Genomic DNA, 111,913 nt, shown 5'->3' with positions numbered 1-111,913 from the left:
GGTACAACGCGGGCGAGAAGCTGCCGTCCCAGAACGATCTGGCGACGCAGTACGGGGTTGCGCGGATGACCATCCAGCAGGCGCTCCGGCTGCTACGCGACGAGGGACTGATCGTCTCTCGGGCTGGCAGTGGTGTGTACGTCCGTGATCGTGCCGACCAGGCAGTTGGCCTGAGGCCCACGATCGAGCACGCATTCGAGCGATCGCGCGTCACCATCGACTTCGCCGGCCTGACCGGCGAAACACTGCTCGGCGCACTCGAGGAACCACTCGACCGCATCAGGCGAGGGCGCCTCACTCCCGAGTCGATTAGCATCCGGCTGCTGCTGCCAGACATGTCGCAGCCCTTGGCCGTTCCCTCTCGAGCCGGGAACAATCCGGGAGAGGATCAGGCGGTCCGCGATCGGGCCCAGCAGATCGCACATCGATCGGCCGGCCAAATCATCGAGTCCATCGAGGAGCTCGGCACCATCGGACTGGTTCCTAAAACCAGCGTCGAGTGCCGCGTCGTCAACCTCCCGATGATGTTCAAGCTGTACCTCCTCAACGATGAGGAGGTCTTCTTCGGCTTCTATCCCGTGGTTGAACGGGAAGTAGCCATCGATGGGAAAAACACGCCCATCTTCGACGCAGTAGGGAAGGACACCGTGCTCTTCCATCACTCCGTGAGCGACGACGACCGAGCCACCGGCTCGCAGTACGTCGACCAAGCACGCATCTGGTTCAACAGTCTCTGGGGCACGATCAGCCGAGCCCACACCCCGTGACCACCGAATCCCCTGCATCTGCCCTTCGCTCAACCCAAGCCGTACTCCTGGACTTCGACGGTCCAGTCTGCTCGGTCTTCGCGGGTTACCCAGCACCACAGATCGCAGAAGAACTACGCGCCCTCATCCGCGACGCTATCGGAGACGTCCCAGCCGCGATCGCCGACGCGAACGGCCCCCATGAGGTCCTAGCTGCATCAGCAAGCCTCGGCAACGAGATCTGGCGACGAGTCGAGGAAGCTCTTCAGGCCGCCGAGATCAAGGCCGCCGAGAGCGCAACGCCCACACCCGGAGTCGAGCCTTTCCTCGACGCCTGTAAGGCTGCCGACCGCCCGGTCGCCATCGTGAGCAACAACTGCGAGGCATCGGTACGCACGTACCTCGAGCATGCGGCGCTCGCCGATTACGTCCGTCATATCGAGGCACGCGACCCGATCCACGTTGACAGGATGAAACCGAGCCCGTACCTCGTCCGTCGTGCAGCAGACGCACTAACCGTCGCTCCCGGCAGATGTGTCCTGATCGGCGACCAGGTCAGCGACGTCACCGCGGCCATCGCTGCCGGCGCTCGAAGTATCGGCTACGCCAACAAGCCAGGCAAAGCGGTCGATCTAGCAGCGGCGGGCGCAGATGCCGTCACTGATGACTTACGCAGCGCTGCGGCACTCGTCGGGCTCCCGAGTTAGTCCCTTGTTGCAACCGGTCAAGCGGCCAGCTCGCGCGCATCCCGAAGCTCGCCTCGTCATCCATGGTTTCAGCCTTGAGTGCGCGGCTGCCAGCAGCCTATAGTCCCAGATTCACGCGACCGATCGATGCGTGCAACATCAGGGGGAACATGTCATTGCGACTTGAATCGCTAGTCGCCGACGCTAAACAGAACGGCTGGGCTGTAGGCAGCGGGTCTCTCGAGAATCTGCGCTGGCAGGTCAGCACAATCAGGGCGACGGAAGTTCCACTTCGAAGAGGGGAACCGCCAATATCACTGCTGAGGCCCGTCGCAGATACCGAGGCTCACCCAAACTCACTCAGCGCCAAATACGGAACGGGGGCGCAGCCATTACACACCGACGGCGCCCACTTGCTAGTACCGCCCGACATAGTCATCCTCGGATGCGAAACTATCAGTCAGATCCCAACCAAACTTTGGCGGAACGCCGATCCTTTCGTCCGATTTCCACCGCAATACCTGCGACATGGCGTCTTTGCTGTGCTTGCAGGCAGGAATAGCTTCTACGCGACAGCCTACTCAAATCGCGCCTTCCGCTTCGATCCAGGATGCATGGTTCCTTGCGACAAAAGAGCCCGCGAAGCCGTTGCGCACTTCGAAGATGCCTTGGGCGACGCCGTAGACCATCTGTGGAATGAGCCTGGCCTGGTGCTTGCGATCGACAATCGCAAGTTACTCCATGCGCGATCGTCCGCCGAGAGTGAACCGGATCGTGAGATACAACGCCTCGCCTTACGTTTGCCGGGAGACACTCGATGACCGCTCCGTATGATCACGAAGCTCTGTGGATTAAGGCGAAACTGTTCCTTAACAGAGCCATGGATGATGAAGATGCACGTGCCTTCGACGAGCGAGCATTGTGGGCATCGTTGGCTCTCGAGCTACTTGCCAAGGCAGCCCTTGCGCGGGTGACGCCTGCCCTCATCGCAGATCCGTCTGAGGACGGCATCAATCTGCTTATAGCGAGCGGTCTAGTAGAAGGTGACCCAAGGTTTCTTTCCGTGCGCGCCAAGACCATATTCTCGAGATGTCAGCGCGCCTTCAAACCATTTAACGCTAAGGAAGCAGAGATATTCACGAGCGCTCGAAATGAATACCTCCACAGCAGCGGTATCGGTTTCGCTACAATTCCCCCTCGTGCTTGGTGGCCAAGATATTGGTCACTGGTTATTGTGCTGATTGCAGCGTTGGAAAAAGAGCTTGAAGAGCTCGTTGGCGCAGATCGCCAGCAGGAAGTGGAAGATCACCTCGCGCAGAACACAAAGAACATTGAACATCGGACTGAAACACTGATTGAACGGGCAAAGCTACGCCTGGCGCAGTTTCGTGGCGGCACGCTTCCTGCAAAGGTCGCGGCGGAATTCAGGCCAGGCTTCGACCGTACAGCCGGTCTGCGTTACCGCGAGCCAGAGACCTGCCCGGCATGTGGCGAAATGGGTACATTGGAAGGTGACGAAGTCTCCAATACGGAGATCGAGTACGAACAGGTCGATGATTATGATTTCGTGCCGACCGTTACCTTGACAATCGAGTCAGAATTCTTCAGTTGCCCCACATGTCAGTTGGTGCTCGACAGCTACGAGCTCATCAATCAGGCGGGCCTGTCCGATTCCTTCTACACCGAGGGCGACGAGCACGACGTTCGCGAGCCGGACTACGGGAACGACTGAATGAGGCGGGCTACTCTGTGAGCCGCCAACAGATCCGCGACACTCGTCCGTTCAACTGATGCGCGACAGACTAGAAGGCTGGCGAGATCCTGGAACGCTGGCAACGCACGCACATGCCGATGAACGAGCATGTCTTTCTGCCCAGAAATTGCCCAACGATGCCAGTGGCCACACGTGACGCGAGAAGGTCGAGTGATAGTTGGGCAATGCTGGATTTCGTGCAGCGAGCCTCAATAGCAGCTGGGACGTGACGCCTCGGCCCCCAACGACCATGCTAACCACGGCCAACGGTATCGACGTATCCGACAGAAACTACAACAGCTTTTCCTCGGCGCCCCAGCTGGGGACCTGCGCGATGTTGGGGCTCAGCTGGCGGCACCCCGCGGCGTGCCGCGCTCCCCGCTCCCGGGCTAGGCCGGGATACTGGATTTCGAAATTAAGGAGGCCACATGAGCGGCTTGGAGCCTGCCCTTGCTGCTGGCGGTGGACGCCTCCTCGGAGGCTTGGCGGCGCCAGCGGCGCGGGCACTCGCCCGTAAGGTGACCTTTCGGCGGTCGGTGTGCCGGCGGGTCCGCAAGAGAGCCGACATCTCGTGCCGGTGGCGGAGCTACCGGAAGTGGCTCAAGACCATCACCGCCGAGGAGCTCGCCACGCCGGTCGAGGACATCCACGGGCCGTTGGCGAAGAGGCTCGACGACATCCTGACGGGTGCGTCGAAGGACTGGTCGTCCGCTCATGACCACCTGTCCCGTGCTTTGCGGCTGGTCGAGCTGACGTACCCCGCCATCGCGGCAGCGCTCGGCGATGGTGACCGAGCGGCGCTGAGTGAGAGTTGGGCGCAGCAGCGCAGCATCAGCGTGCGGGAACGCCTCCTGCAGCTCGTGGGTCCCGGCGCGGCGTTGAGCTCTGCTGACCTCGCGATGGTTCTCCAGCAGCGGTCTGAGGCGCGCCGAGCGGTTCGCCTGCAGGCGTTCGAGGTCGACGAGGCTGCCTTGGCGTCGTACTTCGACCAGATCGAGATCCCGGATATCCCGGCCGGCGGAGTCGTGGTGCTCCTCGGCGACTTCGGATCTGGAAAGTCCGAGACCGCAGAGGTCTGGCACCGGGCCGAGATCAAGAATCTGATCGCAGACGCGGATGCGCCGTTCCCAGTGTGGTTGAGCGCCCGAGACCTGCTTGGTCAGACACTCGAAGGCGCCGTCGACCGCCAGCTCGGGCACGCCTGGCGCCACGGACGTGGCGCCTCCGTCGCGGTTGACGGCCTGGACGAGACCGACCCCGCCACTGCACAGACTCTGCTGGAAGCCTCCCGCATCCTGGCCAGATCCCACAGCGATGTACGGGTCTTGCTAACGGCTCGTCCTGGCATCTTGTCCCCGACTCGGACAGAGGAGGCAACGGCGGCGCTACTGACCGAGGATGACGCACTCAAGCTCGTCGAGTTGGCCAGCGGCGAGTCGCGTGGCAGCTGGCGCTGGACGGCGGACATGCGAGCCACAGTGACGAGGCCATTCTTCGCTCTCGCGGCGGGAGCCATGCTCGGCCGGGACGAGGCTCCTCGCGGAGAAGCAGATCTAATTCGAGGCTTGGTCGAGGACGCGCTTGCGAAGGGCACCGAGCGGTCGGCGGTGACGGCTGGCGAGACTCGATCGGTGCTTGAGCACCTCGCCGTCGCACTCACCAGGACGGGCAGGGACGGCCTGCCGTTCAGCGACCGCCAGATCGCCCGTTCCAGCCGACTGGTTGCCGACAGCGTCGATGGCTCAGTCCGGTTCTCCCTGCCGATCTTTCAACACTGGTTCGCGGCCCAGGCGATTCTTGCCGGGGACGTCGCGGCAGCCGAGGTTGTGTCCGACGCTCTCAGCTTCAACCGGTGGCGGTGGGCGGCTGCCATAGCCGCGCTGAGCGCCCCAGCCGCTGAGTCGGTGGATGATCTGTTGGGTACGTGGGTGGCCGGGAACGCGGGAGCTGCAGCCTGGGTCATCAAGGAGGCGTTCAGCGGACACCGGGACTGGCGCACGGCAGACGATGAGGACCTCAACGCCAAGACGAGCGGGGCCCGGCTCCTTCGAGCCCTGCGTGCGTGGGCCAGTGCTCTTGGCCCGTTCGCTGACGGCGTCCTCCCTTATCCGGTAGTCCAGGGCGCGGTCGGGTTGGGTGTCACAGTGCGCGGCCACTGGATCGACGTAGCGTTCTCGACGTCTCGTCCGGCGGCCGATTACGTGACTGAGGTTCCGCCGGGGCTACACCCGCTGCTCCCGGCTGGAGCGCCGGGCTGGCGCCCGTGGTTCAGCGGTGGAGCCCCGGAAGGCGACGCCTGGCCGTGGACCATGGTGCGGACCATGATCGCGAAGGCCACCCTTAAGAAGCTATCCGGCGACCCGTTCCTGGGCGCCCCAGACGGGGTCTGGGTCCAGGAACGTCGATTCGACCTTGCTCGGCGCCTCCTCAACCGCGGGTCACTGTTCCACGGAGACCTTCCCGCCGACGAGGTTAGGAAGCATGCGGCGGACAAGTTCGACACCATTGGACGGAACCGACAGGCCGGCATCTCGCTCAGAGGCTCCGCAACCTATTCCGGTGCAGAGCTTGAGGATCTCGTCTCGTGGATCGACGCGACAGGGGCCGTCCAGGTCGTGTCGCATCTCCCGGAGGAGGACGTGCCGCAACCGGGGAGCAGCTGGGTCTGGGACTTCTACTCGCCGCAGCGGCTCATGGAGTTCGAGGTCGAGGTGTACGGGCGGGCGTGTCAGGCGTATGACGAGGCGATGGCTCACTCGTTCGCCCGGCTTGGGTGGTCAATACCGAGTTCAGCGTTTGCACCGTTCGGGGTCATCCTGGAAGTGGACTTCACGCCCGGTCGGCTGGGCAACATACCCGGTTTGACCGCGATGCGGGTGCCAATGGAGTTGATGCCGTCGACTGCTCCCCCTGGGCCTGAGGCGACTTGGTCAGTGTCCAGGCGGGCGGTGATCACGCAGACGGAGCGGGAGAGCTCGGCGGACTGGGATCGCCACTCCGCGACTCTCGAAACCATTCGTTCTTGGCTCGCCGAGCAAAACCGCGAACCAATCAGCGGTCTCGGATGGACAGGATCAGGCACAGACGACATGTCCAAGGTGCGGCCAGCGTCCACCATCGCAGCAGGTTGGCTATGGAACGACCTGAAGGGCATCGGGCTCGGCGACGGTACGTTCCCGCAGCTTCGGTAGGTGTCCTGCATATGCGTCGCCCATGAGCAAGCCCCGGAGCCGACGCTGAACCGGACATAGCCCACGATTTGGTACGAAGGTCGCCGCTCGACGAGAAGCCCGCGATCGTGCAGGCCTTCCACGCGATCCACCGGAAATGTCATTCTCCGACGCCGATCCGCACCAGAGTCCGGTTGCGCGCATTTGAGCGCTCAACCGGAATCCGCGCGGCGCGATCTGTGCTTCCGCACTGTCGCAGATCACGTGGCGGATGACTGTCGCGCATGTGTCGACGGAGGACATGAGGCGGGCTACTCACCGCCTGACAAGTTTCTCTACGTCTTCAAGACGGGCCCCTCCAGGGCCCGAAAGCGCGCCGCCACCGGAGGGCGGGACGCCTGCCCGCCGCTCCGCTTCGCTGCGTTCTGGGCGCGTCCCTTGGCTTGGCGCGCATGTGCCAACAGGGTGCCGGGTCGAAGACAGCAGACCTCGCCGTCAACGCTCGACACCCTGTCGGTGTGCTACTCGCCGGAAAGGCCGGCCACTCAGCCTTCGCCCGCTGGTTCCTGCCCGGCCCGACTGGTCTGTGGGTTCCCGCATCGCCCCGCTAGCAATCATGGAAGGGACGGTCCGGCACGGCACGCGTCAAGGGCGCCTGCGGCGTCCCTCCGGGATCTCCGACCCTTGACCCGCACCGCACCGAACTTAAGGTCGGCAGCTATCGGGGCGATGCGGGAGGACTGCCCGCGGGCTTGACACGTAACCTTCAACTGGTTCACTCGCCACTGTCTAGATCCTTGAAGTATGGCTGCTTTCCAATGTCCAGCGCAGGGTGGAACGTCGGATGCACCATGAATCCAGTGACTTGCCGCAGATTGCTCGGATTATCTGGGAAAGTCGGATCATCGTAGTTGAATATTGGCGGCTCGTCGGAATCTCGACCGGACAAGACCGCACCAAGAAATCCGATATTATGCAACAAGCGGACCAAGGGCTGATACATCTCGACCCAATCGGTGTCGACGGTGGACGACCATATCGATGTCGTAAGTTCGGTCATCCAGACGACGCCGTTGAAGTCAGGATCAGCCATCAATAGAGCGCAATTATCCAACCGCTCTGTAAGACCATCGATGTCCAAAATATATGGACAGCCCCTGAACTGGCTGAAAACACGGTCGATTCCTGGGTACGTCGGCTTCCACTCATCGCGGAGTGCGAGGAGCCGATTTGTCGAGTAGTCACCTTCAGCGAGGCCAATGGCCCGCCACGTCACCTTGCCTTGACTATTAGCGTTAGCAAGACACCGATTCATGAACGCTATGGCGTCACGCGGCCTCATCAAGGTCCTGTCAATGACGTACCGGAACGGGTCGCCCATGGTGTCATTGACCCTCGGAAGGATGTCGCGGACCGTAGATAACTCAGTCAGATTCTGTCGCGCGGCAGCGGCGGCGACTCGCACATCGAGCATTTCACGCAGCTCGTCACTCGACCATCTCACGACCTGGGTTAAATCGCGATACTTCTCTTCCTGTCCGCCCGAACGACCAAAGTCCAACGCATCAAAGATGTTGGTACGCAATGCTACCAGTACCTTAAGGTTGTCAACACCCTTGTTGAGGTCGTAGGTAGCCCGGAAAAGGCAGCGGATCAAGTCGTTCGTGATCTGCTCATCGGCCCAGTCTTTATCCAGATCGTCAATCAGGATGTAGGTGAAATTCTGCTCCGAATCCAGTATGTCATCGTTCAGAATGTCAATCATCTTGTTGAGCCGAGGCAACTGCGTGGCATTCACAATACGTTGGAACAGGCGCGCAATCTCCGTTCTATCCGTACGAGACGCCGTTCCAGTATCCGCAAGACCGGCGGTGAGGTTAGCGGCGCCTAACCCAAGCTTTACGCCTAGCTCATCCTTTACCTGAGTCTCGAACTTATTGGTGACTTCCTTGATGCGTACATCGGCCTCGTTCCAAAAGGTTCCCTCGAACTCCTCGAGGTACTGCAGCGCATCCAGTTTGCTCTTATCGCGGCGCAGCTTGTCTCGAATATTTCCAAGAAACCTTGCCTTGGCATCCGCAGAGTCGACCTTGTACCGATTCTTGATGACTTCCACGACCAGTACATGCTTCCAGAGAGCAATGAACAGCGGATCCAGGCTAACGCCAAGCGAGGTTAGCCTCTGCATGACGTCAAGCCCTGCTACGTACGTGAGCGAGAGGTCCTCCGGATTGATGGTGATTACGTGCTCAGAGTGCTGTTCAGTCAAACGCTGGAAACAGGCTGACTTCCCGCTGCCGGTACGACCCACAATGAAACACTTGACGTGCTCACGCGATTCCAGATCTTCGTACAACCAATTTTCATAGAAGGCTTCTCGCAGTAAGCCATCGAATTCCGCCTGCTCCTCCCCCAACGACAGCTTTCGTCTAAGCATTTGTTTGTTGCGTCCCCCCACAGTGCCCCCCTCAGGCAAGTGACCTATGTTTCGTTGTCGGTGTCCGCGCATCCCAGACAGCGGAGCGGCACTCGTTGTCGCGGGCGTAGCGTAGCGTAGCCACTGGACAACCACCAGGTGACACGTGACTGTCAATCGAGCCGCTGCGATGGATGCCAGCGGGCCCGCAAGACGTTCCGCACCACAATCCTGCTCGATCGGCCTTGGGACGGGACAGGATCGGCGGGCCTTGTGACTGAGACTGCTTGGTTGCAGTTCGGCCGTGTTCGGCCTGGTTCGGACGCGTCCCGTTGGCGGCCGGCCAAGGCGGCGTGAACCCTCGCGGATTGCTCCAGACAGCGACAGGTCGAACTTGAACCCCGCGGCCCGCCATGCACGAGCAGTTGATCGGTTGCGCGACACTGACCGGAGTGGGAGCCCCTGTATCGTCGCGGACCAGAGGTGGAAGGTATGTCCCAGCAGAGCCTCAGAGATGCCCTGTTCGCCTGGGCCAATAGCAACGCACAGTTGACTGGCCGGATCAAGGAACTCGCCCTGGCCGAGTCCGACGACGTGGATTCGGCAGGGTCGGCCCGTCGAGCCGCTCTCGCCGCCACCGCCGACGCAATCCGTGTGGTTCGAACCGCCCGCTCTGAAGTCGCCCGAGCCTACCGAGATATGCACGTGGAAGTGCCACACGAGTTCGACACGGATCCAGCCAGGTGACCCGAGTGCCACGATTGATCCGGGACGACTTACGGGGCGTGATTCAACTGGCAGTAACAGGAGCCGAGCAGCAGCGACGAGCGACCAGCACGCGGCGGATGCCCTTGAAATAAGGGGCTTTCGAGCGACAGGGAGCAACGTCGAGTAGATCAGCCCGATTATCAGCGGGTTCGGGGTTCGAGTCCCTGGCGGCGCACAGTAGCCCAGGTCACGCAAGTGCCTTGGGCTTTGTCATGCCAGGCACGGGCCCTTACGTGCCTCTTTGCCAGAACTTCCCCTCGCAGCGAGCTCTCACCGTCTTCATCAGATCGGTTTGCACGCTTGGCCTGATCATTACTGTGCGTCACATCACGTCGGTTCGCAACGCTGCGGACTTCTCGCACTCTCCGCCGCGCCCAGCGTTGAGCAGGGCCAACCATCACCCCGGTTGGCGGCATGACATGTCGAGACCACCGATGTCGATCGGAAGCTGTCAGCCCCGGTGGAGACTGGTCGATCAACCAGCGCTCGAGGCTGGCGACGAGATGACTCTCGATCTGAGGGTCGGCCGGCAGGGACCTCAGAGTTATCCGGATTCGCCAGAATCTGGCCGCGATTTGCGTGCGGCGCTGGCTGGACGGGTCTCGGCTCCTCGAGACGGAACGCCTTCGCCGGCAGGCCACACCTGATCCGGGGACGCAGTCGACCGCCATAGTCGGCTCGGGGCGCGGGTGTGTGGGCGTCCACGAGCCAACGTTGGTTAGGTTGTCATTCGGTGTGCCGGGAAGCCTGGTCGGCTGTGGGTGGGCCTGACCCGTTTTGACGGACATCCGAGATCAGGAGCTGGTGCTCCGGAAGGATGTTCATCATGGAGTCCATGGGCAAGAAGAAGCCGCGGCCTCGTCGTTCGTTCACGTCCGAGTTCAAGGCCGAGATCGTCGAGCTGTGTCAGCGCGGCGACCGGTCGGTTGGTCAGGTCGCGAAAGACTTCGATCTGACCGAGACCGCGGTACGGGAGTGGCTGAGGCAGGCCGAACGTGACGCCGGCACCCGTACTGATGGGTTGACCACGAGTGAGAAGGACGAGTTGGCGCAGCTGCGGCGAGAGAACCGCCGGCTGCGGGAGGATGTCGAGATCCTGAAGCGTGCGACGGCTTTCTTCGTGAAGGAGACCCGGTGAACTGCTACCCGTTCATCGAGGCGGAGAAGCAGGGCGACCACAACGTGAAGCGGGCGTGTGAGTTGCTGCAGGTCTCTCGTTCCGCCTACTACGCCGACCGCGCCGGCGGCCCCTCGGTGCGCGAGCAGCGCGACGCCGTCCTGACCGGCAAGATCATCGAGATCCACGACGAGTCCACCCAGACCTACGGCTCGCCGCGGGTCCACCGCGAGCTCCGAGCTCAAGGCGAGCGGTGCTCCCGCAAGCGCGTGGTCCGGCTGATGCAGGCCGCCGACCGGCACGGGCGCATCCCGCGACGCTGGAAGAAGACCACGATCCCGGACCCGGACGCCGCCACCCGTCCGGACCTGATCGGCCGCGACTTCGGCATCGACCCCGACCACCCCGGCCAACTGGACCGCCGCTGGTGTGGCGACATCACCTACATCCACACCTGGCAGGGCTGGCTCTACCTGGCCACCGTGATCGACCTCGCCTCCCGCCGGGTGGTCGGCTGGGCGACCGCCGATCACCTGCGCACCGACCTGGTCGCCGAGGCGCTCACCGATGCCGTCAACCGGCGCCGCCCAGCACCCGGTGTGGTGTTCCACTCCGACCGGGGCTGTCAGGTCAGTACACCTCGGCCCAGTTCGCCAACCTGGCAAGAGATCTCGGCGTCACGCTGTCAGTCGGCCGCAAGGGCCAGTGCTGGGACAACGCCGTCGCCGAATCCTTCTTCGCCACCGTGAAAACCGAGCTCATCCACCGCCGCGCCTGGCCGACCCGCAAGGCCGCCACCAGCGCGCTGTTCGACTACATCGAGGGCTGGTACAACACCCGCCGACGCCACTCCACCCTCGGCTACCTCAGCCCCACACAGTACGAATCCACCATCACGGCCACCGCCGAACAGGTAGCCTGACCACCTCACATCGACCCTGTCCGTCGAAACGGGTCAAACCCAGGGTGACATTTGCCGACCTAGGGAGCATCCGATGGTGTTTCAGATTGTGCTCGCCGTAGTGGGCTTGGTTGACCTTCGCAGCGGATCATCTTGTGCTTGGCTCGTCGCGGTTGGCGGAACGGATTCGGATCAGTCCGGTCGTTGTCGGTGTTGTTGTCATCGGCTTGGGCACATCCGCACCTGAGTTCTTGGTCTCCGGAGTAGCCGCAGCACGTGGGGACACCGGACTGGCGGTGGGCAACATCGCCGGGTCCAACATCTTGAACCTGACTCTCGTCCTCGGCATCGCCGCATTGGCTGGGTCGGTGGTGGTGACCTCGCACGTGATCCGCCGCGAAGTGCCGCTGACCGTAGGAGCCGTGGTTCTGTTCTCGTTCCTGGCTTGGGCGGGCCTGAGTCCCATCACCGGCGCGCTGCTGGCCGTCGCCGGTGTATGCGCACTGTTCGTTCTCCTGCGATGGGCCGGCCAAGAGCGCAACAACGAGGAGGTCGCCGATGAGGCGGCCGAGTTCACGCAAGGGAGGGCGACTGTAGATGTGCCGGTTGCACCGTCGACACTGCCGGCGTGGTTCGAGCCGGTGCGCGCGGTCCTGGGTCTGGCTGGGGCGCAGTTGCTGGTCGCCAACGCATCGGCGATCGCAGCTCATCTCGGCGAACCTCAGGTCATCATCGGGTTCACCTTGGTCGCGCTTGGTACGTCGCTGCCGGAGCTGGTCACCACGGTCCAGGCTCAGCGGCGCGGCGAGTCCGACCTCGTTGTTGGAAACCTCTTCGGCAGCAATCTGTTCAACAGTCTCATCGGAGGCGCGGTCGTGGGGTTCGCGTCCGGCTCGGCCACGCCCGGAAAGGCGGCGGTTGCGCTGAGCGTCACGATGATCCTCACCGCCGGGCTGGCCTGGGTCCTGCTTCGCCGGGGTCTGACCTTGACCCGCGTCGAAGCCCTAGTCCTCATGGCCGCCTACGCACTGACCATGCCGCTGCTGCTGTCGACGTGAGACCCGGCCGGATTCCGAAGTCCGGAACCGGTCCACGTGTGCTGGTCTTCCCGAGTGGCCTCTGCTCGGCCACCAGCAGGTGCGGTTGTGAGCTCTGGACAAGCCTCGGTCACGCGAGCGTGGCCCTCTTGTCGACGGCAGCTGAAAACTGATCGGTGGGCGGCAGCAAATCAGGCACCTGATGCTCACCGGTGCCGCTGCGCGCCGGCGATGCGGAAAATACCAAGTCTGACGTGGGTCTGATGTCGCATCGCCGGACCCGACATCAGGATCGCGCAGCTGGGCGTGAATGCCTGGTCAGCTTGGAGGTGTGGGTGGGTGAAGGTCGATCGAGATGTCCGGTGGGGTGGTGATCGAGTTGTGTACCGTGCAGTGTCGTGCGACGGCCAGGAGCGCGTCGCGCCGTACGGGGCGGTAGGTCGTCGGCCAGCCGGATGGTGATGTCGATTCGGTCGACCCTGGCGGGCTTGTTCGCGAGCTGGAACGAGGCGTCGACGACCAGGCCGGTGGTGTCGAAGTGGTGCCGGTGCAGGTAGCGGCGGGCGTAGAAGGCGACGCACGAGGTCAGCGATGCGACGAAGAGCTCAGTCGGTGTCGGCGCGGTGTCCTCGCCGCCGGCGTCGATCGGTTGATCGACCGACAGGACGTGGTTGCGGATTCTGATGCCGAACCTGTCACCCGATCGGTGGTCAACCCGGATCATCGCCGTGGAGTCCTTGACCTCCCCCGCGGTTACCGTGACGGCTTGGCGCCGAAGCCAGCGTAGGTGCTCTTCATCGCCCAGCAGATCGAGACGGTGCCACAAGACAGTCGTGGGGACGGCTTGGGAGGCGTGCGCGAGACTCGCTATCCGCTGATGTTGCCGGTCAACGCGAAGTACCAGGTCGATGTCGGTGGGGTCGTGGCCGATGAAGCTGGTTCCGAACTCGCCGTTCAACCGGTCCGCCACTGTACGCGGTACTGTCCACCCGAGCACCGGCAGGTCAACGCAGCGCGCAGCTGCGAGCGCGGCCGCAGTGGCCGCGGCGTGATCGGGATGTCCGCTCACGCCGGAAGGATCGAAGACGAGCAGGCCATCGGCACCTGCCGCCTTGATCTGGGCGAGTACATCGCCCGTCAGCGTCGTCCGGCCGACGTCGGCCAGTGCGCCATCGGGATGGTCGAGCAGGACGGCCGAGTCGACGCCGAGCTCCTTGGCCGCGTTCTTCAGTTCGGCGGCGCGCAGTATGGCGAGGTCTCCGGCCGGCCCGAGCGTGGAAGCCTCGCCGTGGGTCAGACACAACACGGAGACCTGACTGCCGGCTCGTCCGAAGCTGTCGAGGATCGCACCCAGCCCGAACGACTCGTCGTCGGGATGGGCGACCACGGCGAGAACCGAGGACCAACCAGGCAATGTGCGGGTCGGGTGGTTGGCAGGTGCGGCACCAGTCATCGTGTACCTCCGTCAGGGCAGCTGCACGTAGCCGTGCCGCATCTTCCACAGGAAGTACTTCTCGAAGCCGAGCTTCATCAGGTGCGCCTGCGGGCCAGGGATCAGCACACCGTGCTTGCGCGGCGGCAGCATCTTGTCGGCGAGGATGATCACGCCGTTGTTGCCGGCGTCCATCACGCAGATCGCCTTGATGTCACCGAACGCCTTGGTGTTGGTCGGCTTCTCGCCTCGGATCTGCGCGGCGATGTTGGCGGCGGCGGTGTGTGCCATCACCTCGGTCGGGAAGCCGGTCTTGGGGATCCCGACGGGTGTCGGGGTCTGCCAGGGAGCGTCGACTGCGGCGGCCACACCGACTGCGTAGACGTCGTCGTACTTCTCGCTCTGGTAGGTGTCCCGCACGACGACGTAGCCCTTCTCGTCGGCCAGCCCGTTCGACTCGTTGAGGAATTGCTGCCCGAGGAAGGGTGGGATGACCATTCCGAAGGTGAAGGGCAGGTTCTCGCCGTCGGCCAGCACCAGAGCACCCTGGTCGATGTGGTCGATGCCGACCGAGATGCGCGTGTCGATGCCCTCTTTCTTGAGGAACATGCCGAGGAGTTGCTCGCCGTGTGGCAGGCCGCCGATGCCGAAGTGTCCGAGGAAGGGTTCTGCCGTGACGTAGGTGAGTTTGACCTGCTTGTGCAACCCTGCCTTCCGCAGCTGGTGTGCGGTGTTGAACAGGAACTCGTAGGCGGCGCCGAAGCAACCCGCACCCTGGGTGGCCGCGACGACGACGTCACCCGGGTGATCCAGGAACCGGCGCCAGGCGACCCCCGTCCGCTGGGCCTCGGGGAGCGTGGTGATGGTGTTGGCGTTCTCCTTGAACCCGGGAACGACGTCGTCCTTGTTGCGGTAGCCGGTGGCGATGACCAGGTAGTCGTAGCCGAGCTCCCGGCCGGCGTCGGCCGTGACCTTCCTCGCGACCGGGTCGACTTTCGTGGCCGCCGCGTGGATGAACTCGATGCCGTGGGCCTCCAGGGTCGGTGCGACCGGGAAGGTGATGTCGGCGCTGTCCCGCTTACCGAACGGTAGCCAGATCAGGCTGGGATTGAACAGGAACTGGTCGCTGGCCGACACCACCGTCACGTCGACATCGCCGTCCAGCTCGTGCCGGACGGCCAACGCGGCGGTCAGCCCTCCGAAGTTGGCGCCCAGTACCAGGACCTTCTTGCGCATCTCCAGCCTCCTCGATCGAACTCTCTTGAGGCAGGTATACCCGGGGAGGTATCGGGGCCATCAGGGTCCTGTGGCCCTTCATCGCGGGCCAGAGGTCATGCCCAGCGGTCGGCTGGGGCGCGGCCGTCCGATGACCGTCGGCGGTGCGCTGGTCTGGCGGCGACGAGCCCTGAGTCTGGGCCTTGACCACCTCACGCCAGGGAGAGGAAGAGCTTCTCCATCTTCTTCGTGTCGATACTGTCCGGTCCGTCACCCTCCACGATGCATCGGCGCAGGCCGCTGGCCACGATCGCGAATCCGGCGCGGTCGAGTGCGCGGGAGACGGCGGCGAGCTGGGTGACCACGTCCTCACAGTCGCGGCCTGCCTCGAGCATCCGCAGCACACCGGCGAGCTGGCCTTGGGCGCGCTTGATCCGGTTGACGACGGGAGTCATCTCGGTCGGGTCGAGTGCTGTCATCTGTGCTCCTCGGTGAGGGCCGCAAGCGCGGCGGTGAGGCGGTCCTTGGCGTCTCGGGCGACGCTGTGCAGCTGCGGGGCGTCGGACAGCCCCATCATCGCGTCAGGGTCGAGAGCTTCGACGACGGTGGTCTCCTCGTCCACGGATCGGACCACGACGTTGCAGGGCAGCAGCGCGGCGATCGACGGCTCCACTTGCAGCGCCTGGTAAGCCAGCGGCGGCCGGCAGGCGCCGAGGATTACCTGCGGGGGTACGTCGACGTCGAGCTTGGCCGCGAGTGTGGCCTTGAGGTCGATCTCGGTGAGGATGCCGAATCCCTGGTCGGCGAGGGCCGCACGGACCGCTTCGACGGTCTCGTCGTACGGCCGCTCGACGGTCGTCGCGAGCGTATAGCCGGGCATCAGGCGCTCCTCGCGCCCTGCTCGTCCGCCGCATCCGCCCGCGCCTTCTCGATGTCCAGGTCACGCACCGCCGCGATGACCTGCTCGAGCGCCTGGGCCGGCAGCGCGCCAGGCTGGGAGAAGACCAGCGAGCCCTTCTTGAAGGCCATCAGGGTGGGGATCGACGTGATCCGGGCGGTCGCGGCCAGCGCCTGCTCCGCCTCGGTGTCGACCTTGCCGAACACGATGTCGTCGTGCGCGGCGGCGGCCTTCTCGTAGATGGGCGCGAACATGCGGCACGGGCCGCACCAGGATGCCCAGAAGTCCACCAGGACGATCTCGTTGTCGAGGATCGTCTGCTCGAAGTCGGCTCTGCTGAGGTTCACAGTGGTCACGGGCACTCCTTCTGCGACGGTGAGAACCGTCTCACTTGACGATACCCCGGAGGGTGTTATCCACCCTAACGCACATACCCCCACCCGTATTCCCGGCAGCGATGTGACGGCGGCCGGTTTCAGTGGGAAAGCGGCCGACACCAAATGGTCGGTCGCGATCGACCCCGTCCTTGACTACCGCATCCACGGCGACGCTACGCACGGACCGCTCTGGCCAGCTACACGGTTCAGTGCCACACCGACGGCAGTCAGACCGATGTTTGCGAATACCCCAGGGGGTGTTATCGTCAGGTTCATTAAATACCCCATGGGGTATCAACCTGATCGGTTGGACAACGAGCGAAAGGACCTGCCCGATGCGGGTGACCATCCCCGAGATCGATGTCGACCAGCTCGCCGGAGCCGTCAGAGCCGGCGCCGCGATAATTGACGTCCGCGAGCCGAGCGAGTACGTCGTCGGCCACGTCCCGGGAGCTGTTCTCATCCCGATGGGCGAGCTGCCCAGCCGCCTGGCCGAACTCGATCGGTACGCCGCGGTGTATGTCGTGAGCGCGTCGGGCAACCGCAGCCGCACCATGACCGACTTCCTCCGCCGGGCCGGCTTCGAGGCTTACTCGGTGACCGGCGGCACGGGCGGCTGGATCCGTTCGCGTCGCGCCGTCGTCACCGGCAACGAACCCCGCACCTGAACCTAAACCCTGACACAACCCTTGGAACAGACATGACTGAAGCCATCGACCGGACACATCCGGCCAACTCTGCCGGCATCACGGTGATCTCCCTCGAGACACCGACACTGGGCGACCGCAGCTATCTGGTGCACGACGGCGAACAGGCCTTCGTGGTGGACCCCCAGCGTGACATCGACCGGGTGATCGCGTTGCTCGAACGGCACCGCCTGCGGCTGACCCACGTGTTCGAGTCCCACATCCACAACGACTACGTCACCGGGGGGCTGGCATTGGCTCGGCGAACCGGTGCGGCGTACCTGGTCAACGCCAGGGACAAGGTGTCCTTCGAGCGCACGCCGATCCGGGACGGTGAGGTCGTCGAGATCGGTGCACGGATGCGAGTCACCGCGATCGCCACACCGGGACACACCTTCACCCACCTGTCGTACACACTCACCGACGCGGCCAGCAACGCGCAACTGGCCGTCTTCTCCGGCGGATCCTTGCTGTACGGCGCCACAGGTCGCCCCGACCTGCTCGGTCCGGACCACACCGACGACCTGGTCCGTGCACAGCACGCCTCGGCCCACAAGCTCGCCGCACTGTTGCCCGACACAGCCGAGGTGTTCCCGACCCATGGCTTCGGATCGTTCTGCTCCGCGACCCAGTCCGAGGCATCGTCGTCGACGATCGGACAGGAGAGGCAGACCAATCCGGTACTCATCCAAGACGAGGAGACCTACGTCCGCGAGCTCCTCGCCGGCCTCAGCGCCTACCCCGCCTACTACGCACACATGGCACCGGCCAACACCGCCGGCCCGGCCGAGCCAGACCTCTCGACGCCGACCAAGGCAGACCCCGCCCAGCTGCGGCGACGGATCGATGCCGGGGAATGGGTCGTGGACCTGCGCACCCGCACCCTGTTCGCAGCCGGGCACGTGCCCGGCTCGCTGAACTTCGGGCTCGACGGCGCCTTCGCCACCTACCTGGGCTGGCTGATCGAGTGGGGCACCCCCCTCATCCTGCTCGGCGAGTCGGCCGAGGACGTGGCCGAGGCCCAGCGTGAGCTGGTCCGGATCGGCATCGACCGGCCAGCAGCGCACGCCACCGGCAAGCCCGAGGACTGGGTTGCCGGCACCGGACGCCGCGTCGCGGCGTTCCCGATCGCGACCTTCGCTGACCTTGCTCAGGTCCGCCACCATCGAGACCTCACCGTGCTGGACGTGCGCCGGAACGACGAATTCGCGGACTCCCGGATCGAAGGGGCGCTCAACATCCCGATCCACGAGCTGCCCGGGCGGCTGTCCGAGATCCCCGGCGGCGAGGTCTGGGTGCACTGCACCGCCGGCTACCGCGCATCGGTCGCCGCCTCGCTGCTCGACGCCTTCGGGCACTCCCTGGTCGCGATCGACGACTCCTTCGACAACGCCAAGCCCGCAGGTCTGCCACTGGCGGGCACGGAAGCGTGACACTGGCGATCGCAGCTGCAGCGGGCGCGCTCATCGGGCTCAGCCTGGGCGCGCTCGGCGGCGGCGGGTCCGTCCTCGCCGTCCCGGTCCTCGTCTACGTCCTCGGGCAGTCCCCGGCACAGGCGACAACGGGGTCGCTCGTCATCGTCGGCCTCACCGCCATGGTCGCAGCCGTCACCGCCTACCGCTCCGGCACCGCCCTACTCGCAAGGGGCCTGACGTTCGGCGTGGCTGCCATCGGCGGCGCCGCAGCCGGCGCGAAAGCCTCCAGCCTGGTCCCAGAGCCCGTACTTCTGGCCGCCTTCGCCGCGTTGCTCCTCGTGATCGCCGCAGTGCTGGTCGTCCGCCAGATCCGCACTCGTCATGGCCTGCCAGCAGAACGCCGGCCAGCCCATGTCGACAACCCGATCATCACCTTCTCGCCCAGGTTCGCCTGCCAATGCCCACAAGCACTCAAGGTGCTCGTCACTGCCACCGCCGTCGGCGTGCTCACAGGCTTCCTCGGAGTCGGCGGCGGCTTCCTGGTGGTGCCTGCTCTGATGCTCGCGCTCAAGCTGCCGATGGAGTATGCCGCCGGAACCTCGCTAGTCGTCATCACCATCACCTCAGCGTCGGCGCTGGCGGTCCGAGCCGGCACCGGCACCCAACCGGACTGGAGCCTGGTTGCGGTGCTCACCGCAGTGGCAGTCCTGGGCGGCTGGACCGGCGCCCGACTGACGGCGCGCCTCGACACCACCAAACTCCAGACAGCGTTCACGGTGCTGCTCGTGCTAGTCGCCGGCTACACCGCCTGGCAGGCCGTGCCCGCACTCATCTGACCCCCATCCCTGTCCAGCACACCCGACGATCCGAAGGAGAACCACCATGTGCAGAACAGTCACCTGCAAAACGTGCGGCAAGACGACCTGGGCCGGGTGCGGCCAACACGTCAAGCAGGTCATGGCAGGCGTCCCCACCTCCCGTCGATGCTCCGGCCACGCCGACGAGCCGGCCGGCCGAACCGGCTGGTTCGACAAGCTGATCGGCCGCGCCTGAGCCGGCGGGCTGCGGTGTGTCCACCGTCGCCAGCCTGCGCCGGCACACCCGCCGGGATCACGTGTCCGACCTGCTCGACGGGTATGGCGCCTGGCTCCCGCTCACCGGAGGCCGGCGCCCAGCGCTGACGTCATGCCCAACTCCTCAATCCCAACTCTTCATGCGCGGCAGTCATTTCCACCACCGAACCGTCATCGAGACAGACCGAAAAGCTGACTCCCGCCGTCCTGCGCGAGCTACTGCGCGGCGAGGGCGCCCCGCGGCTGCTGGACGTGCGGACCCCGGGCGAGTTCCATACCGCGCACATCCCGGGTTCGTACAACGTCCCGCTCGACACCCTGCGCGAGCACCGCACGGAGTTGCGGCAGCACCTCGACGAACAGGTCGTGCTGATCTGCCGCTCCGGCAACCGGGCCGGCCAGGCCCAGCAGGCCCTCGCCCAAGCGGGCCTGCCGAACCTACGCGTACTCGCCGGCGGCATGCTCGCCTGGGAAGCCGCGCAATGCCCGGTGATGCACGGCAAGCCCCGCTGGGACCTCGAACGGCAAGTGCGCCTGGCGGCCGGGACCACCGTGCTGGTCAGCGGACTGGCCGGTCTTGTGGTTCCCGGCGCGCACCTGGTCGGCACCGCCCTCGGTGCCGGGCTCGCCTTCGCCGCGGTCACCAACACCTGCGCATTGGGCATGCTGCTGTCCAAACTCCCCTACAACACAGGCCCGAAAGCGGACATCAAAGCCGTGATCGACACCTTGGCCGCTGACCGGGCCTGAACCCGTGTGATCGCTTGGCTGCCAGGCGGCCAAGCGATCACACAGCTGCGCGGAGCGCCCTCATTGATAGCAATCATCAGGCCGAGAGACCCGCCGGATGCGCCCTCGTCGTCGGCGGTGTCCTCGGCCCGATCACCTGCCCGGAGGTCGTCATCGACTCCGCGGGGCACGAGCTGGCACGATCGAGGCAACTTCTCGAGGGAGGAACCACCGTGGCTGACAACGAGAACTCCACGGCCCATGCAAGCATGGGTCACGATGCCCGGCCGTGAGGAGACGCCAGCCAGTCCGTCGACGTCTGACAGCACGAGCTCTCGCGCCGCCTTGCGTTTCGGGTCCTCGATCGCGTTTGGCACGGCCGGCGTTACGGTCGTCGCCTTCGCCTTGGCGTTGACGGCTCTTCCGAACGACGTCCCCTATCCGTTCGCGAGCGACGTCATCGCCGAGCAATGGCCGGGAGACTACCTGTGGATGTACCCGGCCATGCTGGTGATGCTCCTCTTCGTCGCGTTGCTCGCGTCGGTTCACGAGTACGCCGCTCCGAGGCGGAAGATCTTCAGCTTGCTCGGGGTGTGCCTCGCGACTATCGCTGCCGCGGTGCTTCTGATCGACTACTTCATCCAAGTCACGGTGATGCAACCGAGTCTCGAGAAGGGCCAGCTCGACGGCTGGGCGATCCTCACGCAATACAACCCGAACGGCGTCTTCATCGCTCTCGAGGAGCTCGGATACTTTCTGATGAGCCTCGCCCTCGCTTGTGTCGCTCCGGTCTTCATGCAGGGGAGCAAGATCGAGCGCACGATCCGCTGGCTCTTCGTTGGGAGCTTCGCGGCCGTGCTCGCCGCGCTCGTCGCCGTCTCGGCAGCGCGCGGAATCGATCGCGGAGATCTCTTCGAGATCATCGTGGTCTCCATCGTCTGGCTGACGCTGATCGTCGCCGGGCCCCTCGTCGCGGTCGTGCTCCGGCGTGCGGCTGCCTGCTCCCAAGGCGCGTGACGCGCGGGCTGGCACCGATGACAGGCCACGCCCGCGTGCGCTACGTAGCTTCAGAACCGGGGACTTGGCGACGAAGATGGGGTGCAGGCTCGCGCGAGCGCGGCAAGCTGTCACTCCCAGGCGCTTCGAGGACAGCCACTGTCGAAATCGAACCGACAACCTTCTCACTACGAGAAGGACCGACACCGTGTGATTCAGCCTCTACCAGCAGTTTTACGTACGGCCATTCCCGCATCACACCCGGATTTCCTCCTCGGTACTGATGATTTCGCACCACGACCGGCACCACGCCTCGCCGGCTGACTGCTCGTCGGCTCGTCGTCAAAGGGCCCGCAGGTGACGCCCGCGTACCCACCCGGCTTCGGCGCCTCGGAAAGGATGACCATCGACTCAGCCTGAGCGCCCTCATGACTGAGCTGCCGCCACTCAAGGGTCTGGTGAGCACTTCCTTGCGCTGTTCTGAGGCCGCACGCCCTGCGATTGCATCATGACTTCAACTGACAGTCTGGCCGCCTTTGGCTCAATGAAAACCCTCGGTGTGGGCCGCGTACCGCTTGAGGTACTCGACACCGTTCTGCCTGCTGGCCTCGGTGACTCGCAAGAAGAGGTCCAGCAGGCCGTCGGGGCCGTTGTCGACCGCATTGACGCTGCATGTGACAACGGTGGTCCACCTGTGCATTTCTTGGCGGTTGGTCGGTCAGCTGGTGGCACGGGCGGCGTCGACGATCACGCCGGTCACCGCGTCCGGGTCGGAGATCATCGACAGGTGCGGCGCGTCGACCTCGGTGATGTGCGCGCCGGCGCGATGTGCCATGACTTCCTGCTCCGCCGGTGGCAGCACCTTGTCCGCCGTACCGATGAGGTCCCAGGACGGGATGGTCTTCCACGCCGGAACACCGGCGAGGGTCTCACCGAGCGTGCTGGAGGTCAGTGGCCGCTGGGTGGCGGCCAGGACGGCGGCCTGCTTGGCCGGGATGCCACCGGCGAACAGGCCCGCGAACTGATCTGGCTTGATGTACACATCGGCGTTGATGACGTTTCCGCTGGCGTCGTGGATCGGCACCGCGTTGATCGAGCTGTTCGGGTCCAGGTCCGAGCCGGGCTGTGCGGCGGCGAGCGCGCCTACGCTGTCGCCTTGGTCGGGGATGAAGGCGTCGACGTAGACGAGGGCCTTGACGTTGGGGTTGCCGGTGGCAGCGCTGGTGGTCACCATGCCGCCGTAGGAGTGCCCGACGAGCACGACTGGGCCAGGGATGGTGGCCAGCAGGTCATGCAGGTACTGCGCGTCGGAGGCGAGGCCGCGCAGCGGGTTTGCCTCGACATCGACGGTGTATCCGGCGCTCTGCAGCTTTGATGTGACGGCAGACCAGCTCGAGCCGTCAGCCCACGCGCCGTGCACGAGCACGATCGTCGGTTTGAGCGGCTTGTCGTTCTGCAGGGTTTGCGCGCTGCTGCTGGTCGCGGTGCCGATGCCCAGCGCGAGCACGCTAGTGGTGAGGACCGCGACGGCCGCGGGGAGTGACTTCTTCGGTGTACGCATGGCTTGTCCTTTGCGGGTGTGGTTATCTGCTCGGCGGGCTCTCCGAGTTGGGGTCAGCGGCGGTGCCGAACTAGCAGAGGAGCTTCAGCAGCGCGGCGTTGACCTGCTCGGCGCGCGTCCAGATGATGGCTTGCCGACCGCCCGCCGAGGACACCGTTCGTGGTGTCGGAATAGACGCTAGGGCGCGACGCAGCCGCCGGCGCCGTTGCGCGCGTTAGCCTGCACAACGTGCAGATAGCCGTGCACGAGTGGTCCACCGCCGCCTTCGCGCCGTACGAGATGACCGACCGGCAGCGGCAAGAGCTCGACCAACTGCCACCCCGCTGAGGTAGCGGCCATCGCTAGACAGCAGCATCGGTAGGTCGACCTAGGGTCGGCCTCGGCGCGGTCTGCGCTCCCGGTGACCGATCTCCGAGAGCGCGTAGCATGATCTATGCGAGCCGGTGCCGACAGCGCATGTCGCGCCTTGCTCGCGGCACGCTCAGCCTGCGCTCGGGGAGCAGGGGGAACTACGAAGGACTAGGCCCGTGATCCAGATCGTCGACTCGAGGACGATTGCGGCCGGCGTGCGGGCCGAGTCCATGCACGCGGTGGCCGCCAGGATCATTCCGGTCGAGCTCGACTTCCCCGTAACGGGCCCTGTGGTGCGAGGCATGCTCGCCGACATTGGTGCGTTGCGGATCTCCTCCATCCGATCCAACGTCACCAAAGTCGAGCGGAGCCCGCGCCTGGCGCGCGATGATCTGGCACCCAGCCTGATGCTTGGTCTGCAGGTCAGCGGGTCGAGCCTCGTCGTTCAAGAGGGCCGCGAAGCTGTTGTGCGCCCGGGCGACCTGGTGGTGTACAGCTCGACATCTCAGTACGCACTGGTCGACTCCGAGGGTTACCGACAGCACCAGTTCCGCATGCCGTTGGAGAAGCTGGCCCTGCCGTGGGATGTCGTGCGGCAGGTAACGGCAACGCGACTGAGTCCTGGACATCCGGTCGCAGACTTGGCCGCGGTCTACTTCCGGCGCCTCGCGGGCCGGCCGAGAGCGTTCGCGGACGCCGGCGCCAACGCGGTAAGCCAGCCCTCTATGGAACTCATCCGGGCAGTGATCAGCACGCACCTTGACGTCACCTCAACGGCGGCCAGGGAATCACTGCGGGCCACGTTGCAGATGCGGATCTTGGAGTACGTGCGTGCGCACCTGGGCGATCCGACCCTCAGCGCCGCTCAAATCGCGGCCGCACACCACATCTCTGTTCGACACCTGTACAACGTCCTCGCCGCCGGCGGCATCTCCCTCGGCGCGTGGATCCGCAGCCGCCGCCTGGAGGCGTGCCGAGACGAGCTCGGTCGTGGCCTGTCTCAGCACGTCACCATCGCCGCCGTGGCCCGACGCTGGGGATTTCGCGATGCATCCAGCTTCGGGCGCCTCTTCCGCGCCGAGTACGGACTCTCACCACGTGAGTGGCGCGAGACGGCGACGAACGCGCAACCTGCCCGAGCGAGCGAGTAAACAGCGACGTCCGTGAGGATCGTCCGCTGAAGCACCATGCAACAGCGGTACACGCGCGGTCCCGATCAACTCGAGCCGGCAGCCTCTGCTCGTTCCGCACGAGCCGCAGCGGGTGCCGGTTGTGGCCGGCCTGCATCTCGGCGTCGGCGACGCCGGCTGGTTGACATGTTCAGTGAAGGAACCCGTCCCACTTCAAATCGTAGGGAGCCGCCAGGTATAACGGCCGGGCAGCTGCTCGACAGGCCGGGCCAGCTCCAGTCCGACCGGCCACCCCGCCAGTGTTGCCCTCGGCAAGCGCTTCGCGCCACCCCACGCAGTCTCGCCCCGCGTGCCGAGTCCTGCCCGCATTCGGGCGACGTTGGGGCCGCCCGTCCGAATCGAACCGGCGACCTTCTCATTACGAGGAAGAACTACAGCGTCGCATCTGCTCTCCACCAGCGCTTCTAGCAACGCGGCCTCCCCCAGCGAGCGCGAGATTCCCCATGCGTATCCGTCGTTTCGTGCCACGAGTCATGCCATGCATCTCGACCACCCGGGCTCGGCTCACGCCTGGTCGGCCGACCAGGTGCACCAGGCGCCGGACTTCTGATCCGTAGGAGCCTGCACGTGCTCACGTGTCACGTCGCCGAACCTAGCCGACCGCCGCGTGCCTGGCTGCTCCGTGCTCGCTGCTCGGGGTCGTTGGGGTCGCGGAAACGTCCCGAGACCGGCATCGTCGAGGTCGAGCGGACCGTGTCCCTGGGCGGGACCATCTCGTTGGGATCCCGCGTGCTGCTGGTCGCGTGGATGCTGGCCGGCCGGCCGGTCGGGGTGTGGATCGAGGACGGTGCACCGCTGCTGTTCTTCTGGGCCGTGCATTGGGACGGCAATGGGCGCCCGGACAGTTCGAGGCCAAAGGCCAAGTATCGGGCCCTCAATGGTCGAACTCGGCGGGTGGCATCTTGGGGGGAAGACCGCTACTGAGGCGAAGAACAATCTCAGGATTGTGCTGGGGACTCGGGCGACGTTGAGCGTGCCTGCGGAGATTGAGCCTCAGACTCGGGTGTCCGTGGTGGCTGAGCTGTTTCTGGCTGAGGTGAAGGAGGTTGGGAAGCAGGATGTCGGCCAAGACCGACTCGGATGGAAGAGCCAGCAGGTCGTGCCAGCTCCAGCGTCGCTGCACACCGGTCTCCGACGTGACCGTCAACTTTGTCCTTGGGGATCAGTGGAGTCACGCTCGCTGACAACACCGGGAAGTCGTCGGTGAGCTGCCGGCCAGGTGGGAGTCTGTGATCATCGGATCCGCTTCTGCCTTCGAACCCGCGGTTGATGACTGCCATCTGAACCTCCTCGCCGGCAGATCTTTCGTTCTGCCCCGGTCTGCTGCTCGGCCAACCTGAGGTCCCCCATCGATCGGGTCGGTCCGCAGAAATCGATCCAGTGCCGTCGAGACGTTGCTCATGCGATCTGCTGCTCCGGCAAGTAGCCGGCGTCGACCAACGCGGTCCGCAGCTTACGGCGGGCGTCGAACATCATCTTGTAGATCGCGTTGTGTGTCGCGCCGAGCTGATCAGCGAGGACATCGGTGGGCATCCCCTTCAGCACCATTGCGATAAAGACCATCCGTTGCTTTGCCGTCAGCTTCTCGTCCACGGCGCGATGCACGGCATCCATCAGATCCCGGCTTTCGGCATGCGACTCCGGCTCGATCCCCACTCGTGCGGGAAGGCGCTGCCAGTCCTCGTCGTCGAACGCAACATCAGCCCGCTGCCAGAAGTGCCGGCGGACCTTGGCGGCCACGTCGAAGATCACGAACTTGTACGCCCAGGTGGTGAACTTGCAATCACCGCGGAACGTCTCGACTTTGCCGCAGATCGCCAGCAGGGCGTCCGCGGCGGCCTGGTGTGCGATGTCGTCCAGCTCCGGGCCGACGAGTCGCAGCCTAGCCGCCCGCCGCCCGGCCTCTGCCCTCGCTGCCCGCTGGAGAAACTCGTACAAGCGTCGGCTCGCAAGCTCACGCCGATCTCCACCGCTGCTCAAGTCGCGAACCCAGGCACGGTTCTCCCGGGCCACCTCTGGAGAGACGACCCGCACCTGCGACAAGGACTCGGAACACTTGCTCTTCATGGATCTCCGCCGATCAACTCAACGCAGTGACCACCGGTCCGACACACCTGTGTCGACCGGTGAAACAGCAATATGGACGCCATCGTCCATTCGGGACTCCATCCAGCCAGCACCCAAGCGGCAACGTGTCAGGCGCGGACTCGTCGCCTCCTTCCGCGAAGATGCGTCATTCATCGCACAGAAGCTGAAGGAGCTAGGCACCGTCACGCTCAAGTCGGCCTGACTGCTAACACAGCATCGCTCCCCCGCGACCTCCAGAGACATCTCGACAGGTGGCCTATATCGTCCTGTTCCATCGTCCGAGCAGGTAAGGTCCGGCATCCGATGTGAGATCGCCTCGAGCTCGCATGCTCCGGTGTCCTGGTCGCGGTGGCATCGCGGTCGGTCGGTTTGGCTCGCCAGGGCGTCACGATCATCAGCCCCGGCAACGGCCGAGCCGACGCCCTCGGCATGAGCCCAGCCGACCCAGGAAGCAGCGCGCAGCGATCGGCACAGATCCTCACAATGCTGATCGACAGCGACACCACGGGCACCACTCGACAACCTCACGCAAAGGTCAGCCGCGGAGATCTCCGGGAACGGAATGATGCTGAGGAACAGCTTCTGCCACTCCAGCCAGCGCTGCCGGACCTGCCGGAACATGTTGCCCTGGATCGCGCCGTCCATGGCGCCGTGCACCTGGTTGCCCTTCTCCTCCTCCATCGGGAAGCACGACCGCATGATTTGCTTCAGCGGATCCTTCTTCCGCACCGTCTCGAACGTGTAGTCGGTGCCGAACCGGGCCGCCGCGGTGACGAAGGTCGGCTCCCACCACAGTTCGGTCATCTTGGCATGCGCATTGGTGAGACTCTGCCTGCTCATGGACTGCCTCCAGGGTCGGGAGCCTGCCGGGGGTGGAACGGCTCCGGAGGTGGGCGTTAGAGCGATGAAAGCGCAGCGACGACGGACTTGCGTCTCAACATGAGATACGGGTCACACCCTTGCGGATTTACCTTGGGTCATGTTCCGTTGACTCCAGGTCCCAGGGTTCATAACAGCAGCGTTGGGGACCGCGCCCCCCTTGCCACAGGGACCATCACCGAGCGGCGTAACGCCGCCTGGACCTTCCAGCCGATGTAGCTGATATCAAGCGGGAAGACAGCTTGTCCTGGAAGGGAGACGCGCTGTCTTCCCTCTACCTGTTACCGTCTCCGGCGCTTAGGCCACGACCGCAAAGAAAAGGTCGCTGTTAGCGGTGGACGCAGGCGACGCCGAGCCGCCTTCTCGGTGTCATTGGTACCTGCCGTCACCCTCGTGTCCTGCTCCACTGCGGTCACAGCTGGCCGACGCCCGCCGGCAGGTCCCGGCCATGGTAGGTGACTAGGTGCGCATTTCCGTCGGCCAGCCGGTAGGACAGGCGGCTCCAGCACGAGTACCGCCCGGATCAGATGTATTCGTCCGGGGTGATCTCGAAGAGCCTGATCTTACGGTAGATCGACGCCCGCGAGATCCCGAGCGACGTGGCCGCCACGTCCTTGCGACCCTCGCCGGCGCGCAGCGACCGCACGATGGCCCCGCGCTCGAGCCATTCCATCGGGGTAAGCCGGCGGCGCAGCCCGCGACCGAAGCGAGCCGGCAAGTCGGAAATGTCGAGCTTGTGGAGATCGGTGGCACGCAGCATCTCCGCTAGCAGGTCGTTGATCTCGGCCACGTTCCCCGGCCAGCGTTCGTGCTGGAGCCTGCTCATCAGCTGCTCGGTGACCGCCACGGAACGCGTTCCGGGCTGCCGGGCGAGCAGCACCGCGACGATCGCCGGGAGATCCTCGATCCGCTCCCGCAGCGGCGGTACTAGCACGGTCGGAACGCCAGTGGTGCCCAGTTCGGGCGTGATCGGGTCGCCCTCAGCGACACAGACGGTCAGCGCCAGCCAGCCGGCGTCGGTGACCGCTCGCACCTCACCGCACAGCCGGTCGAGCGCGTTGGCCGTCAGGCGCTCGCCGTGCTTGACCATGACCGGCGACCCCGCGCGGAGCGCTGCGCCGACGTCGGTGATCAACCGGTCGAGATCGTCCGGGCCAGCATTCCGGACCGCGTCACGAACGACGACCATCTTGCCCGCGGCATGCAGTTGCAGCGCCGCCTCCACCAAGGCGGCCTTGCCGACTCCGGGCTCGCCGATCACCGCGAGCGGATCGCGTTGCGCGCAATGCCGGCTCACTGTCCGGGCCGCATCCAGCACCGCCGGAGTGCTGGCGGCGAATCGGGGGAGCATGCCTGCCACCGGTCGCCTTCGGGCGGGCGGCCGGGGCGTCGTACCGGATGGGAAGGCCAGCGCGCCTACAAGCTCGTTGCCGCGGCGCACAGCGCGGAGCCGAAGCATCGTCTCCCTTCCGTCGGACATGGTCAGCGGTGTCTCCGCGGCGTCCGACCGCCCGAGGGCGTCCCGCACCATGGTCCACGTGTCACCGTGCTCGACCGCGCCGATCACCCGCGCCACCTCCGGCGTCGACATCCAGACGCTGTCGCTGATCGCGAGGACGGCGGATCCGGACCGCCGTGAGGCACCGAGGTACTCGTCCAGCAGCATCCGCTCGCCCTGTCCGCGGAGTGCGACCAGCCGCGCCTCGACCACGGCCACCGCCTGTCGCACCAGCGCCGCGAGGGCCGGGTTGGCGCACGCGGCCCAGGTGGTGATATCCAGCACGCCGACGAATCGGTGGCTGAACGGGTCACGGACCGGGGCGCCGAAACAGGCGAAGTCCTGCAGTGGCTCGGAGAAGTGCTCGTGTCCGCGAACCGCATACGCTCCCCGATCCTCGAGGGCGCTGCCGATGCCGTTGGTCCCGACATGGTGCTCGGCGTAGCTGAACCCTGGCGCAAGCAGGACCGAGTCGAGCCGGCGCTCGAAGTCACCGTCCCCAGAACGGCGGAGCAGCACCCGCCCGCGACTGTCGGCCAGGATCGCCGAGACGGGGCTGCCGGCCACGTCCTGGGCGACCCCGTCGACGACGGAGCTTGCCGCCCTGGCCAGACGTGAGGCGAGGTTGACGTTCTCGACGTACGAGGTGGTGAGCTCGTTGGCGTCGACGCCGTCGTCGCACGAGCGACGCCACGAGGCGAGGATCTCCGCGCTCGGCCCCTCGATCTCCTCGATCCGCCCACCGGTCAGTAGCCGCTCCCTGGCCCGGAGCAGCGTCGCGCCCCAGTCGTCGGTCATCACCGAGAACCTCACCGCCTCTCAAGGTGAGACGCGGAACACACTGCATGGCCACTTTACTCCCATGAAGACGCGATCTCGGCAGCTGCCGGCCGACAGAGAGGGCAACGATGACCGTCGATCTCACTCCCGCGACCTCGCTGTCCACCGTGGCCGGTTACGGGTTGGCGCCGAGCCGCGGGATCCTGAACAGCGCCGCCCACATCATGGCTGCCGGGCCTGCCTCGCACTCGACCGAGGCGCGCGACCAATTCAGCGGTCGCGCAGAGATCGGGGGTGACGTCCGAGGCGAGGAGCTCCGCACTGGGGTCGGCGCGCTCAGGGAGCCGGCCGTCATCAGCGGCGGCCACGGCAGCGAGCATTGTGTCGAGGTCCAGTGCACCGCCGACCACGCAGTCACGACCGTGGCCTCTCGTTGGGCGAACGGAATCTGGTGAACGACCACACCCACGAGCACGGCTACTACCGCCTGGACGGGACCTGCAGTTACTGTGCGGAAACGCACCCGGCCGAGCCCGCCATCCGAATGCAGGTCTTCGACCGCGAGACCGGCTCCTGGATCGTCGAGTCCGTCCTGAGCGAGGCGGCGTGATGCGCCATCCTCTACTCCACCGCGCGAGTCCTCGATCACCTCGCCGCCGAAACCGTCTAAGCCCTGTGAGACCTGCGCGCCAAGCCAACCACGACCACGACGCGCAGGGCAGTGAGTGCCCGCAATCAGCCGCCGCGACGCCGAATACCTGCATTGCGAGCCCCCTTGTTGGGCCGCCCGGCCGTGTTGGCGCTCACTGGAGCTAGCCCCTGCTAGGAGGCAGTAGGTCCACCTCCGGACACGGTCCCGGCTGACGGGCATCCGCCTCCTGGTTTGCGCTACTCAGGGTCGTGGTCGGCGGCTGCCCAGGGGCAGAAGCTGCTCGGCGATCTCGTCAACAAGAGCCGGTAGGTTGTAGGCTGGCCTAGTCGGTGAACTTCTCGTGCGCGGCCATCGCCGCGCCGACGATGCCGGCGTTGTTGAGCAGCTGAGCCGGCTTCACCGGGGTGGAGATCTCGAGCAACGGCACCCACTTGTCGGCGTGCTTGCTGACCCCACCGCCGACCACGAACAGGTCGGGGGTGAACAGGTTCTCCACGTGCCGAAGGTATCGCTGCACTCGCTTGGCCCACTGTTTGTACGACAGGCCCTCGTTGTCCTTCGCCGCCGAGGAGGCCTTCTCTTCCGCGTCGTAGCCGTCCAGCTCGAGGTGACCGAGCTCGGTGTTGGGCACGAGCTGGCCGTCGAGCAGCAGCGCGCTGCCGATACCGGTGCCGAAGGTGAGCAGGATGACCACGCCGTCGACGCCCTTGGCCGCGCCGAACCGGGCCTCGGCGATGCCGGCCGCGTCGGCGTCGTTGAGCACGGTCACGTCGCAGTGGGTGATGTCGGTGAAGAGCTTCTCGACGTCGGTCCCGATCCAGCTCTTGTCGACGTTCGCGGCGGTCTTGGCCACGCCGTTCTTGATCACGGCCGGGAACGTCGCACCCAGCTCACCGGTCCACTCGGCCTCCTTGACGAGCCGGGCCACGACCGCGGCGACGGGCTCCGGGGCGGACGGGTTGGGCGTCAGGTACTTCACCCGCTCCGCGGTCAGGTCGCCCGTCTCCAGATCGACGACGGCGCCCTTGATCCCGCTGCCGCCGATGTCGATCCCGAAAGCGGTCGACGTCCTCATCCTGGTCACCTGATCCTCTCCTCTCGCCGCCTGCAACCTACTGTCTAAACCTCGGTAGCCGGGAGCGGCTCCAGCAGCTCCGGCCCGTTGTTCTTCACGTTGTTCACGACCTTGGACACCGCGTACATGTCGAGGCTGCCGTCGACCGGCGGCGACATCAACGCCCGGAGCTGGTCGATGTCGTGGTTGCGCGGATCGAGCCACCCGCCCCACTGATCGGGGGCGATCACCATCGGCATACGGTCGTGGACGCGGCCGACGCTGTCGGTCGCGGTGGTGGTGAGGATCGTGGACGTCGGGACACCCCGGCCGGGTCGTCGTCGGGAAGCGACTTGTCGTACCAGACCTCGTACAGCCCGGCCAGCGCCAGCGTCGATCCGTCGGTCGGCCTGATTCTCTGCACCAAGTCAAGTTGTAGCCCGGGTCGTCGGGGCGTTGGTTGCCCCATCGCGACCGGCTCAGTTCACGCGGTCTCAGCCGCGGCGCGGGCAGTGGGCTGGCAGGTACGGACGTTGCCAGTCGCTGGAAGGTTGCGATGATCAGTCGACCTTGAAGACGAAGCTCTGGATGATAGGTGCGAGCGCCGTCACGCGTTGAGCGAGCTGGATGCCGCTGCCCGGACGAGCTGCAGGTCGGCGGCGTCGGTCGCAGTGGTGGTGATGGTTGTGTACGTCCGGGGTTGGAGCAGTGAGGCCAGTAGTTCGCAGCCTGCAGGCAGGAGCGCTCGCTGCACCGGAGCGGGATGACGGTTGTGCGGCAGACGTCCAACGTTTAGAAGCGGGTACAGCGGGAGTGGGGATCCAGCGCCTCCAGGTCTCTGGTGTTAAGCAGGCTGGGCTGATCTGTCCGATCGCGGAGCGGGTCAACCAGGTGCTGCAGGGACGACGCGATGGCCGAGTCGTTCGTCGCGACCCCTGAACTCCGACTTCAACTACCGCCGGGTGTGGCCCACAAAGAACAGGGGTCTGCTCGCCAACGCCGAGCTCACGGACCACGTTGCCCACCGGGCGGCCGGTGGTGATCACCAACTACACGGCCTCGTCCGTGTAACGAGTCGTGAACGCCCTCCGCTGCCTTCCCATGATGACCATCCTCTCCGTCTTGGTGTCCACCACCAACCGGGGGCAGGGCCGGCCAAAGGGAACCGCCGGTCGTCTCGGTCGAGGTCCTCGACGAGCCTGAACTGAGGGGCAGGCGTCGGGTCGTGGCAGCGAAGTCCGGCCGCAAGAAAGGACGCTTCACCGAGCGACGGATCATCCACGCGTGGCCATCGCGCCGAGCCCCAGCAGGGCCAGCAGGATCGCCAGCACTGACGAGGGCCGCGACGACTCCGTCGACCCGGCACCGCTCGGCCGGGTGCTCGCGGGGAGCGCGGAGACGGCAGGCATCGTCACACCTCCACCTCACGGTCAGGACGACGCTCCTCGGCCGGCCAGCCGAGACCGGTCGTGGCCGGCGCGTCGGGGGTGCTCGGCGTGGGCGCGACGCCACCGGGGTCCGCCGGGCCCTGGTCCAGCCGGAACGGCGGGTAGGTGTCGGTCATCAGGGCGACGTACGCGGTCACCAGGTAGACCCACCGGTTCAGGCCGACCAGCAGGTCGAACAACGGCGCCGGGTAGCGGCCGGTGAACAGCAACAGCAGTCCGGCAGCCAACGTCAGCGCGCTGATCAGACCGCCGACGGCGAACTGGAAGCCGTCCGCGTCACCGAACTGCCACGTGCCCGCGACCACGCCCAGCACGATCAGGTGCGGCAGCGCCAGCAGCCACGACTTGACCAGCACCAGCCCGCGCGAGAGCCGCTCGGGGTAGGCGATGTCGAGGTCGGCCGGGTAGTCGGTGTGGTCGAGGGTGAACGGCGGGTAGCGGTCGGTGCCGATCGCAGCCGTCGCGTAGAACTGCACCCGCCAGGTCCACCGCAGGATGCCGACGTTGAGGTCGAACAGGCCACGCGGGTAGCGGCCGGTGACCAGGATCGCGAAGAACGCCACCACGGTGAGCACCACGAAGACCAGCCACAGCAGCGCGAGCACGACGAAGTGCGGGATCGCCAGGAACCACTTGACCAGCCAGAGCCCACGGTTCATCTGCGGGTCCTTCGCGCCGACCAGGGTCACCGGGGTGTGTCGGGCCGGACGGCTTCCGGAGGCTGACCAGGCGCGGCCTGGCGGGGGACCCGCGGTCCCGGCGGCAGGGCGCCGTACATGACGAGCAGTGCGCCGCCGAGGATCAGGGCGCCGCCCAGCAGGCCGAGGCTCCATGCCAGAGGTGTGAGCCAGCCGAGGCGTCCGCCCGCGGACAGGTCGACCGCGACCCCCGGGGAGCCGTCGACGTTCATGACCACGGCGGTGTAGGTGCCGGGCTCGAGGTCCCAGGTCAGCGCCTGGGTGCCGGGGCCGCTGCTCTGCGCGGTCCAGAACCCCTGGTCCGTGGGAGCCGCGCTCAGGTCACCGCCGGTGCCACGCCGGGTCAGCGAGTAGTCGAACGGGTCGGTGCGCAGGTCGCTGATCTCGTCGTAGGACGCGCTACCCAGGTAGCCCGCGACGTCGGCGCTCGGTGCGATCCCGATGAAGACGGCCGATGCGTCCGCGGACCGGGCGCTCAGCCGCACGGTGGCGAGGTCACGGTCGGCCCACCAGTCCTCGGGGCCGGCCCCGCCAAGGTTCACGACCTCGCTGGAGAGGGCCACCGTCTCGGTGGTGAGCTGCTCGGTAGGGGTGCTGAAGAACCCGTCGTCGTCGCGCTGGGTGGACATAGCCCAGCCGAGGCCGAGGCATCCGAGCAGCATCGGAAAGCCCACGAGCGCCAGCAAGATGCCGATGACGAGGGGGACCGGGCGGTTCCTGCGTGAAGCGGTGCGGCCTGGTTCAGGTGGTGGGCCGTTGGTGGTCATGGTTGTGGTCTCCCTTCTCGTCGCCAGGCGACGTCATGGCCGCAGCCGCTAAGCCGATCCACCACGAAACGGCGCTGTACGGAACGCACAGAAGAGTTCCGGGCAGCGCCGCCCGTGTGTGACTACTTGACCTCGGAGTGGCGCAGGGACAGCAACCCGACAACGATGGGAATGACGATCCAGATCATCGTGGTCGAGCCGAGCATCGCCCACTCCTTGACAGTGTTCGTGGCGCCATCGAGGAGCGCCACCTGCGTGTAGTGCCAGTCGATCCACGGCTGCAGGTCCTCGAACCGCGAACGCACCTGAGCCAGGAGCGCGAGGATGCCCGGCATGACCAGTGAAGCGACGAAATAGCCCACGATCGCGGCCGCGGAGTTGCGCAGCACGACACCGAGGGCGAAACCGAAGGCCATGCCAACCAGGTTGTAGAGCACCATCTGGAGTGCCATGGACAACGAAATGTCCCACGCGGTGTCGACGCCTGCGAGCGCGGACCCGGCCACGTTGCCGAGGGCGCCGACCGCGAAGGCGACGGAGACGGCGCCGAGGCCCACCAGGAGGGTCGCGATCGCCTTGGCGCCGATCACGCGGCCGCGGCTCGGCACCAGCGTGAACGTGGTGAGCCCACTTCGCTGGCTCCACTCACCTGTGACGGCCAGGACCGCGATGATCGGCAAGATCACCGACATCGGGAACCCGCTCGCCCTCGCGAAGTTCTGGTAGGTGACGTCGCTGTTGACGCCGAGGACGAGGAGCGACCCGGCCGAGATTGGCGACAGGACGCCGATGCTGATGAGCATCCAGAATCCCGAGCGGGTGTTGAACATCTTGCGCAGTTCGACCTTGACGAGTCGGGTGGTGGGGATGGGGCGGGCGGTCCGTCGGGCCGGTGCGGCCTCGATGGTGTCGGGAGGGACGATCGTGGCGGTCATGCCGCAACTCCTTCGCGTTGGGTGTCGGCAGTGAGGGACAGGAACATGTCTTCGAGCCCGGTGCCCTCGGCGGACCGGAGCTCGGTGAGGGTGATGCCGGCGGTCAGGGCCACGGCCCCGACCCGAGCGGGGTCGGCGTCCGTGCGTACCGAGCCGTCCCCGGCGAGCGTGCTGGGGATCCCGGCCTGCTCGAGTGCGTGAGCGAGGTCGCGCGGTGACGTCGACCGGGCGAGCGTCCCGGCCGCGGCGAGGAGCTCTTCCTTGGTGCCGGACGCGACGATCTTTCCGTTGCCGATCACGACCAGGTCGTCGGCGATGACCTCGATCTCGTGCAGCAGATGCGAGGACAGCAGCACGGTGCCGCCCTGGCTGGCGAAGCCCGTCAGCAGGTCGCGCATCCACCGGATCCCGGCAGGGTCGAGCCCGTTGGCGGGCTCGTCGAGGATCAGCACCTTCGGATCTCCGAGGAGTGCGGTGGCGATACCGAGCCGCTGGCGCATGCCGAGGGAGTAGTTGCGCACCCGGCGCTTGGCCTCCGAAGGTGTCAGGCCGACGAGCTCGAGCATCTGGTCGACGCGGCGGCGGGGCAGGCCGATGGTGTCTGCGGCGGTCGTGAGGATCTCGCGTCCGGTGCGGCCAGCGTGCTGAGCCGAGGCGTCCAGGAGGACGCCCACCTCGAGGCCGGGGTTGGGCAGGTCGGCGAACCGGACGCCGTCGATGGTCGCGGTGCCGGACGTCGGGACGGTCAGACCCACCATCACGCGCATCGTGGTGGACTTGCCGGCGCCGTTCGGACCGAGGAAGCCGGTCACGCGACCGGACTGGGCAGTGAAGGAGACGTTGTCGACGGCGGTGAAGCCGGCGTACCGCCGGGTCAGTGACTCAACAGTGATCATGTGACCACCCTCGCCGCGTCGCGGCGTGCGCACATCGGCGTCGAGGCCGGACCCTCCTCGGCCGTCGGGAGGAGCGGCGTCTCGTTCTTTCGGTCGGTCCCCGAGGCCTCGGCGGTCCCTAGGCTGGGCGGGTGATCACCAACGCCCTGCGCTCGCTGTGGGCCGAGCCCCGCGCCACCGACGTTCCCGAACGGGTGTCGCGCGACTGGGTGCTGGTCGGGGTGTTGATGGTGACGGCGCTGCTCGAGGGAGTCCTCCGGGACGACGTCGCCTGGCGGCCGTTCGCGACGATCGTGGCGGTCGGGCTCGCGCCGGTGCTGCTCTGGCGGCGTACCCACCCGTTGGTCTGCGTCGTGGTCGGCTTCGGCACCGGCATGGCGTTGGGACTGGCGAGCCAGCTGGCCGGGATCCCGGGTGTGGCCCTCAACACGATGATCTACATCCTGGTGCTCGTTTACGCGCTGGTCCGCTGGGGTTCAGGGCGTCAGATCGTGATCGGGCTGGCGGTGGTGCTGGTCGCTGCGGTATTCAGCATTGCGACCGACTACACCGGGCCGGCCGAGCTCTTCGGCGGGTCCGGCATCCTGGCGGCGGCGGCCGCGGGCGGAGCGGCGTTCCGCTACCGCGCCGAGAGTTGGCGCCGGGCGTTGGACCAGATCCGCAGCCAGGAGCGGGTCGGCCTCGCGCGCGAGCTGCACGACATGGTCGCCCACCACGTCTCGGCGATCGCGGTGCAGGCGCAGGCGGGCCGGGCGATGGCCGGGCAGCGACCTGAGGCGGCACTCGAGGCGCTGGCGGTCATCGAAGGGGAAGCGTCGCGGACGCTGGCGGAGATGCGGGCGATGGTCCGGGTGCTGCGCGACGGAGCGCCGGCGGAGTACACCCCCCAGCCCGGCGTTGCCGACCTGGTGTCCCTCGCCCGCCGCGACCCGGTCCCGGTCGTCGACGTGGAGGTGCCGGGTGACCTGGACGAACTTCCGCTCCAGGTCGACGCGGCGGTCTACCGGCTGGCGCAAGAGGCGCTGACCAACGCGCTGCGGCACGCCCGCAACGCCTCGCGTGTGGAGATCCGGGTCGTCGAGGGTGGAGGAAGGCTGCGGCTACGCGTGACCGACGACGGACAGATCGACCCGGTGCGGCCGGCGAGCCACGGCTTCGGGCTGCTGGGGATGACCGAGCGCGTGCAGCTGCTCGGCGGCACGCTGCGTGCCGGGCCGGCGCCTGGGGGCGGGTGGGCGGTCGACGCCGAGCTGCCGACGAAGGTACGCCGATGACGGTGCGCGTGCTGGTGGCCGACGACCAGGATCTGGTGCGTACCGGCCTGTCCATGATCCTTGACGCGCAGCCCGGCATCGAGGTCGTCGGCCAGGCCGCCGACGGCCACGCCGCTGTCGAGCTGGCGCGTCGGCTCCGCCCCGACGTGTGCCTGGTCGACATTCGGATGCCCGGGCTCGACGGCATCGAGGTGACCGAGCTCCTCGCAGGGCGGGGCGTCCCGGACCCGATGGCGGTGGTGGTGATCACGACCTTCGACCTGGACGAGTACGTCCACGGCGCGCTCCGGGCCGGCGCCCGAGGCTTTCTACTCAAGGACGCCGGGCCGGAGCTGCTCGTCCAGGCCGTGCATGCCGCCGCCGTCGGCGATGCCCTGATCGCGCCGAACATCACCCGGCGGCTGCTGTCCACCCTGGCCGCCAGGGAACCGTCGAAACGACGTACCCAACCGATCGAGCCGCTCACCGACCGCGAGGAGGAGGTGCTGGCGCTGGTCGCCCGTGGCCGCACGAACGCCGAGATAGCCGCCGATCTCTTCATCGGCTTGACGACCGCCAAGACCCACGTCGCCAGCCTGCTGGCCAAGATCGGCGCCCGGAACAGGGTCGAGATCGCGATGTGGGCCTACGACACCGGCCGGGTGGGGGACTGAAGCCGACGTCCAAGGACTCGGAGAAGCCGTTCCGCCAAGCAAGCAGGATTCGATGAACGCGGTCTCGTCAAGGAGATGCGGCGCCAGCCGCGCATCGCGTGTGCGGTGAGCTGGGTGCCGTTGTCCATCCCGATATTCGCCAGTCAACGCCCGGTTTCCGTGATCAGTTCCTCCAACACCACGCGGGTGTCGTCGGGGATCTGTTGGTCGGCAGCCGACATGAGGCTGGCCGCGTAGTGAGTCTTTCCGCGTATGACTGTCAAGCTCGGGCCGCCGCGCTCGACGCACTTGTCCCATTCGTCCCGCGAGCGGGATCCCCTTGCGTGAGTCCGCGTAGTCGGAGCGAGTGGAGGCCTGCACGTGCCTTTCGGAAGATCCGCGCTTACTCAACTCGAAGAACCTCGACCGCAACGGGAGTAGTCCTCGTCCTGGCCACCATCGCGGCACTCGGCGCAGCTGCGCTCGACCCGACCCTCACCGGAACGGGCTACCTGATCGCAGTCGTCGAACCATCCCAACCGACTCGCCGTCTCAGCGCTCCTCTACCTCGTGGCGGCAGGCACAAGCGTCGGCATCGCCATCGCGCTCTACCCACTACTCAGAAAGCTCAACGCTGGCCTGGCACTGGGAGCAGTTGTGTTCAGAGCCATCGAAGCGGTTCTTTTCACGACCGCCGTCGTGAGTCTGCTGTCTCTCATGCCCCTCGCTCAACACTTTGCGGCGGGCCCAGGCGACAGTCTTGCGCCGATCCAGGCAATTGCGGACTCACTCCTCAGCATCCGCGACCATGCCACTCTGGCAGCGGTCTTTGCCTTCAACGTGGGCGCTCTGAGCTACTACGCGTTGTTCTACCGATCAAGACTCGTTCCCCGGTGGCTCTCGGGCTGGGGCATGGCAGGCGTGGTTCTGCTCATGACTGCCTGCCTGCTGGCGTTGTTCAGCGACAATCCGGTCACCGGCTACACGCTCGTTATCCTGCCCATCGCTCTCCACGAGATGGCCTTGGCTGTCTGGCTCTTGGTCAAAGGCTTCGGTCCGGCATCCCATCCATCAAGTAGCGCTCGGGAAGAGTCCACCGCGAGGGGCCAGCTGTTACCGCCAACTGCACGTCCGAAACCCGCCAGCACCGCTTCCCCTACCTCTGTGATGATGTGGTCATGAATCTGCGCGCCAGCATCTTCGGACCCGCCAGCACCAAAACTCAGGCGGCAGTCGGCGCGGTCGTCGCGTTCGCCCTCGCGCTACTCATCGGGTTCGGCTTGGAGCAAGGCGCCGACTCTGCGGTCTTCACAGCCTTGCTGGTCGGCCTAGCAGTCCTCATGATCGACCTGAAGCGGAGCCGCACGGCCCGCCGCTGAGTGCGGCGCAGGGGTACGACGACGCGCTATCAGACTCGGTACACGCACGTCCATGTCACGCTTCCCGATGGCGTTCACGTCGCGGAGCAGGTGAAGGTCGTGACGGACCCATGGTCCGATTTGAGCGTCATGCTCGACGCGTAATCGGGTCGCGGCAACCTTTGCTAACGCATGCTCAGCCGCGATCCGGTCGCTCGGGCCCATACCGCCGCGTATGACTGTCAAGCGCTGGCCGCCCTGCGCTCGATGCTCTGGTCCATTCCGTCCCGCATGCGGATCCCAAACGCGACACGTGATCGGCATGCCGCTAAGGTCACTGCCTGCCCGTTCAGTTGATGCCGAGCGTGACCCCTACAGATACGACGTGGTCAAGCTGTATCGGCCGGCCGCCGGCGAACCCGATGCCTACCCGCGGCTGGCGGCGGCGCTGACCCGCCCGATCCGGTGGGACGTGATCGGCGAGCAGTACGACCAGATGATCAGTACGCCACCGCGATCCGCTCCGGCATCGCCTCGACCGAGGCGATCCTGCGCCGCTTCACCAAGGCCAACTCCATCCATCCCACCTACCAGGCGATGATCGAGCTCGGCCGCGCCCAGAAGACCCTCTTCGTCGCCCGCTACCCGCGCGACCGGGACCTGCAGCGCGAGATCAACGAAGGCCTCAACGTGGTCGAGTCCTGGAACGGCGGCAACTCGGTCATCTTCTTCGGCAAAGGCAGCGACATCGCCTCCAACCGTCGCGAAGAACAGGAACTGTCGGTGCTGTGCCTGCGGGTGCTGCAGTCAGCACTGGTGTACGTCAACACCCTGATGGTGCAAGACGTCCTGGCCGACGACAAGTGGGCCGAGAAGATGACCGATGTCGATCACCGCTGCCTCACCCCGCTGTTCTGGACCCACGTCGCCCCCTACGGCGAGGTGCGGCTGAACATGACCCGCAGGCTCCCTCTGCGCCAGCAGACGTGAGCCTGAGGTCACTGCCCCTGGCCTTCTCCGTACTGACTGGGCTCCTGCTCCACCGCCTCCTGCCTACCGCGCGGCCCTCGGCTCCATCCCGGCGGAATCACGTATCGCGGCGAAGGCAGGGCCCCGAACATGCTGCACCGGTCTTGTCGCGCACCGAGGGCTGCGGCGTCTCGGCGGCCGGTACGGGCGGTACGCCGAGGACGGTTGGAAAGCGCTGCTCATGCTGGTCGTCCTGGCCGTGAGCTACCTCGCCTCGCGCCGCCTGGTCATCACCGTGCTCATCGGAGCGTTGACCGTCGCGGTCGTGTCGTGGGTGTTGTCCCCGAACCTGGCAGATGCCCGCAACGGAGACGCGACGGTCCTGGCCCATTTGGACCACCAAGCCGGCCTGGGCATGCTCGCCGGCTACCACAGCGTCGCGGTCGCCGAGGTCGACCTGAACGCGGCCCAGCCGGTGCAGCTGGCCGGGATCGGCGCCGACGAGACCACCTCGATGGAGGTCGGGTCGATGATCAAGGCGATGACGGGGCTGGTCATCGCAGACGCCGTACGCCGCGGAGAGATCCGGATGGACGCGGCCGTCTCCACCTATCTTCCCCAGCTAGCGGGCTCGCTCGCCGGCACCGCCACGATGCACGAGCTCGTCACTCACACCTCTGGGTACGCCGAGTTCGGTGCCGCAACCGTGCGCCGCGCTGTCTGGAAAGCGCCGCTGGGCCACAACTTCTTGACCGCCGACGGCGCGCAGCTGACCAAGGAAGCCACGAACCAGACCCTGAGCGGACGCGGCCACTACGCGTACTCCACGCTGGGTTCGGCCATCGCCGGCCAAGCCGTCGCCGCAGCAGCCCACATGAGGTACGCGGACCTGATGCGCACCCGTCTCGGGGGCTCTGGCTCTGTATCTGGACGATCTGTTCCCTTACTGGGCTCAGCTGGGCCGCAAGCCAGGCATCCCAAGCTCGACCGTGCGGCGTGTGAGCTTGTCGGCACCGGCCTGCTTCTCGCGCAGCAGCCGCAGGGTCAGATCGATGCCTTCGATCTCACCGAGCCAGCCTTCGTCGACGGCGCGGCGGCGCCGCACCATGAGATCGTCCTCGAGCTCTTGCAGTCTGGGCAGCATGCGCGGGTCGACGTGCAGCATCGGGCATCGCACGCAGGCGTGCTCGTGCTGGCATGGTGTCCCGTAGGGGCGCGCGCAGGAGCCGAGTTCGACCTTGCGCTTGTCGAAGTGCTCCTCGAAGTCAGTCCATTCCCGGGGCGTCACGTAGATGTACTCGTCGGCTGGCCGCAGCTCGCGGCGCCGGGCCAGGAAATCCTGGTAGTGCTGGACCATGTCCTCCTCGAACACCGCGACGTAGCCCTGAGTGGTCTGCAGGTCGAGGTGCCCGAGCAGCTTCGCGCCGATGTGGATCGGGAGGCCGTTGTTGACCAGCTCGGTGGCAAACAGCCGCCGAAAGTTGTGCGGGGTGAAGGTCACGCCGACGAAGGCTCGATGAGTAGCGGCGAGGTCGGCGCAGGCCCGCTGCAGCATCTCCCGCACGGTCGCCGCTCCCATCACGCCGTCTCCGCTGATGCTGCGCTGGAACAGGAACGGCATCGGCGGCGACCACACCCGCTCGTATGGGTCGTAGCGGCGGACCAGCCGGATTGGTCGGCCACCGGCGGTCAGACGCAAGATGACGGCGGCGAGGACGTGCAGCAGCTCGGCCGACATTGGCACCACCCGCTCGCGGTCGGTCTTCGACGGCGCGATCACCAGCAGCCCGATCAGCTCGCCGCCTGGGCGTTCGAACTGGCGGATGCTCAGCTGGGTGAGTTCCAGCAGTTCCTCGATCCGGACCCCGGTGTGGCGCATTGTCTCCACGCACGCCCACAGCCAGAACGCCGGGTCCTCTTCCAGCGTGAGGCTCGTGATCCGCCCGGTGGCCTCGTCGACTACCCGGACAGTGGGCTGGCCGGCGGCGACCAGTTGCTGGTCGTAGCTGGTACCGGTGCGCCGGTACCGCCGCCCGCGATGGGTGAACGCCTGCCCGAGCGCCGTGCGACCAGCTAGGTCGAGCAGCTCACCGAGTTCGGTACGGCGCTGCTCGAGGTGGTCGACGAGGATCGGCAGCAGCGGTTTGCGGACCCTGATCCGGTCAGTGATCTTCTCGTTGACCCGCCGCTTGCGGGCCCGCTCCCCGCGCACGTCCACAGGTGAGATGGGACAGGGTACGACCCAGTGCGCCCAGCGTTCGGGCTCCTCGATCGCCCAGCTCTGCAGGTCCAGGTAGAAGCTGCGTACCAGGCTGAGCACATCTTCGGGGTGCCGGCGGACCCTGCCGTCGGCGCAGACGTTGAGCCCGGCGCGCCACTGCGCGTAGGTGTCTTGTCCCAGCCGCAGGTCCCGCTGCCCTGGGTTGATCTGCACTACGGCTTTCCAGAAGACCGCGGCCAGGTTGTAGGCCAGGCCGGTCAGCGTCGTGTAGTCGACCTCCGGCTGCCGCCTGCTCAGGTAGTCGACCAGCAGATCCCTGACACCCCGGTTGCGCAGCTCGTGGCGATCGACCAGCTCAGCCGCGCTGAGTGTGGCCCCGTTCAGGCAGGCCTGCAGCGAGTGCGGCGCACCGGGCGGAAAATGCCCCATCCCGTGCAGCACGTCCCACACCAGCCGCCCCCGATGGCGGCCCGGCGTACCGGCCTTCACGACCGCGGACCGGTAGCGGGCGGAGTCGATCGAGAAGTGCAACAACGCCTCCGGGGTCACGTCCCGCAGGGCAATTCGCTGACTGAGCAGCATACAGGCGACGTCATACAAGGCGGCCTTGCGCAGCGAGTAGCTCCGCCCAATCCTGTTGACCTCGGCAACGAAGCGGTCCAGCAGCGGATCGTTCTCCGCAACCTGCAGCGCGTGAGCCAGGTCAACTACCTTGTTGGACCGCAACGCCACCAGCGTCGGCTGGATCACTCGCAGACACACCAGGCTGCGAAAGCCTGATGCGATCCGCATCCGGCGCGTGCTCTTACCACCAGCAGCGCCACCTATGTCCGCGATCGGTCGTCCGCCGCCGTCGAACCCTCCGGACTTCCACCGGTCGGTCCAGGTGTCGCCGTCGTACTGCTCCAGGTGCTCAAGCAGCAGCCGTACTCCAACTCGTCGCATCGACTGCTGATCTGGATCGGTGTCCCACACCGTCCCGGCCATGCCAACCAGGTCGGCTGCACTCGCCCTGGACAGACACCGAACCGTCCCGGCGGTGACCCAGACGTCGACGCCGGAGCGGGCATGATGCCGCCAGGCAGCAACGCCGAGGGCTCCTGGAGCAAGTCGACCAGTGGCGGCCTAGGCACCGAACACCACCGCAGCGTCAGCCGGGTCGTACCCGGTGGCCAGCCGCTGCGCCGGGCGCTGCGCGGAGAAGTGTTGCTGCAGTTTGTCGAACAGGTCCTCCACACGGGTGGCGGTGTAGATGCCGGTGGTGTTGATGTCGGCATGCCGAAGGATCGCCCGCACCTCCGGCAACGTGATCGACGGATCCTGCGCCAAACGCGTCGCCGCGGTATGCCGCAGGTCGTGCAGGGTCCGGTTCGTCCCCAGCGCATCGTTCGCGCGCTGCAGCACCCGCCGCATCGCCCAGTACGTCACCGGCCGAGGATCACCCCGCCGAGTCCTCCACAACGGCTCACCCGGCGCCGGCGGACCAGCCTCGGCCAAGTACGACACGAGGTAGCGCAGCGCCTCCGGCGACACAGGCACCGCCTGCCGCAACCGGCTGCCCTTCGAAACCACAAAGATCACCTGCCGCGCCCAGTCGACCTCCTCCAAACCGATGCCAAGCAGCTCCGACGCACGTGCACCACTCGACACGTAGCAAGCCAGCAGGGCCCTGTCGCGATCGCAGCGCAACACGGCGAACAACTCGTCCCAGCAACGATCCGAGAGCGCCCGCGGCTCCAGCTTCGGAACCTTCTGCCGCAACGGCGCCCGCCGCCCCGTCCTCGGCGGCTCCATCGGGTTGCGGTGCGCCACCACCGCGCGCCGCTCCCGCGCCGCCGGCACCGGACTCACCACCGGTCCCCGTCCGTACTGAGCGTGGAAGCTGTAGAAGCGGCCGATCACGCTGAGGGTGTGGTTGATGGTCCGTGGGGCGTATCCAGCCGACAGGTAGGCCTTGCCCGTGCGGCCGTTGACGGCGCCAGGTCGACTGGACGACGACTCGGCGCGGCCGCGTTGCGGATTGCGCCCAGATCGCATCCACCCCACCAGGACCTGGACCTCATAGGCCGTGGCGCGATCCCACACCACGTCCAACAGCCACAGCACCCGGAACCAACGCAGAAGGTCGAAGCCGTAGCTCCGGCATGTCAAGACGCTCACGTCGCTCAGCGACAAGTCACGCAGAAACACGCTCGCCGGCTCGACCTCGCGACCGTCGCGGTCGAACACCACGTACGGCGGATGATTCAGATCAGTGGCGACGACCTCACCGATCCTGGGCGGATCGACTCGGCCCTCCACCAACAACCGTCCCCAGTCCGGCATCACACCAAGTCCCCTCGCTCACCGACCGCCCCGGCTGGGCGCGCTTGGTGCAGTTAACTGGTATCGCGAAGGGCTGCTTGAGCTTCTTGCCCGACTTGCCGACCTCGTCGGTCTCGGGCCACTCGTAGAAGGCGTCGACCGGGATCAGCGCCCGCCGCGACTTGAACGCCCGCCGGTAGGCCGGCTTCTCGTGGACGGTCTCCGCGCGGGCATTGATCAACTTCGCGCCGAGCTTGATGTCATTCGCCCAGAACGGTAAAAGGCCCCAGCGGAACGCCCGGAGCTCGCGCAACGGATCCGCAGCCTCGCCGGCGTCGTCAGGGATGCGGGCGATCACCACCGGGTTGTCCTTGGCCGGGGTGACGTTGAAGTCCTGGCCCCGCAGTGGTGGCCGGCGGAGCCTTCGCGGTCGTGGTCGCCGCAGGCCTGGCGTGGGTCAACGAACGGACCGACGCGAAGGTCGGCTGGCTCGCGGAGATTCTGCCGCTGGTCTCGATGTTCGTGCCGTCGCTGGCGGCCGCCATCGGCTGGGTCTTCCTGCTCGATCCTGAGATCGGACTGCTCAACAGGTCGCTGGCGGCCAGTCGGGCGAGGAACCCTTCAAGGACGTAGAGCTGAAGCAGCTCCTGGGTGGTCCGCCTTGTCCGCTGCGCCTGATTCTTGAGGTCGAGGTAGGCGTCCCCGGCTGGCGTTCCCCGTGAGATTCGGCTCAAAGAAGTATCTCCAGTGTCTGACGCAACGGCGTGATCGTGCGCGGAAACGCCTTCGCCACCCGCAACAGTTCCGACGGCTGACCTCCCCGGCGCAGCCAACGCTTCAGTGCGTCGTTGGCCAGATCGGCTCCGTCAAGGTGGCGCAGCCGATAGGCATCAACGATGCTCCGCTCGGCCGAAAAGATCCCGATACTACGGCCACCCCCGATATCCAGCCGTTCCCGACCGACAGAGAACGTGGCCGGATCGAAGCTCCGCCATCGAACCGGAGCTATCGTCTCCGGCATCCATGATCCACGTGGGACCGCAATGTCCAACTCGGCCGGAATATCGTCGATCAGATCATGCCTGGCCAGGGCCGAACGCAAGCAGATGGTGGCCTGCGGCGACTTGGCGGCGATCTCGATCAAGCCGTCGTCGCCCAACCAATCACTCTTTCGATACAGGCCACGCGACACGGCCGCGATCCGACCGTCCGCGAGCAGTCTGCGAAGCTGGCGCTCGCTGATCTGTTCCAATGCCTCGGAGTAGCGGAAGGTGTCAGGCAACTCATCCAACAGCTCGTCGATCGTCGGCATCACAGCAACACCTCCCACGCAGGAAAACCTAAACACCAACAACTCTAGTGTAGAGGAATCCCTACCAGCTCGCCGAACGCCCTCTGGCGGAATGCCCCGGCGCCTGCGAAGAGCCCATCGAAGCGCGATGAAGAACGCCGCACCGCCAACCTCGTCCCGGCGCCCAACTGGCCGCGCTCGCCGGCGCGCCACATCCTAGGTCTCAGGCGCGAACGGGTAGCTCGCAAACGCGCGGAGTGGAGCCAAGGTCCTCACGAAGGTGCGCATCGCGTCACGCTCCTTCCCTGCTCGCCCGTTCAGAACCGTCGAGCTCGGCCGCGCGGATGCGGTAGACCTGCATCGCAAGGCCGTAGTACTTGTCGGTCTCGCCGACCCACTCCATGCCCAGCCGCCGCGCGGTGGCGCAGGCGCGAACGTTCTGCGGCCGGGCGACCGCGTACAACTCGTCGATCGTGCCGGTGGCGAAGGCCCAACGCATCAACGCGTGGCTCGCCTCGGTCGCAAACCCGTTGCCCCAGGCCGCCGGTGCGAGCTGCCAGCCGATCTCGACGTCTTCCTCGAACGGCGGCAGCAGGCCGAGCCGCAGGCCGCCGATCACTTGACCGTCCGTCTTGCTGACGATCGCCCAGCGCCCGGCCGGCGGAACGAGGTTCTCGGCGGCCGCGATCCACGCACGGAGCAGCAGGCGCATGGTCGTCTTGTTCGGCACCCGGCCGAGCTCGGGCGCGAGCCACCGCGCCACTTCGGTGGATCCAAAGATCTCCAGGGCGGCCTCCGCGTCGGCTTCCGCCCAGTCCCGAATCGCGAGCCGCTCGCTTTCAGCGATCACTGCCATCTTTACCATCCTGTCGTGAGAGAGATTTCACTCAGTCCGTTGAGTCATACGCGACGTTCCAGACCTGGCCCGTCTGGGCCGTGGCCAGGTGATGCAGCAGGGTTGTCGCCTGCCGGCCGGAGTCGGCGCCGCCGGCGTCCTTCTGACTGATCACGAAGCGCCGGATCAAGGGGTCATCGATCGCCTCCGGATCGATCGCGGCGATCCAGGTCCGCAGTGATTCGCCCATCTTCTGTGCGCGGAGGGCGTTGACCGTGATTCCGGTCCCGACCAGCTCGGTCGCAAGGTACGCGGTGTGTGCCTCCAGCGCGGCGACGCAGGCCGCGTAGATGTTTCCGCCGGGCCACGAGTCCAAGTCGCCGACGACGCCGCAGACATTGGCGATCCGTCCCCAGCCCTGACGGATCATCGCCGGGATCACCGCGCCGGACAGCGTCACGACACTCGCGACATTGATGCTGAGGGCACGCAGTACGGCCGCCGGGTCGAGATTGGCTACCGGGCCCAGCGGTGCCACCGTTGCAGCGTTGTTGATCAGGATGTCGACCTCGCCGAAGACCTGCTCGACGCTCTGGACGAGGCCGGGAATCGACCAGGGATCAGCCAGATCGGCGGTGAACCCGGACGCCTCGCCCCCGGCCGACCGGATGGCGTCCACCGTGGCGTCGGCGCGAGCTCTCGAGGTCGCGACCACCGCGACTGCCGCACCGGCGGCACCCAACTGCTGGGCGATGGCCCGGCCGACCGCGCGGCCTGCGCCTGTCACCAAAGCAACTCTGCCGACGAAGGCCCGTGCCGGGCTCAGGCTTCCATGCATGTTAGTTGGAGTCCGGACAGCACCTGTCTCTTACTTGCCGCGCCGCGATCAGGATCCTCAGAAGCGGTAAGACCAGGCCCTCGATCGGCACACAAGTAGGAACATCCGGGTCATTCCGGCCCGTACGGATCGAGGGAGACGGTCATGAGTGGATACTTCGAAGGTCGCAAGCTCATCGTGGTCGGTGGGAGCAGCGGCATGGGACTGCAGACGGCACGCGACGTTGTCGGGCAAGGCGCCACTGCCGTGATCGTCGGGCGTCAGCAGGCCAAGGTCGACGAGACGGTCGCTGAGCTCGGCAAGAAGGGTGACGCCTGGGGCATCACCGCGGACCTGGCGGATCGCAAACAGGTCGAGGACGTGCAGGCACAGCTCGCCGCGGAGCACGCGGATGCGACGCTGCTGGTCAATGCGGCCGGTTTCTTCATCCCCAAGGGATTCCTCGACTACAGCCAGGAGGACTACGACGCGTACCTGGAGCTGAGCCGGGCCACGTTCTTCCTCACCCAGACGGTGGTACGGGGAATGCAGGCCGCAGGCTCCGGCGGCGCGATCGTCAACATCGGCAGCATGTGGGCCCAGCAGGCGATCGCGGCGACGCCGGCGACCGCCTACTCGATGGCGAAGGCCGGCCTGCACGCGCTGACCCACAACCTGGCCATGGAACTGGCGGCAGACGGCATCCGTGTCAACGCGGTCGCGCCCGCAGTGGTGGCCACTCCGTTGTACGAGGGCTTCGTCCCCGCCGACAAGCTCGAAGAGACCGTGAAGAGCTTCGATAGCTTCCACCCGCTGGGACGGGTCGGAACCGCGCAGGACATCGCCTCGTCGATCGTGTTCCTGCTCTCACCGGAGGCGAGCTGGATCACCGGAGCGATCCTGAACGTCGACGGCGGCGTCATGGCCGGCCGCAACTGACGGCCCGCGGCCGAGCGCGCGCTCGATCACATCCGGCTGGAATGAGTGCGGAGTGTCGATGACGAGTTTTCGGACCGTGTCCGCCGGCGGGCTGGAGGTCTTCTACCGCGAGGCCGGCAAACCGGGAGCACCGAAACTCCTGCTGCTGGGCGGATTCCCTTCCTCGTCCCACCAGTTCCGGAACCTGATGCCGGCGCTGGCCGACAGGTTCCATCTGGTCGCGATCGACTACCCCGGCTCCGGAAACACCGAGCTGCCCGATCCGGCCAACTGGGAGTACACCTTCGACCATCTCGCCGAGATCGTCGACGAGACGTTGCTCGCCATCGACTTCACCGGACCGATGGGCCTGTACATGCAGGATCACGGCGGTCCGGTGGGTAACCGGCTGATCTCGCTGCATCGGGACTGGTTCCAGTGGCAGATCATCCAGAACGCCAACATCTACGAGGAAGGGCTCACCGAGCTCTGGGACGGGCTGCGGAACGGCCTCGGGGTCGGCCGCAGCACCGAACCACCGATCGACGTCCTCCTCGAACCGGAAACGGTGCAGGCCATCTACGTCACCGGCCACCCCGATCCGGCGAAGATCAGCCCGGACAACTGGAACCTCGACCTGCACTTCCTGACCCGGCCGAACGCGCGTACGGCGCAACTGGAGCTGTTCCACGACTACCGGACGAACATCGCCATGTACCCGGCCTGGCAGGCGCGACTGCGCCGGGACCAGCCCAAAACGCTGATCTGCTGGGGCCAACGTGACATCTTCTTCACCCCCGCCGGCGGAGAGGCCTACCTGTGCGAGCTCCCCGACGCGAAACTGGTCCGCCTCGACTCCGGACATTTCGCGTTGGAGGACTGCCTGCAACAGATCGCCGACGAGATCAGCACGTTCTACGACGAGGTCGTCAAGTCCTGATGCTGACGAAGCCGTGGCGGGTCCGGCTGATGATTGAGGACCGGCTGGCAAGAATCGATGTCTGTGGAGTGTTCGACGCCCGGACCGCGACCGCGGTCCGGGCCGAGTTCCACGACCTCGCCGTCCTCGCGGAGGCCGTACTGCTCGATCTCGGAAAGGTGACCGGCCTCGCGGAAGGTTTCGGCCTGCCGGGCCTCGTCGACGAGATCCAGCGGCACTGCTGGATCGCGGGATGCCGGCTGTATCTCAGCGCGACGCACCCAACTGTAACGGCAGCCTTGTCAAGACAAGGCTTCTCGTACTGCGGCGATCGCTGAGCTGCTCAGGCGACCTGTTGCTCCGGTAAGTAGCCGGCCTCGATCAGAGCGGCCCGCAGCTTGCGGCGGGCATCGAACATCATCTTGTAGATCGCGTTGTGCGTCGATCCGAGCTGATCAGCGAGCACATCCGTCGGCATTCCGTTCAGCACCAGCGCGACAAAGACCAGCTTCTGCTTCGCCGTCAGCGTCTCGTTGACAGCGCGATGCACCGCCTCCATCAGATCCCGGCTCTCAGCGTGAGCTTCTGGCCCGATGCCGAGTCGCGTTGGCAGCCGTTCCCAGTCCTCGTCGTCGAACCTGACCCCGGCCCGCTGCCAGAAGTGCCGGTTGATCTTGGCGGCCACGTCGAAGATCACGAACTTGTACGCCCAGGTGGTGAACTTGCAGTCACCGCGGAACGTCCCGACTTTGCCGCAGATCGCCAGCAGGGCGTCCGCGGCGGCCTGGTGCGCGATGTCGTCTAGCTCCGGTCCGGCGAGCCGCAGCCTGGAGGCGCGCCGCCCCACCTCTGACCTTGCCGCGCGCAGGAGAACTTCGTACAGGCGACGGCTCGCGCCTTCGCGCTGATCTCCGTCGCCGCTCAGGTCGCGGACCCAGAGCTCGTTCTCCCCCGCGACCTCTGCAGAGACGACCCGCACCTGCGTCAACGACTCGGAACTCTCTCTCTTCACTGGAATCTCCCGCGATCAACGCACCGTAGTGACCACAGGTCCGGCACGTCCGTGCTGACCGACGAAACGATAACATGGACGATACCGTCCATTCATGACGCCGTCCCATCATCACGATCACTAGACCTAAAAGGCATCGACTGACCGTTTCACCGTCAGAGAACGGGTCCAGACCGTCCTATTCACCGACACCGTCAGCAGCGAGTCGCAGGTCCCGGCCGGCCAGTGGACCGCCGGGCTGCTGCAGGGCGCTGCCGGTCGACAAGCTCCCCAGGTCGACCGCGGCGTAGCAGCCGATGTCGTCGATGAGAGCACCGACCGCCGCTCGGGCGTCCTCGTCGTCGCCGGACAGGAACATCACCCGCCGCCCAGCCACGGTCGCGGGCGGCAAGGCCAGTACCGAGGCCGGCAACGTACAGAAGGCCTTGACCACCCTCTCGCCGGCGGCGGAGGCCTGTACGACCTGGCTCGACGTCAGCCCGCCGAGCTCGTACCGGCCCGGCAGCCGAAAGTGGCTCGCGGGTGCCTTGGCGTCCACAACGATCCGTCCGTGCCACGGTGGCAAGTCCTCGAGCAGGGGGACGACCGCGGGCCACGGGATCGCGAACACGACGAGATCTGCGGCCGCGACAGCGCTGATCTCGAGCGCACTGACCTGGGGCCAAGCTCCTCCACGACAGGTTCGAGCGTCGCCGGGCCGCGGCTGTTGCACAGTACGACGTCCTGGCCCGACGCGACGATATGCGCGGCCAGCGCTCGCCCCACCGCACCGGAGCCCACGATGCCGATCGTCGCTGCCATCGATGACGACCTGTCCCTCGGGGATAGCGGGCCGGACGAACTGCGAGAACCCCGGAAGGTCGACCGGCCGGTCCGACACGAATGTGCATCGAGGTCGCCGGACGGCGATCTCCTCATTGCTAGACGGTGTCGCGGGTCTGCGGCGCCCTTACTCCCCGACGAATCGAGAGCCGGATGGACGACCTCGCAGGGATCCGCGACGAGATCAGGACCCACGCTTCGAACGCGTGGGCGACGCAACGCGGGTACGAGCCGATCTACTCGGCGTCACCGAGGTCAAGGATCGTTGTGATCGGTCAGGCCCCCGGCAAGCAGGCTCAGGAGAGCCAGGTCCCGTGGAACGACCCGAGTGGCGTCAAGCTGCAGCGATGGCTGGGCGTCACCGACGCACAGTTCTACGACCCGGACACAATCGCTCTGCTGCCGATGGACTTCTATTATCCGGGCAAAGGCGCCCACGGCGATCTCCCGCCGCGGGCGGACTTCGCGCCGTTGTGGCACCCGAGGATCCTGAAGTTGATGCCGGCCGTCCGGCTCACCGTTCTGATCGGGAGCTATGCCCAGAAACACTATCTGGGGACCAGCGCGAAGAAGAACCTCACCGAGACCGTCCGCGCCTGCCGGGACTACGTTCCCGACCGGATTCCGCTCGTCCACCCCTCGTCGCTGAACTTCCGCTGGCAGGCCAAGAACCCGTGGTTCGAGGGGGACGTGATTCCCACGCTGCAAGCGCTGGTCGCGAACGCTACTCGTAGCGACCTTCGAACGTGACACCGTCGCTCAGGCCGGTGAACCTGAGTCCGACGATCCGCGTGTCGTCGACCATCCAGCGAAGCGCGTAACAGGCTCGATACGACGGCGGCCAGAACGAGCAGAACCGCCCGTGGTCGTCGAGGTACCACTCCCCTGGACTGTCGCCGCCGCGCTCGGTGTAGGTCGTCTTCCCGTCGGCCGTGAAGACCTGGGTCGCACCGTCGGTGTACACCAACCGGCGGGCAGTCACCGCCTTCGGGATGTCAGCAGCCGCAACCGCCGCACCGTCCTCGGCCCGAATCCCCTGCAATACGTCATCCATCGTGACCAACGCCTTCCTTGCTCGACTTGCCTTCGATTCCTTGGTGGCCACTGAGGCTCGCGTGCTTACTGGTCACGTGGGGGTGAGGAGGTCGAAGGCGGGCGAATCCGATCGGATTCGGGGCAGCTTCTCGAAATTGTGCCGCGGCGGCGGCGAGCTGGTCGCCCACTCCAGCGAGCGGCCCCAGCCCCACGGATCGTCGACACCCACCTTCGGCGTCTTCCGCGTCTTGTAGACGTTGTAGAAGAACGGCGGCATCGACAGGCCCAGGATGAACGCACCGATGCTCGAGATCTCGTTCAGCACGGTGAACCCCTCGCTCGCCTTGTAGTCGGCGTACCGCCGCGGCATGCCCTCCACTCCGAGCCAGTGCTGCACTAGGAACGTCGTGTGGAACCCGGTGAACAGCAACCAGAAGTGCAGCTTGCCCAGCCGCTCGTCCAGCATCCGCCCGGTGAACTTCGGCCACCAGAAATAGAACCCGGCGAACATCGCGAACACCACGGTCCCGAAGACCACGTAATGGATGTGCGCGACCACGAAGTACGAGTCCGACAGCTGATAGTCCAGCGTGGGTGAAGCGAGGATGACGCCGGTCAGACCGCCGAAGAGGAAGGTGGTCAAGAAGCCGACCGCCCAGAGCATCGGGGTCTCGAACGAGATGGCGCCACCCCACATCGTGCCGATCCAGTTGAAGAACTTCACCCCGGTCGGGACCGCGATCAGAAACGACACGAACGAGAAGAACGGCAGACTCACTGCACCGGTGACGAACATGTGATGCGCCCACACGGTCGTGGACAGCGCGCCGATGCCGAGTGTGGCCGCAACAAGTCCCACGTAGCCGAAGACCGGCTTGCGGCTGAACACCGGCAGGATCTCGGTGACGATGCCGAAGAACGGCAACGCGATGATGTACACCTCGGGATGCCCGAAGAACCAGAACAGGTGCTGCCAGAGTATCGGCCCACCGTTCGCCGCATCGTAGATATGAGCTCCGAGGGCCCTGTCTGCCTCGAGCATCAGCAGCGCGCCGGCCAGGATCGGGAACGCGATCAGCACCAGCAACGAGGTCACCAGCACGTTCCAGCAGAAGATCGGCAGCCGGAACATCGTCATGCCCGGAGCGCGCATGGTGATGATCGTGGTGATGAAGTTGACCGCACCGAGGATCGTGCCGAGACCTGACAGCCACAGGCCGAGAATCCACAGGTCTCCACCGACCCCCGGCGAACGCGCAGCGGCAGACAATGGCGAATACCCTGTCCATCCCCAGTCCGCTGCACCGCCTGGGGTCGCGAAGCCGCCAATCGTGATCAGGGCGCCGAACAGGTAGAGCCAGTAGCTGAACATGTTCAGCCGCGGGAACGCGACGTCCGCAGCACCGATCTGGATCGGCATGATCACGTTCGCGAAGCCGACGAACAGCGGCGTCGCGAACAGCAGCAGCATGATCGTGCCGTGCACGGTGAAGAGTTGGTTGTAAACCTCCTCGTTCACGATCTGCAGACCCGGCTTGGCCAGCTCGGCCCGGATGATCAGGGCGAGCACTCCGGCCAGCAGGAAGAAGCTGAACGAGGTGATCAGGTACAGGGCGCCGATCCGCTTGCGATCGGTAGTGGTCAGCCACCCGGCCAGCTTCGTCCCGGGGTACGTCCCGGCCGGCGACGCCTGCACCTCGCTGAGTGCAGTCCGCTCAGATGTCGTCACAGCAGCTCCGCAGATCGTCGCGACAGTTACTGGACGATGCAGTCCTCATCATCGACACGGCAAGCGTCACAAAATAAGACTGCGTGCGACGGCAGTGAGCCATTAAGAGGACGATATAGTCCCTTTGCTCCAGGCTCATGGTTCCCCAGAGGTGAACGCAATGGCTGACCAGCAACTCCCCACACCGGTCGAGTGGCTCGACTCGCGCTTGGGCATCCTGAAATCAGGTGCGAAGAAGGACGGGTCCGGAGGACTTCGCAAGGTCTACCCGGAGCACTGGTCGTACCTGCTCGGCGAGATCGCGCTCTACAGCTTCGTCATCCTGATCCTGACCGGGATCTTCCTGACGCTCTGGTTCAAGCCGTCGATGGGCGAGGTCGAGTACCAGGGCTCGTACAGCCTGCTCAAGGGCCTGCACATGTCCGAGGCGTACGCCTCCACGCTGAACATCACCTTCGACATTCGCGGCGGCCTGCTGATCCGGCAGATCGACCACTGGGCCGCGGTGCTGTTCATCGCGTCGATGATGGTGCACCTGCTCCGCATCTTCTTCACCGGCGCCCTCCGCAAACCACGCGAGCTGAACTGGCTGATCGGCTTCGGAACACTGTTCCTGGGCATCATCGAGGGCTTCATCGGCTACGGTCTGCCCGACGACCTCCTGTCCGGCACCGGTCTGCGGATCACCAACGGCATGATCCAGCCATCACCCGTCATCGGCACGTACCTGAAGTTCTTCATCTTCGGTGGCGAGTTCCCCGGCGACACGTTCGTCCACGCTTCTTCACCGTGCACGTCCTACTGCTGCCTGGTCTGCTGCTTGCACTGATTACCGTGCACCTGTTGCGAGTACACCGAGAAGCACCAACCCATCTCCATCTACGAGGCCTACTCGCTCACGGCCCGCGACCGGCTCATCCCGTACGAGCTGGAGCCGGACACCGACGACAACGGCGTCCGCGCCCCGCGCCGGGCCCTCAACAAGGCCCGCGCCACCCTGTCCCGGTTCTACGACTAACACGCAGAGAGGGCGTGCCCATCGCCTCAGTGATGGGCACGCCCTCAGGGGTTATGGACTCAGGCGGTAGTGCGGTGCGGAAGGACCCAGTTGGGGCGGGCGAAGTGGCACGTGTAGCCCGCTGGGTACGTCAGCAGGTAGTCCTGGTGCTCCGGCTCAGCCTCCCAGAACGGCGCCTCCGGCTCGATCGTGGTCACCGCGTTGCCGGGCCACAGCCCTGACGCATCGACGTCCGCGATCGTCTCGCGGGCAACCTTGTCCTGCTCGGGGGTGAGCGGGAAGATCGCCGACCGGTAGCTCGTACCGATGTCGTTGCCCTGGCGGTTCTTGGTCGACGGGTCGTGGATCTGGAAGAAGAACGCCAAGATGTCACGGTAGGTCGTCTGCCCCGGGTCGAAGACGATCTCGACCGCCTCCGCGTGCCCGGGGTGATTGCGGTACGTCGGGTGGTCGTTCTGCCCACCGGTGTAGCCGACGCGTGTGTCGAGCACGCCGGGCTGCCGGCGGATCAGGTCCTCCACACCCCAGAAGCACCCGCCCGCGAGAACCGCGGTCTCTGTGCCCGGCGGGCGGGTGATCTCGCCGGTGTCGTGAATTCCACTCGTCATGATGCGTGCTCCTCCGTACTGGTGGCCTCGAACAGTGACCGGTACTCGCCGTAGCCCTGTGCCTCGAGCTCTGCGACCGGGACGAAACGCAGCGAGGCGGAGTTCATGCAGTACCGCTGACCGCCTTCGGCGACGGGGCCGTCACCGAAGACATGGCCGAGATGGCTGCCGGCGCCGGTGGACAGCGCCTCCGTACGGACCATCCCGTACGACTTGTCGGTCTCCGTACGGACGGCGTCCGCCGCGAGCGGCCTGGTGAAGCTCGGCCAGCCGGTGCCGCTGTCGTACTTGTCGGTCGACGAGAACAAGGGCTGTCCGGAGACAACATCGACGTAGATCCCGGCCTCGTGGTTGTCCCAGTACTCGTTCCGGAACGCGGTCTCGGTCGCGCCGTCCTGAGTGACGCGGAACTGGTTGGCGGTGAGGCGGCTCAGCGCCTCCGGAGTCTTCCTGTAGTCGTGAGACACGATTTCTCCCTCTCTGACGTCGCTGGCTGCGCCGTCACTATGCACAACACCGTGGGCTGCTGAATTGGTCCCGAGTTCCGCGAAACCCGCCGTGACCGCGATCTCAGTCCGGGGGGAGTTCGGCTTCCCGCACAGCGGCAAGCAGCCCGTCCACATCCCCCGCGCAGGCTTCACAGGCAGCCAGGTGCGCAGCGACCCCTGGGTACTGTTCGGCGGCGTCGACGCCGGCGGCGAGCAACTCGGCGTACAGGTGCATGACAGCCATCGCCTCATCGCACCCGACGTCCCGCGGGTCGGTGGCCAAGAACCGCTCGAGCCTCTCCCGCGACGCGGTCATGACCTCTCACCCTCCGTCTGTCTGTGATCAGCAGCCGGTTCTGATAACGGTTAGTGGTCGTGCGGGTCGGAATCTTACGCCCCGCAGCGAACTCGGCCTGTGTGGTAAGACGTCGAGGGTGGCGTGCCGCCAACGCATATGAACCGAAAGTGCGGTGCAAGTAAGAGCTGGATCCAGGGAGGTTCCGGATGAGGGCAATTGTAGTGGCGGACGAGAGCGCAGGGACGGGTGGGATGACGCTGGCCGAGCGTCCCGACCCGGTGCCGGCGATCAACGACGTGGTCGTCGAGATTCACGCCTCGGGCTACGTTCCGACCGAGGTCACGTGGTCGTCGACGTGGACCGATCGCACCAACAGCGACCGGAAGCAGCCGATCCCCGGGCACGAACTGGCCGGCGTGGTCACCGCGCTCGGCTACGGCACGACCGGACTGTCCGTCGGTCAACGGGTGTTCGGCCTCGCGGACTGGCACCGCGACGGCACCCTCGCGGAGTACGTGGCGATCGAGGCGCGCAACCTCGCGCCGCTCCCGGGCGACGTCGACTTCACGGTCGGCGCGAGCCTGCCGATCTCCGGACTGACCGCGTGGCAGGGGCTGTTCCAGCACGGCCGCCTCGAGGCTGGGCAGACCGTGCTCGCCCACGGCGCGGCCGGCGCCGTCGGGACGATGGTCACGCAGCTCGCCCGTGAGTTCGGTGCGTACGTCATCGGCACCGGTCGCGCCGCCGACCGGGAGAAGGCGCTCGACTACGGCGCCCACGCCTTCGTCGACCTCGACAACGACTCGCTCGAAGACATCGGCGGCGTCGACCTGGTGTTCGACGTGATCGGCGGCGACATCCAGAAGCGGTCCGCGGCCCTGGTCCGCCCCGGCGGAACCCTGGTCACCGTCGTCGGACCACCCGAGGCACGCCCCGCGGACGGCCTGGCGATCGACTTCGTGGTCGAGGCCGACCGCGGGCAGCTCATCGAGATCGTCCAACGCGTCCGCGACGGCCGGCTGCGGACGAACATCGGCACCGTGGTGCCCCTCGACGACGCCGTAGCCACCTTCAACTCCACCGAACGAACCAAGGGCAAGATCATCATCGGAATTCGTTCCTAAGACCCGCAGCACAGCGACGGGCCTCGCGGATCAAGTCAGCCGCGAGGCCCGGTGCGACGGGGAAATGACCCCGATTCGATGTGGCGGAGTCAGGGAGCGATCTCGAGTCTGGTTCGTCGTACGTCAGGGCTAGGCCAGTCCCGGCGTATCGATGCAGTACATGCCGCGGCGTTCGGTGAGCATCAGAAGAATCGTGTCGCAGTCCCTGCATCGAGCCACCGTGCCGGGACCGGACATGTACACCGCCATCTCGGCCACCACACCGGTCTTCCCGCATCCGGTGCACTTGTAGCCCATGGTCGTCATGTCTCGCGCGAAAAGATCGTGCATGACGCCCGCGATCGCATTGCCGTCGAGAGGTTGCATTGTCGTCACCCTCCTGTCCCGCCGAACCGTTCGGTCCGGATCCGTCCCGGGTCATGCCCCAAAGAAACCATGGCCGCGGCCGCGGCCTCGACGAACGCCGTCGGTCCGCAGATGTACGTGAGCGGCTTCTCCCCGGCCGGCCATCCGGTGGTGGCCAGGAGTGCCGGGTCGATCCGTCCGCGGTAGCCACGCCAATCGTCCGGGGCCTCGCGAGTCAACGTGACCGAGACATCAATCAGGTCGTCCGCAGCCAGCTTGAAGAGTTCCTCGCGGTAGATCAACAGTTCGAGCGACCGCGAGGAGCACAGCACGCGAACAGGCACCCGGCTGCCGCTCGCGCGGTGATGCCGGACCATCGACCGGAACGGAGTCATCCCCGATCCGCCACCGATCAGGAACAACGGGGCGCCACCGGGCTCGTTCTCCCAGACGAAGTATCCGCCGACCGGGCCCCGCAGCTCGAGCTCGTCCCCCGGGCGCAACTCGTCCACCAGATAGGGCGACACCTCGCCGCCCTCGAGTCGCTCGACGGTGAGTTCCAGGTACGCGTCCTCAGGCGCCGACGCGATCGAGTAGCTCCGCTCCGTCTGGTACCCGTCAGGTGCCGTCAGCCGCACATCCACGTGCTGACCGGCGCGGTGTCCGGCCCAATCGGGCATGGCCAGCGCGATGGTCTTCACCCGCGAAGTCTCGACGGTGATCGAGACCACCGTTCCGGTCTGCCATGTCAGTCGCCCTGGTAGCGCTGCTCTTTCCACGGGTCTCCATAGTTGTGATAGCCGAACATCTCCCAGAACCCGGGCTGATCCGCGCTGCGCAGCTCCACCCCGCGGATCCACTTCGCGCTCTTCCAGAAGTACAGGTGCGGTACGAGAAGTCGCGCCGGGCCGCCATGCTCCGGATCGAGCGGCCGCCCGTAGTACTCGTCCACGATCCACGCCTTTCCGCCGCGGAGATCCGCCAGCGGGACGTTCGTCGTGTAGCCGCCGTCGCAGAACGCCAGCGCATGTGACGCTTGGCCCGACGCGGCATTGAGCAGGGTGTCGAGCGAGACGCCCGACCAGGTCGTGTCCAACTTGGTCCACTTGGTCACGCAGTGGATGTCGACGGTGACCTTCTCGTGGGGCAGCGCCTGGAACTCCGCCCATGACCAGGAGACCGGCTCGTCCACGGTCCCACGGATCGTGAAGTCCCACTTGTCCAGTGGTGTGTGCGGCGTCGGCCCGGCGGACAGTACCGGGAAGTCCCGGGTCAGGTACTGCCCCGGAGGTACGCGCGAAGACTCAGCCGGTCGTCGGCCGAGGAAACCTCTGGTGACTGCCATCAGGCCTTCTTCCCCAGCTGCACACGCAGCAGCCACTGGTGCTTCTCCAACATCCCGACCACCTTGATCAGTACGTCCTGCGTCACCAGATCCGCCCCACCGACCGAGCCCAGCCGCTCACGGATCCGCTCGGCCACGGCCGCGACCCGCCGACCGAGCTCCCAGACCACCGCGTGATCAGCCGACGACTGCACCTCGACAGGTTCGACACGCGATCCCGCTGCGACTGCCGAGCTCTGCCCATCGGGTACGAATCCCAGCGTCAGCGCTCGCTCAGCGACAACATCCGAGATCTCGCGCCACTCTCCCACCAGCTCGTCGAGGAACAGATGCACACTGTGCGCAGCCGACCCGACCACACTCCAGTGCAACTGCTTGCCGATCAGCGACAGATCAATCAGATCCTGCAGCACGACCTGCAACTCCGCACCGACGGCTGCCCGCTCGTTCGGATTGTCCAGCGGCGGCAACTGCACCGAGTTCGCAACAGATTCCATAGCCATACCCCACCTGTGTCATGGCCGGCACCGAACCTTTCCTCCCGCCCCGGACCAATCGGCACCTCACGTCCCGCGGTGTGCCACCAGCTGGTAGGAGTCAGTGACGAGCTGCTTCACCAGGTTCTCGTCCACGGTCCCCCCGCCTTGCACCGTGATCCAGTGCTTCTTGTTCATGTGATAGCCGGGGGTGATGTCTGCGTACTGCTCACGCAGGGCCACGGCGTTGTCCGGATCGGCCTTCAGGACCACGACGGGCCGACCTGGCAGATCCGTGATGAGCATGAAGACCTTGCCACGCACCTTGTAGAGGTCCCAGTTCGGGTCGAGACGATGCTCCAGATCGGCGCCCGGCAGGTTCACGGCGACGTGGTCTGCGAGCTTCTGCAGCTCTTGCGTTTCCAACGTGATCAACTCCGTTCTCGCTTCGAATGGCAGGCGTTGATCGTTGGTGGCGGCCACGATGCGGATCTTTCGATCGACCCTCGCGGCGGTAAGAACCGGGGCCGGCCGGACACCAACCATTCGCAATCCCCCTACCGGAGGCTGATTCGCTGTGTCACGACTGAAGACCCCCGCGCTGGACGATCTCGCGGCCGGCCCGCGGCAGATCCTTGACAAGGTTGGCGCGCAGCTCGGGTTCGTCCCGAACATGTTCAAGACCATTGCCTCGAACCCGACCGTCCTCGAGGTCGTCACCAGCCTGCAAGCCACGATGAGCCGGGTTCTGGACGCTCGAACCCGGCACAGCATCGCGCTGGCCGCGTCGCGGGTCAACGGCTGCGATTACTGTCTGGCCATCCACTCGTACTCCTCGTCCGAATTCGGCGGCATGTCGAGCGACGACATCGACCTCGCCCGCGCTGGCAGCTCGGTCGATCCCAAGCGCGCCGCAGCGGCTCGCTTCGCTCAACAGGTGGTCGACAGCCGCGGACAGGTCAGCGACGCCGACCTCGCGGCCGTCCGGGACGCCGGCTACTCCGACCCGGAGATCCTGGCGATCGTCACGGTCGCGGTGCAGGCTCTGCTCACGAACTTCATCAACAACGTGAACCAGACCGACATCGACATCCCCGCCGTCAACTCGGTCGGCTGACGCGATGAGCTCCGAGCTGTACGAGAAGTTCATGGCACTGCACACCCGCGACGGTGGCCTCGTCCTGCCGAACGCCTGGGACGGGCTCTCGGCATTGATGCTGGCCGACGCCGGTTTCGAGGCGATCGCGACCTCGTCGGTAGCGCTGGCCGCCACGCTCGGCAGGCCGGACGGACGCCACGAAGTCACCCGCGACGAGCATCTGGAGCATGCGGGACTACTCGGCCGTCTCACCGGGCTGCCCGTCAACGGCGACTTCGAGGACGGGTACGGCGAAACGCCGCAAGACGTCGCGGCGACGGTCGAAGCCGCCGTCGAGTACGGCCTGGCCGGCATCGGTATCGAGGACACCTCGGGCAATCCGGAACAACCGATCCGCGACTTCGACGAAGCCGTCGAACGCGTACGTAGCGCGGTCGACGCGGCCAAAGAGCGGATCGTCGTCACCGGCCGTACCGACAACTTCATCCAGGGCCGCCCAGATCTCGACGACACCATCCGGCGTTTGACAGCCTTCGCCGAAGTCGGCGCGGATGTGCTCTACGCCCCGTACCCACCTGACCTCGACGCGCTGAACGCGATCATCACCGCGGTCGCACCGACACCGGTCAACGTCCTCGTGTCGCCGGCGGACAACGTGCTGACGGTCGCTGAGCTGCAGAAGGCCGGCGTCAAGCGAATCAGCCTGGGTCCGTGGCTCTACGTCCACGCGATGGGGGCCCTTGAAGAAGCCACCAAGGCTCTGGTCGCGGGCGACCTGGCCTCGGCCGCGACCGGCATCAGCTTCGAGCGCGTCGGCGAACTACTTGCCCACAGCGAGAACTAGACCCTTGATTGCAGGAAGAAAGTAGACAGACATGGACCTCGACAAGCTCATGGGCAAGCACCTCACCAGGTACTTCGATCCCAGCAGGACGATCCCCGCGGAAACACTTCAGCAGCTGTTGAAGTTCCTGCGTTCGACGCCCACGTCGACCAACATCCAGCCGAACCACTTCTATGTCCTCGCCACCGACGAAGGCAAGAAGCGGCTGGCGGACAACCTGGGCGAACGCTTCCAGGACAACGGCGAGAAGGTCCTGAATTCCTCGCACACCATCATCGTCACCACCCGGGCGGATCTGCCCGAGAGCCACGTCGAGGCGGTGTTCAGCAGGGAGCGCGCCGACGGCCGGTTCCCGGACCCGGCGAAGCAGGAGCTGTGGGAATCGATGACCCGCGACTTCCTGAACCTGCGCAACTACGGCTACAAGGACGTCAACCACTGGATGGAGAAGCAGACCTACATGGTGGTCGGTCTGACCATGATGGCCGCCGCTGAGCTCGGCGTCGAAGCCACACCGCTCGAGGGGTTCGACCCGACCAGTGTCGACAAGGCGTTCAAGATCCGCGAAACCGGGCACGCCACAACGGTCTTGCTGGCGCTCGGCTATCCCGACCCCAAGAAGCAGTACAGCAATCCGATCTCGCGCTTCGACACGGACGAACTGTTCACCTTCGTCTGAACGCCGGCGGCATCGGTCAGAGGTACGGCTCTATGGAAGACTCTCCCGCGGTGATCGACCAGGTCCACCGGGACAGCAGGCTCCGGTTGGCGTTCTTGTCGGCGTGGTTTCGCTGGCGGCCGCGTTTGCCGCGTCCTCTGCGCCGATCCCGCTGTTCAACCTGTACCGGGCCGAGGAAGGGTTCAGCAACGCCGACATCTCGCTGACCGTTGTCGCGTACGACCTCCCCACCCTCGCGGCACTGCTGGTGATGGGACGGCTGTCGAATCATGTCGGCCGCCGGTCCACCGCGATCGCGAGCCTCGGGCTACTAGCCCTTGGCTGCCTGCTGTTGCTGAACGTGCATGACATCGGCACCCTGCTGGCCGGCCGGGTCCTGATGAGCCTCGGCGCCGGGCTGGCCAGCAGCAATGTCACCGCGTACGTCGTCGACGCTGTGCCCAGCAGGCCGGCCTGGCTGGCCTCCGTCGCGTCCAGCCAGACAGTTACGCTCGGCCTCGCCGTCGGCGCCATCGCCTCCGGCACCCTGGTGCAGTACGGTCCCTCGCCGCGTCACCTCACGTACTTGGTTGCCGTGGGCTCCCTGTTTGTGTCTGCGGTACTGATCGTTGTCAGTCCGGAAACCGTCACCCGGACGCCGGGCGCGTGGCGACCACTGCGACCGAGCGTCCGGGTGCCGTCCCGTGTCAGAGGTCTGCTCCCGGTTGCGGCCGCGGTGTTCCTGTCCACATGGGCGACCGGGGCGTTCTACCAGGCATTCGTGCCGGGGCTGGTCGAGGATCAACTGCACAGCCGCAGCTCGTTTGTCCTCCGCCCTCCGGCACACCGAGGGTCGAGGCGAGTCATCAGCACCAGGGCGTGGCGAGCGCGATGGTCCGGCAGGTACTCGACCAGATCCGCGTTCGTGAGGGCACGGTCACGGCGATCTGTCCCTTCGTGGCCGACTACTTCTCGCGAACCACGGCGTACGCCGATCTGCTCGACTCCCGGCACCCGGGCTACCCCGATCGCGCGACTGCCGAGGCGGCTGAACGGAAGGCCCGTAGATGAATTCTCAACGAAGCGCCGCGCGGTAGGTAAGAGCAGATCGGGGCGCTGACACCGGGACTTGGATCTACCCACTGAGGTTCCATGAGGAGAACCATGAAACGCACTGTCTCCGCTGTCGCTGTCTCCGCACTTGCACTGACGGCCGGACTCGTCAGCACGCCGGCGACCGCCAGCGCCTCGCCTGCATCGGTATCGGCTTCCGTATCGCAAGGCATGGTCTTCGTTCAGAACGATGACCCTACGGGCAACCAGGTCGTGGCGTACCGTCGCTCGGCCGACGGCACCCTGCAGCAAGCCGGGACGTACCCGACGGGTGGTCGTGGCGGAACCCTGAACGGGGCGATCGTCGACCGGCTCGCGTCACAAGGATCGCTCACGTACGACAAGGCACATCGGACCCTGTACGCCGTGAACGCGGGCAGCAACACCGTGACGGTGTTCGGTGTGGCCGGCGACCGGCTGATCCGCCGGCAGGTCATCAACTCGGGCGGAACGTTCCCCGTCAGCGTCACTGTGCATGGCCAGAGGTCTACGTCCTGAACGCACGCGCGGGTGGTGCGGTGCAGGGCTATCTCGGCATCCTCGGCCACCTGGTGCCGCTGCACAGCGAGCATCGCTCGCTTGGCCTGCCGGTCACCACAGGGCCGCAGGAGTTCACGCACACTCCGGGCCAGGTCGTGGTGACACCGGACGGCTCCTCGGTGATCGTGACGACCAAGGCGGCCGGCAACAGTCTGCTCGTGTTCGGTCGGTATGGCCTGGCTCAGCTGACGAAGACACCCACGGTTGTCGACGATGCCGGCAACGTTCCGTTCGCCGCGGTGTTCGACCGCTTCGGCCGACTGGCCGTGGCCGAGGCCGGCTCGAATTCCGTCGCGACGTACGCGGTCGAGCCTGGTCATCGTCTGCGCCTTCTGAACAGGACCGCGACCGGACAGATGGCGACCTGCTGGATCGTCGGTGCCGGAGGCAACTACTACCTGTCCAACGCCGGAAGCAACTCGCTGGCCGGATACCACGCGGAGCGCGACAGCTCGCCCGTCGGCCTGGGCAACAAGGCAACAGGTGAGGGCACCGTCGACGCCGCTGCCACGCCGGACCAGCGCTACATCTACGTACAGACAGGGAAAGTGGGAGCTGTCGACGCGTTCCGGGTCGCGTCCAATGGATCCCTGACCAAGATCACTACAGTCCGTCCGCGCTTCGGCTCGACCTCGATGCAGCAGCACCGTCGTCCCCAACGCAGCCGGCACGGAAGGCATCGCTGCCAGCTGAGCACCTGACGATACAGAAGCCCGAGTGGGCACCCACTCGGGCTTCTGCGGCATCTACACCTCGTTCGTCAGCGTGCGGCTGCGTCTCCAGGGTCGTGGGGAGGATCAACTTGCAACGCTTCGACTGCACCCAGCAAGCTGCACAGGTCAGTCTCCTCCACCTGGACCTCCTCAGGGTCGTCGAGCCACCGGTCGGGTGTCTCGGGCTCGGCGGCGTCGGGCCGACTGTTGGCGATCAGCTCCAAGTCGGCCTCGACCTCGGCTGCCAGTTCATCCAGCACCGGCCCGCGCTTGCCGTCCGGCAACTGTCCATCAGTGTTCATCGACTCGCCCTTTCGGCATGGTTACGCGCGATCCGTCCTCGACGATCGCTCGCTAACCCGTGTCCGTGAGCCGGCACGTCCTTACGGCATCAGCCGCGATGAACCTTGTATTTGTGAACTGCATGGTCCACAAATGGCTACACTGGCGGCATGGCAAGAACACCCAAGCCTCTCGAACCGGCGCGCGAGGAACAACTACTGCTGGTGGCGGCCCGGCATTTCGCCGCCGCGGGGTACGCAGGCACCTCGCTGAACACGGTCATCGCGGAGGCCGACTGGGGAAAGAGCTCTTTCTACCACTACTTCTCCGACAAACGCCGACTGCACGATCACGTCGTCCGCACGCTGGCAGGACGCCTCACCGAGCAACTCCAGGTGCCCGACCTCAGGACGCTGTCAGCTGTCCAGTTCTGGCCTGCCATGACCGAGCTCGCCGAACGCCTCGACCGAGCGTCGAAGCGGCGGCCCGAGACCCGGCTCCTCGGCGAGATGTTCCATCACCCCGCCGACGACGACGACGGGCAACTGCAGGAATTCCGCGCCCAAGTCGAGCACTGGCTGCGCCGAGCACTCGCCCACGGCCGCAAGCACGGCGTCATCCGCAACGACCTCCCCGAAGAACTCCTCGCCCAACTAACGCTCGCCGTACTACGTACCCTCGACCACTGGGCCGTTCACAACCCGCGCACCCGAGGCCGACGCGTACCGCCCCAACGCTCCATCGACCTGATCCGCGACCTCATCGCGCCACGGTAGTCAAGCGCTCTCGCGCCAGAGTGCTAAGGTAACCATTCGTAGACCAGATGGTACACGAATGGGGGCGTTGTGAAGGAGTGCGTGCTCAACGGCGAGCAGGTCCTCGGACGACCTCGGCGCAGCAGACGCGTTCGTACGAGACCGGCCTGTCAGCGCGCGAACCGCAGGCGCTCGCGGACGTCACCCGGCTGATCTTGCGGGACAGCTGGGCCCCGTTGCCGCGCCGCAGTTTCGGCGACACCAGCAGCATCCTGCGCACAACATCCATCGTCTGAAGCAGAAGGAGAACGGACAATGAGGGTTATGGTCGCCGGTTCAACTGGCCATCTGGGGCGGCACATCGTCCGGGTGTTGAAGGATCGCGGGCATTACGTACGGGCGTTGGCGCGCGATCCCGCGCGGTTGGAGCCGGTTCGGGATGCGGTTGACGAGGTGTTCACGGCTGATGCCACCGACGAGAAGGCACTCGCAGGCTGCTGTGACGGCACGGACGCGGTCATCAGTTCTGTAGGACTCGTCGGCAAGGCAGGCAACAAGACCTCCTGGGACGTGGACTACGCGGCCAACCGGAACCTGCTGGAAGAGGCGGTCCGTGCCGGGGTCGGCAAGTTCGTCTACACCTCCGTGGTCCGCGCGCCCGCCCTCGAGAAGCTGCAGCTGGTCCGCGCGAAGCGTGCGTTCGAAGCGGACCTGCGCGGTTCCGGGCTGGCGTACACGATTCTCTTGCCCAATGGCTACTTCTCCGACTTCGACGCGTATCTCGAGATGGCCCGCAATGGTCGCGTCTACCTCTTCGGTGACGGCAGCTTCCGGATCAACCCGATCGATGGTGCCGACGTCGCTGCAGCCGCAGTCGACGCGCTCGCCGCAGACGCGAATGAGGTGGAGCTGGGCGGCCCCGAGGTCCTGACACACGAAGAGATCGGTCAAGAGGCCTTCAGGGCCTTGGGTGCGACGCCGCGCATCAGGCACATCCCGACCTGGGTCATCAAGTCCAGCCTCGCACTGCTGCGGTGGGTGACGCCACTGCGCGTGCACGGGGTCATCGAGTTCCCGCTCACGGTGCTCACCCACGACGTACTCTCCCCGGCCATCGGCCAGCACCGTCTCGCCGACCACTACAAGGAAGTACCGCCTACTCGATGACCACTTGGGCGGTGTCGAACGCTACGTACCCGGTGAAGTCGTGGCCGACCGTTTCGATCGCCGACCGCTTGGGATGCGGGTAGCACCACGCGGTGTCGACGTACTCACGGTGCGGCGTTTCCACGCTGTAGTACCGGGCCGGCCCCTTCCAGGGGCAGACATAGGGAGTCGGGCTGTCCTTCAGGTTGCCGATAGTCAGCGAGTCCGGGGGAAGTAGCGACTCCCTTCGATCGAGATGATGTGTTCGCTGTCCGCCTCGGCGAATAGCACGCCGTCAATCGTCGCTCGCACTGTGATCCTTTCGGTCGGGTCCGTCTCGCTTCACGGGTTCCCGGGACGTATCGGGTTCGGGGGTGACTGCGGTGTCGTCGACGGTTCCCAGCAAGTAGTGCGTGAGCGGCGAATGCTCGTTCGGATGCTCGATCGGCTGCGTCGGAAGCCCTCGGCCTTCCAACTCGTCCCAGGTCGAGTCGGCGATGCGCCACAGCCGGCGCGCGATCCGGCCGGCGAGGCCGGCGTGCGGAGAGTTGGGGTGCGGTCTGGTCGCCGAGCTCCACTGCCGCTTCGCCAGGGACCGGGCCACCTCCACGGCCCCGTCGGCCCCGTGCAGCTGCTCCAGGCTGGACACGACGTCGGTCTCGAACGATTCGTGCTCGGTCAGTAGCCGCTCGGCGTCCCGCCACGTCTCGGCGACGCTCAGATTCAGGAAGCGTGCATCCCCGTACGCCCTACCCTTGAGCACCCGCAGCGCCTGCTCGAACTTCTTGAGATTGTCCACGAGGACCGCGGTGTCGACATCGGAGGCCGCTCTGGAGGCTGGGAGCAGGACGTCGGCGACGGCCGCGGCATGTTGCGCACCGACGGCCGTGAACTCGTCCAGGATGCGGCGTCTCGCGAACCCGTCGACCTCCGGATCCTGAGCACGCGCGGCGAGGTCCCTGAGGCTGGTGTGCTGAGCATGCACCAGTTGCTGCAGAGGGGCCGACCTGGAGCGCGGCCGGATCGCCGGGTGGGACGGATCGAGTACGACCAGGTACGTCGGATGGCCCTGAAGGAACCGCTCGACCGCCGGGCAGTAGTTCGTGATCCGGACCTCTTCGGCGATCAGGTCGTCGAGGACCGCCTGGATCAGGGCCGTACCGAGGCCCCGGCCACGATGATCCGCTGTGACCTCGGTATGCCCAAGGACGCGCTGTCCACCGAGGACACGGAAGTCGAGGGTTCCGGCGGTCGTGCCCTCCAGGCGCAGCTCATAGCGCCGCAACTCCTCGTTCTCGACCACACTCAGCTCACGCTGGGCGTCGTACATCAGGGTTCTCATCGCTGTGCGGTCCTTCCGTGAGCCGTCGTGCCGATACTGGTTGTTCGCTCGACCTCATCGAGCTCCAACGGCTCGTCGTCGACAACATGCACCGCGGCTTCTTCGGCGCTCGCGGCGCCGCCGTCGATCCCGACGTCGGCCGCGATCACCTCTTCCTCGAAGTCGAAGTGCGACCCCTCATCGGGCGCCACGAGACGACCGGCCCGTTCGTGTCCGACCTGTGGGCCGTCGACGAACTCCGGCAGGGTCCCGTACGGGTCGATGTCCGGCTCCTCCTGCGCGAGCCGCTGCTCGAACGTCTCGCCCTGCAACGCCTCCGCCGCGGTCGTACCGAAGCCCTCGCCGGCCGACCACTTCTCCGGGGGTGAATAGCCTTCGTCGAGCAGGTCGGCGACTCCGCGGCCGTCGAGCGTGTCGGAGGATTGGAGCTGGTCCTCGTCGTCCACGCTGTAACTGCCGTAATACTCGCGGCTGACCTCGCTCATACGTCCTCCTGACTGCGGGCCGACCACGTGCCGACTCCTCACGAGACTTGGTGTCGGTTACGGCCCGCGTGCTTACCCGTCCACGGACGTTACCGCGAGGTACACTCCCCCGATGGCGGAGAGCAGCTCTGAAATGCCGCACAGATCGTTGCTCTGCCTCGATAGGCTCTTGGCGTGGCCGAGACAGTGAACGAGCTCGATCGCCGCCTGACCGTGCGCGGCGCGGCCACGCGAGCCCGGATTGTCGCCGCAGCCGACGAGCTGATGTCCCTCAAGGGCGCCGCCGCGACCACCTTGGACGAAGTGACGGCGGCGAGCGGGACCAGCAAGTCACAGTTCTACCGGCATTTCAGCGACAAGTCCGCCCTGGTCCAGGCGGTGATCGCGCTGCGCGGCAGTCGGGTGCTCGAGCGCGAGGAGCAGTACCTCCGACGGGTCGACTCGTTCAGTGGCCTCGAGCGCTGGTGCCGGGCCATCCTCCAGCGCGTCACAGCACGCCGCGGAGCGCTGGGCTGCGAGCTGGGCTCACTCTCGACCGAGCTCTCCGACCAAGACGAAGCCGCCCGCATCGACCTGGACGCCCACCTGACGTCCTGGATCTCACTGCTGACCGCCGCACTCGAGCGGATGAAGGCCAACGGGACCTTGTCCGACGACGCCGATGCCTCGACGCTGGCGACGGGCATCATGGCCGCGCTGCAGGGCGGCTATGTTCTCGCCCAGGCGGCTCACGATCCCGGGCCGATGCGTATCGCCCTCGAACTGGCGATGGACTCCGTCCGGCTGCACACAACGTCACCCGCCAAGTAGCACGTTGCCGTTCAGGCCGGACGCGGCAGGTCGAGGAGATCGCCGTACTCCGGGTTCAGCTCGACGAACTGGCGTACGACCGTGCAGTAATTCGACACCTTCACGGACCTCGTGCGCATGTCGTCGAGAGCGCGGCCGACCAGCACCCACGAGAGGCCTCGTCCGCGGTAAGTCGGCTCGATCACGGTGTGCATGATCGACAGGGCGCGAACCGATCACGTGGTAGATCAGCAGCCCAGCCTGCTCACCTGTGATGACCGCGATCACGATCCTCGTGGCAGCGCCGTACCTCTGGCTGCGTTACTTCATTTTCTCCTGAAAGCACCGACCTCACTCCCACCACCTGACGAGGACCCGACATACGGCGACCTGCCGGTCGGATCGGTGGATGGCATAGTGCCTCCAGCGGTGACGAATTGAAGGGGCTGGGAGACTTGGGGCGCTGGCGGGACAAGGTCCGGTACTGGTTCGACGGCATGATGTCGCGTGGTACGCCGGCATTGATCGGGCTGCTCGGGCTGGCATCAGCCGTGATGGTGGTCGTGATCTCGGCGCTCGTACTGCTCCTCGCCCCGGGTGACGTCGCCGACCACGGTGCGTGGCACGGTGTGTTCTGGATGAGTTTGCTCCGGACACTCGATCCCGGCACGATGGGCGGCGACCAAGGCGGGCTCGTGTTCCTCGGGTTGATGCTGGCGGTCACGCTGGGCGGCATCTTCATTGTCAGTTCGTTCATCGGCGTCCTGACCACAGGCCTGGAGAACAAGATCGCCGTACTCCGCAAGGGCCGGTCGCGCATCGTCGAGCAGGACCACACCGTCGTCCTCGGATGGTCCGAGCAGATCTTCACCGTCGTGGCCGAACTCGTCCAGGCGAACCGGAGCAACCGGCGGTCCTGTGTGGCAATCCTCGCCGCCAAGGACAAGGTCGAGATGGAGGACTCGATCCGTTCGCGCGTTCCCGACCTCGGCCGCACCCGGGTCGTCTGCCGGTCGGGGAACCCATTGCATCCCGCCGACCTCGACCTGGTCAGTCTGTCCTCGGCGCGGTCGGTGATGGTGCTGCCTTCGGACGGACCGGACTCCGACATCCACGTTGTCAAAGTGCTGCTGTCGTTGGGCAGCCGCGCGACCGGAACCACTGAGGGGCCCCATGTCGTCGCCGCCGTCGCCGACTCGACCAACCTGCGCGCCGCCAGGCTCGCCGGTGGCGGCCGGGCGCAACTGATCGGCGCCGACGAACTCGCCGTACGACTCCTGGTCAACGCCCATCGCCAGTCCGGCTTGTCCGCAGTGTGCGCCGATCTGCTGGCCTTCACCGGCAACGAATTCTATCTTCGGCCCGAACCCGGGCTGGCAGGAAAGACCTTCGGCGAGATCGTCCATGCCTACGAACTCGGCATCCCGGTCGGCCTTCGTCGCGTGGACGACGGGACCATCACACTGAATCCCGATCTCGGCCAACGGGTCGGGGTTGCGGACGAGGTGATCGTGCTCGCCGAGGACGACACACTGATCCGGCTCGCTGACGCCTCACCTCGCATCATCCAGGGCGCGATCTCACCCAGGCCACGCCACGACCCGGCGCCGGAACGCACCCTCATGCTGGGCTGGAACAAACGCGCGCCACAAATCATCGAGCTGCTCGACAAATTCGCCTACCCGGGCTCGCAACTCCAGCTCGCCTGCACCGAACGCGTCGACCACCTGATCGATCCGACCGCCAACCTCAGCATTGCCATGACTCGTTGCGACCCGACCAACCGGACCGACCTCGAGGCCCTTCAGCCTCGCACTTGCCAGCACGTGATCGTGCTGGCGTCCGATGGCCTCGGCATCCAGGAGGCCGACGCCCGGACACTCATCACCCTGCTGCACCTGCGCGACCTGGCCGAAGATCTCGACCACCCGTACTCGATCGTCAGCGAGATCAACGACGACGCCAACCGCGAGATCGCCGAGGTCACCCGCGCCGACGACTTCGTGGTCAGCGAGAAGCTCATCAGCCTCCTCCTGACCCAACTGACCGAGAACCGCCACCTGGCCGCGGTGTTCGAGGACCTTTTCAACCCGACCGGCGCCGAGATCTACCTGAAACCCGCCGCCGGTTACCTACTCCCCGGCATGCCCGCCAACTTCGCCACCGTCGCCGAAGCGGCCACCCACCACGGTGAAACCGCGATCGGCTACCGCGTCCACACCGACTTCTACCAACCGCCGTCGTACGGCGTCGTCCTCAACCCACCCAAACAAGCTCCGCTCACCCTGACCGACAAGGACCGCGTCATCGTCCTGGCCGAGGACTGACGAGCAGCAGGTCCAGCAGCGCCGTACCTGCTGGCTGCGGTACTTCGTCTTGTTCTGAACCGGCTTCAGCGGGACTCGAGGACCGATTTGAGGCGGGCGAGGTCTTTCTGGTTGGCGCGGCGCATGGCGGCAGACATCAACGGCGCGGCGACACCGGCGAAACCGGACGGTTCGCCGCGGTTGCGCAGCATCATCCGGGTGGCCTTTCCGCCGGCCGACGACCACTCGTAACTGGTCTCCATCGGGAACGGCCCCTGCGCCGTACGCATCACCAGCCGTTCGAAGGGAACCAACTCGACGACCTCGTACGTGTAGGCAAGTCGTCGGCCGAGGAACTGCGCGACGAAGTCCATCCGCGAGCCGACCGCGACCGGCGGCTCGGTACGCCACTGGACCGATTCGATGTTCGCGTACCACTCGGGCGCGTTCGCCGGGTCCCCGACGTACGCCGCAACCTCGAGCACCGGCCGCTCGATCACAACCTCGGTGACCACGTCGACAGCCATCATCCCTCCTCGCCCCGACTGTAGGCCCACCGGCGAGGCCTCGCCATCAACTGACCGTCCGGCACTGTCCGGCGAAACTGCGACATAGGGCTGTCGCCACCGACCGGGACAGTAGGCTCAACCCGCCGCGTGTGGGGCACCCTGCTCGCCGAAACGGTCGATTTCGCCCGGATCTCGCTCAATCAGGAGCATTGACTGTCCATCTTGTCCGTCCCGCGTTCGTAGTGTGGGTGAGAGCGGGAACTGTGTCTCGCCCCGCCGGAAGGATCCACGATGACCTATTACATGTTGCGGCCAGGACAAGCCGTCCAAGGTCCGCCGCCGTCCGACGGCGAGATGCAGGAGCACATGCAGGCGATCTGGCGGCTGGAAGCCGAGATGAAGTCGGCCGGCACCTGGGTCTTCGGCGGACGGTTGCACGACCCGTCGACCGCGACCGTCGTACGCGCCGAGGCGAACGACGTACTGACCACCGACGGGCCGTTCGCCGAAACCAAGGATCATCTCGGCGGCTTCTACCTGATCCAGACGACCGACCTCGACGGAGCGCTGGAGCTGGCCGGGAAGGTCAGTGCCCTGATCGGGGCCTCGATCGAGGTCCGGCCGTTCGTCGACGAAATGACGTCCTAGCGCCCATGGTGATCGACCGCGAGGCGATCGGCCGGATCTTCCGCACGGAATCCGGCCGGTCCGTCGCTGCCCTGGTCGCGATGTTCGGCGACATCGAACTGGCCGAAGACGCGGTCCAGGACGCGTTCGCGATCGCCGTACGGCGCTGGGCGGCCGACGGCATACCCCCGAACCCGGGCGGCTGGATCACCGTCACGGCAAGAAACCGAGCCATCGACAAGGTACGCCGTGATGCCCGAGGCAACCAATTGCTCCGGGCAACCACCATGGAACCGGCCGCAGCCGTGCCCGACGACCGGCTGCGCCTCATCTTCACCTGTTGCCATCCAGCACTCGCCCCACAGAGCCAGGTCGAACTGACCCTACGGCTGCTGTGCGGCCTGTCGACCGCCGACGTCGCCCGAGCATTCCTCACCACCGAACCGACCATGGCCAAACGCCTCGTGCGAACCAAACACAAGATCAAAGCGGCGAACATCCCCTACCGGATCCCCGCCGACACCGAACTGCCCAACCGGCTCCGCGCGGCCCTCGCCACCGTCTACCTCACCTACACCACCGGATACAGCCGCTCGCCCGACCTGTCCGAGGAAGCCATCGAGCTCGGCCGAATGCTCCGGCTGCTCATGCCCGACGAACCCGAAGTCGCCGGCCTCCTCGCCCTCATGCTCCTCACCCAGGCCCGACGACCAACCCGCACCGACGGCACCGGCGAGCTCGTCCTGCTACGCGACCAGGACCGCCGACAATGGGACCGCGACCTGATCCGGGAAGGACACAACCTCGTCCGCTGGTGCCTACACCGCAACCAGCCCGGCCGCTACCAACTCGAGGCAGCGATCGCCGCAGTCCACGCCGACGCCACCACATTCGCCGACACCGACTGGAACCAAGTCCTCACCCTCTACGACCAACTCATCGCCATCGCCACCACCCCGGTCGTCGCCCTCAACCGCGCAGTCGCAGTCGGCGAGGTCCACGGCCCAGCCCAAGGCCTCCACGAGATCGACCAACTCAACCTCCCCGGCTACTACCCCTTCCACGCGGCCCGGGCGGAATTCCTCCACAGACAAGGCCATACCGACGACGCCGCCCGCGCCTTCGACACCGCCGCATCACTCGCCCCAGAAGGCCCCGAACGCCGCTACCTCCAACACCGCGCCACAACCACCTGAGCGGCGCCGTAGCGATCGGGTCAGCGACCTCCGAACTCGATCCGCACCAGCGGGAGCCTAGTACCCACATCCGCGCGCAACGGGCCGTCGCCGGCGAGGTCCGGCAGGTCCAGCGTCCGCCCCAATGCCTTCGCGGATCGTTGGTGGCGATCGCGATACTGCGCGAGCCGCGTCGGCACCTCAGCTGCCGGAATCGGCTCGGCGGCCGACGACACTCCACGTCGAAAGCCGGTCCACACCCGCACATCCGGATGTGCCAGCACATTGCGGTACCACTGCGCGCCACGGCCGTACCCGGAGACGATCACCAGGCCGCGAGAATCCCACTCCAGCACCTCCAGTACGACGTACCTGCGCAGCCCGCTGGTCCGCCCGACGTGCTCGAGCATCACCAGCCGCCGCCCGAACACGAACCCCAGACCCGCCCGGAACAACGGAATCGGCGACCTCGCGAGCGCTCGAGGAATGCGCCGGGTCACAGCCTCGGCCAGCATCCCGCGCATCGCGGTCACCACCGCCTCGCCGAGCAGAGCCGGCATCGACGAGAAGTGGTAGTGCACGACGCTCGGACTCACCCCCGCACGCTCAGCGAGGATCCGGGTGCTCACCGCGGACCAGCCCCGCTCAGGCACGAGCTCGATCGCCGTACTCAGCAGCCGCTCGCGCACCTGCAGTCCGTGCTCAGCGCCAGGCGGCACCACAGTCTCCGTTCAGGACGCTCGTCCTGTACGAACGCCCTGAGTTTACACCGCCACCCGCATCACAGGCCGTGGTAGGCCAGACCCACGGTCAACGCGGCCACGGCTTCATAGCCGTTGACGAGATCGCGATGACCGCATCTGTCGACGTCAACGGGATCGCTCTCGTACGACGCGGGCGATGTCGAGGCGGCGTACGGCGCGGACGGCCGGCCACTGGGACAAGGTCGCGGCCGCCAGTACGGCGACAACCGCCGCGGGAACGACCCACCAGTCGAAGGTGAGGCGGAAGGTGAACAGGTCGCTGCTGAACGACCCGAGGAACCCTCTGGCTGCCAACAGGCCTGCGGCGACACCGATCGGAAGCCCGAGGGTGGTCGCGGCCAGGTTCTCGGTCGCGATCGTGCCGGCCACCCGCCGCATCGGCACTCCGGCCGCACGCAACGTCGCGAGTTCGTTGGTGCGCTCAACGATGTTGACGGCAAGCGTCACGTACATGATCACCGCCGCGAGGATGGCGCCGAGCACCACCATCGTCCCGACGAACGCCCAGAACAGCCCCAGGAACTGGTCGAGCGAGGCGGTCACCGCGGTGGCATCGGCGTACGCCACGACCCCGGGGAGAGCCGTCATGGTGCGTCGCATCGCGTCGCGATCCACCCCCGACCCGAAGCGGACCAGATACGTGCTGACGGCCGAGTCCGGAAGTAACCGGGCCGCCTCCGATTCGCTGGTGTAGATCGCGGTGCCGACCGGCTCGTCCAAGAGACCCACCAAACGAAGGCCGGTCGACGCCTGTGCGGTGGTCAGCGTCACCACCTGGCCGACCTTGACGTGTAGCGAATCGGCAAGCCGACTCCCAGCCAGGAAGCCGTTATCTGGAAGGCTGATCGCCTTGCGATCGACAGACACGAAGCGGTGCATCTGAGTGTCGGTTCGAAACCCCGTCAACGTGGTGGCGTAGCTCCGGTCCCCCAGAACCGCCGTGACCCGGCCCACGCGGATCGGCTCCGCAGCCGACACTCCAGGAACCGAGCTCAGCCGATCCCCCGACCCGGCCGCGACAGTGACCGTCGCATCCTGCCGCTCGATCTGGCCGTACTGACGGCTGATCGCATCCGACAGGCTGGTCAGCATGCCGATCGACGTCAGCACCAGGATCAGCGCCAGTACGACGCCGAGCATCGTGGCCAATGTGCGACGCAGATTCCGACTCACGTCGCGCAGCGCCATCCGCGCGGCCACCGGAAGCCAGCGCGCCCCGGCAACCAGGTGACTCCATCGTCCCGGCGGTCGACTCGCCGTCTCGTTGCGCATCGCCTCGGCCGGGACGGTCCGCGCCGCGGTGACTGCCGGAACCGCCGCACCGACGAGCCCGATCAGCGCAGCGAAAGCGACTCCCATCGCAATCAGGTCGCCGTGGACGGAACGCGTCACCGTGTCAGGGATCCCCAGAGCGCCGGTGTAGCCGCGAGTCAGCGCGCCGGTCAGCGCCGTACCGAGCGCTGCGCCGCACAGGCCGCCGAAGAGTCCGATGAGCAGGCCCTGCTGGAGATAGTGGCGGACCAGCCGGCCGCGTCTGGCACCGGCGGCCATCAGAGTCCCGATCACGGACCGCTCGGCGAGCACCTTCCGCGCGAGCAAAACGTACGCCGCGACCGCCGCAGCCGTGAGGAACAAGAGCGGGAACGCGACAGACAACTCGGAGAAGCCGTTCAAGTCCTCGTGCAGTGTCGCGTTGGACGCCTGGTCGGCCTGGTTGGTGACATCGGTGGCTCCCGCGGTCCGCAGTGCTGCAGTTACCGCGCCCTCGTCGGCGTCAGCAGGGAGCCGAAGGAGAACCTGGTTCGGCACGCCGCCGTTCAGGCGCCGTACAAGATCCTCGTCCGCGAACACGACTGCGAACGCATGCGGATCCCCGAGCACGTCCTGCCTGTTCCGTGCCGGCCACAGGTACTCCGCCGACCGGACGATCCCCCGCACCTTGACGGTCTGCCATCCGGCCCCGGCGTACACCTGCAGGGCGTCACCGGGAGCGAGGCCATAGGTATCGGCGGCGTGTTTCTCGATCAGAACGCCATCAGGTTCGTCGGCCCCCAGGTAGGTGCCGTGGTCCAGATCGACCGCATCGACGGCCGGCTGGCCGCCGATCGGCAGGCCGACGACCCGGCCGATCAGCTTGGTGCCATCGATGAGCATCGGCGGATCGACCTGCGTTCGAACCGTCACGCCGACCGCGCCGGCATCGCGAGCCGCGGCCGCGACCTTGTCCGGGTCGCCACCCGTCGCGACCAGATCCGCGAACCGCAACCTGTCGTACGTGCGCTGGTAGGACTCGCCGAGATTCCGGAACGCGCCGGCGCTGGCGATGAACAACATGACCCCGAGAAGCACCGTGACCCCGACCGCGACAGCCTGTGCCCGTTGGCGGCGAAGATCACGCAGTGTCTTGTGGGTGATCGCGCGCATGCCGATCACCAGGCCACGTCGGTCGCATCAGCCGGCTGCGGATTGCGTCGTACGGACTCGATCCGGCCGTCCACGACCGTGACCACCCGGGTGGCGATCTGCGCGACGGACATGTTGTGCGTGACCATGACGATCGTCAACCCATCGCGGTTCAGCCGCTGGAGCAACTGCAGGATCTGACGGCCGGTCGCCAGATCGAGCGCACCGGTCGGCTCGTCAGCCAGCAGCAGATCGGGCTCCGTCGCGAGCGCGCGCGCCAGCGCGACCCGCTGCTGCTGACCACCCGACAGCTGCGCCGGGAAATGATCCATCCGATCCCCGAGACCGACCTCGCCGAGCAGGCCAGGCACGCGCTCCTTGTCCCCCCGTCCGGTCAGCTCGATGATCACCTCGACGTTCTCCCGAGCCGTCAGCGTCGGGATCAGATTGAAGAACTGGAAGACGAGGCCGACATGGTCGCGACGGAAGTCCGACAACTGCGCCGGACTCAGCTGCGAGATCTCCTCGCCGGCCACGACCACCTCGCCCGACGTGGCCGACTCGATACCGCCGATGATGTTGACCAAGGTCGTCTTGCCCGACCCGCTCGGCCCCGCCACGACCACGAGATCGCCGGGCTCGACGTCCACATCGACACCACGCAACGCGTGCACCTCGGCATCGCCACGGCCGTAGGTCTTCGTGACGCCTCGCAGTCTCACCCCGGTCTGCGTCTCGACCAGCTTCGACATCTCCGTAGTCATGACACCTCCCCGGTGAACACTCCTTCGGTGTAGGCGGTGACCACCTCGGCCGCCCATCGCCGCATCCCGTCCGGACTCAACGGGTCAACTCCCAGCACCGCCGTGAGCTGGTCGCGCAACAGCACCATCGCCAAGTCGTTGACCGTCAAGAACGCAGCCCGTACCGCGACATCGGCCGACCCGCGCATAGATCCGGCGGCCGTCAACTGCTCGATCATCACCACACCGGCATCGAACAACTGCCGGAACAGGACCTGCCCGGCCGCGTCACCGTTCAACAGCAACCGCCGCAGGTACGCCGGAATCGGCGACCCCGGCGGAACCGCGGCTAGCATCAACTCCGCGAAACTCGCCGACGACCCGCCCGAGAAGTCACCCGGATCGGCCGCCACCGCCGCGAACATCTCGTCGAATACGCCCGCGACGTACTCATCGACCACCTCACGCAGCCGCTGCTTGGAACCGTAGTGATGAAGCACCAGCGCGTGCGAAACACCCGCGGCGGCCGCAATGTCTCGCACGCTCACCGCATCCGCACCACGAGCCGCGAACAACTCCAGCGCCTGATCACGAATCCGTGCCCGCGCCGTTAGATCATCGACTGACCGCATGGTCACCATACTAACCATCTGGTCAGCGCCTGGCTAGGCTCCGTCCAGGCCAAGGCGAGAATGCCAACTCATCCCGTCCTTGTCGGCGGCGAATGTTAGTGGCTAACATTTGGAGGTGGGTTCACGGGCGGATCGGACGCGGGACCGGCTGCTGACGGCGGCTCTGGAGTTGTTCGCCAAGCACGGGTACGACGGAACGAGCGTGAGCGAGATCGCCGCCCGGGCCGGGGTCACGGAGATGACGTTCTTCCGGCATTTCCGCGCCAAGGCGAGTCTGCTGGTGGACGATCCCTACGATCCGGTCATCGGTGCGGCGATCCGCCGGCAGCCGGTTGGTCTTGATCCGATCACCCGCGCGGCCCGGGGAGTCCGTTCGGCGTGGCGTCAGCTTCCGCCGCCGTCGGTGGAGGAGGTGCGGGTGCGGCTTCGCATCGTCGCCCAGACCCCGGCGCTGCGAGCGAGCATCGCCGGCGGGACGGCCGCGACCGAAGCAGTGATCGCCGATGCTCTGACCCGGGGTACGACCAGCCGGCAGGAAGCGTTGATCGCGGCGGGAGCGGTGATGGGCGCACTCAACACGGCCCTGCTCGAGTGGAGCCTGACCGACGACGATGCTCTCGGAGAGGCGATCGAGACCGCCCTGGATCTCTTGGAGGATCGGAGTGGCTGAGCACGCGGTCGAGGCACGAGATCTGGCCCGTACGTTCGACGACGGCACCGGTATCCGGGGCGTGGACATCTGGGTCGCGGCAGGTGAGGTCCATGCGCTGGTCGGGTTGAACGGTGCCGGAAAAACCACACTGATGCGCCTCCTCCTGGGCATGCTCAAGCCGGCCACCGGCACGATCACCATCGCCGGCCAAAACCTGGATCACACCGACTGGACGGCGGTCGGGCACCTGGTCGACTACCCGCTGGCCTACCGGGAGCTGACCTGCAAGCAGAACCTCGCCCTCGGCGCCAGGCTGCGCGGGGTCACGCCGGCCGCCATCATGAACATGGTCGAAGCAGCGATCGCCGAACTCCATCTGACGCAGTACGCCGATCGTCGCGCCGGCAAGCTGTCACTCGGCAACCGCCAACGCCTCGGCCTCGCCTCGGCACTGCAGCACGACCCGCGCTTCATCGTGCTCGACGAACCCACCAACAGCCTCGACCCATCCGGCGTGATCCTCCTCCGGGAGGCACTCCTGCGTCGGGTCGAGGCCGGTGCCGCCGTACTGGTCAGCAGCCATCACCTCGACGAGGTCGCGCGCATCGCCGGTCGCATCTCGGTCCTGAATGCCGGCCGGATCATCGGAACTCTCGATCCCCACGGTGTCGACATCGAGCGCGCCTTCTTCGACCTCGTACACAGTGACGACGTGGCCGCATGATCACCGGCCTCGTCACCGAGTTCGCCAAACTCGCGCACGCGACCGTGGTGCGAGTCACCACGGTCCTTGTGGTGCTCGGGATCGCCCTCATCTGCGCAGCGATGCTGCTGGCAGTCCACACCGACGATCCCCAACTGGCCGCCAAGCTCGGGCCACTCATCGATCCCGGCGGTTGGGCCGGCTACATCACTGTCGCCATCCAGGTGACCGGCGCAGCAGGGTTCGTCGGGTACGGCGTCGTACTAAGCTGGCTGTTCAGCCGTGAATTCGCCGACGGCACCATCACCGGCCTGTTCGCGATCCCGGTCTCCCGGCCCACGATCGCGGCCGCGAAGCTCGTCGTCTACCTGGCGTGGGGACTCGTCACCGCTGCCGCCCTACTGTTCACCCTGATCGTCCTCGGCCTGGCCAGCGGACTCGGCGCCATCCCCGCCGATGTCGTACCATCCATGGCCCGGCAGTTCGGTCTCTCCGTCTTCACCATCGTCCTCGCGACTCCCGCGGCGTGGGCAGCAACCCTCGGCCGCTCGGTGCTCGCCGGAATCGGAACCACGATCGCCATCCTCGTCCTGTCCCAGGTGAGTGTCATTTCCGGAGCCGGCGGCTGGTTCCCGTTCGCCGCACCCGCGTTGTGGGCGATCAACAGCGACATCACCGTCACCCCCGTCCAACTCACTCTCGTGCTACCAGTCGTAGCAGTCAGCGTTGCCCTGACCCTGTCGTCCTGGCGGCACCTCCAACTCGACCACTAGACGATCAGTCGGACTCCACCGATGTCCCTCCGGTGGCCAAGTCGAGCGATCTTTGAGAGTTCATGACGTTACGCACGACCACTCAGCGGGTTGCCGACAGTCGAGCGGTCACAGGCCGCTTGATTCAGATTGGCTGCATCATCCCTGATGGCTCCTCTCGTCGCCCGCTACGTCAGTGCCTCTCGTCTTACCAGCGGCCACCGATAGCGTGGGGGCGACTAACAGGCTGATCGCGGCATGTAGGGTCCGCCGGAGCGATTGGCCGTCAGCGCCGGCCATCTGCGAGGGCGAGCGCGGCGGGGAGCCTGCGTAACCGCAGCATCGCGACCGTCCCGAGCAGTGGCCCGATGGCCAGCGGCAACAGCGCGTACCGCCAGCCGGCGACATCGACGGCGACCGGGACGAGCCGGATGCTGACGATGGTGAGCGTGAACCCGAGCGCGAGCTGCAGAGCGAGCACCGACCCCGCGTAACGCGGCTCGGCCAGTTCGGTCACCGCGGCCGAGAACTGCGCGGAGTCGGCGATCACGGCGGCGCCCCAGACGAGCATCGTCGCCACGAGTATGGGAAGCGCGGCCCCGTAGATCAGCGGGCTGACCAGGCAGCAGGCCGCGCTGAGCAGCATCGCCGCGCTGGTGATCGCGGTGCGTCCCAGCCGGTCGGCCAATCGTCCGGCCACAACGGCTCCGAGAAGGCCGGCCACCCCGATCGCCAGGAACGTCACCGTACCGGTCTCGAGCGAGCCAGGGTTCGAATGCACCTGCGCCGCGACGAAGAACGCCGACAACCAGCTCCACAGCGCGTACAGCTCCCACATGTGACCGAGGTATCCCATCGTGGCCAACCGCAACGGCTGCTCGCGGGCCAGTGCCCGTGCCGCAGCGCCGACGTCGAGCGGAGGCGTGGGAACCGCCACCGGTCCCGGGCGCACCGTCCAGACCGACACGGCCCCCAAGACGGCGAGGCCGGACGTAACCCCGATCGTCGACTGCCAGGGGATGTGGCCGAGACCGCGCACCAGGTGTGGCGTCCCTGAGCCGAGGGTCAGCGCGCCTACGACCACGCCGGTCGCCACGCCGCGTCCGCGCTCGAAGTGCGTGGCGACCAGCCGCACCGCCGGGGCGTAGACTCCGGCGAGCGCGACGCCGACCAGAAAACGGATCGGCAAAGCGAGCGCGAGGCCGTGGGCCATCAGCAACCCTACGTTCGACACGCCTGCCACGACCGCAGATCCGGCGATCAGCCAGCGCGCCTGCAGCCGGTCGGGCAGGTTGAGCACCGCCCCGCCCACGCTGCCGATCACGAAGCCGACCTGAACGACGATGACCAGCCACGCGGCGCCGGTTGACGTCAAGTGCCAGTCGTCCTCGAGAGCCGGCACGATCGCCGTCGCGCTGAACCAGGACGCATTGGCCAGCACGGCCGCGAGGGCCACGAGGACGAGAGCTCGGCGCCGCTCATGGTTGGCCACGTCAGCCCTCGTCTGCCTTGATGTAGCGGAGGAATCCGACAACGTCGTCCGCGACCAGCCGTCCGATCGCCTCGCTGGAATACACCGCCGTAATGACCTCGCCCTGTGGATTGAGTACGAAGCCGGACGACTGCAGGTAACTTCGATCGGCGCTGACATACGCACCGGTTGCCTCCGACACCTTGTCCACGTCGGCGCTGTGGGCGACGGGGAACCTCAGCTTGTGCTTCTCGACGAGATCGGCGCTGGTCGCCTCGTCGTCGACGGAGAGCGCGACAACCTTGGCGTTCAGCTCGGCGAGGGTCTCCGACGCGCGCGAGAACGCGGCGAGCTGGGCGTTGCAGTACGGGCACCACGATCCGCGGTAGATCAAGACGATGCCGAACGAGCCGGCGAGATCATCCGGGAGGCCGATTGAGCCGCCACCCACCGCCGGAAGCGACAGGGACGGGAACTGCTGGCCGTTGTGCAAACGAGACACGGGATTCCTCTCTGAACTCCAATGAAATGGACCAACTGGTCCACCTTGATGGAATCGAATTGGACTATCAAGTCCAATTGGGATTACGATTCGAGGATGCCTACGAAGCTCCGCGCCGATGCCCCCCGCCTCACCGCACGCGGCGCCGTGACACGAGCGCGGATCGTCGCCGGTGCGGCGGAACTCATCTACGAGCGCGGCGTTGGCGGCACCAGCCTCGACGACATCATGGCGGCCACCGGCACGAGCAAGTCGCAGCTCTACCACTACTTCGCCGACAAGGACGCGCTCGTGCTGGAGGTGATCCGCACCCAGCTCGCCAAGGTCATCGCCGGGCAGGAGACGCAGTTGCGCGAAGTGTGGTCGTGGGACGGCCTGCAGCGTTGGCGCGATCACGTCGTCGAGGCCACCCGTGCCACAGGTGGCGTGGGCGGGTGCCCGCTCGGCTCGCTGTCGAGCGAGCTTGCCGACCGCTCGGAGCCGGCTCGTCGCGTGCTCGCCGACTGCTTCGCCGAGTGGGAGAAGTACCTGTTCGACGGGTTCACCGCGATGCGTGCCGACGGTGAGCTGTCCGCGGACGCCGACCCGCAACTGCTCGCGACCGCGGTGATGGCCGCGCTCCAGGGAGGGTTACTGCTGTCCCAGGCCACTCACGGGGTCCAGCCGCTCGAGCTGGCCCTGGATATGGCACTGGATCACATCAGGAGTTGTCGACCCGCGAACCACTGAGCGGCGGTCGGCTCAACGGGTCGAAACTGATGAAGGAATTGATTGCCGGCGAACTCGGGGCGGTCGTGATGGACGACGTGCGCGGCGCTCGACATCCCCGCCCCACCAGCGCCGGTCAGGAATCAGCTCAGCCGGCCAGCATCCGCTCGAGCTGGATCGGATCGCCGAGGTACACCTTCCCGGCGCCTTCCGAAGCGTCATCCGGCCAGACCACGGTGTCGCCGGCTGCGATCCCGGCAACGATTCTGCGTGCGACCTCTTCGGGGGCGGCCTTGTCGGCAGCGACACCTGTCAGCATGTCCGTGTCGATTCCGCCCGGGTACGCTCCGACAACCGTGATACCGCGGTTGCGAACCTCGGCGCGCAGAGCCTGGGTGAATGAGTGCGCGGCGGCCTTCGACGCCGAGTATCCGGCCATCGGTCCTACCGGAGCCAGGGCGATCAGCGTCAGCACATTGGCGATCACAGCCGGGCCGTTCGACTCCAGTACAGGGACGAACGCCCGGCTGACACGGACGGTACCGAGGTAGTTGGTGTGCATGTCGCGCCCGAAGAGGTCGATATCGCCTTCCAACGGACCGCCGAATCCGAGAACGCCGGCGTTGTTGATGAGCAGGTTGACATCGGACGCAGCAGACGCGGCCGCGTCGACGCTCGCCTGGTCGGTAACGTCCACGGCAAGGATGCGTACCCGCGGATCGCCCGCGACGGCCGGGTCGATGGTCTGCGGATTCCGCGCAGTGGCGTACACCTTCGTGGCTCCGCCGGCCAGTAACTCGGCTACGAAGCAGGCCCCCAAGCCGCGGTTGGCCCCGGTGACCAGAGCTGTGCTTTCGTCGATTTTCACAATGATCTCTCCTTCGAGCAAATGAACGAGTAGACCGTATTGCGTCCTACGTACGCGGATCGATGCTTGATACTCGCAATATCTTGCCCATTCGTCTCACCGTGGATCGACTCGCGCACACAATGGATAGCATCGAATGTATGGACCTGTTGGCTGAGGTGCTGGCTGCCGCCGGCGTACGCGGCACCGTGGCGGCATCGGTACACGCCAGCGAACCGTGGGGGCTCGAACTCGATCGCATACCCGGTGCCGCCTTCCACGCGATCACCGCCGGGACTGCGTGGCTTCGGTTGCCCGGCCGGCCCGACGTGCGACTCATGCCAGGCGACGTTGTGTTGCTGCCGACCGGAACGCCGCATGCACTGTCCAGCGAACAGGACGTCGTCCTCGAGCCGTTCGACCATCTGGCGGCCGAACAGGCGCTCGCAGACGACGGTGTGTTGCAGGTCGGAAGCCGGCCCGGGCGCACCCGGATTCTCTGTGCCTCTTACAGACACGACCCTGCCGTTGCGACGCCGCTACTCACGTTGCTGCCAGACCTCGTGCATGTCCCCGCCGGGACAGGCGGCGCCGCGCTCGACGACACCCTACGGCTGCTCGGCAACGAACTCACTCACCGTCAACTGGGCGCGGCGACGGTGCTCGACCGACTCGTCGACGTCTTGCTGATCCACCTCCTTCGCGCCTGGATCGACACGGAGTCGGTCCGATCCTCCGCGTCGTTGTTTCGGGCGCTCGGCGATCCCGTCATCGCGGCCGCGCTCTCAGCGCTCCACAGCGACCCTGCACGTCCGTGGACCATCGACTCGCTTGCGGACGAGGTGGCAGTCTCCCGAGCAACACTGGCCAGACGCTTCCCAGCGCTCGTTGGTGACACGCCATCGGCCTATCTCACACGCTGGAGAATGGATCTCGCCGCCCGCAGACTTCGTGACACCGACGACCCGATCGAGCAGGTCGCGAAATCCGTCGGTTACACCTCGGTGTACGCGTTCTCGCGTGCGTTCTCCCGTACTCGAACCCAGCCCCCGGGTCGCTATCGAGTTGAATCTCGTGCCGCCGACCGCGGCCCGGGTTCGGACGAACCGCCACCAGCCAGGCCTTCCCTGTAGTGACCTTCGCTCTCAGCCGGATCCTGGACGCGGCCACGGCCGTGACCGGTGCAACGTCGTTGCCTGCTGAGATCCCGGCATCGGCGACCACGGTGACATCGAGAAGCTGGTGGGCGGTCACGACCGACTCGATGACCGGGAGCAGCGTCTTGGTCTCGGCTGCGGTAGGTGAGTACGGATGCCCACGAGCCGGTGAGGTCATCGGGAAGGCGCAGGGTGCCGCCGCCGACGGCGGGCAACTGCAGGCTGGGAAAGACTGAGCCGTTGGCCAGTCCGGTCATCCGTGAATCCCTTCTTAGTCAAGGCGGTGGGGCGCCCGGCTGGGCGCCCCACCGCGTCAACTGGTTCAGTGCTGCGAATCGGGCAAAGGTGTCGCAAGGTTGTCGGTCGGCGCCTGGTCGATGAAGCCGATGACGGGGCAGTTGATGATCACGCCCTGGGCGCCGTACGGCGCGCCGCCGGGCCCGGTGATGAGGTCGGGTCGGCTGGCGGCCAGGTTGAAGATCTGGTTCTCGTCGATCTGCCGCTTGTTCAGCCCGAGCTTGATGGCCTTGTCGGTCCATTGCCCGAACTGGGCCTCCCAGATCGGGCTGTAGGCCTCCGCATGTCGCGGGTCCGCCAGGGTTGGGAAGTCGCCCTGGACGTTGAGCGCGTCACCACCGTTGCGGAGTGCGTCGATGAGTGCTGTGTTGCCGGCCGAGGCGTCCTCGGAGGCGTGGCCGTCGAGGATCAGGTGCGCGATGCCCTGTGCCTGCGGGTTGTTGGCTCCGGTCTGTCCGTTGAGGAACGGGAAGATCCGCTCCCGGGCCGACCCGAGCGCGTCGTCGCCGCCGTTGTAGGCGATCTGCGAGAGCGCCGGCACATAGGTGGAACGCTCGAGGGTGGCGGTGCCAGGGTCGTTCGACTCGGTGCTGATGTAGAGGATGGCCTGACCCGCGTCGAATCCCTTCACCAGCAGCAGGTCCACCCACGACTGATTGAACTTGCCGGGCCCCGCGGGCGGCGCGATGTGGATGCCCAATACGCGGTCCTCGGTGTTGGTGTGGTGGACCACGTCGAACGGACCGTCGCCGGTGGCAACAATCGGTGCGTTGTAGACGACCGGCGAGCCGGCCAGCCGGATGAACGGGCTGTAGTCGGCGTCACCAACGCCCCCCGGCTGGGCCTTCGCCGGCGGGAACCCGTCCGGCCCGGGCTCGAGCACCCGGGTCGGGCTGAAGTCAGGCGCGCCGGGCCGGTCGATGACCGCCGTACCGAAACGGTTCGCCTCGGGAGTCGGTGCCACGACAGTCGCTGTCTGCACGCAGGTCGCGCACCCGATCCCCACGTTGTTCAACTTGGCGGCGTGGTTCACATCCAGATCGGCGGCGATGCCCGGATCAGACGCCTCGGTGATGACATACCACACGGTTTCGCCTTTGACCGTTGCCTTGAACAACGGCAAACGGACCGTCTCACGGGTCAGATCCACCTGCAGCGCACTGCGGATGGTGAGATTCTCGGCCGGCAGCAGACCGCTCTTCTGGCCCGGGAAGCTGGACGCTGAGGTCTCGGCCGCCTGCGCCTGCGTGTGCGTAGCGGCGACCGCGCCGCCACCGACGGCCAGCGGCACCACCAGCGCCATGGTCATCGCCGTTTTCCGTGCACGGCGACCAGTTGGCCACCGGAGTACTGGATTCATCGCTTCTCTCCTCGGAGACAGCTCACCAGTCCTCTCTGGACTGATTGGTCCAGCCAAGCCGAGGCACGGCGGACCGTCTAGCCCAGTGCGATTACCTTTCCCTTATGCATGAGGCGAAGGCGCCGACGCCGACGCGCGCCGGGAATCAGCCTCGACATGGCACTTGCCCGCGGGCGCAGCCACGCATCAGGCACAGAGGACCGACGCGAGGGCGGCGAACTGACCTATCGCGGCGTCGGTCGACTGAGCTTTGGATCCGTCGCCGACGTGTGGCCGGAGTGCCTGGCGTAGTGCCGTGCGGCCCGTACTCGATTGCCACAGGCAGCCGAGCACCATTCCCGCCGCGGATGATCCTTGACGAAATAGAGCACGCAGCCGGGCGCGTGGCAGGCACGCAGCAGTGGTGCCGTGGTGCCGGTGAGCAGGTCGATCGACTCGCTTGCGACAGCCGCCAGCGCCGCGGGCACCGGTCGCCCGACTGGCGAGGTGTCCTGCTCGAGTACTCCGTGGCGGAGCTGAAGCCTGGGACCTGCCGTACTGCTGGCGATCGTGTTGATCTCATTGATCGCGGTGCTCACGTCAGGGATGGCAGAGACGGCCGCCGGACGAACGTCCTCGGTCAGCAGAGCCGCCAGCCGGCGTAACGCGTCACGCAGCCGCAGGCCGATCACGAGGTCGTCTTTCGTGACGGTGACCGGCGTGGCGGTGAGGCCGACGACCCGCAGCCAGTCACCGAGCCGGCCACGATTGCTCAGGGCATCGTGCACGCCGCCACGATCGGCCCAAATCGTGTTCATCAACCGAACCGGCACAGGTTCGCCCGGAGTCGCCCAGGCCACCGGTACGCCGACGGACGGTTCTGCTCTAGCCACAATTCTAACGGTACCATCCGCTTGCAACCATTACACCGAACAGCTACGCTTCTAACGGCAATCAGCCCCTTTTGACGTTAGAAACCCTAAGGATCTCAGATGACCGGCTTGCCCCTGATCGACCCGAACGCAGCGACAGAACCCGCCGCCGGCCTGCTCGCCGCCGTACGGAAGAGCCTCGGCGTGACCCCCAACATGACGAAGGCGATGGCGAACAGCCCGGCACTACTGAAGGGGTACCTCGAGTTGTCCGGGGCACTCGGCACGGGGGTGCTCCCCGTGGCCACCCGGGAACGCATCGCCCTGGCAGGTGCTCAGGGCAACTCCTGTGGATATTGCCTGTCGGCACACAGCTATCTCGCCGAGCATGTCGGTGGCCTCGGCGCCGCGGAGATCGCATCCGCACGCAAGTCGGACTCCAACGATCCGAAGACCACCGCACTGCTCACCTTCGCCACCGCAGTGAACGACAACCGGGGCGAGGTGAGTGAGGCGGACCTCGAAGCGGTTCGTTCGGCTGGTGCGACCTACGAGGAGATCGCCGAGACGATCGGGCACGTCGCCCTGAACGTTCTCACCAACTACTTCAACAAGGCAGCCGACGTCGACATCGACTTCCCGGTCGTCGAGGTATGAGCACCGCCATCCCGCCACTCGCACCACCCTTCGACGAACTCACTGCACGCGCGAAAGTGCAGGCCGCCGAAGATGCGTGGAACAGCCGAGACCCACAGCGGGTCGCCGCGGCCTACACGCCGGACTGTCGGTGGCGTAACCGGTCAGAGTTCGTCACCGGGCGGGAGGAGATCGTTGCGTTTCTCACGCGGAAGTGGCAGCGCGAGCAGGACTACGCGCTACGCAAGAGTCTGTGGAGTTTTACCGCGGACCGAATCGCGGTGCGGTTCCAGTACGAATGGCGCGACGAGTCCGGTCAATGGTGGCGCAGCTACGGCAACGAGAACTGGGAGTTCGCTCCGGATGGCCTCATGAGCAGTCGGGAAGCCAGCATCAACGACGTCCCGATCAGCGGCACGGATCGGCGCATCACCGGCCCACGAGCAGCAGACGAACCCGACCTGCCGATTCCACTGCAATGACCCTTGAAGCGACGGAGTGAGGACCCGTGCAGATCTCTGGTCTGTGGCGTTACCCGGTCAAGTCGCTGGCGGGCGAACCGATGCAATCGATCCAACTCACCGATGACGGTGTCGCCGGCGACAGGCTCATACATGTACGCGGTGACCACGGTGTGCTCACCGGCCGGACTCGGCACGGGTTACTCACGCTACCTACTCACACAGGTCCCGATGGTGTTCCACTGATCGCAGGTCACCCGTGGCACACCGATACTGCCGGCCGACTCGTGCGCGAGCACGCCGGTGCAGATGCAGTGCTCACTCGGTACGACGGCCCCGAACGGTTCGACGTACTCAACCTCCTGGTCGCCACCGATGGCGCCGTCCGCGCTCTTGGGTACGACGTGCGCCGGCTGCGGCCAAACCTGCTCATCAGCGGTGTACCTGAGGAGGCCGAAGCTACCTGGCCGGGGAACGCAATTGCTATCGGCGACACGCTGATCGGCGTGCACTCCGTCCGACAGCGCTGCATCGTCACCACCATCGACCCTGACACCGGCGCCCAGGACCTGGACGTCTTCCGCCGCATCAGGCGTTCGTTCGGAGGCAGGCTCGCTCTGAACTGCTGGACAATCAGGCCGGGCACCATCGCGGTGGGCGACGCGGCCAGGCTGGTTTCGACCACCGAGCAGCCCGCAAATCTGGGCGGCTGGGTCACGGGGGTTCCTTATCCTCGATCCGCCGATGGGGTGTCAATGGCAGGCGAAGTTTGACCAGAACCCACCCCGCCGTTGACAGCGCGCGAGTGAAACCAGGGCCCGACGATCCCGAGCCTGGTGGCCGCAACAATGAGGTCGCCGGACTCGGCCTGCAAGTCGTCACCACGCAAGGCGTGAACTTCAGATCACCACGTCCATCGGTTTCGACACGTCTCGGGGCCTACCTCGGTCTGCGTCGCGACCGTCCCCGCAGTCAGTCCTGCAGCCGTCAATTGGCCAGTCTCGAGGTCGCGGTCACCACCGTCAGTGGTGCGGTGTCAGATCTCGCCTCGATGGCCACACAGTCAGCCGCAGGTCTTCAACGCACCTCTTTACGCACCCCAATCAGCGCGAGAGGATGATCAGCGATGAGAACCTACGCGATCAGCAGAACCGTCGAATCCCTTACCAGCAAGCGATTGCGCTCATCATCGGCAATCGACGATCAGTCTCTCCCGCAAATCAGCGGGTTCGGGGTTCGAGTCCCTGGCGGCGCACAAAAGCCCAGGTCACCAAGGTGTCCTGGGCTACTTCAAGCCCGCCACGCACCACTTACGCACCACTTTCCCCGATCTCCGCACCGAACTGATCCGTCGGCGCTCGCCGCGCCTCGGACCTCCGAGGATCCAGACGGGCTGTATGACCTCCATCTGATCGTGACTGTGCGTCACATCACAGCGTTTCGCATCGTTCTCGTCTTCTCGGATTCTCCGCGCCGACAAGCGTTGAGTAGCCAACCGTCGTACCGGTTGGAGGCCTGACATGGCGAGAGCGCAACTGCCCATCGGAACCTGGGGCGCGATCTCGACCTGGGTCGTGCAGACCGATGGCAAGGGCAAAGCCGTCAAGCACAAGTCGCAGGCCAGATTCCGCGATCACGACGGCCGACTACGTCCGGTCTCCGCGTACGGGAAGACGAAGACCGAGGCCGAGCGGTCAAGCTCCAGGACCGCGCCAGGACGAGCCACTCCGGCGAGCTCACTGCCATGCACAAGGTCACCGACCTCCTCGACCTTTGGGAGCGAAGGTTCGAAGGACTGGTCGCCGACGGGACACGCTCACCGACCTCCCTGGACACCTATCGGCGCGCCATCGGGAGTAGCCACCGCGGCCACTCGAACCACCCGTTTGCCTTTGCCGTAAACCAGCTCACCCAGATCGGGAGGAAGTATCCTGGACGGCCGATTGGGCCAGCTTGGCAGTGCGCGCTTGTTGGACCTCGGCAATCACATCTCGAGCGAACGACTCGACGATCGACACCGTTACGTCAGACGTCCCCCAGATGCACGTCACCGCACCCTCTTGCAACGGTAGTCCCGTCTGATCATCGGGACTGCCCCGATGAACCGTTCGCGATTGAGGAAGCTTGCGAGCTTGGCGAGATCGAGGCAGACCCGGGTCTGCTGGCGTTCGAGTTGAACGCCCTGTACGACGCGTCGAACTTGGCGTCGCTGTTTCGAGATGACGATTCGGAGAGCTACGAGAAGGCACGTGCCGCCATCCGCAAGCGGCTGAGCGCCACATCGACTGCCGACACCGCTGTATTCGGCACTCCCTCAAGGAGATCACGCGGTTCCTCAGTCCTGAGGTGCGTCGTGAGGTCCTTGTGGCCAAGGGCACCGCGTCCGACGACAACTGAATCTACGCAATCGCCGTCGGCGGCTGAGGACTGCTGTCCTCAGTCGCCGCCTTCGGTTAGACGGCGCCTTGGTAGACGTCGTCGACATAGGCCCATTTCGACGCCCCGTCGCGCGCCGAGAACAGGTACCTCGACCATGCTTGCCGCTCGTGAGCCGTCGGCCCCAACTCCCAGACACACTGCAGCGGGCGGAACCGCTCAACATCAGCGACCTGCTGATAGGTACCGCCGGTGTCTTTCGCGTACAGGACCTGCCACAACTCGTTGACCTCACGCCAGACACAGACGATGAGGAAGTGGAAGGTCCCCGACCGATGCAGGACCACAAAGCCGAGCTCGTTGCGGAAGGCAAGCGCGCCCCTGTCCGTCTGGTGCTCCAAGAACGCTCTTGCTTGACTTCGCTCGGTGTCCGCGACCGCCTCGTCCGTGGGGTGCACGTCGTACCACTTCAGGTACGCACCGGGTAGCGGCTGAGCCTCGGCAGGGCTCACTTCCTTCTGGCGGTGCATCCAGTCAGGTGGCACCTCTCCGATACCGGCCAGATCAACGGAGTCCTTCATCCTCTTCCTTCCTTCAAGCGCGGCCGATCGATCTCCGCCGCTACAAACGCGTCGTACGAGGGCGCACGAATTCGACAGCGTTGCTCGTGCCTTCGCCGGTAGATGGCAGATCAGGGACAGACGGGTGAGGCCGTCTCTGACGGTGGCCTGTAAGGCACGCCGCCGGCCCCGTCGGCGGCTCACAGCAAGGAGAATCGATGAGGAACCGAGTCACCCGGCTCGTCGTCATCACGATGGCGGCTCTGACCGCTGTCGTGGGGACAGCCATGCCGGCATCCGCCGATCAGGAGTTCCATCCCAACGTCCGGACTCAGTACCTGGACGTGACCCCGGCTCAAGGGATGGCGACGGCTTGCAAGACCCAGCGCTGGAACCTTCCCGCGGCGAGCTACACGTGGGACTACTACTACCACCCCCGGTGGTATCGACATTGCGAACTGGCGCCAACCATCGATCATCCACGGCCGCAAATCAGCGGGTTCGGGTTCGAGTCCCTGGCGGCGCACAAAAGCCCAGGTCACGAGAGTGCCCTGGGCTTCGTTGTGTCTGCAACAAACCACAAACTGACCACTTTGCCGCTTCGGCGCATCGAGCTGGTCTACCGCCACCCCGCCTTGGTCATGCTGTCGGCATCAATCTGATCATGACTGTGCGTCACATCACACCGGTTCGCATCGTTGCCGATTCCGCGGATTCTCGGTCGCGGTCGGCGTTGAGCAGCCAACCATCACACCGCTTGGAGGCTCGACATGTCTAGGCCACCGCTGCCCATCGGATCGTGGGGAAACATCTCCACCCGCGTCGAGAAGACCGACGCGAAAGGCAAGCCGATCACCTACCTGTCGAAGGCCAGGATCCGCGACCACGACGGTCACGTGCGACCAGTCACGGCCGTCGGCAAGACCAAGACCACCGCCGAGCGCAACCTGCTCAAGAAGCTCCAGGACCGCGCCAAGACCAACCAGTCCGGCGAACTCACCGCGATGCACAAGATTACCCACCTCCTTTGACCTCTGGGAGAAGAGGTTCGAGGGGCTAGTCGCCGACGGGAAGTACTCACCCACCTCGCTGGACACCTATCGGCGGGCCATCAAGAACCACATCCGTCCCGCGCTCGGCGAGTTCCGCATCGGCGAGGCCACCACCCCACGTATCGACACGGTCCTCACCAAGATCAAGACCACCGCCGGCGCCCCCACCGCCAAGACCTGCCGCGCCACCATCTCCGGCGCCATGAAACTCACCGTCCGCTACGGCGCAACCTCCGTCAACCCGGTCCGCGAGGTCGACGCAATCGAATCCCGACCCAAGAACCCACCCCGCTCCCTCACCGGCGAAGAAGTCACCCTCCTGCGCAAACACCTCGCCGCCGACGACTACGCCCTACGCCGACCTCCCCGACCTCATCGCGTTCCTGCTCGGCACCGGCGTCCGCATCCGCGAAGCCCTCGCTGTCCTCTGGTCCAAAGTTGACCTTGAGGCCGGCACGGTCGAGGTCACCCACACCATCGTCCGCGTGAAAGGCGAAGGCCTGCTCCGCAAGACCCACCAAGTCCAAAGCCGGCGAGCGCCTCGTTCACTACCGAACTGGGCCATCGCCGTACTCCGCACCCGCCACGCCAACGGCAGCCGCCTCGACAACCCCATCTTCGCCGACACCCACAGCGGCTTCCGCGACCCCACCAACGTCCGCCGCTCCCTCCGCACCGCCCTCCCTCCCATCGGCAACACCGCCCGTCTCACCTCCGCCTCGATCCTCCGCCAATCGGCTAGCTGTCTGCGGGAGGACGCCCGAGCGTCAGGTCTGCCGGATCAGCTGTGAGCCCCAGGTGGTGTCGCCCTCCGGGAGTGCCCGGTAGAAGTACAGGCTCTGGCTCACCGACGCCGTTTCCCAGGCTGGGTTGTCCGGATCCAGCGTGGACGTATGGATGTAGTAGCCGTCTTTCGGCTTGAGGCAATCCGTCCAGGTGTAGTCACCGGCTCCGAGGCGAATGCTTCTCATCCTCGGCTCAAGGATCGTCCCGTCGACGTGCGAGTGAAACCATCCGGCCCACACGTAGTCGTCGTCGACCAGTGAGCGCCTCGTCGTGTGACATGACGTCGCCATTCCATCCCAGGGGAATGCGGTCAGATACTGCCTCTTGGGGTTCACGGTCGTCTCCGTCCAGGCCGAGGCCGGTCCTGCCGTTCCTGCCAAGAGGGCGGCAGCGGCCAGCACCAAGAGGCCGACGTGTCGAATCGATCGAATCATTCCTTACTCCTCAATCGTGGAGAGATCTGGGTGGTGGGATGAATGCGTTCCTGGGCAGGCCGGTAGAGGCTGTACGAATTGCCGGCGCGGAGCGTTGTCGAGGAGATCAAGTCCAAGGCTGCTGGCCGCCGTGGTCCAAGAGTCGCCTGGCCTTGCCGACCTCGATCGGGTTGGCCAGCAGCCGTACCCCGTCGAGCACCTTCGCGATGGGCATCACGATGCTGATGATGTCTCCGATGTCGCCGCCGGCTCGCCGTCACATCATCTGCTGGATACGGGAAGGGCCATCCCTCCCGCTCTCCGGCTACACCGCCCAGATAGATGAACAGTCACGCGGGGATCTTTCGAATGGTTCTCCTTGAGCGAGTGATATCTCTGGGTTGGGCCCTACAGCGCCGTCGTACCGCTGCCAGTCGCGCGAAGCGACCGACCGGAGGAGGCTCAGCCGACGCAGTCACCGAGGTGGAGCGGTCCGACTGCGGTCTCCTGCCGCCTGCCAGACGCCGTCATTGACGACAGCTGTACGACGGAGCAGCAGGGGCCGATGATCAGCGATGGAGCGGGGGTGGACGCCACAGCACTGTTCTGGAACCTCGGGGGCGTAGCGACGCGCAGCTCTCGATCGGTCGGCCGGACGGAGCTCGGTTCGGGTGCTGATCGCGCCCCCTGGACAAGCGTCTCCTGCCACGCTCTGCGCGGGTTCACCCGGCCGCAGTGAGACAGGAAGTAGTCCCGCACCTTGTTCAGTCAACATGTTCACGTCCCCTCACACACCGTCGGTGGTACCGGTCGGATCCACCCCTCGCGCACGGCGACCGCGTCGCGCCGGCCGATCCAGTGGAGCTAGTTGCCGAAGGCAACGACCTCTGCCGGAGAGCCCAGGCGCAGTACTGGCGGTACTCCACACGGCTGGGAGCGGCCACCACGAGGACGGCGATTCGCCGGTGGCTTCTTCTCACCTCATATCCCTCTTGGCCGACGAAGCAGCGTCGGCATTCTGCCTGGTCCAGAACAAGAGGCCCTCGCCACGATGGCATCGTGCGTCACCAGCTAGTCACCGATCTGTCCCCGGCCGAGAAGCGTTCGCGAATCCTGGCGTGGCGGCGCACCCAGCCTCACCGAACGACCCGCAGCGGAGACCGCAGGACGTGACAGTTCCGTGAGCCTCCGGAGACATTGTTCCTACCTTGGCGCCATGATCTGGACACAGCGGCTCGTCCTTCGGCGGTGGCGAATCGAGGACCGCGCACCACTTGCCGCGATGAACGCTGATCCCGCCGTGATGGCATTCCAGCCCCAGCCGCTCGGCCGAGTTGAAAGCTATGCAATGGCGGATGAATGCCTGCACGCATTGGAGCGAGACGGGCGCGGATTGTGGGCGGTGGAGGTACAGAAGACGGGCCGGTTCGTCGGCTTCGCCGGTCTGACCCGGTCGGCATCACGGGCAAGTCTGACCGTGCTGCCCAACTGAGTTGGCGCATCGCCAGCAGCGCCGGGGACAACGGCTATGCAGGTGAGGCCGCACGGATCTGTCTCACGCTCGCCTTCGACATCTACGATCTCACCGAGGTGGTGTCGGCCGCTCCGCTCGCGGACACGAAGACCCAGCGGGTACTCCAGCGGATCGGCATGACACGCGACCCAGCCGACGATTTCGATCACCCGGGATTCGGACCCGGCCACCCGCTCGAACGACACGTTCTCTACCGAGCAGGTAGGAAACACTAACGGGCCGCTGGCATCAGACGGTCCAGGCGTGACCGACCTGGGAGATAGCGGTGGCAGCAGATGCGACTGTGGGCACAGACCTGCCGCGCTCATGCGTGGGCGCCACCGATCAGAAAAAGAGGTCGAAATGAGACGGCTAAGAGAGCGGCTTCTACTGTTGCTGGCGATCGTCAGCGCTCTAGTTACAGCGACAGCTCCAGCGTTCGCGGGTAACGGCATGTACAACGTCAGGAGCCAATTCCTGACCGCCTATCCCGAAGAGGGAATGGCGACATCATGTACCTCGTCGCGATGGACCCTGGGTTCTGCCCAGCAATACGGCTGGGCGGCGTTCTACTACTCGTACGCAGCGGAAGTAACACTCGAACCACAGTTCAAGAGCATCTATCTCGGGGCCGGCAGTTACACGTGGACCGATTGCCTCAAGCCGATGCACGGCTACTACATCCACACGTCCACGCTGGACCCGGACAACCCGGCCTGGCAGACGGCGACCGTCAGTCGAATCTTTTACCTGAACGGGTGGGCGCCAACTGGAGACGCCGGCTGGGGGTCAAGCCTCCACTCGAAGAGCTGAACCACCCCGGTCGTTAGCGCAGGCCGATTCGGCAGCCGGCCACGACATCAGAGAGCTCCGCGCTGATCCATCACACCTTCGGTTACCTGAGAGGCTGACGCGCCTGAAGTCGTCTGTGATCGATTCGGGAGGAATCGGTGGCGGGCGGCGCGATCGTGGCCCGCGGGCATGCCGCGCCGCTCGTGGATGCCACCGATGAGAACCGGAGATCGCAATGAAACGACGAGGCATCCAACTGCTCACGCTCCTGCTCGCGGCGGCCGCCGCTCTGGTAGGCATGACGGCTCCAGCAGTCGGGGTTACGACCTTCACGTACAACGGAAGGACTCAACTCCTGACCGCATACCCGTCGGAGGGGATGGCGACGGCGTGTACTACGAGCCGAGTGACCATGCGCGAAGGCGAATATGCATGGGGTGCCTATTGCCACTCTGAGCTGCCGGAAGTAAGCCTCTCATACAAGTTCAGAGACATCGCGCTCGGAGCGAGCAGTTACACCTGGACAGACTGCCTGAAGCCGATGAACGGCTACTACATCCATACCTCCCAATTGGACCCGGACAACCCGGCATGGCACACAGCGACCGTCAGCCGGAACTTGCGCCTGACAAACAGCGGACGAACGGCGTGGGGCTCGATCCTCTACGGTCAGTCCTGAACCACGCTGGAGGATCAAACTCCAACACCGACAACATGGCCGGGCACCCATCGGGTGCCCGGCCATGCCAGCTTCCACTGCGAACGTGCCCGACCTAGTGCCTCGTCAAGAAACGTTGGGGTTGTAACCGTGTCGGGTTGACCGGTCTGGTGGTGAGTCTGGAGGCTTGCTGGCGGAGGTGGTGATGGCTCGACAGCCTGAGGTGTTCGTGCGCTCGCTGGAACCTGAGGAGGCGCAGCGTCTGGTGCGGATCACTCGGACGACGAGGGATCGGGTTCGGCTTCGCCGGGCGGGGATCGTGCTGGCGTCGGCCCAAGGGCGGAGTGCTGTGGAGGCGGCGGGCATGTTCGCGATGAAGCCGCAGTACGCGCGGGAGGTGATCCACGCGTTCAACGAGCAGGGGTTCGCGGCGTTGGACCCAAAATGGAGCGGGGGCCGACCGAAGAGGTTCGGCCCCCCAGTGCGTGAGACCGTCTGCCGGGTCGCGAAGACCCCGCCGCAGCAACTGGGGCTCCCGTTCACGACGTGGAGCCTGTCGAAGCTGGTCGAATACCTGGCCGACTACAAGCACATCAGCATCAGCGGGGAGTCTGTGCGCCAGATCCTCCGTGCGGCGGGGATCAGGTGGCAGGCGACCAAGACGTGGAAGGCCAGCAAGGACCCGGACTTCGCCCAGAAGATGGCCCGCGTTCTTAACCTGTACGACGATCCACCAGCCGATGGGCACGTGATCTGTGCCGACGAGTTCGGCCCGCTGAACCTTCAGCCCAGGCCGGGCCGGGGCTGGTTCCCCGCCACTGGTCCGGCGCGGCTGCGGGCCACCTATAACCGCACCGGCGGGGTGCGGCACATGTTCGCCGCGCTGGACCTGGCCACCGGGCAGATGTTCTACCGGTTCCGCGACCGCAAGCGGTGGCGGGAGTTCCTCGGGTTCCTCAAGCAACTCCGGGACCGGTTCCCGGCCGGGAAGCTGTATGTCGTGTGTGACAACTACGGGCCGCACAAGAAGGCCGAGGTCGTCGACTGGTGCGGTCTGAACGACGTCGAGTTGGTGTTCACCCCGAGCAACGCGTCGTGGTTGAACTGGATCGAGTGCGAGTTCACCGCGCTGCGGTACTTCACCCTCGACGGCAGCGACTACCCCAGCCACACCGCCCAGGAAACCGCGATCGCCGGCTACGTCCGCTGGCGCAACAAGCACGCCCAACCCAAACGACACTTCGCCATCGACTCCAAGATCCGCCGCCCCGATTACCTACCCAACGTTGCTTGACGAGGCACTAGTTGGCCAGACCACCACGCGACCTGAGGCGGCGGGCACCGATTCGCGTCAGGGACGGATCGGTGGTGGGCGGCTAGTACGACAGCCGGAGTTCGTGATGTTCATGCTGGGATGGCTTCTCGGCGCTGGTAGTGGCTGGTTCGGGCGCGGTGTTGGTGTCGGCGTCTCCAGGTCGACCAGTGCAGCCGGTGTCGCAGGTCTTGTATCGGTTCGACGATGAGGGTGTTGAAGAGGCGGTGGATCTCGTTGCAGGTCAACGCGATCAGGCCTGGTGGGGTTGGGGTTTCGGCTCGTTCGGTCGCGGCGAGGACGGCCAGGAGGGCGTGGGCGAGCATCGCGAGGATGGTCCAGCGGTGCCAGCTGGTCCAGCGGCGGACCTGGTGCTGGTCGAGTCCGGTGAGGGTCTTGCTGGCTTGGAAGGATTCTTCGATCGTCCAGCGGCGGCCGGCGACGCGGACCAGTTCGCGTAGCGGGACTGGTGCCGGTGACCAGCAGCGGTAGTAGGCGAGCTCGCCGGTGGCGTTGTTGCGGCGAATCAGCAGCCACCGCTGCCCTAGAGTGCCACTGGGCACTGCCCCCGGTTCGGGTTCGATGCTGATCCAGGCCCAGTCGTAGAACCGTGGCCCCTTGGAGCCGTTACCGGCCGACAGCCGCTGCCATGCGTTGCGGGGCAGGCGGGCGGCGAGTTCGTCGGCGCGGATCTTGCCGACGCCGGTGCGGACCGGGTGGCTGCAGGCGACCGCGAGCACGTAGCCGACACCGCGGTCTTCCAAGGTCTTTCGCAGTTTCGGGTCGGCGCCGTAGACCTCGTCACCGGCGACCCAGCGCGCGGTCACGCCGGCGTCCAGGGCGCGGGTGATCATCTCGGTGGCCAGTGCTGGTTTGGTCGCGAACTTCACCGTCGCCGGGACACCGGCCTGCTCGCGCCGGTCGGGGTCGTCGGCCCAGACCCGCGGCAGATACAGCTCCCGGTCGATCAACGCGTGCCCGGCAGTGCTGGCATAGGTCAGATAGACCGCGACCTGGGCGTTCTCGATCCGCCCGGCGGTCCCGGTGTATTGGCGCTGCACCCCAACGGTGTGAGCGCCCTTCTTGAGGTCGCCGGTCTCGTCCACCACCAGCACGGCATCCACTGCGCCGAGCCGCTCCACGACATACCGGCGCAGGTCGTCACGCACGCCGTCGGTATCCCATTTCGCCTTCCGCAGCAGGTGCTGCAGGCCGTCAGGCGAGTCGTGACCGGCGTGTTCGGCCAGCGTCCAGCAGTTCTTCACCGCCAACCCCGACATCAACCCCGCAACCGCATCCCGCGCCAGCCGCCGCGACTCCAATCGGGCGAACCGAGACGCGATCCGCGCCATCAACCCATCGAACTCCACCCGCCAACGACCAGGGTCTATGCTTTGGCCCGCGGCCACCGCGAGATCTTCTTGAGTCCACACAACCCGAGATCATCGACCGGTGGCCGCCTCACGTCCGGGACCGCCACACCGCCAGATCACGAACTCCGGCTGTCGTACTAGACCGTGACTCGAAGGTACGTCGCACCCGCAGCGGCTGCCGATCGAAGACCGGAGAGCGCGACGAAACGAGTAGGCATCCAGCTCCTCACTCCACCCCCCGGCTCCGACGATCCGGAGCGAGTCATGGTGAGGCGCACTGATCCGTCCGTGACCGATTCGGGAGGAGTCGGTGGCCGCCGGCGCGATCGTGGCACGGAGGCATGCCGCGCTCCTCGCGGATGCCACCTACGAGAACCGGAGAGATCGCATGAAACGACGAGGCATCCAGCTCCTCTCGTTGCTCCTGGCAACAGCCACCGCCCTGATCGGCGCTACGACTCCAGCAGCCGCGCAATACTACGAGCTCAACCTCTCGGCACCACTGTGGCTGACGGCCTACCCGACACCGAGTCTGCCGACGGCGTGCACCTCGACAAGAGTGACCTTGTCCGCACGGCCCTACGAATGGATCGCACGCCACTCCACCTATCCGGAAAGCGTAGACCACGACGAACGCTTCAGATTCATCACCCTCGGCGCAGGCACCTATACCTGGACCGACTGCCTGAAGCCGTCATACGGCGTCTACATCCACACATCCACACTCGACCCGGACAACCCGGCCTGGCAAACGGCAACCGTCGACCAAATCTTCGAAATGTTCCTCTGGACGGACAGCGGAAAAATACGGTACGGGTCGAAGCTCGACCCTGTGTAGCGCCAATCGGTTGATGCGATGGGAGCGAGACGCTGTCAGCTCCGGTAGATATCCAGAGCTGGCAGCACGTCGATCCGTCAGTGACCAATTCGGGAGGAGTCGGTGGCCGCCGGCGCGATCGTGGCACGGAGGCATGCCGCGCTCCTCGCGGATGCCACCAACGAGAACCGGAGAGATCGCAATGAAACGACGAGCCATCCAGCAGCTCACACTCCTCGTAGCAACCGCCATCGCCTTGATCGGTGTTACAACTCCAGCGTCCGCGTCAGAGCGATACCCCGAGGTCAACGCGACAACAGCATGGCTGACTGCCTACCCGACACCGGGTCTGGCGGCGGCGTGCACCTCGCGACGAGTGACCTTGCCCTCCGGGCCCTACGAATGGGACGCGCGCTACACCGCCATTCCGGCGTGGGACTTCCGCATCGAGAACTTCAGAAGAATCACCCTCGGCGCGGGCACTTACACCTGGACCGACTGCCTGAAGCCGTCATACGGCGTCTACATCCACACATCCACACTCAACCCCGACAACCCGGCCTGGCAAACGGCAACCGTCGACCGAATCTTCGAAATGTTCCTCTGGACGGACAGCGGACAGATGATGTACGGGTCCATGCTGACCGCTGTGTCGAGCTAATCGAAATGCGACGGGAGCGAAAGGCTGTCAGCTCCGGTGGATCCAGAACTGGCAGCGTGTCACCCCACCAAATCTGAATCTGTTCCCTGAGGTGGCAAGCGGCCTCCCACCCCTGATGGCGGGCGGCTCAGCCTTGACCGACATGGAACAACAAGACGCCGACTGGGTGAGGCGCACTGACCCGTCCGTGACCGATTCGGGAGGAGTCGGTGGCCGGCGGCGCGATCGTGGCTTGGAGGCATGCCGCGCTCCTCGCGGATGCCACCAACAAGAACCGGAGAGATCGCAATGAAACGACGGACTGTGCAGTCCCTCATGCTCATGCTGGCGACAACCGCCGCCGCCCTGGTCGGCGCCTTGCCATCGGCCGCCAAGGGGGTTCTGTTGAGGAATTACAGGACACAGTTCCTCAACGCGGTCCCGTCGGCGGACATGCCGACGTCATGCACCTCGCAGCACGTCGACCTCCCCGCGGGTGAGTACGGGACCGCGCGGTACTGGTCCGAACCGACGAACAATTGGGATTACGCGGTCTTCAGAACCATCCGTCTCGCCGCGGGCGGCTACACCTGGACCGACTGCTTGAAGCCGATGACCGGCTACTACATTCACACATCCGAACTGGACCCGGACAAGCCGGGTTTGCAGACGGCGGCTGTCCGGCGATCCCCTGAAACCATAGAGACTTGAGTCCTGTTGCCTCGGTTGTGGGCCGGTCTCCCGCTGGCTGCCAGGCAGAGCTCGCCCGGAGTCGGGGTCAAGGCTGGCCGGAGGCCACCCCGTAGGGGCCTGGCCTTGAGGTCGACGAGGACGAGGTCAGACTTGGTGGGCGGGATCTGGTGGTTCTCGCCGCGTGCTCCGGTGCTTGTTGCGGGTCGCGCGCAGGGAGGGTGAGTTCATAGTCGATCGGGGAGCGCATGCCGAGCGCGGAGTGGCGCCGGTCGTGGTTGTACTCCTCGATCCAGGCGGCGACCCGGGTTCGGGCCCGGGGCTTGGTGGTGAAGTGCTCGAGCATGCGAAGCTCGAACTCCACGGTGGAATGCCAGGCTTCGATGACCGCGTTGTCCAGCGCCGACCCGACCCGCCCAATGGATTGGGTGATGCCGAGACGGGTGCAGGCGGCCTGGAGGCTGCCGGCGGTGTATTCGCTGCCCTGATCGCTGTGGAAGATGACCCCGGCGACCGCGTCCTTTCCACCACGCACCGCGACCGCCGTCCCCAGCGCGGCCTGGGTGATGGCGGCGTTGTGGTGTTCGTCCAGGCAAGCCCGATGATGCGCCGAGAGCCCATGTCCAGCACCGAGGCCAGGTAGAGCTTGCCCTCGTCGGTATCGATCTCGGTGCCGTCGTCGTACCACTTGCGGTTCAGCTGTTCGGTGGCGAAGTCACGCCGGATCAGGTCCGGTGCCCGCCACCTGCCCCGGCCGGGGCGGGTGGTCGGCTTGCGGCGACGTTTCCGCCTCGCCTGCAGGCCGAGCTCGGCCATGATTTCGGCGACGGTGTTCTTGCTGACCCGCCCGCCTTCATCGCGCAGCTCGGCGGTGATCCGCGGCGACCCGTAGGTGCCGCGATGCACGGCGAACCACCGCCGGATCGCGACCTTCAGCTGTTCGCGGCGGGCGTGTTGGGCCGACGTATGGACCGCTGGTCTGGTCCACATCTCCCCGCTGCCCCGCCGTACCGCTGCCGCGTGGACAGTGCTGCAACTCCGAGGAGGCTCAGAGGACGCGATCGCTGGTGGGATGACGATTTCGCCCACTCCTGTTGACTGCCGGACACCGGCATCGGCTGCAGCGGTACGACAGGACAGCGGGGATCGATGGTCAACGATGGAGCGGTTTGGGCGGCCCACGCTGTTTGTCCTACGACCTCGGTCGGGCCCGCGGGTCGGATCTCGATCCCTTGGACCACTGTCGGAAGCTCAGCTCAACTGTTCGTTGCGCATCCGTCCTACGCCGGGTCGCGACGTACCTTTGACGGTTTGCGCCCACTGAAGAGATCGGAGCGTGCTGCTTGGCGTAACGCCCCCGTGCCGGCGTTCGCACTCGCCCACACGTCCCCGATCGGACCGGTCGGATCTACAGCACGGACGGCGATCGCATCCCGTTCGCGACATCCGTCCACCACCTCTCACTGCCTAGCGCTCCTGACCGTTGCGGCTCCGTCGGTGTTCCGACTGGCCCGCAATTGGACAACCTTCATCACAATCGCGCCGTGCATCACACATGCGTCACCGAAACGTCCCGATTCGAGCGCAGCGCCTCGGAGTCGGGCCTCGGCCGCGGCGACTCTTCGGGCCGGGAGGGACACGGCCGGCGTCGACAACGTCGTTGCTCGTTCTTGGTACGGCGGAACCGAGCGGCGAAGTCACCAACTGCTCGGCGATCTTGACAGCCGCCACAGACGATCATGGTGAGCCAGAGGGCCCGGCTCGAGGCCGATCAGTGACAGTACAGGGACGAAGTTGAGTCCCGCCCGAGTCGATCACGGCTGCCTTACGGCCGTGACGCACCGAAAGCCGCTTGTGTCGCCGGTTTCGACGGAGCGGCCTAGCCGGCGACTCCGCCGACAAGTCGGCACTCCATCTAGGTCCCCCGAGCGAGTCTCTGTGTGGGTGTCGACCGCAGGTAAGGTCGTCCGGCCTGTGATAGGGAAACCTGACTCCATTGGAGAACCTGAACATGCATACAAGGACCTCGCGTGACGGCACCCTCATCGCGTATGGCAGAGCCGGCAAGGGGGCCGCCTTGATCCTCGTCGCTGGGGCATTCAGCTACCGCAAGTACCCGATGCTCCCCAAGCTGATGGCGGTCATGTCGGTCCATTTCACCGTCTACAACTACGACCGCCGAGGACGCGGTGACAGTATGGGCATCCAGCCCTACTCGATTCAGCGCGAGATCCAAGACCTGCAGGCCTGATCCAGGCAACCGGCGGCGAGGCATACGTCTGGGTGGCAGTCCTACGGCGCCGTGCTGGCACTCCAAGCCGCCGCCGCAGATATCGGCATTGGCCGTCTCGCGTTGTACCAACCACCATTCCACGTCGACAACAGCAAAGCCCTGCCGCCCGCCGACTTCAGGCACCACCTCAATATGCTTGTCGCCGAAGGACGTCGAAGTGCCGCAGTGCGATACATGATGACGAAGGGCATGGGGCCCCGGCATCGCCGTCAGCATCATGCGCCTCCTTCCGTTGTGGAAACGGTTGACCGGTCTGGCACACACACTCCGGTACGACGTCATGATCGTCGGCGACACGATCCACGGCGAGCCGCTCGCCCCGCCGATTTCGCCGACGTCAAGGTACCGACTCTCGTCCTGACAGGCAGCAACGCACCTGCACCACTTCGGCTGGGGACCAAGCAACTCGCCGATGTCCTGCCCGATGGCACGTATCAGGTACTCCACAAGCAGAGCCGCGCCGTGTCATCAGCCTCGCTGAAGCCAGTCCTTACGGCGTTCCTCCAACAGTGACAGGAGAATCCCCTGCCAGACTCGGTCCACGCCAGAAGACAGGTGGTCGTGCTCGAGGCCCCGCAGCCATCGGTCGCTGCGGTGCAGATGCCCGCTCGCGCTGCGGCTGCCACCGTCGTCCGGCGCCACTCGACGCCGAGCCAGTCCTTCAAGTTTGGCCGCCGCGGTGACGCTCGTCGTATCGCCTCACTCGAGGGCGCCGTTTCAGTGACGCCCCAGCAACTACAGCGGCCCGATCGTCCGCTCGGCCAGGTTGTAGTCGGTCATGAGGCTGGTAGCCGGCTGGTAGGTGGAAGTCGGTCGAGCGCGGTGTGGCGGGGTTGCGCGGCGCGGAGCAGGAACGCCTCGCAGGTGGCGCCTTTCTCGTCGGGCACGATTTCGAATGGGCGAACCGGGAGTGGTCGTCGACCACTGAGTGGATGTAGTCGTAGCCGGTCCTGGGCCTGTTTCTGTAGCGCGGCGCAACGAAACTGATGTCGTCCACGACGGTGCTCTCCCCGAGCTCACGACCCTTGGCCTGCCAGCCCCGCTGTCGTGGATCCGGCCCAACTTCTTGACGTCCATGTGCACCAGTTCGCCCTGCCGGTCACGCTCATAACGCAAAACGGTGGAGCTGGACGCACGAATGATCTGCCCGGTCATCGGATCGCACTCACGCAGGTACGGCACCTGGTGACGGCGCCAGAGCCCGGTGTGACACCGTCCGCGGCGCTACACCAGGCTCTGGCCCAATCGAGTCCTGCCCACGCCGCGCGGTAACGCAGCTCCGTGACCCGCCGTTCCACGTTGGGCCAGTACGCCGCGGCGTGGTGTGCGGCCTCGATGACCGATCCCACTGGCCAGGGTGACCCTCGGCAGCGAACCGGTCGATCCACGGCTCTACACACTTGCCATCCCCATCGCCGCCGCGATAGACGCCTGCTTCCAACCTGCCCGACGCCACTCAACAAGCAGCCGCCGCACGTGAACGGTCTGAACTCAAGACGGCGGGGAGGCGTCGGCGACCTGCTCAGGCCACGGATCGGGACCGGCATCAACCTCCGCTGACACGCAACTGCCGCCAGCAGAGTCTCACGCCACCACTCAGCCGATCGGAAAAGCTGTTGACAGGACGATGAGGCGAACGTCAGGTCTCTCGGATCAGCTCTGAGCCCCAGGTGGTGTCGCCCCCAGGGAGCAGTAGGTAGAAGTACAAATCCTGGCTCACCGATGCCGTTTTCCAGGCGGGGTTGTCAGGATCCAACGTGGATGTATGGATGTAGTAGCCGTCCTTTGGCTTGAGGCAGTCCGTCCAGGTGTAGTCACCTGCTCCGAGGTGAATCTTTCTCAGCTCCGGCTCGGCGATCGTCCCGTCGACGTGTGAGTAGAACCAACCGGCCCACACGTAGTCGTCATCTGCCATCGATTGCCTCGTCGTGTGACAGGACGTCGCCATGCCATCCCATGGAAATGCGGTCAAGTATTGCCTCTTGGGATTCGTGCTCGTCTCTGTCCAGGCCGAGGCTGGTCCAGACGTTCCTGCCAGGAGAGCGGCAACGGACAGCATCGAGAACCCAACGTGTCGGATAGCTCGCTTCATTTCCCTACTCCTCAATCGTAGATAGACCCGGGTTGTGGATGAATGCGTTCTTCGCCAGACCGATCCGAGGTCCATCGGCGGCCGGCGCGGCGCTGGCTGCCCTCGGCTGGAGGAGAGTGGGGCACGGAGACGGCGACTCGTGCGTAGCCCCGCTTTGAGGCGCAAATTGCGGCCATGCTCCCGCCGCATCTCACGATCGCCTAGCTGCGAGTGGCGGTCTCGGTCAACCGGCGTGCTCCTCGGACCGACCACGGATTCTCGCCTCGGCATCCCTCCGTCGTCGTCGCCGCCCGTGCAGAGTGTGGCTTCGGCGAGAGCGACAGCCCCGACGGGAAGGCGGCAGGAGGACGAGGGCGGCATCATGTCTACCGGATCAGCTGCGAGCCCCAGATTGTTTCGCCCCCAGGGAGCAATGGGTATAAGACGACGATCTCGCTCACCGACGCCGTTTTCCAGGCGGGGTTGTCCGGATCCAGCGTGGACGTATGAATGTAGTAGCCGTCTTTCGGCTTGAGGCAGTCCGTCCAGGTGTAGTCACCGGCTCCGAGGTGAATGTTCCTCAGCTCCGGCTCGACGAAGGTCCCGTTGACCTTCGAGTAGAAAAAGCCGGCCCACACATAGTCGTCGTCGACCAACGAGCTCCTCTTCGAGTGACATGCCGTCGCCATTCCATCCGAGGGGGATGCGCTCAGATACTGCGACAAGGCGTTATAGACCTTCGTCGAGGCCGACGCCTGTCCTGCCGTTCCTGCCAGGATCGCGGCAGTGGACAGCATCGCCAGGCCTATATATCGGATCGATCGGATCATTTCTTACTCCCTCAATCTTGGAAGAGTCTGATTCGGCCCTCGCCGCGCCGCCGTACCGCTGTCAGGCGGGCGAAGTGACCGACCGGAGGAGGCTCAGCCGACGCAGTCACAGAGGTGGAGGGTGCGACTGCGCCGCCTCCTGCCGGCGTCAGACGCCGTCATTGGCGGCAGCGGTACGACGGAGAGGCGGGGGCCCGATGGTCAGCGAGTAGCGGGGGTGGACACCACAGCACTGGTCCCGAACGTTCGCGGCCTGACGTCGATCGGCCACATCCTCTCGATGGGATTGGTCGGGGCGACCGCGCCCATGACGATCGCGTCGCGCCCAACGTTCCGATCGAGCTGGTTACCGACGACCACGACCTCCCCACAAGGCGGTCCGGGACGAACTTGACATGGACGCCACGATCGCAGCATGCGTCACCAATTCGTCACCGAACTGTCCCGGCCACGATGCGTTCGCGGCAACGGACCGGGCGAGCGTGGCGCCACAAGCCGGCCCCGTCACGAGACACGTAGTGTCGACAGGGAGTGTTCTCTCAGTGCCGCTGCGGGGCCACACCTACATCCTCACTGTTAGGTGATTACGGGAAAGCCTCGCCGTTTGCCTAGGAGGGTCACGCTGTCGCGGCAGGAGAGGCCGTTCCAGAGTGGGGGACCGTGGCTCTCTGGAAGAGGGCGTAGGCCTTGCAGAACTCGGTGCCGGCATAGCCGTCTACTGCCTGTGGCCTCGCGGACGCCTTAGGCGCGGAGAGCCCTTTCTCGACGATCAGGACGTCGAGCTCGTGCAGGCCCTGGCCTTGAGGGCGGAACTGGTCCTTGCTGGCCGCCTCCTGGTATTGCTCAAGTCGACCGCGGGGAGTTTGCGGGGCGCCAGCGCGCCAGCAGCGGATGCCGACGTGGTCACCTCGAGCGCCGGAAGCAGCTGTGCGCCCCCGCGAGAGCCCACTCCGTCCGCCCGACCAGTACGTCGGCCTCTGCCGACCTCCGGCCTGTGAATGAGCGCGTGCCCCATCCGGTGTCTGGACGTACGACTCGAACTGCCTGCCCAACACGAGCGCGTTGCCGAGCCATCACCAGCGCACGCTGGAACGCATACCGATCCTCCGACGTCACCGCATCCGGCGATGCGACCGGAAACACCTGCTCGAACTGCGGTCGCGAAGCTGCGCGTCGAGGCCGGCCAGCAGATGCCCTGGCTGAGTAGTCGCCTCGTCACCAACAAAGCCGGGCACCCATCGGGTGCCCGGCTATGGCGCGCGGACTGCGGGCTAGTTCGGCTGATAGATGCTGTAAACAACGCCGTTGCTGAACGTTGTGGACGAGGCGAGCTTCAACGTCTGCGACTCGCCCTCGTCGAACAACCGCATGCCGCTTCCCACCGCGATCGGGTGAATCAGGAGGCGCAACTCGTCCAGCACCTTCGCGCGCAGCAACGCGCGTACCAGCGTGATGCTGCCGACTACGTTGATGTTCATGCCCTCGCGCTTCTTGAGCGTTGTGACAGCGTCGATCACGTCGCCTTCGAGGATCGCCGCATTCCACGACGCGTCGACCTCATGCAGGGTGCTCGTGACGACGAACTTCTCACTCTTGTTGATCTGATCGGCCATCTCGCCCTGCAACCGGGGCCAGAAGTCCACGAAGACTTCATAGGTCTTCCTGCCGAGCAGCAGCGTGTCGGCCGCGGCACCCGTCGCCTCGACCGCTTCGTTCATCTCGGGGTTCGCGTACGGAAAGTGCCACCTCTCAGGGGCCTCTACGACGCCGTCGAGAGACACGAACAAGCCGGCCGTGATCTTCCTCATGCATGTGCTCCTAATTCTGCGATCTACAACTACGCCATAAACGCGTCGAGCAGGATGGCCCGAAATCGACACTGCAGCAGGGAAACTCTCGAAACATCGGGCGCCAGCCACTCCGCCGTGCCACTGAAGCGAGAAGCTGCAGATGGGTGGTGCTACAGCTTCGCTTGGCGCACACAGACCGAACTTCAGTGGTTCCGGACAGTCGATCAACGCCTCATCACTCCCCGAACTCGAGGTAGCCCGATCCGGCGGACGACTTCGGCACGAATACGCGCCAGTCTCCGGTTCACCAAGACAGATCCTCCGACCGCCCCCTGACGATGTCCGCTTGCCAGCGAGGGAATGTCGCCAAGCTGTACTTTCAATGAATCGAGCACCACAGCATCGGTCACAGTCGGCGTGGCTACGATCGAGTTCACCGCGCCGAGCGCGACCAGACTCAGGCCGACTGTGCGCCGCCTCGTCATTTCGTCTCCCTCCTCATACTGCTCGACTGGCATTCCGACGGACTTCCGGGCCGGAATTCGACTGGGCCGTAATAGTGCACTTCCGTGCAGTCGACGGAGTTCCCACTCACCAGAACGTCGCCGATGGCCGCGGTGGACTCGGCTCGGATCGCGATCGCGTCCCGAGCTCCGATCCCGTCCAACTGGTTGCCGATGACATCGATCGTTCGCAAGGGGCCATTCGCCGTCGACTTGACGTAGATGCCGCCCGCGCAGTTCTCTACCAGGTTGTCCACGATGCGCACCTGCTGGGCGTTCGCGGCGCCGATGGCGTCGTACCTGCTGTTCCGCACGGTGTTGCCTTCGACGCGAATACCAACATGGGGATGGGCGGCGTCGAGTGTGTGCGATCCGGTCAGCTGTCCCCAACCGAGCTGCGAGCCGGAGGTGTCACAGAGGTTGCCCCAGATCACGATGTCGAGGCAAGGCGTCAGATCAGCAGCGCCCGCCCAGGTGTTACCACTGGCCGGAATGTCGAGTTGCACTGCCTCGCCGTGCCAGAGGCCGTTCGCGGGATCGGCGATCCAGCCCTTGAGGCTGGAGCCGCGTACGGCGCCGCGCCGCACCGCGTTGAACTCAATCGCGTGCCACCACTTGACGTTCCAGATTGTCACCGCGTCGATCACGACGTCGCTGCAGTGCGTCAGTGTGAGGACATTCATCGGCGGCGCATCGTCCGGGACACCTCGCTGCGCGAAGTCCCACACCGGATCCCAGCTGCCACCGGTGATCGCGATGTTGCCTGCGCCGGCATACCCGCGGGTGCCCGTCGGCACGCTGTTGATCAACATGGTGCGCTGGACCCCCGTCGCGGGAAACCGGGACACGATCCGGATCCCGGTCAGGTCGAGGTGGGTGTTCGCGAAGATGACGAGCGGTCGGGTGAGCAGATATGTCCCAGGCGCAGGCCTCGCGACGAAACGCCCGGCCGAGTCGCGCGCGCCCCGACCGTCACGTGCGTTGTTCAGCAGTCCTTGGATCACCGAGCCGCTAATGTAGTCGGGCAAAGCTGCGCGAGCGACAGAAGAATTGACAGGGACTAGTCCAACGGCCGCGGCCGAGGCCGCGAGGCCACTCAACAGCCGCCGACGTCCGATCGGCGTTGCGTTGGCAGAAGTTTGCGACACGATGCTCCGTAGTAGGTTCAGGATTTTGACCAGCACTCCGGACGGACCGGGATCAAGTCGCGGTCGGTCCGGAGCACGAATTCCGGGTGCTAGTACCAGGTTGTGATCAGGTCCAGAGGGTCTTTGCCTCTGTCGTTCAACGCGGCGTTTGCCTCTTTCCTGCTGACCTGCTGAACGGCTAGCCCGGTGTACTCCCAGTTGGCAGTCCAGTACGAGCCGCGGAAGTCTCTTGGCTTGCCATCAGCTCTGGGCTTGTAGAGGTCGTGCCTTACCCATTGGATGCTGATCTGAGGAGCTATGAATGCTTGCTCGGCACCTGGCTTCACGGTGTAGTTGGCGCTCAACGAGGTCAGCAACTGGTTCGTGATCGTGTGCGTGTAGTCGCGACCGTAGTTGAACCCCACATCTGTGACGAGCGGAAGCAGCTTCGAGGGCAAGCCGAACTTGGCGTCAAGGCGTGTGGTGGTACTCGTGGCGTCCAGCAGACCGTCTGTCCTGGTGCCGGTGAACCCGCCGACTTGCGGATCGATCGGAATCTGGCCGACGAACATGGCGCCCGGGAGTGGATCGAGGATTCTCCAGTCACCGACGATGTTCTCGACCTGGTAGATGCGAGCAGCACCCGGGCCATTCATGACGCAGTACGGCGAATAGACTTTGCGGCAGTCTGCATCGCTCCCGTTCATAGCAAGGAGCCGTTGGTCTGGAAGCTGCGCGGTCACGGCGGCAAGTAGTTGGTTCGGACCGTTCGACAAGCGCTGACGTGCACATGCAGAGTTGCACGGGCCAAGTGGGCTAGGAGAGTTCAGCGCCGTGTCCGGATCCTGGTCTGGATTGAGGGGGCCTCGCGGTGTGTCTGGTGAACGCTGGAGGCCGGTCGGGTCGCTGGATGTGACTGGGCTGTTGTTGGCGTATGCGTACCCG

General features: G+C 65.9%; 125 protein-coding genes and 5 pseudogenes (2 of these 130 cut by a window edge). 65 read left to right on the top strand and 65 right to left on the bottom strand.

Translation table 11 applies throughout. The features are described 5' to 3' along the window. From OG555_RS25050 to OG555_RS25035, 4 genes are all read left to right on the top strand, one after another. On the top strand, positions 1-767 hold the 3' portion of the coding sequence (locus OG555_RS25050; protein ID WP_329474983.1) for a GntR family transcriptional regulator. The gene continues 79 nt to the left of window position 1, outside the view; the window shows 767 of its 846 coding nt (coding positions 80-846); its start codon lies beyond the left edge, outside the window; it ends in the stop codon at positions 765-767. Next, the gene (locus OG555_RS25045; protein ID WP_329474982.1) at positions 764-1,453 is read left to right on the top strand and encodes an HAD family hydrolase; all 690 of its coding nucleotides are present in this window, start codon (positions 764-766) and stop codon (positions 1,451-1,453) included. The genes OG555_RS25050 and OG555_RS25045 overlap by 4 nt, the downstream gene beginning before the upstream one ends. A gap of 796 nt (positions 1,454-2,249) precedes the next feature. Beyond that, positions 2,250-3,164, top strand: coding sequence for a hypothetical protein (locus tag OG555_RS25040; RefSeq protein ID WP_329474981.1), 915 nt, complete (start codon positions 2,250-2,252; stop codon positions 3,162-3,164). 857 nt (positions 3,165-4,021) lie between these two features. After that, positions 4,022-6,376 (top strand): NACHT domain-containing protein, encoded by a 2,355-nt coding sequence (locus tag OG555_RS25035; RefSeq protein WP_329474980.1) that lies wholly within the window; start codon positions 4,022-4,024, stop codon positions 6,374-6,376. A gap of 754 nt (positions 6,377-7,130) precedes the next feature. Here the strand turns inward: OG555_RS25035 and OG555_RS25030 are convergent. Further along, entirely contained in the window at positions 7,131-8,813 is a 1,683-nt protein-coding gene (locus OG555_RS25030) for a P-loop ATPase, Sll1717 family (RefSeq protein WP_329474979.1), read from the bottom strand. 1,552 nt (positions 8,814-10,365) lie between these two features. On the opposite strand from OG555_RS25030, the gene OG555_RS25025 reads away from it, so the two are divergent. The 4 genes from OG555_RS25025 (at position 10,366) to OG555_RS25010 (ending at position 12,615) form a co-directional block, all read left to right on the top strand. Beyond that, positions 10,366-10,677 (top strand): transposase, encoded by a 312-nt coding sequence (locus OG555_RS25025; protein WP_329474978.1) that lies wholly within the window; start codon positions 10,366-10,368, stop codon positions 10,675-10,677. After that, positions 10,674-11,405 (top strand): IS3 family transposase, encoded by a 732-nt coding sequence (locus OG555_RS25020; protein WP_329474977.1) that lies wholly within the window; start codon positions 10,674-10,676, stop codon positions 11,403-11,405. The genes OG555_RS25025 and OG555_RS25020 overlap by 4 nt, the downstream gene beginning before the upstream one ends. Next, entirely contained in the window at positions 11,315-11,578 is a 264-nt protein-coding gene (locus OG555_RS25015) for an integrase core domain-containing protein (protein WP_329484867.1), read from the top strand. The genes OG555_RS25020 and OG555_RS25015 overlap by 91 nt, the downstream gene beginning before the upstream one ends. 134 nt (positions 11,579-11,712) lie before the next feature. After that, positions 11,713-12,615 (top strand): sodium:calcium antiporter, encoded by a 903-nt coding sequence (locus OG555_RS25010; RefSeq protein ID WP_329474976.1) that lies wholly within the window; start codon positions 11,713-11,715, stop codon positions 12,613-12,615. A gap of 265 nt (positions 12,616-12,880) precedes the next feature. On the opposite strand, the gene OG555_RS25005 is transcribed toward OG555_RS25010, so the two are convergent. From OG555_RS25005 to trxA, 5 genes are all read right to left on the bottom strand, one after another. Next, positions 12,881-14,047, bottom strand: coding sequence for a PIG-L family deacetylase (locus OG555_RS25005; protein ID WP_329474975.1), 1,167 nt, complete (start codon positions 14,045-14,047; stop codon positions 12,881-12,883). A 12-nt stretch (positions 14,048-14,059) separates the two neighbouring features. Then, on the bottom strand, positions 14,060-15,262 hold the full coding sequence (locus OG555_RS25000) for an NAD(P)/FAD-dependent oxidoreductase (RefSeq protein ID WP_329474974.1): 1,203 nt from the start codon (positions 15,260-15,262) through the stop codon (positions 14,060-14,062). Between the two features lie 191 nt (positions 15,263-15,453). Next, a complete protein-coding gene (locus OG555_RS24995) occupies positions 15,454-15,720 on the bottom strand; it encodes a metal-sensitive transcriptional regulator (RefSeq protein ID WP_329474973.1) in 267 nt (88 codons plus the stop codon). Further along, positions 15,717-16,121: a DUF302 domain-containing protein gene (locus OG555_RS24990; protein ID WP_329474972.1), complete on the bottom strand. Its 405-nt coding sequence runs from the start codon at positions 16,119-16,121 to the stop codon at positions 15,717-15,719. Before OG555_RS24990 ends, OG555_RS24995 begins: the two co-directional genes overlap by 4 nt. Further along, complete coding sequence (trxA, locus tag OG555_RS24985) at positions 16,121-16,495, bottom strand: thioredoxin (RefSeq protein ID WP_329474971.1); 375 nt, start codon at positions 16,493-16,495, stop codon at positions 16,121-16,123. Before trxA ends, OG555_RS24990 begins: the two co-directional genes overlap by 1 nt. Positions 16,496-16,851: 356 nt before the next feature. On the opposite strand from trxA, the gene OG555_RS24980 reads away from it, so the two are divergent. The 6 genes from OG555_RS24980 (at position 16,852) to OG555_RS24955 (ending at position 21,436) form a co-directional block, all read left to right on the top strand. Next, a complete protein-coding gene (locus tag OG555_RS24980) occupies positions 16,852-17,184 on the top strand; it encodes a rhodanese-like domain-containing protein (RefSeq protein WP_442914442.1) in 333 nt (110 codons plus the stop codon). Between the two features lie 32 nt (positions 17,185-17,216). Then, positions 17,217-18,635 carry an MBL fold metallo-hydrolase gene (locus OG555_RS24975; RefSeq protein WP_329474970.1) on the top strand — a complete coding sequence of 473 codons (1,419 nt, stop codon included), beginning with the start codon at positions 17,217-17,219 and terminating at the stop codon, positions 18,633-18,635. Then, the gene (locus tag OG555_RS24970) at positions 18,632-19,453 is read left to right on the top strand and encodes a sulfite exporter TauE/SafE family protein (RefSeq protein ID WP_329474969.1); all 822 of its coding nucleotides are present in this window, start codon (positions 18,632-18,634) and stop codon (positions 19,451-19,453) included. The genes OG555_RS24975 and OG555_RS24970 overlap by 4 nt, the downstream gene beginning before the upstream one ends. Positions 19,454-19,499: 46 nt before the next feature. Then, the gene (locus OG555_RS24965) at positions 19,500-19,670 is read left to right on the top strand and encodes a hypothetical protein (protein WP_329474968.1); all 171 of its coding nucleotides are present in this window, start codon (positions 19,500-19,502) and stop codon (positions 19,668-19,670) included. Between the two features lie 272 nt (positions 19,671-19,942). Continuing rightward, entirely contained in the window at positions 19,943-20,440 is a 498-nt protein-coding gene (locus OG555_RS24960) for a rhodanese-like domain-containing protein (RefSeq protein WP_329474967.1), read from the top strand. A gap of 390 nt (positions 20,441-20,830) precedes the next feature. Next, positions 20,831-21,436, top strand: coding sequence for a hypothetical protein (locus OG555_RS24955; protein WP_329474966.1), 606 nt, complete (start codon positions 20,831-20,833; stop codon positions 21,434-21,436). A 520-nt stretch (positions 21,437-21,956) separates the two neighbouring features. Here the strand turns inward: OG555_RS24955 and OG555_RS24950 are convergent. Continuing rightward, on the bottom strand, positions 21,957-22,115 hold the full coding sequence (locus OG555_RS24950) for a hypothetical protein (RefSeq protein WP_329474965.1): 159 nt from the start codon (positions 22,113-22,115) through the stop codon (positions 21,957-21,959). Between the two features lie 18 nt (positions 22,116-22,133). Next, positions 22,134-22,976 carry an alpha/beta fold hydrolase gene (locus OG555_RS24945; protein WP_329474964.1) on the bottom strand — a complete coding sequence of 281 codons (843 nt, stop codon included), beginning with the start codon at positions 22,974-22,976 and terminating at the stop codon, positions 22,134-22,136. A gap of 527 nt (positions 22,977-23,503) precedes the next feature. On the opposite strand from OG555_RS24945, the gene OG555_RS24940 reads away from it, so the two are divergent. Continuing rightward, positions 23,504-24,478, top strand: coding sequence for a helix-turn-helix domain-containing protein (locus tag OG555_RS24940; RefSeq protein WP_329474963.1), 975 nt, complete (start codon positions 23,504-23,506; stop codon positions 24,476-24,478). A 768-nt stretch (positions 24,479-25,246) separates the two neighbouring features. Then, a complete protein-coding gene (locus tag OG555_RS24935) occupies positions 25,247-25,441 on the top strand; it encodes a hypothetical protein (RefSeq protein ID WP_329474962.1) in 195 nt (64 codons plus the stop codon). A 474-nt stretch (positions 25,442-25,915) separates the two neighbouring features. On the opposite strand, the gene OG555_RS24930 is transcribed toward OG555_RS24935, so the two are convergent. The 3 genes from OG555_RS24930 to OG555_RS24920 all read right to left on the bottom strand — a co-directional run bounded on the left by OG555_RS24930 (position 25,916) and on the right by OG555_RS24920 (position 29,780). Then, complete coding sequence (locus OG555_RS24930) at positions 25,916-26,455, bottom strand: RNA polymerase sigma factor (RefSeq protein WP_329474961.1); 540 nt, start codon at positions 26,453-26,455, stop codon at positions 25,916-25,918. Positions 26,456-26,602: 147 nt separating this feature from the next. Beyond that, positions 26,603-27,445, bottom strand: coding sequence for a hypothetical protein (locus OG555_RS24925; protein WP_329474960.1), 843 nt, complete (start codon positions 27,443-27,445; stop codon positions 26,603-26,605). A 562-nt stretch (positions 27,446-28,007) separates the two neighbouring features. Continuing rightward, positions 28,008-29,780, bottom strand: a complete 1,773-nt coding sequence (locus tag OG555_RS24920) for a sigma-54-dependent Fis family transcriptional regulator (protein ID WP_329474959.1) — start codon at positions 29,778-29,780, stop codon at positions 28,008-28,010. Between the two features lie 110 nt (positions 29,781-29,890). Between OG555_RS24920 and OG555_RS24915 the strand changes: the two genes are divergently transcribed. Continuing rightward, positions 29,891-30,217, top strand: a complete 327-nt coding sequence (locus OG555_RS24915) for a hypothetical protein (protein WP_329474958.1) — start codon at positions 29,891-29,893, stop codon at positions 30,215-30,217. Beyond that, on the top strand, positions 30,214-30,372 hold the full coding sequence (locus OG555_RS24910; protein WP_329474957.1) for a hypothetical protein: 159 nt from the start codon (positions 30,214-30,216) through the stop codon (positions 30,370-30,372). Before OG555_RS24915 ends, OG555_RS24910 begins: the two co-directional genes overlap by 4 nt. Before the next feature lie 364 nt (positions 30,373-30,736). Here the strand turns inward: OG555_RS24910 and ppgK are convergent, their stop codons facing one another. From ppgK to OG555_RS24870, 8 genes are all read right to left on the bottom strand, one after another. Next, positions 30,737-31,489 (bottom strand): polyphosphate--glucose phosphotransferase, encoded by a 753-nt coding sequence (ppgK, locus tag OG555_RS24905; RefSeq protein ID WP_329474956.1) that lies wholly within the window; start codon positions 31,487-31,489, stop codon positions 30,737-30,739. A 44-nt stretch (positions 31,490-31,533) separates the two neighbouring features. Continuing rightward, positions 31,534-31,833 carry an SOS response-associated peptidase family protein gene (locus tag OG555_RS24900; protein WP_329484866.1) on the bottom strand — a complete coding sequence of 100 codons (300 nt, stop codon included), beginning with the start codon at positions 31,831-31,833 and terminating at the stop codon, positions 31,534-31,536. A 242-nt stretch (positions 31,834-32,075) separates the two neighbouring features. Next, on the bottom strand, positions 32,076-32,222 hold the full coding sequence (locus tag OG555_RS24895) for a hypothetical protein (RefSeq protein WP_329474955.1): 147 nt from the start codon (positions 32,220-32,222) through the stop codon (positions 32,076-32,078). 520 nt (positions 32,223-32,742) lie between these two features. After that, positions 32,743-32,883 (bottom strand): hypothetical protein, encoded by a 141-nt coding sequence (locus tag OG555_RS24890; RefSeq protein WP_329474954.1) that lies wholly within the window; start codon positions 32,881-32,883, stop codon positions 32,743-32,745. Then, positions 32,880-33,575 (bottom strand): DUF4389 domain-containing protein, encoded by a 696-nt coding sequence (locus OG555_RS24885; RefSeq protein ID WP_329474953.1) that lies wholly within the window; start codon positions 33,573-33,575, stop codon positions 32,880-32,882. Before OG555_RS24885 ends, OG555_RS24890 begins: the two co-directional genes overlap by 4 nt. A 26-nt stretch (positions 33,576-33,601) precedes the next feature. Beyond that, positions 33,602-34,381: a hypothetical protein gene (locus OG555_RS24880; protein WP_329474952.1), complete on the bottom strand. Its 780-nt coding sequence runs from the start codon at positions 34,379-34,381 to the stop codon at positions 33,602-33,604. 122 nt (positions 34,382-34,503) lie between these two features. After that, positions 34,504-35,316, bottom strand: coding sequence for an ABC transporter permease subunit (locus tag OG555_RS24875; RefSeq protein ID WP_329474951.1), 813 nt, complete (start codon positions 35,314-35,316; stop codon positions 34,504-34,506). Next, positions 35,313-36,212 carry an ABC transporter ATP-binding protein gene (locus OG555_RS24870; RefSeq protein WP_329474950.1) on the bottom strand — a complete coding sequence of 300 codons (900 nt, stop codon included), beginning with the start codon at positions 36,210-36,212 and terminating at the stop codon, positions 35,313-35,315. Before OG555_RS24870 ends, OG555_RS24875 begins: the two co-directional genes overlap by 4 nt. A 131-nt stretch (positions 36,213-36,343) precedes the next feature. On the opposite strand from OG555_RS24870, the gene OG555_RS24865 reads away from it, so the two are divergent. From OG555_RS24865 to OG555_RS42945, 6 genes and pseudogenes are all read left to right on the top strand, one after another. After that, a complete protein-coding gene (locus OG555_RS24865; protein ID WP_329474949.1) occupies positions 36,344-37,486 on the top strand; it encodes a sensor histidine kinase in 1,143 nt (380 codons plus the stop codon). Next, positions 37,483-38,139: a response regulator transcription factor gene (locus OG555_RS24860; protein WP_329474948.1), complete on the top strand. Its 657-nt coding sequence runs from the start codon at positions 37,483-37,485 to the stop codon at positions 38,137-38,139. The genes OG555_RS24865 and OG555_RS24860 overlap by 4 nt, the downstream gene beginning before the upstream one ends. A gap of 549 nt (positions 38,140-38,688) precedes the next feature. After that, entirely contained in the window at positions 38,689-39,300 is a 612-nt protein-coding gene (locus tag OG555_RS24855; protein WP_329474947.1) for a DUF4386 domain-containing protein, read from the top strand. Continuing rightward, the gene (locus tag OG555_RS24850) at positions 39,297-39,497 is read left to right on the top strand and encodes a hypothetical protein (protein ID WP_329474946.1); all 201 of its coding nucleotides are present in this window, start codon (positions 39,297-39,299) and stop codon (positions 39,495-39,497) included. Before OG555_RS24855 ends, OG555_RS24850 begins: the two co-directional genes overlap by 4 nt. A 444-nt stretch (positions 39,498-39,941) precedes the next feature. Then, on the top strand, positions 39,942-40,466 hold the full coding sequence (locus tag OG555_RS24845) for a Tn3 family transposase (protein WP_329474945.1): 525 nt from the start codon (positions 39,942-39,944) through the stop codon (positions 40,464-40,466). Between the two features lie 220 nt (positions 40,467-40,686). Further along, positions 40,687-41,292: pseudogene (locus OG555_RS42945) on the top strand (serine hydrolase domain-containing protein); the annotation flags it as partial. A 105-nt stretch (positions 41,293-41,397) separates the two neighbouring features. Here OG555_RS42945 and OG555_RS24835 read toward each other — a convergent pair. The 3 genes from OG555_RS24835 to OG555_RS24825 all read right to left on the bottom strand — a co-directional run bounded on the left by OG555_RS24835 (position 41,398) and on the right by OG555_RS24825 (position 45,331). Continuing rightward, positions 41,398-43,611, bottom strand: a complete 2,214-nt coding sequence (locus OG555_RS24835; protein ID WP_329474943.1) for a tyrosine-type recombinase/integrase — start codon at positions 43,609-43,611, stop codon at positions 41,398-41,400. 180 nt (positions 43,612-43,791) lie between these two features. After that, entirely contained in the window at positions 43,792-44,967 is a 1,176-nt protein-coding gene (locus OG555_RS24830) for a tyrosine-type recombinase/integrase (RefSeq protein WP_329474942.1), read from the bottom strand. Continuing rightward, positions 44,933-45,331, bottom strand: coding sequence for an SOS response-associated peptidase family protein (locus tag OG555_RS24825; protein WP_329474941.1), 399 nt, complete (start codon positions 45,329-45,331; stop codon positions 44,933-44,935). Before OG555_RS24825 ends, OG555_RS24830 begins: the two co-directional genes overlap by 35 nt. Before the next feature lie 71 nt (positions 45,332-45,402). Between OG555_RS24825 and OG555_RS24820 the strand changes: the two genes are divergently transcribed. Further along, complete coding sequence (locus tag OG555_RS24820) at positions 45,403-45,603, top strand: hypothetical protein (RefSeq protein ID WP_329474940.1); 201 nt, start codon at positions 45,403-45,405, stop codon at positions 45,601-45,603. Between the two features lie 97 nt (positions 45,604-45,700). On the opposite strand, the gene OG555_RS24815 is transcribed toward OG555_RS24820, so the two are convergent. The 3 genes from OG555_RS24815 to OG555_RS24805 form a co-directional block, all read right to left on the bottom strand. After that, complete coding sequence (locus OG555_RS24815; RefSeq protein ID WP_329474939.1) at positions 45,701-46,282, bottom strand: type IV toxin-antitoxin system AbiEi family antitoxin domain-containing protein; 582 nt, start codon at positions 46,280-46,282, stop codon at positions 45,701-45,703. Positions 46,283-46,553: 271 nt separating this feature from the next. After that, positions 46,554-47,117 (bottom strand): GNAT family N-acetyltransferase, encoded by a 564-nt coding sequence (locus OG555_RS24810; protein ID WP_329474938.1) that lies wholly within the window; start codon positions 47,115-47,117, stop codon positions 46,554-46,556. 31 nt (positions 47,118-47,148) lie between these two features. Continuing rightward, on the bottom strand, positions 47,149-47,883 hold the full coding sequence (locus OG555_RS24805; protein WP_329474937.1) for an SDR family NAD(P)-dependent oxidoreductase: 735 nt from the start codon (positions 47,881-47,883) through the stop codon (positions 47,149-47,151). A gap of 195 nt (positions 47,884-48,078) precedes the next feature. Between OG555_RS24805 and OG555_RS24800 the strand changes: the two genes are divergently transcribed. Genes OG555_RS24800 through OG555_RS24790 form a run of 3 tightly spaced genes read left to right on the top strand, consistent with a single transcriptional unit; the run spans position 48,079 to position 50,088 of the window. Continuing rightward, on the top strand, positions 48,079-48,852 hold the full coding sequence (locus OG555_RS24800) for an SDR family NAD(P)-dependent oxidoreductase (RefSeq protein WP_329474936.1): 774 nt from the start codon (positions 48,079-48,081) through the stop codon (positions 48,850-48,852). A gap of 58 nt (positions 48,853-48,910) precedes the next feature. Next, complete coding sequence (locus tag OG555_RS24795; RefSeq protein ID WP_329474935.1) at positions 48,911-49,771, top strand: alpha/beta fold hydrolase; 861 nt, start codon at positions 48,911-48,913, stop codon at positions 49,769-49,771. After that, positions 49,771-50,088: a hypothetical protein gene (locus tag OG555_RS24790; protein WP_329474934.1), complete on the top strand. Its 318-nt coding sequence runs from the start codon at positions 49,771-49,773 to the stop codon at positions 50,086-50,088. The genes OG555_RS24795 and OG555_RS24790 overlap by 1 nt, the downstream gene beginning before the upstream one ends. A 5-nt stretch (positions 50,089-50,093) precedes the next feature. Here the strand turns inward: OG555_RS24790 and OG555_RS24785 are convergent, their stop codons facing one another. The 3 genes and pseudogenes from OG555_RS24785 to OG555_RS42940 form a co-directional block, all read right to left on the bottom strand. After that, complete coding sequence (locus OG555_RS24785; protein WP_329474933.1) at positions 50,094-50,762, bottom strand: sigma-70 family RNA polymerase sigma factor; 669 nt, start codon at positions 50,760-50,762, stop codon at positions 50,094-50,096. Between the two features lie 178 nt (positions 50,763-50,940). After that, on the bottom strand, positions 50,941-51,372 hold the full coding sequence (locus OG555_RS24780) for an NADPH-dependent F420 reductase (RefSeq protein ID WP_329474932.1): 432 nt from the start codon (positions 51,370-51,372) through the stop codon (positions 50,941-50,943). 95 nt (positions 51,373-51,467) lie between these two features. After that, positions 51,468-51,563: pseudogene (locus tag OG555_RS42940) on the bottom strand (NAD(P)-binding domain-containing protein); the annotation flags it as partial. A 174-nt stretch (positions 51,564-51,737) separates the two neighbouring features. Here OG555_RS42940 and OG555_RS24775 point away from each other — a divergent pair. Then, a complete protein-coding gene (locus OG555_RS24775; protein ID WP_329474931.1) occupies positions 51,738-52,334 on the top strand; it encodes a uracil-DNA glycosylase family protein in 597 nt (198 codons plus the stop codon). On the opposite strand, the gene OG555_RS24770 is transcribed toward OG555_RS24775, so the two are convergent. Next, positions 52,309-52,638, bottom strand: coding sequence for a hypothetical protein (locus OG555_RS24770; protein WP_329474930.1), 330 nt, complete (start codon positions 52,636-52,638; stop codon positions 52,309-52,311). The two genes, OG555_RS24775 and OG555_RS24770, sit on opposite strands and share 26 nt — an antisense overlap. A gap of 72 nt (positions 52,639-52,710) precedes the next feature. Next, positions 52,711-54,315: an aa3-type cytochrome oxidase subunit I gene (ctaD, locus tag OG555_RS24765; RefSeq protein WP_329484865.1), complete on the bottom strand. Its 1,605-nt coding sequence runs from the start codon at positions 54,313-54,315 to the stop codon at positions 52,711-52,713. 193 nt (positions 54,316-54,508) lie between these two features. Here ctaD and OG555_RS24760 point away from each other — a divergent pair. After that, positions 54,509-55,200 (top strand): annotated as a pseudogene (locus tag OG555_RS24760) (cytochrome b); the annotation flags it as partial. 225 nt (positions 55,201-55,425) lie between these two features. Here OG555_RS24760 and msrA read toward each other — a convergent pair. From msrA to OG555_RS24745, 3 genes are all read right to left on the bottom strand, one after another. Beyond that, positions 55,426-55,974 (bottom strand): peptide-methionine (S)-S-oxide reductase MsrA, encoded by a 549-nt coding sequence (gene msrA / locus OG555_RS24755; RefSeq protein ID WP_329474929.1) that lies wholly within the window; start codon positions 55,972-55,974, stop codon positions 55,426-55,428. Beyond that, positions 55,971-56,441, bottom strand: coding sequence for a peptide-methionine (R)-S-oxide reductase MsrB (gene msrB / locus OG555_RS24750; protein WP_329474928.1), 471 nt, complete (start codon positions 56,439-56,441; stop codon positions 55,971-55,973). Before msrB ends, msrA begins: the two co-directional genes overlap by 4 nt. A gap of 103 nt (positions 56,442-56,544) precedes the next feature. Beyond that, positions 56,545-56,778 carry a hypothetical protein gene (locus OG555_RS24745; protein WP_329474927.1) on the bottom strand — a complete coding sequence of 78 codons (234 nt, stop codon included), beginning with the start codon at positions 56,776-56,778 and terminating at the stop codon, positions 56,545-56,547. Between the two features lie 188 nt (positions 56,779-56,966). Here OG555_RS24745 and OG555_RS24740 point away from each other — a divergent pair, with 188 nt between their 5' ends. Next, on the top strand, positions 56,967-57,884 hold the full coding sequence (locus OG555_RS24740; RefSeq protein WP_329474926.1) for an NADP-dependent oxidoreductase: 918 nt from the start codon (positions 56,967-56,969) through the stop codon (positions 57,882-57,884). A gap of 129 nt (positions 57,885-58,013) precedes the next feature. On the opposite strand, the gene OG555_RS24735 is transcribed toward OG555_RS24740, so the two are convergent. From OG555_RS24735 to OG555_RS24715, 5 genes are all read right to left on the bottom strand, one after another. Beyond that, positions 58,014-58,250 (bottom strand): DUF6510 family protein, encoded by a 237-nt coding sequence (locus OG555_RS24735; RefSeq protein WP_329474925.1) that lies wholly within the window; start codon positions 58,248-58,250, stop codon positions 58,014-58,016. A 5-nt stretch (positions 58,251-58,255) separates the two neighbouring features. Continuing rightward, entirely contained in the window at positions 58,256-58,930 is a 675-nt protein-coding gene (locus tag OG555_RS24730) for a ferredoxin reductase (RefSeq protein ID WP_329474924.1), read from the bottom strand. A 47-nt stretch (positions 58,931-58,977) separates the two neighbouring features. Next, complete coding sequence (locus OG555_RS24725) at positions 58,978-59,574, bottom strand: sulfite oxidase-like oxidoreductase (protein ID WP_329474923.1); 597 nt, start codon at positions 59,572-59,574, stop codon at positions 58,978-58,980. Next, positions 59,574-60,071 carry a Dps family protein gene (locus OG555_RS24720; RefSeq protein ID WP_329474922.1) on the bottom strand — a complete coding sequence of 166 codons (498 nt, stop codon included), beginning with the start codon at positions 60,069-60,071 and terminating at the stop codon, positions 59,574-59,576. Before OG555_RS24720 ends, OG555_RS24725 begins: the two co-directional genes overlap by 1 nt. Before the next feature lie 66 nt (positions 60,072-60,137). Continuing rightward, positions 60,138-60,476 carry an MmcQ/YjbR family DNA-binding protein gene (locus tag OG555_RS24715; RefSeq protein ID WP_329474920.1) on the bottom strand — a complete coding sequence of 113 codons (339 nt, stop codon included), beginning with the start codon at positions 60,474-60,476 and terminating at the stop codon, positions 60,138-60,140. A 151-nt stretch (positions 60,477-60,627) separates the two neighbouring features. Here OG555_RS24715 and OG555_RS24710 point away from each other — a divergent pair, with 151 nt between their 5' ends. The 7 genes and pseudogenes from OG555_RS24710 (at position 60,628) to OG555_RS24685 (ending at position 65,005) form a co-directional block, all read left to right on the top strand. After that, the gene (locus OG555_RS24710) at positions 60,628-61,167 is read left to right on the top strand and encodes a carboxymuconolactone decarboxylase family protein (RefSeq protein ID WP_329474919.1); all 540 of its coding nucleotides are present in this window, start codon (positions 60,628-60,630) and stop codon (positions 61,165-61,167) included. A gap of 4 nt (positions 61,168-61,171) precedes the next feature. Continuing rightward, positions 61,172-61,993, top strand: a complete 822-nt coding sequence (locus OG555_RS24705; RefSeq protein WP_329474918.1) for an isocitrate lyase/PEP mutase family protein — start codon at positions 61,172-61,174, stop codon at positions 61,991-61,993. Between the two features lie 31 nt (positions 61,994-62,024). After that, positions 62,025-62,672 carry a nitroreductase family protein gene (locus OG555_RS24700; protein WP_329474917.1) on the top strand — a complete coding sequence of 216 codons (648 nt, stop codon included), beginning with the start codon at positions 62,025-62,027 and terminating at the stop codon, positions 62,670-62,672. Between the two features lie 103 nt (positions 62,673-62,775). Then, positions 62,776-63,390, top strand: a pseudogene (locus OG555_RS42935) (MFS transporter); the annotation flags it as partial. Positions 63,391-63,401: 11 nt separating this feature from the next. Next, the gene (locus tag OG555_RS42930; RefSeq protein WP_442914538.1) at positions 63,402-63,722 is read left to right on the top strand and encodes a GNAT family N-acetyltransferase; all 321 of its coding nucleotides are present in this window, start codon (positions 63,402-63,404) and stop codon (positions 63,720-63,722) included. A gap of 213 nt (positions 63,723-63,935) precedes the next feature. Continuing rightward, on the top strand, positions 63,936-64,262 hold the full coding sequence (locus OG555_RS24690; protein ID WP_329474915.1) for a hypothetical protein: 327 nt from the start codon (positions 63,936-63,938) through the stop codon (positions 64,260-64,262). A 20-nt stretch (positions 64,263-64,282) separates the two neighbouring features. Next, entirely contained in the window at positions 64,283-65,005 is a 723-nt protein-coding gene (locus OG555_RS24685; protein ID WP_329474914.1) for a hypothetical protein, read from the top strand. Between the two features lie 59 nt (positions 65,006-65,064). Here the strand turns inward: OG555_RS24685 and OG555_RS24680 are convergent, their stop codons facing one another. Then, complete coding sequence (locus OG555_RS24680; RefSeq protein WP_329474913.1) at positions 65,065-65,319, bottom strand: hypothetical protein; 255 nt, start codon at positions 65,317-65,319, stop codon at positions 65,065-65,067. Positions 65,320-65,469: 150 nt separating this feature from the next. On the opposite strand from OG555_RS24680, the gene OG555_RS24675 reads away from it, so the two are divergent. Further along, positions 65,470-66,075: a TetR/AcrR family transcriptional regulator gene (locus OG555_RS24675; protein ID WP_329474912.1), complete on the top strand. Its 606-nt coding sequence runs from the start codon at positions 65,470-65,472 to the stop codon at positions 66,073-66,075. 85 nt (positions 66,076-66,160) lie between these two features. On the opposite strand, the gene OG555_RS24670 is transcribed toward OG555_RS24675, so the two are convergent. Beyond that, positions 66,161-66,343 (bottom strand): hypothetical protein, encoded by a 183-nt coding sequence (locus OG555_RS24670; protein ID WP_329474911.1) that lies wholly within the window; start codon positions 66,341-66,343, stop codon positions 66,161-66,163. A gap of 35 nt (positions 66,344-66,378) precedes the next feature. Between OG555_RS24670 and OG555_RS24665 the strand changes: the two genes are divergently transcribed. After that, positions 66,379-67,221: an SDR family oxidoreductase gene (locus tag OG555_RS24665; RefSeq protein WP_329474910.1), complete on the top strand. Its 843-nt coding sequence runs from the start codon at positions 66,379-66,381 to the stop codon at positions 67,219-67,221. On the opposite strand, the gene OG555_RS24660 is transcribed toward OG555_RS24665, so the two are convergent. The 3 genes from OG555_RS24660 to OG555_RS24650 all read right to left on the bottom strand — a co-directional run bounded on the left by OG555_RS24660 (position 67,211) and on the right by OG555_RS24650 (position 69,027). Continuing rightward, the gene (locus OG555_RS24660) at positions 67,211-67,405 is read right to left on the bottom strand and encodes a DUF427 domain-containing protein (RefSeq protein WP_329484864.1); all 195 of its coding nucleotides are present in this window, start codon (positions 67,403-67,405) and stop codon (positions 67,211-67,213) included. The genes OG555_RS24665 and OG555_RS24660 overlap by 11 nt on opposite strands. 90 nt (positions 67,406-67,495) lie before the next feature. Continuing rightward, positions 67,496-68,542 carry a GNAT family N-acetyltransferase gene (locus OG555_RS24655; protein WP_329474909.1) on the bottom strand — a complete coding sequence of 349 codons (1,047 nt, stop codon included), beginning with the start codon at positions 68,540-68,542 and terminating at the stop codon, positions 67,496-67,498. Beyond that, the gene (locus OG555_RS24650; RefSeq protein WP_329474908.1) at positions 68,539-69,027 is read right to left on the bottom strand and encodes a DUF5709 domain-containing protein; all 489 of its coding nucleotides are present in this window, start codon (positions 69,025-69,027) and stop codon (positions 68,539-68,541) included. The genes OG555_RS24655 and OG555_RS24650 overlap by 4 nt, the downstream gene beginning before the upstream one ends. Positions 69,028-69,201: 174 nt before the next feature. Between OG555_RS24650 and OG555_RS24645 the strand changes: the two genes are divergently transcribed. Next, positions 69,202-69,837: a TetR/AcrR family transcriptional regulator gene (locus OG555_RS24645; protein WP_329474907.1), complete on the top strand. Its 636-nt coding sequence runs from the start codon at positions 69,202-69,204 to the stop codon at positions 69,835-69,837. An 11-nt stretch (positions 69,838-69,848) separates the two neighbouring features. Here the strand turns inward: OG555_RS24645 and OG555_RS24640 are convergent, their stop codons facing one another. After that, entirely contained in the window at positions 69,849-70,022 is a 174-nt protein-coding gene (locus OG555_RS24640) for an N-acetyltransferase (RefSeq protein ID WP_329474906.1), read from the bottom strand. A gap of 249 nt (positions 70,023-70,271) precedes the next feature. On the opposite strand from OG555_RS24640, the gene OG555_RS24635 reads away from it, so the two are divergent. Next, positions 70,272-72,143, top strand: a complete 1,872-nt coding sequence (locus tag OG555_RS24635; protein ID WP_329474905.1) for a CASTOR/POLLUX-related putative ion channel — start codon at positions 70,272-70,274, stop codon at positions 72,141-72,143. 65 nt (positions 72,144-72,208) lie between these two features. Here OG555_RS24635 and OG555_RS24630 read toward each other — a convergent pair whose 3' ends face one another. Further along, entirely contained in the window at positions 72,209-72,649 is a 441-nt protein-coding gene (locus OG555_RS24630) for an SRPBCC family protein (protein WP_329474904.1), read from the bottom strand. 273 nt (positions 72,650-72,922) lie between these two features. On the opposite strand from OG555_RS24630, the gene OG555_RS24625 reads away from it, so the two are divergent. Both OG555_RS24625 and OG555_RS24620 read left to right on the top strand, forming a co-directional pair. Beyond that, positions 72,923-73,279 (top strand): YciI family protein, encoded by a 357-nt coding sequence (locus tag OG555_RS24625; protein ID WP_329474903.1) that lies wholly within the window; start codon positions 72,923-72,925, stop codon positions 73,277-73,279. A 5-nt stretch (positions 73,280-73,284) separates the two neighbouring features. Beyond that, positions 73,285-74,454 carry an RNA polymerase sigma factor gene (locus OG555_RS24620; protein ID WP_329474902.1) on the top strand — a complete coding sequence of 390 codons (1,170 nt, stop codon included), beginning with the start codon at positions 73,285-73,287 and terminating at the stop codon, positions 74,452-74,454. Between the two features lie 20 nt (positions 74,455-74,474). Here OG555_RS24620 and OG555_RS24615 read toward each other — a convergent pair whose 3' ends face one another. The 4 genes from OG555_RS24615 to OG555_RS24600 all read right to left on the bottom strand — a co-directional run bounded on the left by OG555_RS24615 (position 74,475) and on the right by OG555_RS24600 (position 78,975). Then, a complete protein-coding gene (locus OG555_RS24615) occupies positions 74,475-75,152 on the bottom strand; it encodes a nitroreductase family deazaflavin-dependent oxidoreductase (RefSeq protein ID WP_329474901.1) in 678 nt (225 codons plus the stop codon). 150 nt (positions 75,153-75,302) lie between these two features. Then, complete coding sequence (locus OG555_RS24610) at positions 75,303-77,621, bottom strand: ABC transporter permease (protein WP_329474900.1); 2,319 nt, start codon at positions 77,619-77,621, stop codon at positions 75,303-75,305. A gap of 5 nt (positions 77,622-77,626) precedes the next feature. Further along, positions 77,627-78,364: an ABC transporter ATP-binding protein gene (locus OG555_RS24605; protein WP_329474899.1), complete on the bottom strand. Its 738-nt coding sequence runs from the start codon at positions 78,362-78,364 to the stop codon at positions 77,627-77,629. Then, positions 78,361-78,975, bottom strand: coding sequence for a TetR/AcrR family transcriptional regulator (locus OG555_RS24600; RefSeq protein WP_329474898.1), 615 nt, complete (start codon positions 78,973-78,975; stop codon positions 78,361-78,363). Before OG555_RS24600 ends, OG555_RS24605 begins: the two co-directional genes overlap by 4 nt. A 115-nt stretch (positions 78,976-79,090) precedes the next feature. On the opposite strand from OG555_RS24600, the gene OG555_RS24595 reads away from it, so the two are divergent. From OG555_RS24595 to OG555_RS24585, 3 genes are read left to right on the top strand one after another with little or no spacing between them, the layout of a single operon-like run. Continuing rightward, positions 79,091-79,645, top strand: coding sequence for a TetR/AcrR family transcriptional regulator (locus OG555_RS24595; protein ID WP_329474897.1), 555 nt, complete (start codon positions 79,091-79,093; stop codon positions 79,643-79,645). After that, positions 79,638-80,351, top strand: a complete 714-nt coding sequence (locus tag OG555_RS24590; RefSeq protein WP_329474896.1) for an ABC transporter ATP-binding protein — start codon at positions 79,638-79,640, stop codon at positions 80,349-80,351. Before OG555_RS24595 ends, OG555_RS24590 begins: the two co-directional genes overlap by 8 nt. Further along, entirely contained in the window at positions 80,348-81,103 is a 756-nt protein-coding gene (locus OG555_RS24585; RefSeq protein ID WP_329474895.1) for an ABC transporter permease, read from the top strand. The genes OG555_RS24590 and OG555_RS24585 overlap by 4 nt, the downstream gene beginning before the upstream one ends. A gap of 265 nt (positions 81,104-81,368) precedes the next feature. Here OG555_RS24585 and OG555_RS24580 read toward each other — a convergent pair whose 3' ends face one another. After that, positions 81,369-82,574 (bottom strand): MFS transporter, encoded by a 1,206-nt coding sequence (locus OG555_RS24580; RefSeq protein ID WP_329474894.1) that lies wholly within the window; start codon positions 82,572-82,574, stop codon positions 81,369-81,371. 1 nt (position 82,575) lies between these two features. Next, a complete protein-coding gene (locus OG555_RS24575) occupies positions 82,576-83,055 on the bottom strand; it encodes a peroxiredoxin family protein (protein WP_329474893.1) in 480 nt (159 codons plus the stop codon). Between the two features lie 96 nt (positions 83,056-83,151). Between OG555_RS24575 and OG555_RS24570 the strand changes: the two genes are divergently transcribed. Then, positions 83,152-83,784, top strand: a complete 633-nt coding sequence (locus OG555_RS24570) for a TetR/AcrR family transcriptional regulator (protein WP_329474892.1) — start codon at positions 83,152-83,154, stop codon at positions 83,782-83,784. Between the two features lie 127 nt (positions 83,785-83,911). On the opposite strand, the gene OG555_RS24565 is transcribed toward OG555_RS24570, so the two are convergent. After that, on the bottom strand, positions 83,912-84,631 hold the full coding sequence (locus tag OG555_RS24565; protein ID WP_329474891.1) for an SDR family NAD(P)-dependent oxidoreductase: 720 nt from the start codon (positions 84,629-84,631) through the stop codon (positions 83,912-83,914). A gap of 62 nt (positions 84,632-84,693) precedes the next feature. Here OG555_RS24565 and OG555_RS24560 point away from each other — a divergent pair, with 62 nt between their 5' ends. Further along, positions 84,694-85,743 (top strand): AraC family transcriptional regulator, encoded by a 1,050-nt coding sequence (locus tag OG555_RS24560; RefSeq protein WP_329474890.1) that lies wholly within the window; start codon positions 84,694-84,696, stop codon positions 85,741-85,743. A 346-nt stretch (positions 85,744-86,089) separates the two neighbouring features. Here the strand turns inward: OG555_RS24560 and OG555_RS24555 are convergent, their stop codons facing one another. Together OG555_RS24555 and OG555_RS24550 are read right to left on the bottom strand one after the other, a co-directional pair. Beyond that, on the bottom strand, positions 86,090-87,373 hold the full coding sequence (locus tag OG555_RS24555) for a DUF7482 domain-containing protein (protein ID WP_329474889.1): 1,284 nt from the start codon (positions 87,371-87,373) through the stop codon (positions 86,090-86,092). A gap of 275 nt (positions 87,374-87,648) precedes the next feature. After that, positions 87,649-88,296 carry a CGNR zinc finger domain-containing protein gene (locus OG555_RS24550; RefSeq protein ID WP_329474888.1) on the bottom strand — a complete coding sequence of 216 codons (648 nt, stop codon included), beginning with the start codon at positions 88,294-88,296 and terminating at the stop codon, positions 87,649-87,651. A 99-nt stretch (positions 88,297-88,395) separates the two neighbouring features. On the opposite strand from OG555_RS24550, the gene OG555_RS24545 reads away from it, so the two are divergent. The 3 genes from OG555_RS24545 to OG555_RS24535 all read left to right on the top strand — a co-directional run bounded on the left by OG555_RS24545 (position 88,396) and on the right by OG555_RS24535 (position 90,145). Beyond that, complete coding sequence (locus OG555_RS24545; protein WP_329474887.1) at positions 88,396-88,932, top strand: carboxymuconolactone decarboxylase family protein; 537 nt, start codon at positions 88,396-88,398, stop codon at positions 88,930-88,932. After that, positions 88,929-89,393 (top strand): nuclear transport factor 2 family protein, encoded by a 465-nt coding sequence (locus OG555_RS24540; RefSeq protein ID WP_329474886.1) that lies wholly within the window; start codon positions 88,929-88,931, stop codon positions 89,391-89,393. Before OG555_RS24545 ends, OG555_RS24540 begins: the two co-directional genes overlap by 4 nt. 293 nt (positions 89,394-89,686) lie before the next feature. After that, positions 89,687-90,145, top strand: a complete 459-nt coding sequence (locus tag OG555_RS24535) for an MOSC domain-containing protein (RefSeq protein WP_329474885.1) — start codon at positions 89,687-89,689, stop codon at positions 90,143-90,145. A gap of 1,680 nt (positions 90,146-91,825) precedes the next feature. On the opposite strand, the gene OG555_RS24530 is transcribed toward OG555_RS24535, so the two are convergent. Beyond that, a complete protein-coding gene (locus OG555_RS24530; RefSeq protein WP_329474884.1) occupies positions 91,826-92,329 on the bottom strand; it encodes a hypothetical protein in 504 nt (167 codons plus the stop codon). 197 nt (positions 92,330-92,526) lie between these two features. Here OG555_RS24530 and OG555_RS24525 point away from each other — a divergent pair, with 197 nt between their 5' ends. The 4 genes from OG555_RS24525 to OG555_RS24515 all read left to right on the top strand — a co-directional run bounded on the left by OG555_RS24525 (position 92,527) and on the right by OG555_RS24515 (position 94,151). After that, complete coding sequence (locus OG555_RS24525) at positions 92,527-92,970, top strand: hypothetical protein (RefSeq protein WP_329474883.1); 444 nt, start codon at positions 92,527-92,529, stop codon at positions 92,968-92,970. Between the two features lie 108 nt (positions 92,971-93,078). Next, on the top strand, positions 93,079-93,339 hold the full coding sequence (locus OG555_RS24520; RefSeq protein ID WP_329474882.1) for a hypothetical protein: 261 nt from the start codon (positions 93,079-93,081) through the stop codon (positions 93,337-93,339). A 58-nt stretch (positions 93,340-93,397) separates the two neighbouring features. Next, positions 93,398-93,802 (top strand): hypothetical protein, encoded by a 405-nt coding sequence (locus tag OG555_RS42925; protein ID WP_442914537.1) that lies wholly within the window; start codon positions 93,398-93,400, stop codon positions 93,800-93,802. A 43-nt stretch (positions 93,803-93,845) separates the two neighbouring features. Beyond that, positions 93,846-94,151, top strand: coding sequence for a hypothetical protein (locus OG555_RS24515; RefSeq protein WP_329474881.1), 306 nt, complete (start codon positions 93,846-93,848; stop codon positions 94,149-94,151). Here OG555_RS24515 and OG555_RS24510 read toward each other — a convergent pair. Then, positions 94,128-94,331: a hypothetical protein gene (locus OG555_RS24510; RefSeq protein WP_329474880.1), complete on the bottom strand. Its 204-nt coding sequence runs from the start codon at positions 94,329-94,331 to the stop codon at positions 94,128-94,130. The genes OG555_RS24515 and OG555_RS24510 overlap by 24 nt on opposite strands. Before the next feature lie 1,444 nt (positions 94,332-95,775). Here OG555_RS24510 and OG555_RS24505 point away from each other — a divergent pair. The 5 genes from OG555_RS24505 (at position 95,776) to OG555_RS24490 (ending at position 98,816) form a co-directional block, all read left to right on the top strand. Next, a complete protein-coding gene (locus OG555_RS24505; RefSeq protein ID WP_329474879.1) occupies positions 95,776-96,051 on the top strand; it encodes a GNAT family N-acetyltransferase in 276 nt (91 codons plus the stop codon). Further along, a complete protein-coding gene (locus tag OG555_RS42920; RefSeq protein WP_442914441.1) occupies positions 95,955-96,308 on the top strand; it encodes a GNAT family N-acetyltransferase in 354 nt (117 codons plus the stop codon). The genes OG555_RS24505 and OG555_RS42920 overlap by 97 nt, the downstream gene beginning before the upstream one ends. 217 nt (positions 96,309-96,525) lie before the next feature. Beyond that, positions 96,526-96,885 (top strand): hypothetical protein, encoded by a 360-nt coding sequence (locus OG555_RS24500; protein WP_329474878.1) that lies wholly within the window; start codon positions 96,526-96,528, stop codon positions 96,883-96,885. 385 nt (positions 96,886-97,270) lie between these two features. Further along, the gene (locus tag OG555_RS24495; protein ID WP_329474877.1) at positions 97,271-97,543 is read left to right on the top strand and encodes a hypothetical protein; all 273 of its coding nucleotides are present in this window, start codon (positions 97,271-97,273) and stop codon (positions 97,541-97,543) included. A gap of 184 nt (positions 97,544-97,727) precedes the next feature. After that, positions 97,728-98,816 carry an IS630 family transposase gene (locus tag OG555_RS24490; RefSeq protein ID WP_329474876.1) on the top strand — a complete coding sequence of 363 codons (1,089 nt, stop codon included), beginning with the start codon at positions 97,728-97,730 and terminating at the stop codon, positions 98,814-98,816. Between the two features lie 110 nt (positions 98,817-98,926). On the opposite strand, the gene OG555_RS24485 is transcribed toward OG555_RS24490, so the two are convergent. Further along, complete coding sequence (locus tag OG555_RS24485) at positions 98,927-100,186, bottom strand: IS701 family transposase (protein ID WP_329484863.1); 1,260 nt, start codon at positions 100,184-100,186, stop codon at positions 98,927-98,929. A 331-nt stretch (positions 100,187-100,517) separates the two neighbouring features. Here OG555_RS24485 and OG555_RS24480 point away from each other — a divergent pair, with 331 nt between their 5' ends. From OG555_RS24480 to OG555_RS24470, 3 genes are all read left to right on the top strand, one after another. Next, the gene (locus tag OG555_RS24480) at positions 100,518-101,045 is read left to right on the top strand and encodes a hypothetical protein (protein WP_329474875.1); all 528 of its coding nucleotides are present in this window, start codon (positions 100,518-100,520) and stop codon (positions 101,043-101,045) included. Positions 101,046-101,226: 181 nt separating this feature from the next. After that, positions 101,227-101,685: a hypothetical protein gene (locus OG555_RS24475; protein ID WP_329474874.1), complete on the top strand. Its 459-nt coding sequence runs from the start codon at positions 101,227-101,229 to the stop codon at positions 101,683-101,685. 315 nt (positions 101,686-102,000) lie between these two features. Then, positions 102,001-102,375 carry a hypothetical protein gene (locus tag OG555_RS24470; RefSeq protein ID WP_329474873.1) on the top strand — a complete coding sequence of 125 codons (375 nt, stop codon included), beginning with the start codon at positions 102,001-102,003 and terminating at the stop codon, positions 102,373-102,375. 67 nt (positions 102,376-102,442) lie between these two features. Here OG555_RS24470 and OG555_RS24465 read toward each other — a convergent pair whose 3' ends face one another. Both OG555_RS24465 and OG555_RS42915 read right to left on the bottom strand, forming a co-directional pair. Next, on the bottom strand, positions 102,443-102,889 hold the full coding sequence (locus tag OG555_RS24465) for an integrase core domain-containing protein (RefSeq protein ID WP_329474872.1): 447 nt from the start codon (positions 102,887-102,889) through the stop codon (positions 102,443-102,445). Between the two features lie 299 nt (positions 102,890-103,188). Next, positions 103,189-103,344, bottom strand: a pseudogene (locus OG555_RS42915) (IS3 family transposase); the annotation flags it as partial. Between the two features lie 1,021 nt (positions 103,345-104,365). Here OG555_RS42915 and OG555_RS24460 point away from each other — a divergent pair. Beyond that, on the top strand, positions 104,366-104,605 hold the full coding sequence (locus tag OG555_RS24460) for an alpha/beta fold hydrolase (RefSeq protein ID WP_329474871.1): 240 nt from the start codon (positions 104,366-104,368) through the stop codon (positions 104,603-104,605). 1,207 nt (positions 104,606-105,812) lie between these two features. Here OG555_RS24460 and OG555_RS42910 read toward each other — a convergent pair. The 6 genes from OG555_RS42910 to OG555_RS24435 all read right to left on the bottom strand — a co-directional run. After that, positions 105,813-106,103 carry a leucine zipper domain-containing protein gene (locus tag OG555_RS42910; RefSeq protein WP_442914440.1) on the bottom strand — a complete coding sequence of 97 codons (291 nt, stop codon included), beginning with the start codon at positions 106,101-106,103 and terminating at the stop codon, positions 105,813-105,815. Positions 106,104-106,286: 183 nt separating this feature from the next. Further along, the gene (locus tag OG555_RS24455) at positions 106,287-106,562 is read right to left on the bottom strand and encodes a hypothetical protein (RefSeq protein WP_329474870.1); all 276 of its coding nucleotides are present in this window, start codon (positions 106,560-106,562) and stop codon (positions 106,287-106,289) included. 542 nt (positions 106,563-107,104) lie between these two features. Further along, positions 107,105-107,548, bottom strand: a complete 444-nt coding sequence (locus OG555_RS24450; RefSeq protein ID WP_329474869.1) for a hypothetical protein — start codon at positions 107,546-107,548, stop codon at positions 107,105-107,107. A gap of 1,271 nt (positions 107,549-108,819) precedes the next feature. Further along, a complete protein-coding gene (locus tag OG555_RS24445) occupies positions 108,820-109,356 on the bottom strand; it encodes a dihydrofolate reductase family protein (RefSeq protein WP_329474868.1) in 537 nt (178 codons plus the stop codon). 463 nt (positions 109,357-109,819) lie between these two features. Then, entirely contained in the window at positions 109,820-111,025 is a 1,206-nt protein-coding gene (locus OG555_RS24440) for a right-handed parallel beta-helix repeat-containing protein (RefSeq protein WP_329474867.1), read from the bottom strand. A 53-nt stretch (positions 111,026-111,078) separates the two neighbouring features. Then, positions 111,079-111,913, bottom strand: the 3' end of a protein-coding gene (locus OG555_RS24435) for an RHS repeat domain-containing protein (RefSeq protein WP_329474866.1). The gene runs 5,654 nt beyond the window's last position; the window shows 835 of its 6,489 coding nt (coding positions 5,655-6,489); its start codon lies off the right edge, out of view; its stop codon occupies positions 111,079-111,081.

This window comes from Kribbella sp. NBC_01484, from assembly GCF_036227145.1.
Taxonomy (GTDB): Bacteria; Actinomycetota; Actinomycetes; order Propionibacteriales; family Kribbellaceae; genus Kribbella.
This window is presented reverse-complemented; position numbering and strand designations above follow the sequence as displayed.

Bases quoted from the DNA above. Each gene is read 5' to 3' on its own strand.
- OG555_RS24605 (WP_329474899.1), bottom strand. From the start codon at position 78,364: ATGACTACGGAGATGTCGAAGCTGGTCGAGACGCAGACCGGGGTGAGA.
- OG555_RS24875 (WP_329474951.1), bottom strand. From the start codon at position 35,316: ATGACCGCCACGATCGTCCCTCCCGACACCATCGAGGCCGCACCGGCC.
- OG555_RS24485 (WP_329484863.1), bottom strand. From the start codon at position 100,186: ATGGCGCGGATCGCGTCTCGGTTCGCCCGATTGGAGTCGCGGCGGCTG.
- OG555_RS24510 (WP_329474880.1), bottom strand. From the start codon at position 94,331: ATGAGAAGCATTCGCCTCGGAGCCGGTGACTACACCTGGACGGATTGC.
- OG555_RS24630 (WP_329474904.1), bottom strand. From the start codon at position 72,649: ATGGCTGTCGACGTGGTCACCGAGGTTGTGATCGAGCGGCCGGTGCTC.
- OG555_RS24775 (WP_329474931.1), top strand. From the start codon at position 51,738: ATGGACGACCTCGCAGGGATCCGCGACGAGATCAGGACCCACGCTTCG.
- OG555_RS24490 (WP_329474876.1), top strand. From the start codon at position 97,728: ATGGCTCGACAGCCTGAGGTGTTCGTGCGCTCGCTGGAACCTGAGGAG.
- OG555_RS25025 (WP_329474978.1), top strand. From the start codon at position 10,366: ATGGAGTCCATGGGCAAGAAGAAGCCGCGGCCTCGTCGTTCGTTCACG.
- OG555_RS24880 (WP_329474952.1), bottom strand. From the start codon at position 34,381: ATGACCACCAACGGCCCACCACCTGAACCAGGCCGCACCGCTTCACGC.
- OG555_RS24555 (WP_329474889.1), bottom strand. From the start codon at position 87,373: ATGACCATGGCGCTGGTGGTGCCGCTGGCCGTCGGTGGCGGCGCGGTC.
- OG555_RS24455 (WP_329474870.1), bottom strand. From the start codon at position 106,562: ATGGCAGATGACGACTACGTGTGGGCCGGTTGGTTCTACTCACACGTC.
- OG555_RS24450 (WP_329474869.1), bottom strand. From the start codon at position 107,548: ATGATCCGATCGATCCGATATATAGGCCTGGCGATGCTGTCCACTGCC.
- OG555_RS24520 (WP_329474882.1), top strand. From the start codon at position 93,079: ATGTCTAGGCCACCGCTGCCCATCGGATCGTGGGGAAACATCTCCACC.
- OG555_RS24690 (WP_329474915.1), top strand. From the start codon at position 63,936: ATGGTCTTCGTTCAGAACGATGACCCTACGGGCAACCAGGTCGTGGCG.
- OG555_RS24560 (WP_329474890.1), top strand. From the start codon at position 84,694: ATGCTTGATACTCGCAATATCTTGCCCATTCGTCTCACCGTGGATCGA.
- OG555_RS24500 (WP_329474878.1), top strand. From the start codon at position 96,526: ATGTACAACGTCAGGAGCCAATTCCTGACCGCCTATCCCGAAGAGGGA.
- OG555_RS24700 (WP_329474917.1), top strand. From the start codon at position 62,025: ATGGACCTCGACAAGCTCATGGGCAAGCACCTCACCAGGTACTTCGAT.
- OG555_RS25005 (WP_329474975.1), bottom strand. From the start codon at position 14,047: ATGACTGGTGCCGCACCTGCCAACCACCCGACCCGCACATTGCCTGGT.
- OG555_RS24460 (WP_329474871.1), top strand. From the start codon at position 104,366: ATGCATACAAGGACCTCGCGTGACGGCACCCTCATCGCGTATGGCAGA.
- OG555_RS24975 (WP_329474970.1), top strand. From the start codon at position 17,217: ATGACTGAAGCCATCGACCGGACACATCCGGCCAACTCTGCCGGCATC.
- OG555_RS24705 (WP_329474918.1), top strand. From the start codon at position 61,172: ATGAGCTCCGAGCTGTACGAGAAGTTCATGGCACTGCACACCCGCGAC.
- OG555_RS24735 (WP_329474925.1), bottom strand. From the start codon at position 58,250: ATGCAACCTCTCGACGGCAATGCGATCGCGGGCGTCATGCACGATCTT.
- OG555_RS24965 (WP_329474968.1), top strand. From the start codon at position 19,500: ATGTGCAGAACAGTCACCTGCAAAACGTGCGGCAAGACGACCTGGGCC.
- OG555_RS24620 (WP_329474902.1), top strand. From the start codon at position 73,285: ATGGTGATCGACCGCGAGGCGATCGGCCGGATCTTCCGCACGGAATCC.
- OG555_RS25000 (WP_329474974.1), bottom strand. From the start codon at position 15,262: ATGCGCAAGAAGGTCCTGGTACTGGGCGCCAACTTCGGAGGGCTGACC.
- OG555_RS24800 (WP_329474936.1), top strand. From the start codon at position 48,079: ATGAGTGGATACTTCGAAGGTCGCAAGCTCATCGTGGTCGGTGGGAGC.
- OG555_RS24870 (WP_329474950.1), bottom strand. From the start codon at position 36,212: ATGATCACTGTTGAGTCACTGACCCGGCGGTACGCCGGCTTCACCGCC.
- OG555_RS24665 (WP_329474910.1), top strand. From the start codon at position 66,379: ATGGTCGCCGGTTCAACTGGCCATCTGGGGCGGCACATCGTCCGGGTG.
- OG555_RS24655 (WP_329474909.1), bottom strand. From the start codon at position 68,542: ATGAGAACCCTGATGTACGACGCCCAGCGTGAGCTGAGTGTGGTCGAG.
- OG555_RS24815 (WP_329474939.1), bottom strand. From the start codon at position 46,282: ATGCCGACGATCGACGAGCTGTTGGATGAGTTGCCTGACACCTTCCGC.
- OG555_RS24470 (WP_329474873.1), top strand. From the start codon at position 102,001: ATGCTCATGCTGGCGACAACCGCCGCCGCCCTGGTCGGCGCCTTGCCA.
- OG555_RS24530 (WP_329474884.1), bottom strand. From the start codon at position 92,329: ATGAAGGACTCCGTTGATCTGGCCGGTATCGGAGAGGTGCCACCTGAC.
- OG555_RS24720 (WP_329474922.1), bottom strand. From the start codon at position 60,071: ATGGAATCTGTTGCGAACTCGGTGCAGTTGCCGCCGCTGGACAATCCG.
- OG555_RS24850 (WP_329474946.1), top strand. From the start codon at position 39,297: ATGAATCTGCGCGCCAGCATCTTCGGACCCGCCAGCACCAAAACTCAG.
- ppgK (WP_329474956.1), bottom strand. From the start codon at position 31,489: ATGAGGACGTCGACCGCTTTCGGGATCGACATCGGCGGCAGCGGGATC.
- OG555_RS24625 (WP_329474903.1), top strand. From the start codon at position 72,923: ATGACCTATTACATGTTGCGGCCAGGACAAGCCGTCCAAGGTCCGCCG.
- OG555_RS24920 (WP_329474959.1), bottom strand. From the start codon at position 29,780: ATGACCGACGACTGGGGCGCGACGCTGCTCCGGGCCAGGGAGCGGCTA.
- OG555_RS24445 (WP_329474868.1), bottom strand. From the start codon at position 109,356: ATGAGGAAGATCACGGCCGGCTTGTTCGTGTCTCTCGACGGCGTCGTA.
- OG555_RS24600 (WP_329474898.1), bottom strand. From the start codon at position 78,975: ATGCGGTCAGTCGATGATCTAACGGCGCGGGCACGGATTCGTGATCAG.
- OG555_RS24810 (WP_329474938.1), bottom strand. From the start codon at position 47,117: ATGGCAGTGATCGCTGAAAGCGAGCGGCTCGCGATTCGGGACTGGGCG.
- OG555_RS24790 (WP_329474934.1), top strand. From the start codon at position 49,771: ATGCTGACGAAGCCGTGGCGGGTCCGGCTGATGATTGAGGACCGGCTG.
- OG555_RS24925 (WP_329474960.1), bottom strand. From the start codon at position 27,445: ATGAGCAGGCAGAGTCTCACCAATGCGCATGCCAAGATGACCGAACTG.
- OG555_RS25040 (WP_329474981.1), top strand. From the start codon at position 2,250: ATGACCGCTCCGTATGATCACGAAGCTCTGTGGATTAAGGCGAAACTG.
- OG555_RS24540 (WP_329474886.1), top strand. From the start codon at position 88,929: ATGAGCACCGCCATCCCGCCACTCGCACCACCCTTCGACGAACTCACT.
- OG555_RS24740 (WP_329474926.1), top strand. From the start codon at position 56,967: ATGAGGGCAATTGTAGTGGCGGACGAGAGCGCAGGGACGGGTGGGATG.
- OG555_RS24505 (WP_329474879.1), top strand. From the start codon at position 95,776: ATGATCTGGACACAGCGGCTCGTCCTTCGGCGGTGGCGAATCGAGGAC.
- OG555_RS24945 (WP_329474964.1), bottom strand. From the start codon at position 22,976: ATGCGTACACCGAAGAAGTCACTCCCCGCGGCCGTCGCGGTCCTCACC.
- OG555_RS24995 (WP_329474973.1), bottom strand. From the start codon at position 15,720: ATGACAGCACTCGACCCGACCGAGATGACTCCCGTCGTCAACCGGATC.
- OG555_RS24915 (WP_329474958.1), top strand. From the start codon at position 29,891: ATGACCGTCGATCTCACTCCCGCGACCTCGCTGTCCACCGTGGCCGGT.
- OG555_RS24650 (WP_329474908.1), bottom strand. From the start codon at position 69,027: ATGAGCGAGGTCAGCCGCGAGTATTACGGCAGTTACAGCGTGGACGAC.
- OG555_RS24725 (WP_329474923.1), bottom strand. From the start codon at position 59,574: ATGGCAGTCACCAGAGGTTTCCTCGGCCGACGACCGGCTGAGTCTTCG.
- OG555_RS24860 (WP_329474948.1), top strand. From the start codon at position 37,483: ATGACGGTGCGCGTGCTGGTGGCCGACGACCAGGATCTGGTGCGTACC.
- OG555_RS24745 (WP_329474927.1), bottom strand. From the start codon at position 56,778: ATGACCGCGTCGCGGGAGAGGCTCGAGCGGTTCTTGGCCACCGACCCG.
- OG555_RS24570 (WP_329474892.1), top strand. From the start codon at position 83,152: ATGCCTACGAAGCTCCGCGCCGATGCCCCCCGCCTCACCGCACGCGGC.
- OG555_RS24950 (WP_329474965.1), bottom strand. From the start codon at position 22,115: ATGCACAGGTGGACCACCGTTGTCACATGCAGCGTCAATGCGGTCGAC.
- OG555_RS24835 (WP_329474943.1), bottom strand. From the start codon at position 43,611: ATGCGACGAGTTGGAGTACGGCTGCTGCTTGAGCACCTGGAGCAGTAC.
- msrA (WP_329474929.1), bottom strand. From the start codon at position 55,974: ATGACGAGTGGAATTCACGACACCGGCGAGATCACCCGCCCGCCGGGC.
- OG555_RS24795 (WP_329474935.1), top strand. From the start codon at position 48,911: ATGACGAGTTTTCGGACCGTGTCCGCCGGCGGGCTGGAGGTCTTCTAC.
- OG555_RS24475 (WP_329474874.1), top strand. From the start codon at position 101,227: ATGAAACGACGAGCCATCCAGCAGCTCACACTCCTCGTAGCAACCGCC.
- OG555_RS42930 (WP_442914538.1), top strand. From the start codon at position 63,402: ATGGGCGACCGGGGCGTTCTACCAGGCATTCGTGCCGGGGCTGGTCGA.
- OG555_RS24885 (WP_329474953.1), bottom strand. From the start codon at position 33,575: ATGAACCGTGGGCTCTGGCTGGTCAAGTGGTTCCTGGCGATCCCGCAC.
- OG555_RS24990 (WP_329474972.1), bottom strand. From the start codon at position 16,121: ATGCCCGGCTATACGCTCGCGACGACCGTCGAGCGGCCGTACGACGAG.
- OG555_RS24675 (WP_329474912.1), top strand. From the start codon at position 65,470: ATGGCAAGAACACCCAAGCCTCTCGAACCGGCGCGCGAGGAACAACTA.
- OG555_RS24680 (WP_329474913.1), bottom strand. From the start codon at position 65,319: ATGAACACTGATGGACAGTTGCCGGACGGCAAGCGCGGGCCGGTGCTG.
- OG555_RS24525 (WP_329474883.1), top strand. From the start codon at position 92,527: ATGAGGAACCGAGTCACCCGGCTCGTCGTCATCACGATGGCGGCTCTG.
- OG555_RS24670 (WP_329474911.1), bottom strand. From the start codon at position 66,343: ATGGATGTTGTGCGCAGGATGCTGCTGGTGTCGCCGAAACTGCGGCGC.
- OG555_RS24610 (WP_329474900.1), bottom strand. From the start codon at position 77,621: ATGCGCGCGATCACCCACAAGACACTGCGTGATCTTCGCCGCCAACGG.
- OG555_RS24770 (WP_329474930.1), bottom strand. From the start codon at position 52,638: ATGGATGACGTATTGCAGGGGATTCGGGCCGAGGACGGTGCGGCGGTT.
- OG555_RS24545 (WP_329474887.1), top strand. From the start codon at position 88,396: ATGACCGGCTTGCCCCTGATCGACCCGAACGCAGCGACAGAACCCGCC.
- OG555_RS24585 (WP_329474895.1), top strand. From the start codon at position 80,348: ATGATCACCGGCCTCGTCACCGAGTTCGCCAAACTCGCGCACGCGACC.
- OG555_RS24980 (WP_442914442.1), top strand. From the start codon at position 16,852: ATGCGGGTGACCATCCCCGAGATCGATGTCGACCAGCTCGCCGGAGCC.